General features: G+C 41.9%; 101 protein-coding genes, 1 tRNA gene, 1 CRISPR repeat array, 1 riboswitch and 1 other annotated feature (1 of these 105 only partly in view). Of the genes, 87 read left to right on the plus strand and 15 right to left on the minus strand.

Annotation, left to right across the window (positions count from 1 at the left end; translation table 11 throughout):
- Window positions 1-35: 35 nt before the first annotated feature.
- From glf to FC87_RS01340, 6 genes are all read left to right on the plus strand, one after another.
- The gene (gene glf / locus FC87_RS01315) at window positions 36-1,154 is read left to right on the plus strand and encodes a UDP-galactopyranose mutase (RefSeq protein WP_035421242.1); all 1,119 of its coding nucleotides are present in this window, start codon (window positions 36-38) and stop codon (window positions 1,152-1,154) included.
- A 5-nt stretch (window positions 1,155-1,159) separates the two neighbouring features.
- On the plus strand, window positions 1,160-2,584 hold the full coding sequence (locus FC87_RS01320) for an oligosaccharide flippase family protein (protein WP_035421244.1): 1,425 nt from the start codon (window positions 1,160-1,162) through the stop codon (window positions 2,582-2,584).
- Between the two features lie 80 nt (window positions 2,585-2,664).
- Complete coding sequence (locus FC87_RS01325) at window positions 2,665-3,630, plus strand: glycosyltransferase family 2 protein (RefSeq protein ID WP_035421246.1); 966 nt, start codon at window positions 2,665-2,667, stop codon at window positions 3,628-3,630.
- A gap of 34 nt (window positions 3,631-3,664) precedes the next feature.
- Window positions 3,665-4,729, plus strand: a complete 1,065-nt coding sequence (locus FC87_RS01330) for a glycosyltransferase (protein WP_051393768.1) — start codon at window positions 3,665-3,667, stop codon at window positions 4,727-4,729.
- Window positions 4,730-4,745: 16 nt separating this feature from the next.
- Window positions 4,746-5,732, plus strand: a complete 987-nt coding sequence (locus FC87_RS01335; protein WP_035421247.1) for a glycosyltransferase family A protein — start codon at window positions 4,746-4,748, stop codon at window positions 5,730-5,732.
- Between the two features lie 17 nt (window positions 5,733-5,749).
- Window positions 5,750-6,775, plus strand: coding sequence for a glycosyltransferase (locus tag FC87_RS01340; RefSeq protein ID WP_051393769.1), 1,026 nt, complete (start codon window positions 5,750-5,752; stop codon window positions 6,773-6,775).
- 65 nt (window positions 6,776-6,840) lie between these two features.
- On the opposite strand, the gene FC87_RS01345 is transcribed toward FC87_RS01340, so the two are convergent.
- Window positions 6,841-8,037 carry an ArgE/DapE family deacylase gene (locus FC87_RS01345; RefSeq protein WP_035421250.1) on the minus strand — a complete coding sequence of 399 codons (1,197 nt, stop codon included), beginning with the start codon at window positions 8,035-8,037 and terminating at the stop codon, window positions 6,841-6,843.
- A gap of 189 nt (window positions 8,038-8,226) precedes the next feature.
- Here FC87_RS01345 and FC87_RS01350 point away from each other — a divergent pair, with 189 nt between their 5' ends.
- The 10 genes from FC87_RS01350 to yjeM all read left to right on the plus strand — a co-directional run bounded on the left by FC87_RS01350 (window position 8,227) and on the right by yjeM (window position 18,697).
- Window positions 8,227-9,519 carry an ABC transporter permease gene (locus FC87_RS01350; protein ID WP_056961381.1) on the plus strand — a complete coding sequence of 431 codons (1,293 nt, stop codon included), beginning with the start codon at window positions 8,227-8,229 and terminating at the stop codon, window positions 9,517-9,519.
- A gap of 173 nt (window positions 9,520-9,692) precedes the next feature.
- Window positions 9,693-10,370 (plus strand): sugar transferase, encoded by a 678-nt coding sequence (locus FC87_RS01355; protein ID WP_035421272.1) that lies wholly within the window; start codon window positions 9,693-9,695, stop codon window positions 10,368-10,370.
- Window positions 10,371-10,392: 22 nt separating this feature from the next.
- Window positions 10,393-11,448: an acyltransferase gene (locus FC87_RS01360; protein WP_035421253.1), complete on the plus strand. Its 1,056-nt coding sequence runs from the start codon at window positions 10,393-10,395 to the stop codon at window positions 11,446-11,448.
- A 329-nt stretch (window positions 11,449-11,777) separates the two neighbouring features.
- Window positions 11,778-12,785 carry an NAD(P)-dependent oxidoreductase gene (locus tag FC87_RS01365; protein ID WP_035421255.1) on the plus strand — a complete coding sequence of 336 codons (1,008 nt, stop codon included), beginning with the start codon at window positions 11,778-11,780 and terminating at the stop codon, window positions 12,783-12,785.
- A gap of 2 nt (window positions 12,786-12,787) precedes the next feature.
- Window positions 12,788-13,780 carry an NAD(P)-dependent oxidoreductase gene (locus tag FC87_RS01370; protein WP_035421257.1) on the plus strand — a complete coding sequence of 331 codons (993 nt, stop codon included), beginning with the start codon at window positions 12,788-12,790 and terminating at the stop codon, window positions 13,778-13,780.
- 11 nt (window positions 13,781-13,791) lie between these two features.
- Window positions 13,792-14,397, plus strand: a complete 606-nt coding sequence (locus tag FC87_RS01375; protein WP_009166988.1) for a nitroreductase family protein — start codon at window positions 13,792-13,794, stop codon at window positions 14,395-14,397.
- A 17-nt stretch (window positions 14,398-14,414) separates the two neighbouring features.
- A complete protein-coding gene (locus FC87_RS01380) occupies window positions 14,415-14,642 on the plus strand; it encodes a hypothetical protein (protein ID WP_009166989.1) in 228 nt (75 codons plus the stop codon).
- 116 nt (window positions 14,643-14,758) lie between these two features.
- Entirely contained in the window at window positions 14,759-16,555 is a 1,797-nt protein-coding gene (locus FC87_RS01385) for a glycosyltransferase family protein (RefSeq protein WP_056961383.1), read from the plus strand.
- A gap of 69 nt (window positions 16,556-16,624) precedes the next feature.
- Window positions 16,625-17,143: an MGMT family protein gene (locus FC87_RS01390; RefSeq protein WP_009166991.1), complete on the plus strand. Its 519-nt coding sequence runs from the start codon at window positions 16,625-16,627 to the stop codon at window positions 17,141-17,143.
- A gap of 60 nt (window positions 17,144-17,203) precedes the next feature.
- Complete coding sequence (gene yjeM / locus FC87_RS01395) at window positions 17,204-18,697, plus strand: glutamate/gamma-aminobutyrate family transporter YjeM (protein WP_056961385.1); 1,494 nt, start codon at window positions 17,204-17,206, stop codon at window positions 18,695-18,697.
- A 44-nt stretch (window positions 18,698-18,741) separates the two neighbouring features.
- On the opposite strand, the gene FC87_RS01400 is transcribed toward yjeM, so the two are convergent.
- Complete coding sequence (locus FC87_RS01400) at window positions 18,742-19,263, minus strand: HdeD family acid-resistance protein (RefSeq protein WP_009166592.1); 522 nt, start codon at window positions 19,261-19,263, stop codon at window positions 18,742-18,744.
- Between the two features lie 139 nt (window positions 19,264-19,402).
- Here FC87_RS01400 and FC87_RS01405 point away from each other — a divergent pair, with 139 nt between their 5' ends.
- The 7 genes from FC87_RS01405 (at window position 19,403) to FC87_RS01435 (ending at window position 28,632) form a co-directional block, all read left to right on the plus strand.
- A complete protein-coding gene (locus FC87_RS01405; protein ID WP_056961388.1) occupies window positions 19,403-22,003 on the plus strand; it encodes a YfhO family protein in 2,601 nt (866 codons plus the stop codon).
- Between the two features lie 2 nt (window positions 22,004-22,005).
- Window positions 22,006-22,665: a histidine phosphatase family protein gene (locus FC87_RS01410; RefSeq protein ID WP_009166594.1), complete on the plus strand. Its 660-nt coding sequence runs from the start codon at window positions 22,006-22,008 to the stop codon at window positions 22,663-22,665.
- Between the two features lie 41 nt (window positions 22,666-22,706).
- A riboswitch (TPP riboswitch) is annotated at window positions 22,707-22,795 on the plus strand.
- A gap of 90 nt (window positions 22,796-22,885) precedes the next feature.
- Window positions 22,886-23,539 carry a TenA family protein gene (locus tag FC87_RS01415; protein ID WP_035421593.1) on the plus strand — a complete coding sequence of 218 codons (654 nt, stop codon included), beginning with the start codon at window positions 22,886-22,888 and terminating at the stop codon, window positions 23,537-23,539.
- A 1-nt stretch (window position 23,540) separates the two neighbouring features.
- On the plus strand, window positions 23,541-24,353 hold the full coding sequence (gene thiD, locus FC87_RS01420) for a bifunctional hydroxymethylpyrimidine kinase/phosphomethylpyrimidine kinase (protein ID WP_035421595.1): 813 nt from the start codon (window positions 23,541-23,543) through the stop codon (window positions 24,351-24,353).
- Window positions 24,340-25,002: a thiamine phosphate synthase gene (thiE, locus tag FC87_RS01425; RefSeq protein ID WP_162257631.1), complete on the plus strand. Its 663-nt coding sequence runs from the start codon at window positions 24,340-24,342 to the stop codon at window positions 25,000-25,002. The genes thiD and thiE overlap by 14 nt, the downstream gene beginning before the upstream one ends.
- A complete protein-coding gene (gene thiM, locus FC87_RS01430; RefSeq protein ID WP_035421600.1) occupies window positions 24,992-25,780 on the plus strand; it encodes a hydroxyethylthiazole kinase in 789 nt (262 codons plus the stop codon). Before thiE ends, thiM begins: the two co-directional genes overlap by 11 nt.
- A gap of 86 nt (window positions 25,781-25,866) precedes the next feature.
- On the plus strand, window positions 25,867-28,632 hold the full coding sequence (locus FC87_RS01435) for a cation-translocating P-type ATPase (protein ID WP_056961390.1): 2,766 nt from the start codon (window positions 25,867-25,869) through the stop codon (window positions 28,630-28,632).
- A gap of 84 nt (window positions 28,633-28,716) precedes the next feature.
- Here the strand turns inward: FC87_RS01435 and FC87_RS01440 are convergent, their stop codons facing one another.
- Together FC87_RS01440 and FC87_RS01445 are read right to left on the minus strand one after the other, a co-directional pair.
- A complete protein-coding gene (locus FC87_RS01440; RefSeq protein WP_054690345.1) occupies window positions 28,717-29,478 on the minus strand; it encodes a pyrroline-5-carboxylate reductase family protein in 762 nt (253 codons plus the stop codon).
- A 54-nt stretch (window positions 29,479-29,532) separates the two neighbouring features.
- Window positions 29,533-30,891 carry an AAA family ATPase gene (locus FC87_RS01445; RefSeq protein WP_009166601.1) on the minus strand — a complete coding sequence of 453 codons (1,359 nt, stop codon included), beginning with the start codon at window positions 30,889-30,891 and terminating at the stop codon, window positions 29,533-29,535.
- A 233-nt stretch (window positions 30,892-31,124) separates the two neighbouring features.
- Window positions 31,125-31,362: a binding site (T-box leader), on the plus strand.
- A 209-nt stretch (window positions 31,363-31,571) separates the two neighbouring features.
- Here FC87_RS01445 and brnQ point away from each other — a divergent pair.
- The gene (brnQ, locus tag FC87_RS01450; RefSeq protein WP_035421607.1) at window positions 31,572-32,945 is read left to right on the plus strand and encodes a branched-chain amino acid transport system II carrier protein; all 1,374 of its coding nucleotides are present in this window, start codon (window positions 31,572-31,574) and stop codon (window positions 32,943-32,945) included.
- Between the two features lie 439 nt (window positions 32,946-33,384).
- Window positions 33,385-34,206, plus strand: a complete 822-nt coding sequence (locus tag FC87_RS01455) for a MetQ/NlpA family ABC transporter substrate-binding protein (protein ID WP_056961392.1) — start codon at window positions 33,385-33,387, stop codon at window positions 34,204-34,206.
- Window positions 34,207-34,302: 96 nt separating this feature from the next.
- Here FC87_RS01455 and FC87_RS01460 read toward each other — a convergent pair whose 3' ends face one another.
- The gene (locus FC87_RS01460; protein ID WP_056961394.1) at window positions 34,303-36,045 is read right to left on the minus strand and encodes a phospho-sugar mutase; all 1,743 of its coding nucleotides are present in this window, start codon (window positions 36,043-36,045) and stop codon (window positions 34,303-34,305) included.
- A 171-nt stretch (window positions 36,046-36,216) separates the two neighbouring features.
- Here FC87_RS01460 and FC87_RS01465 point away from each other — a divergent pair, with 171 nt between their 5' ends.
- The 8 genes from FC87_RS01465 (at window position 36,217) to FC87_RS01500 (ending at window position 44,187) form a co-directional block, all read left to right on the plus strand.
- Complete coding sequence (locus FC87_RS01465; protein ID WP_009166606.1) at window positions 36,217-36,489, plus strand: GNAT family N-acetyltransferase; 273 nt, start codon at window positions 36,217-36,219, stop codon at window positions 36,487-36,489.
- A gap of 4 nt (window positions 36,490-36,493) precedes the next feature.
- A complete protein-coding gene (gene galE / locus FC87_RS01470) occupies window positions 36,494-37,483 on the plus strand; it encodes a UDP-glucose 4-epimerase GalE (protein ID WP_035421613.1) in 990 nt (329 codons plus the stop codon).
- 3 nt (window positions 37,484-37,486) lie between these two features.
- Window positions 37,487-38,398 carry a DMT family transporter gene (locus tag FC87_RS01475; RefSeq protein ID WP_051393787.1) on the plus strand — a complete coding sequence of 304 codons (912 nt, stop codon included), beginning with the start codon at window positions 37,487-37,489 and terminating at the stop codon, window positions 38,396-38,398.
- Between the two features lie 139 nt (window positions 38,399-38,537).
- Window positions 38,538-39,164, plus strand: coding sequence for a TetR/AcrR family transcriptional regulator (locus FC87_RS01480; RefSeq protein ID WP_100221807.1), 627 nt, complete (start codon window positions 38,538-38,540; stop codon window positions 39,162-39,164).
- Window positions 39,161-41,851: an MMPL family transporter gene (locus FC87_RS01485; RefSeq protein WP_056961396.1), complete on the plus strand. Its 2,691-nt coding sequence runs from the start codon at window positions 39,161-39,163 to the stop codon at window positions 41,849-41,851. The genes FC87_RS01480 and FC87_RS01485 overlap by 4 nt, the downstream gene beginning before the upstream one ends.
- Window positions 41,852-41,988: 137 nt before the next feature.
- Complete coding sequence (locus FC87_RS01490; RefSeq protein WP_009166612.1) at window positions 41,989-42,927, plus strand: DMT family transporter; 939 nt, start codon at window positions 41,989-41,991, stop codon at window positions 42,925-42,927.
- Window positions 42,928-42,929: 2 nt separating this feature from the next.
- Window positions 42,930-43,274, plus strand: a complete 345-nt coding sequence (locus FC87_RS01495) for a DUF7671 family protein (RefSeq protein ID WP_009166613.1) — start codon at window positions 42,930-42,932, stop codon at window positions 43,272-43,274.
- Complete coding sequence (locus FC87_RS01500; RefSeq protein WP_009166614.1) at window positions 43,264-44,187, plus strand: DMT family transporter; 924 nt, start codon at window positions 43,264-43,266, stop codon at window positions 44,185-44,187. The genes FC87_RS01495 and FC87_RS01500 overlap by 11 nt, the downstream gene beginning before the upstream one ends.
- Before the next feature lie 62 nt (window positions 44,188-44,249).
- On the opposite strand, the gene FC87_RS01505 is transcribed toward FC87_RS01500, so the two are convergent.
- Complete coding sequence (locus FC87_RS01505) at window positions 44,250-45,473, minus strand: MFS transporter (protein ID WP_035421620.1); 1,224 nt, start codon at window positions 45,471-45,473, stop codon at window positions 44,250-44,252.
- Between the two features lie 670 nt (window positions 45,474-46,143).
- Between FC87_RS01505 and pyrF the strand changes: the two genes are divergently transcribed.
- The 7 genes from pyrF (at window position 46,144) to FC87_RS01540 (ending at window position 54,177) form a co-directional block, all read left to right on the plus strand.
- On the plus strand, window positions 46,144-46,875 hold the full coding sequence (gene pyrF / locus FC87_RS01510) for an orotidine-5'-phosphate decarboxylase (RefSeq protein WP_035421622.1): 732 nt from the start codon (window positions 46,144-46,146) through the stop codon (window positions 46,873-46,875).
- The gene (gene pyrE, locus FC87_RS01515) at window positions 46,868-47,503 is read left to right on the plus strand and encodes an orotate phosphoribosyltransferase (RefSeq protein ID WP_054690332.1); all 636 of its coding nucleotides are present in this window, start codon (window positions 46,868-46,870) and stop codon (window positions 47,501-47,503) included. Before pyrF ends, pyrE begins: the two co-directional genes overlap by 8 nt.
- A 138-nt stretch (window positions 47,504-47,641) precedes the next feature.
- Window positions 47,642-50,698 (plus strand): SH3 domain-containing protein, encoded by a 3,057-nt coding sequence (locus FC87_RS01520; RefSeq protein ID WP_054690329.1) that lies wholly within the window; start codon window positions 47,642-47,644, stop codon window positions 50,696-50,698.
- 162 nt (window positions 50,699-50,860) lie between these two features.
- On the plus strand, window positions 50,861-52,048 hold the full coding sequence (locus FC87_RS01525) for a DUF998 domain-containing protein (RefSeq protein WP_035421957.1): 1,188 nt from the start codon (window positions 50,861-50,863) through the stop codon (window positions 52,046-52,048).
- A 44-nt stretch (window positions 52,049-52,092) separates the two neighbouring features.
- Complete coding sequence (locus tag FC87_RS01530; RefSeq protein WP_035421959.1) at window positions 52,093-52,977, plus strand: aldo/keto reductase; 885 nt, start codon at window positions 52,093-52,095, stop codon at window positions 52,975-52,977.
- Between the two features lie 340 nt (window positions 52,978-53,317).
- A complete protein-coding gene (locus tag FC87_RS01535; RefSeq protein ID WP_009167073.1) occupies window positions 53,318-53,572 on the plus strand; it encodes an acyl carrier protein in 255 nt (84 codons plus the stop codon).
- A gap of 20 nt (window positions 53,573-53,592) precedes the next feature.
- Window positions 53,593-54,177: a 4'-phosphopantetheinyl transferase family protein gene (locus FC87_RS01540; protein ID WP_054690315.1), complete on the plus strand. Its 585-nt coding sequence runs from the start codon at window positions 53,593-53,595 to the stop codon at window positions 54,175-54,177.
- 75 nt (window positions 54,178-54,252) lie between these two features.
- On the opposite strand, the gene FC87_RS01545 is transcribed toward FC87_RS01540, so the two are convergent.
- Window positions 54,253-55,515, minus strand: coding sequence for an adenylosuccinate synthase (locus FC87_RS01545; protein WP_056961398.1), 1,263 nt, complete (start codon window positions 55,513-55,515; stop codon window positions 54,253-54,255).
- Between the two features lie 199 nt (window positions 55,516-55,714).
- Between FC87_RS01545 and purB the strand changes: the two genes are divergently transcribed.
- From purB to FC87_RS01560, 3 genes are all read left to right on the plus strand, one after another.
- Window positions 55,715-57,010, plus strand: a complete 1,296-nt coding sequence (gene purB / locus FC87_RS01550) for an adenylosuccinate lyase (protein ID WP_054690311.1) — start codon at window positions 55,715-55,717, stop codon at window positions 57,008-57,010.
- A 62-nt stretch (window positions 57,011-57,072) separates the two neighbouring features.
- Entirely contained in the window at window positions 57,073-58,320 is a 1,248-nt protein-coding gene (codA, locus tag FC87_RS01555; RefSeq protein WP_040473232.1) for a cytosine deaminase, read from the plus strand.
- A 28-nt stretch (window positions 58,321-58,348) separates the two neighbouring features.
- Window positions 58,349-59,728 carry a class II fumarate hydratase gene (locus tag FC87_RS01560; RefSeq protein ID WP_056961400.1) on the plus strand — a complete coding sequence of 460 codons (1,380 nt, stop codon included), beginning with the start codon at window positions 58,349-58,351 and terminating at the stop codon, window positions 59,726-59,728.
- A 44-nt stretch (window positions 59,729-59,772) separates the two neighbouring features.
- On the opposite strand, the gene FC87_RS01565 is transcribed toward FC87_RS01560, so the two are convergent.
- Window positions 59,773-60,768 carry a YczE/YyaS/YitT family protein gene (locus FC87_RS01565; RefSeq protein ID WP_009167067.1) on the minus strand — a complete coding sequence of 332 codons (996 nt, stop codon included), beginning with the start codon at window positions 60,766-60,768 and terminating at the stop codon, window positions 59,773-59,775.
- Window positions 60,769-60,939: 171 nt separating this feature from the next.
- Between FC87_RS01565 and FC87_RS06905 the strand changes: the two genes are divergently transcribed.
- The 15 genes from FC87_RS06905 (at window position 60,940) to FC87_RS01635 (ending at window position 71,970) form a co-directional block, all read left to right on the plus strand.
- Window positions 60,940-61,107 (plus strand): hypothetical protein, encoded by a 168-nt coding sequence (locus tag FC87_RS06905; RefSeq protein ID WP_009167066.1) that lies wholly within the window; start codon window positions 60,940-60,942, stop codon window positions 61,105-61,107.
- 233 nt (window positions 61,108-61,340) lie between these two features.
- On the plus strand, window positions 61,341-61,784 hold the full coding sequence (gene fabZ / locus FC87_RS01570; protein ID WP_035421967.1) for a 3-hydroxyacyl-ACP dehydratase FabZ: 444 nt from the start codon (window positions 61,341-61,343) through the stop codon (window positions 61,782-61,784).
- The gene (locus FC87_RS01575) at window positions 61,785-62,765 is read left to right on the plus strand and encodes a beta-ketoacyl-ACP synthase 3 (RefSeq protein WP_156656515.1); all 981 of its coding nucleotides are present in this window, start codon (window positions 61,785-61,787) and stop codon (window positions 62,763-62,765) included.
- A 33-nt stretch (window positions 62,766-62,798) separates the two neighbouring features.
- On the plus strand, window positions 62,799-63,053 hold the full coding sequence (locus FC87_RS01580) for an acyl carrier protein (RefSeq protein WP_035421970.1): 255 nt from the start codon (window positions 62,799-62,801) through the stop codon (window positions 63,051-63,053).
- A 17-nt stretch (window positions 63,054-63,070) separates the two neighbouring features.
- Window positions 63,071-63,985 carry an ACP S-malonyltransferase gene (locus tag FC87_RS01585; RefSeq protein ID WP_054690305.1) on the plus strand — a complete coding sequence of 305 codons (915 nt, stop codon included), beginning with the start codon at window positions 63,071-63,073 and terminating at the stop codon, window positions 63,983-63,985.
- A 3-nt stretch (window positions 63,986-63,988) separates the two neighbouring features.
- Window positions 63,989-64,723 (plus strand): SDR family oxidoreductase, encoded by a 735-nt coding sequence (locus FC87_RS01590; RefSeq protein ID WP_056961401.1) that lies wholly within the window; start codon window positions 63,989-63,991, stop codon window positions 64,721-64,723.
- Window positions 64,724-64,743: 20 nt separating this feature from the next.
- Window positions 64,744-65,985 (plus strand): beta-ketoacyl-ACP synthase II, encoded by a 1,242-nt coding sequence (gene fabF / locus FC87_RS01595; protein ID WP_009167062.1) that lies wholly within the window; start codon window positions 64,744-64,746, stop codon window positions 65,983-65,985.
- A complete protein-coding gene (locus tag FC87_RS01600) occupies window positions 65,985-66,410 on the plus strand; it encodes an acetyl-CoA carboxylase biotin carboxyl carrier protein (protein ID WP_009167061.1) in 426 nt (141 codons plus the stop codon). The genes fabF and FC87_RS01600 overlap by 1 nt, the downstream gene beginning before the upstream one ends.
- Window positions 66,411-66,412: 2 nt before the next feature.
- Window positions 66,413-66,835: a 3-hydroxyacyl-ACP dehydratase FabZ family protein gene (locus tag FC87_RS01605; RefSeq protein ID WP_056961403.1), complete on the plus strand. Its 423-nt coding sequence runs from the start codon at window positions 66,413-66,415 to the stop codon at window positions 66,833-66,835.
- A 3-nt stretch (window positions 66,836-66,838) separates the two neighbouring features.
- Entirely contained in the window at window positions 66,839-68,212 is a 1,374-nt protein-coding gene (locus tag FC87_RS01610; protein WP_054690302.1) for an acetyl-CoA carboxylase biotin carboxylase subunit, read from the plus strand.
- Window positions 68,199-69,038, plus strand: coding sequence for an acetyl-CoA carboxylase carboxyltransferase subunit beta (locus tag FC87_RS01615; protein WP_035421976.1), 840 nt, complete (start codon window positions 68,199-68,201; stop codon window positions 69,036-69,038). The genes FC87_RS01610 and FC87_RS01615 overlap by 14 nt, the downstream gene beginning before the upstream one ends.
- Window positions 69,031-69,801, plus strand: coding sequence for an acetyl-CoA carboxylase carboxyltransferase subunit alpha (gene accA, locus FC87_RS01620; RefSeq protein WP_054690299.1), 771 nt, complete (start codon window positions 69,031-69,033; stop codon window positions 69,799-69,801). Before FC87_RS01615 ends, accA begins: the two co-directional genes overlap by 8 nt.
- Before the next feature lie 76 nt (window positions 69,802-69,877).
- Window positions 69,878-70,645 (plus strand): enoyl-ACP reductase FabI, encoded by a 768-nt coding sequence (gene fabI / locus FC87_RS01625; RefSeq protein ID WP_009167056.1) that lies wholly within the window; start codon window positions 69,878-69,880, stop codon window positions 70,643-70,645.
- 11 nt (window positions 70,646-70,656) lie between these two features.
- Window positions 70,657-71,421 carry a biotin--[acetyl-CoA-carboxylase] ligase gene (locus FC87_RS01630; RefSeq protein ID WP_009167055.1) on the plus strand — a complete coding sequence of 255 codons (765 nt, stop codon included), beginning with the start codon at window positions 70,657-70,659 and terminating at the stop codon, window positions 71,419-71,421.
- Window positions 71,422-71,970, plus strand: a complete 549-nt coding sequence (locus tag FC87_RS01635) for a TetR/AcrR family transcriptional regulator (protein ID WP_009167054.1) — start codon at window positions 71,422-71,424, stop codon at window positions 71,968-71,970.
- Between the two features lie 67 nt (window positions 71,971-72,037).
- Here the strand turns inward: FC87_RS01635 and FC87_RS01640 are convergent, their stop codons facing one another.
- Window positions 72,038-72,241, minus strand: coding sequence for a cold-shock protein (locus FC87_RS01640; protein WP_009167053.1), 204 nt, complete (start codon window positions 72,239-72,241; stop codon window positions 72,038-72,040).
- Window positions 72,242-72,440: 199 nt separating this feature from the next.
- On the opposite strand from FC87_RS01640, the gene FC87_RS01645 reads away from it, so the two are divergent.
- The 3 genes from FC87_RS01645 (at window position 72,441) to FC87_RS01655 (ending at window position 75,917) form a co-directional block, all read left to right on the plus strand.
- Window positions 72,441-73,145 (plus strand): NAD(P)H-dependent oxidoreductase, encoded by a 705-nt coding sequence (locus FC87_RS01645; RefSeq protein ID WP_056961405.1) that lies wholly within the window; start codon window positions 72,441-72,443, stop codon window positions 73,143-73,145.
- Window positions 73,146-73,147: 2 nt separating this feature from the next.
- Entirely contained in the window at window positions 73,148-73,327 is a 180-nt protein-coding gene (locus FC87_RS01650; RefSeq protein ID WP_009167050.1) for a hypothetical protein, read from the plus strand.
- Between the two features lie 214 nt (window positions 73,328-73,541).
- Complete coding sequence (locus tag FC87_RS01655; protein ID WP_054690287.1) at window positions 73,542-75,917, plus strand: hypothetical protein; 2,376 nt, start codon at window positions 73,542-73,544, stop codon at window positions 75,915-75,917.
- Between the two features lie 51 nt (window positions 75,918-75,968).
- Here FC87_RS01655 and FC87_RS01660 read toward each other — a convergent pair whose 3' ends face one another.
- On the minus strand, window positions 75,969-77,375 hold the full coding sequence (locus FC87_RS01660) for an MFS transporter (protein ID WP_056961407.1): 1,407 nt from the start codon (window positions 77,373-77,375) through the stop codon (window positions 75,969-75,971).
- A gap of 102 nt (window positions 77,376-77,477) precedes the next feature.
- Entirely contained in the window at window positions 77,478-78,647 is a 1,170-nt protein-coding gene (locus FC87_RS01665; RefSeq protein WP_056961409.1) for an ArgE/DapE family deacylase, read from the minus strand.
- 180 nt (window positions 78,648-78,827) lie between these two features.
- On the opposite strand from FC87_RS01665, the gene cas9 reads away from it, so the two are divergent.
- Together cas9 and FC87_RS01675 are read left to right on the plus strand one after the other, a co-directional pair.
- Window positions 78,828-82,790: a type II CRISPR RNA-guided endonuclease Cas9 gene (gene cas9 / locus FC87_RS01670; RefSeq protein WP_056961411.1), complete on the plus strand. Its 3,963-nt coding sequence runs from the start codon at window positions 78,828-78,830 to the stop codon at window positions 82,788-82,790.
- 436 nt (window positions 82,791-83,226) lie between these two features.
- Window positions 83,227-83,592: direct repeats of the CRISPR family, unit length 36 nt; unit sequence GTTTTAGAAGTACGTCATTCTAATGAGATTAAGAAC.
- 315 nt (window positions 83,593-83,907) lie between these two features.
- On the plus strand, window positions 83,908-84,279 hold the full coding sequence (locus tag FC87_RS01675; protein WP_054690874.1) for a hypothetical protein: 372 nt from the start codon (window positions 83,908-83,910) through the stop codon (window positions 84,277-84,279).
- A 498-nt stretch (window positions 84,280-84,777) separates the two neighbouring features.
- Here FC87_RS01675 and FC87_RS01680 read toward each other — a convergent pair whose 3' ends face one another.
- Window positions 84,778-86,295: a glycosyltransferase family protein gene (locus FC87_RS01680; RefSeq protein WP_035421504.1), complete on the minus strand. Its 1,518-nt coding sequence runs from the start codon at window positions 86,293-86,295 to the stop codon at window positions 84,778-84,780.
- Between the two features lie 432 nt (window positions 86,296-86,727).
- On the opposite strand from FC87_RS01680, the gene FC87_RS01685 reads away from it, so the two are divergent.
- The 4 genes from FC87_RS01685 to FC87_RS01700 all read left to right on the plus strand — a co-directional run bounded on the left by FC87_RS01685 (window position 86,728) and on the right by FC87_RS01700 (window position 94,881).
- Window positions 86,728-88,374, plus strand: a complete 1,647-nt coding sequence (locus tag FC87_RS01685; protein WP_268872347.1) for a YfhO family protein — start codon at window positions 86,728-86,730, stop codon at window positions 88,372-88,374.
- 307 nt (window positions 88,375-88,681) lie between these two features.
- Window positions 88,682-89,761, plus strand: coding sequence for a glutamine-hydrolyzing carbamoyl-phosphate synthase small subunit (locus FC87_RS01690; protein ID WP_056961413.1), 1,080 nt, complete (start codon window positions 88,682-88,684; stop codon window positions 89,759-89,761).
- A gap of 15 nt (window positions 89,762-89,776) precedes the next feature.
- A complete protein-coding gene (carB, locus tag FC87_RS01695; RefSeq protein WP_056961415.1) occupies window positions 89,777-92,950 on the plus strand; it encodes a carbamoyl-phosphate synthase large subunit in 3,174 nt (1,057 codons plus the stop codon).
- A 353-nt stretch (window positions 92,951-93,303) separates the two neighbouring features.
- Complete coding sequence (locus tag FC87_RS01700) at window positions 93,304-94,881, plus strand: LPXTG cell wall anchor domain-containing protein (RefSeq protein WP_054690856.1); 1,578 nt, start codon at window positions 93,304-93,306, stop codon at window positions 94,879-94,881.
- A 746-nt stretch (window positions 94,882-95,627) separates the two neighbouring features.
- On the opposite strand, the gene FC87_RS01715 is transcribed toward FC87_RS01700, so the two are convergent.
- Both FC87_RS01715 and FC87_RS01720 read right to left on the minus strand, forming a co-directional pair.
- Window positions 95,628-95,701 (minus strand) — tRNA-Asn (locus tag FC87_RS01715).
- 75 nt (window positions 95,702-95,776) lie between these two features.
- Window positions 95,777-96,490, minus strand: coding sequence for a winged helix-turn-helix domain-containing protein (locus FC87_RS01720; protein WP_054690850.1), 714 nt, complete (start codon window positions 96,488-96,490; stop codon window positions 95,777-95,779).
- A gap of 129 nt (window positions 96,491-96,619) precedes the next feature.
- On the opposite strand from FC87_RS01720, the gene FC87_RS01725 reads away from it, so the two are divergent.
- From FC87_RS01725 to FC87_RS01760, 8 genes are all read left to right on the plus strand, one after another.
- Window positions 96,620-97,501, plus strand: coding sequence for a phosphate ABC transporter substrate-binding protein PstS family protein (locus FC87_RS01725; RefSeq protein WP_009167001.1), 882 nt, complete (start codon window positions 96,620-96,622; stop codon window positions 97,499-97,501).
- Window positions 97,501-98,424, plus strand: coding sequence for a phosphate ABC transporter permease subunit PstC (pstC, locus tag FC87_RS01730; protein WP_009167002.1), 924 nt, complete (start codon window positions 97,501-97,503; stop codon window positions 98,422-98,424). Before FC87_RS01725 ends, pstC begins: the two co-directional genes overlap by 1 nt.
- Window positions 98,421-99,329, plus strand: a complete 909-nt coding sequence (gene pstA / locus FC87_RS01735) for a phosphate ABC transporter permease PstA (protein WP_035421512.1) — start codon at window positions 98,421-98,423, stop codon at window positions 99,327-99,329. The genes pstC and pstA overlap by 4 nt, the downstream gene beginning before the upstream one ends.
- A gap of 11 nt (window positions 99,330-99,340) precedes the next feature.
- Complete coding sequence (gene pstB / locus FC87_RS01740) at window positions 99,341-100,129, plus strand: phosphate ABC transporter ATP-binding protein PstB (RefSeq protein ID WP_035421514.1); 789 nt, start codon at window positions 99,341-99,343, stop codon at window positions 100,127-100,129.
- 12 nt (window positions 100,130-100,141) lie between these two features.
- Window positions 100,142-100,912, plus strand: a complete 771-nt coding sequence (pstB, locus tag FC87_RS01745) for a phosphate ABC transporter ATP-binding protein PstB (RefSeq protein WP_035421515.1) — start codon at window positions 100,142-100,144, stop codon at window positions 100,910-100,912.
- 18 nt (window positions 100,913-100,930) lie between these two features.
- Complete coding sequence (gene phoU, locus FC87_RS01750) at window positions 100,931-101,605, plus strand: phosphate signaling complex protein PhoU (RefSeq protein WP_009167004.1); 675 nt, start codon at window positions 100,931-100,933, stop codon at window positions 101,603-101,605.
- Between the two features lie 533 nt (window positions 101,606-102,138).
- Window positions 102,139-103,221, plus strand: a complete 1,083-nt coding sequence (locus FC87_RS01755) for a glucosaminidase domain-containing protein (RefSeq protein ID WP_009167005.1) — start codon at window positions 102,139-102,141, stop codon at window positions 103,219-103,221.
- A gap of 81 nt (window positions 103,222-103,302) precedes the next feature.
- Entirely contained in the window at window positions 103,303-104,496 is a 1,194-nt protein-coding gene (locus tag FC87_RS01760) for a zinc ribbon domain-containing protein (RefSeq protein WP_009167006.1), read from the plus strand.
- Window positions 104,497-104,563: 67 nt separating this feature from the next.
- Here FC87_RS01760 and FC87_RS01765 read toward each other — a convergent pair whose 3' ends face one another.
- The gene (locus FC87_RS01765) at window positions 104,564-105,184 is read right to left on the minus strand and encodes an SGNH/GDSL hydrolase family protein (protein ID WP_009167007.1); all 621 of its coding nucleotides are present in this window, start codon (window positions 105,182-105,184) and stop codon (window positions 104,564-104,566) included.
- A 109-nt stretch (window positions 105,185-105,293) separates the two neighbouring features.
- On the opposite strand from FC87_RS01765, the gene FC87_RS01770 reads away from it, so the two are divergent.
- The 12 genes from FC87_RS01770 to FC87_RS01825 form a co-directional block, all read left to right on the plus strand.
- On the plus strand, window positions 105,294-106,112 hold the full coding sequence (locus FC87_RS01770) for a phosphopentomutase (RefSeq protein WP_009167008.1): 819 nt from the start codon (window positions 105,294-105,296) through the stop codon (window positions 106,110-106,112).
- 49 nt (window positions 106,113-106,161) lie between these two features.
- Window positions 106,162-107,421, plus strand: a complete 1,260-nt coding sequence (locus FC87_RS01775; RefSeq protein ID WP_009167009.1) for a NupC/NupG family nucleoside CNT transporter — start codon at window positions 106,162-106,164, stop codon at window positions 107,419-107,421.
- 87 nt (window positions 107,422-107,508) lie between these two features.
- Window positions 107,509-107,901 carry a tautomerase family protein gene (locus FC87_RS01780; RefSeq protein ID WP_035421518.1) on the plus strand — a complete coding sequence of 131 codons (393 nt, stop codon included), beginning with the start codon at window positions 107,509-107,511 and terminating at the stop codon, window positions 107,899-107,901.
- On the plus strand, window positions 107,901-108,818 hold the full coding sequence (gene rihC / locus FC87_RS01785; RefSeq protein WP_035421520.1) for a ribonucleoside hydrolase RihC: 918 nt from the start codon (window positions 107,901-107,903) through the stop codon (window positions 108,816-108,818). Before FC87_RS01780 ends, rihC begins: the two co-directional genes overlap by 1 nt.
- 191 nt (window positions 108,819-109,009) lie before the next feature.
- Window positions 109,010-109,735: a 16S rRNA (guanine(527)-N(7))-methyltransferase RsmG gene (gene rsmG, locus FC87_RS01790; protein WP_035421522.1), complete on the plus strand. Its 726-nt coding sequence runs from the start codon at window positions 109,010-109,012 to the stop codon at window positions 109,733-109,735.
- A 15-nt stretch (window positions 109,736-109,750) separates the two neighbouring features.
- Window positions 109,751-110,521, plus strand: a complete 771-nt coding sequence (locus tag FC87_RS01795) for a ParA family protein (protein ID WP_009167013.1) — start codon at window positions 109,751-109,753, stop codon at window positions 110,519-110,521.
- On the plus strand, window positions 110,508-111,395 hold the full coding sequence (locus FC87_RS01800; protein WP_035421526.1) for a ParB/RepB/Spo0J family partition protein: 888 nt from the start codon (window positions 110,508-110,510) through the stop codon (window positions 111,393-111,395). The genes FC87_RS01795 and FC87_RS01800 overlap by 14 nt, the downstream gene beginning before the upstream one ends.
- A gap of 11 nt (window positions 111,396-111,406) precedes the next feature.
- On the plus strand, window positions 111,407-111,610 hold the full coding sequence (locus FC87_RS01805) for a DUF951 domain-containing protein (RefSeq protein ID WP_009167015.1): 204 nt from the start codon (window positions 111,407-111,409) through the stop codon (window positions 111,608-111,610).
- Between the two features lies 1 nt (window position 111,611).
- On the plus strand, window positions 111,612-112,709 hold the full coding sequence (gene ychF / locus FC87_RS01810) for a redox-regulated ATPase YchF (protein ID WP_009167016.1): 1,098 nt from the start codon (window positions 111,612-111,614) through the stop codon (window positions 112,707-112,709).
- Window positions 112,710-112,717: 8 nt separating this feature from the next.
- Window positions 112,718-113,452, plus strand: coding sequence for a DUF1129 family protein (locus FC87_RS01815; protein ID WP_009167017.1), 735 nt, complete (start codon window positions 112,718-112,720; stop codon window positions 113,450-113,452).
- Between the two features lie 135 nt (window positions 113,453-113,587).
- Window positions 113,588-114,274, plus strand: a complete 687-nt coding sequence (locus FC87_RS01820) for a response regulator transcription factor (protein WP_009167018.1) — start codon at window positions 113,588-113,590, stop codon at window positions 114,272-114,274.
- Between the two features lie 3 nt (window positions 114,275-114,277).
- Window positions 114,278-115,343: the 5' portion of a sensor histidine kinase gene (locus FC87_RS01825; RefSeq protein ID WP_056961417.1), read on the plus strand. It continues 107 nt past the right edge of the window; the window shows 1,066 of its 1,173 coding nt (coding positions 1-1,066); it begins with the start codon at window positions 114,278-114,280; its stop codon lies off the right edge, out of view.

Raw genomic sequence — 115,343 nt, forward strand, 5'->3', positions numbered from 1 at the left:
ACTAGGTACGATTTGAAAACTTTGAGGAGAAACTAATGACAGATTATTTGGTGGTTGGCTCAGGACTCTTTGGATCAACTTTTGCATACGAAGCAGCTAAGCGTGGGCACCACGTTGAGGTGTTAGAAAAACGTTCACACGTTGCCGGAAACATCTTCACTAAAGAAGTTGAAGGAATTCAGGTTCATCAGTATGGAGCCCATATTTTCCATACCAAAATGAAAGATATATGGGAATATGTACACCAGTTTGCTGAATTTAATAACTATATTAATAGTCCGGTAGCGAATTATAATGGTGAAATCTACAATCTACCCTTTAATATGAATACTTTTAATAAATTATGGGGAGTACAAACACCAGCGCAAGCTCAAGCAAAAATCCAAGAACAAAGGGAGCACGCCAATGTTCCGGCCCGGCCTACTAATCTAGAGGAACAGGCTCTTTCGTTAGTTGGTTCTGACATCTATGAAAAATTAATTAAAGGCTACACAGAAAAGCAATGGGGTAGAAAAGCAACGCAACTTCCTTCGTTTATTATTCGTCGAATTCCCGTACGGTTTATTTATGACAATAATTACTTTAGTGACCCCTATCAGGGAATTCCAATCGGTGGGTATACGCAGATTGTTGAAAAAATGCTGGCAAATGATTTGATTGACGTTAAATTGAATACGGATTTTTTTGCCGATAAAGAAAAGTATCTAAAATCTGGAAAGCGGATCATTTTCACGGGAATGATTGATCAATTTTTTGATTATCAATTGGGCGAATTGGAATATCGGAGTTTGCGCTTTGAAAGTGAAGTACATGATGTTGATAATTTCCAAGGGAATGCAGTGGTAAATTATACTGATGCTGAGACTCCTTTTACCCGTGTGATTGAGCACAAACATTTTGAATTCGGCAAGGGAAATAAGGGTAAGACGGTTGTTACTCATGAATATCCGAAGACTTGGAGTCGTGGGGATGAGCCTTATTATCCGATTGATGATAAAAACAATCGCAGTTTGTACAAAAAATATACAGAATTAGCGACCCAACAAGCGGATAATGTTGTTTTTGGGGGTCGGCTTGGTCAATATCGGTACTATAATATGGATCAGACCATTATGTCAGCCTTACGATTAATTAAAACTGAGTTTGGGGATTAGCCAAGATGCGCGTCGTTAAAAATTATTTATACAATGCTGCTTATCAAATTTTTGTTTTGCTAGTACCATTGCTGACCACACCTTATTTGGCACGGGTTTTAGGTCCGCAAGGGGTTGGAATCAATGCCTTTACCAATGCAACGATTCAGTATTTCATTATTTTTGGAAGTGTCGGAGTAGCTCTTTATGGTAATCGGCAAATTGCCTATGTTCGTGGTGATCGCCAGAAATTAACCAATACATTTTATGAGATTTTTTTGATGCGAATGATTACTATTGGAATAGCCTTTCTGGCCTTTTTTGTTTTCCTGACCTTAATTCATAAAAACCAGATTTATTATGTGGCACAATCATTTTCATTATTAGCAGCTGCCTTTGATATTTCTTGGTTTTTCCAAGGGGTTGAGAACTTTGCAGTTACAGTTTTACGAAATTTTGTTGTAAAGATCATTACGTTGATAAGTATTTTCACCTTTGTCAAGTCCTATCATGACCTAGCACTGTATATTTTAATTTTGTCGTTGTCATTGTTAATCGGTAATCTAACGCTTTTCCCTAGTTTAAAGAGATATATTGGCAAACCTGATTGGGCTAACTTGCACTTGTTTCAACATCTTGCTCCTTCACTCGTTTTATTTGTTCCAGAAATTGCGACCCAAATTTATCTGTACGTCAACAAAACGATGTTGGGAGTCTTTACGAATTACACACAGGCGGGCTTTTTTGATCAGTCCGATAAGATTGTGAAGCTTTCTTTAGCGGTGGTAACGGCGACTGGAACTGTAATGCTACCGCACGTTGCTAACGCATTTCAGCGAGGCGAACTACAGCAGGTTAAAAAATATTTGTATACTACGTTTGAATTTGTGACCTGTTTGGCAGTTCCGCTGACGTTTGGAATTGCGGCGGTGGCCCATTCCTTTGTCCCCCTGTTCTTTTCGCCAAAGTTTATGCCAGTAATTCCGTTGATGATGTTAGAATCAATAGTTGTGTTATTGATTGCTTGGAGTAATGCGATTGGGGTCCAATATCTGGTTCCGACTGGTCAAAATCGAGCTTATAATTATTCGGTTATTTTAGGTGCGTTGGTAAACATTTTTGCAAACGTGCCCTTGATTTTACTGTGGAGTTCCGTGGGAACAGCCCTAGCAACGGTTATTTCTGAAGTGGTCGTTACAGGGTATCAATTGTATGCGATTCGAAATCAGATTAATTTACGGCAACTTTTTGCCGGTTATCTCAAATACTTAGTGGCCGGGTTAGTCATGTTCATAATAGTGTTTTGGCTAGATTTGCGGTTGCCAGACACGTGGTTAATGTTAATGATTGAGATTATCGTTGGGATTTTGACTTATCTCATTTTGATTTTAATTTTGCGTCCAAAATTAATAGACAGATCCCTTAGCATGATTAAAAATCGGCTAGCATAGGATTATGAAAGGCATTCCAAGGAATGTCTTTTTCGATAATAACCGGTTTTTTGATTAATGAGGGGTAGGAGGATGGCACTTTGGATAAATATGATGTTAGCTTTATTGTTACCACTTATAATTCTGTAAATACGCTGGAACGGCTGTTTACTTCAATTGTTGAGCAACGTGCCAAGCCTTCATTTGAAGTTGTTTTTGTTGATGATGGGTCCACTGATCAGACTGGTCAGTTGATTAAGCACTATGTTACTCAGTATCCAAATGTAAGTGCTTATTTTCAAAGTAACCAAGGGCCATCAGCTGCTCGTAATCGTGGCATTGCAGCAGCGGCAGGAACGTTTGTTACTTTTGCTGATGACGATGATGAATATGCTCCATCATTTCTTCATGATGCCTGGCAAGCTAGTGCTACCAAAAAACTGGTCATCACTGGAATTAGCAGGATTACTGGGGCTCATCAAGTAGAAGAACAGACAAAACCAGCGACGCAGGCAGCGACGAGTAAGACTAAACTGTTGCAGGCTTATCTGGTACATAATCAGGAAATGGACGTCGGCCCTTGGGCCAAATTGTATGATAGACAGCTGTTACATGACCAACAGCTGCGCTTTGCGAATCAAGGACGATTCGAAGATAGCTTGTTTAATTTATGTTTTCTAGAACAGTTGGAGCCAAATGAGATTGGTTTTGTTAATAAACCAGAGTACTTTTTATATAAACGATCTGGATCTCTGACAAACTCCTATGAACCGGAGCTAGAGAAAAAATGTACAACTTATGTTCATCAAGTTGCCAAGATCGTAGGAAACCCGGATCTTCCAGCATATTTTTCTAGTTTTGAGTTACGCATGGCTCTGTATTTTATCAATCGAAATATTTTAACCAATCAGGATTGGTCTGCCCGTGCTCAATCAGAAGTTTTGGGAAAGAGAATTACTATCCAAGCCCTTCGGTTTTTAACCAAACAGTATCAAGTAGCAGCAATGCTCGCATTTATCTTTCCACGACTTTATATTAGAATGTATAAGAAAAGGAACGGAGTTTGATGGCTGACGGTATGATAAGGACGAGGAACTTTTAATGAAGAAGCAGCAGATCGCATTTGTTTGTAATATTGATCCCGGTGGCATTACAACGGTTATTTCTCACTTAGCTGCGAGTCAATCTATCAAAAAAGAATTTGAATTATCTCTCTTTGTTTTTAAAAAATCTAGTTATCACAGTAAGGTGCAGCAACTTAAAAAACAAATGGCAGTCGATAATCAAGGGACGACAACCCTAATTAAAAATGTCTTTAGGCTGACTAGTTTTTTACGATCCTATCAAGGCGCAGCGGTCGTTTTCCTAGGTCCATTACAAATTTTAATTGCCCGAATCATTAAAATAATGTTTCATAAGAAGTATCAAATTATTTCATGGTTACAGGTTTCAGCAGCTGATCCAGGGATTGGAAATAAAATCCGAGCGCTCAAATGGGCCGATCAACATTTAGCGATTTCAACGGGAATTAAGGATGAATTAATGCATTTAGGCATTGCTGAACGTAAAATCCAGCTAGTTTACAATGCGGTCCCTAGGAGGGAACGTACAATTCGTCCTAACCCCAAGCAGTGTACTTTGGTATACATTGGGAGAATTTTTCTTGATGGTCAAAAGAACTTGCGAGGGTTGTTAACTGCGCTAGAAAAGGTTCCAGGAAATTGGGAGTTGCAAATTTTTGGTGATGGACCTGACTTTATGGATTTGCAACAATTCATCGCCCAAAGTTCCGTACTTGGTAAGCGAGTTAAATTAGCAGGGTGGGTTGCGGATCCATTTGGTGAATTACAATCTGCAAATGCGTTGTTATTAAATTCAAACTATGAAGGCTTTGGTCTGGTTTTAGCAGAAGCCATGAGTTATGGAATCCCTTGTTTGTCAACGGATTGCCCGGTTGGACCTAATGATATTATCAAGGATAATATTAACGGGTATTTGTACCCGATTTCTGATTATCAACAGTTTCAGCAAAAACTAGCGACCATCGTTAATGGGAAAAAAAGATTCGTTCCAGCAGAAGTTAAGGCATCAATTGCTTTTTTATACGATGATCAATATGATCGTCGGTTTATTCAAGCATTACGGCGCATGTTATCTAATAGCTAAGAGAAGGGGGGACAAGATGAGTACAGGGAAAGTTGATGTAATTATCCCGGTTTTTAATGGGTCCCAATATCTAAAAGAATGTTTAGACTCAATTGAATCACAAACATACCGAGAAATTCATTTGATTATCGTTGATGATTACTCAGATGATGATTCGATTGAGATTATTCATCAGTATCAGCAACGTTCAGCCTGTCAGGTGACGTTGTTAAAAAATGATAAAAACATGGGAGTATCGTATTCAAGAAATCGGGCTTTAAAATACCTTGAAGGTCAGTACGTCACTTTTATCGATGCTGACGATGTCTTAAAGCCACACCATTTAGCAACCCTTGTGAACTGCCTAAAATCATCGCCGGCACGGATGGCTGTCACAGGCGGTGGGAGTCATTTAATTATTAATCCCAAAAATATTAAGCGAACTAAAACATACGCTTTTTCAGATGGTCTTTGTGAAATTCTTGGTGCTCGCGGGGTTGAAGGTTACCTTTGGAACAAGATGTTTTACGCCGAGGATTTACAGCGTTCAGGGATTGAATTTGATAATGATATTTTTATGGGGGAAGACTTGCTGTTTGTTTGTGAGAACTTTTTGTTTTTGCGAGCACCACTAATTTATCATCCGCCGGTAACCTATTACTATCGACCTAACCAAGCAAGTGCAATGCGTAAGCAATTGGATAAAAAGGGAGTCATTGCCAAGGGAGATAATTGGTTAGTAACCTACCGAAAAATATTTAAATTATTACAACCGCAGCGTGCTAAGCTTGATCAGAAAGTGATTGATTTGGCGACAACTCAGTATTTAGCTTCAATTAACGATTTAATTAGCAATTTGGTTGAGGTGGGTGAACTGCAACGAGCGCGACAGTTTCAATCGGAGTATTTTAAATTTCGAAAGCACTTAGTGGCTAGAGTCATGTTAAGCCCCTATTTTTCAATCAAACGTAAGGTAAGCATTGCGCAAAAAGTGCGTAGAAATTATTTGTTGTTTAAAAAATAGAATTTTTGGTGAGGTTAATGGCTAGATATATAATTGATGTGGCAAGAAGCGAATCAAATGACGGTGATCATAAGCCCAAACTCGATGTCAGCCGAATTTTGCATAACCAGCTTGGTTTTACAACGATTTATTTAAAAAAATACCAACATAGTAAAATTGATCAACATTTTTTGATTGATCACCGAATTCATGCTAAATTAGCTGGACTCAAACTAAATTCTAATGATGTAGTGTTAGTTAATTATCCGCTCTACAGTGGTGCTAAGTTTTCGACACATTTATTAAACTATTTAAAAGAGCATCGAGTCCGAACGATTGCCTTAATTCATGATTTAGATTCCCTCCGATTTGCATGGAGTATTTTTGGGACATTAGAGCAAGAAGCGGCATATTTGAATCAGTATGATTACGTAATTACGCACAATCAACGGATGACTGCGAAACTCCAATCAGTTGGATTAACGACCGAGACGGTCGAGCTAGAATTATTTGATTATTTAAGTAATGCCAAAAGCCAAACTAATTCGGAAAGCTATAAAAATAATTTAACCTTTGCTGGTAATTTAAATAAGGCAACTTTTTTACAGGATTTCCAAGTCCATGCTCCCCTGCATGTTGATTTATACGGTAAAACTAATAATCCCCAGCAGCTAGAAGCATCTTTAGATTATCATGGAAGCTGTTCACCAGAAGAACTAGCAAGCAAAATGGGCCATGGCTTTGGGCTAGTCTGGGATGGAAAGCAAACTAGTGAAATTTCTGGATTGTTTGGGAACTACTTAAAATATAATAATCCATATAAAGTATCCTCATATTTCAGTGCTGGGATGCCTGTCATTGTCTGGGAACAAGCAGCAATTTGTGAGTTTGTTAGGAAAAATAATGTTGGTATTAGTGTTGCTGGTTTAGGGCAGCTCCAGGAAAAAGTTGCTCAAATCACTTCCTCTCAGTTTACTGATATGCTACGAAACGTGAAGCACATCAAGCAAAAAATTAACGCTGGTGAATATATTACTACTGCAGTTAGTAAATGTATGGAATAGTTGTGAAAAAAAGCTTGCATTAAAAATGCAAGCTTTTTTTGTCAACGTAATGGTGGTAAAAGTGATTAACTAAAGTACTGGTTAAATAGTTCGGTATAAATCTTAATGAAATTTAAATATACCCTCTTAGGAATTTGCTCATTGGGCATGTGCGAGCTACCATTTCCGGGACCAAAAATTAGAAAAGGAAAATCAGCTGGTTTATGACGCATCAGATTGGAGGCATCGGTAATTCCTGGGCAGGGTTTAATTGGAATTGTTTTCCCGCTAATGCGCTCGCCAATTGTTTGCGCTAGCTTAATTAAACTTGAATCGGCAGGAGCAATCACGGCGGGTTCATCCATCAGCACTTCCAAATCGATCAAGGGTTTGTTGGGATTTTTTGGAACGAGCTGGCTTAGCATTATATCAGTATTGTTGTTTTTAACAACACTTCGGTGAGCAATGATTGCTTGAATCTTTTTGATAGCATCGGCGCCCGTAAATTCTGGAATCGTCCGAATATTGATACCAGCTGTCGCTTCGTCAGGAAGGGAATTGATTTGAACGCCACCTTTGATGAGATTGTTATTAATGGTGACGCTCCCCAACGTGTCATTTTGGGGCAGCTCTGGGCTTCGAAGTTGTTGATTTGCTGCAACTAGAATGTCTAAGAGGGGATCAATTGCATTGAAGCCTAGGTCAGGAAAGGAACTGTGGGCGGCTTTGCCACGCGAAGTTAACTTGAGGTCTAATGACCCCTTTTCGGCATTGGAAATGTAGCCGGCAGATGGTTCCGCTACTAATAGCGCCGTAGCATCCTGCATATAACCGTCATGGTAGAAGTCATGTGACCCATTTTCTCCGATCTCTTCGCCATAGGTAGCCAGGAATCGGACGGTTCCGTGATTTGTGGGGAATTTCTCATGAAAGTTAATCAGGGCAATGGCTAACGCCGCTAATCCGCTTTTCATGTCAGAAACACCACGTCCATATAATATTTGGTTTTTTTCTGTAAGCTGAAAGGGGTTTGTTTTCCACTTAGTGCGGTCCCCGGGATCGACTACATCAAGATGGCCAGTAACAACAAGCACTGGCTGCCCACTACCAACTTCTGCGACAAGGTTGGCTCGCTTTTCATCATGAGAGATAACTTTCGCAGGAATATCATATTCTTGAAAGAGATTGGCAAGCACCTCTGCAACCCGTTTCTCTTCGTTGTTAACCGAAGGAATTTGAACTAAATCGGCCAAAATTTGGCAAGCTCTTTGATTAGTAATCATTGAAATAAGGCACTCCTTTATTTTTGGTATTTAATTAGACAACTTTATTTTACGCTTAAGGGGCTTGATTTGGATTAATAAGCGCCGGTATTTTTAAGCAGTTAATTCCTTGAATGATTAAGCTTAAACTAGTAGAATCTCTTTCTAGTTGTAATTTTCGACAATTCAAAATAGTAGGTGAGGGAAATTATGAATTTTAAGGAGTTTTTAACCAGCAAATTAACGATTGCATCGATTATCTTTGTGATTATTTATCAGATCATTATGTCAATCGTGTATATTCCAGGCTATCAGCATGTTACTGATCACGTTGATCGAACTAAGGTGGCTTTGGTTAACCAGGATCATAGTTCACAGGGAAAAAAGATTGCGCAGGGCATCAAAACGGGGATTGAAAAACAACACCAGAGCCCGACTGTAAAAAAATATGGTGATGTAGATCAGGCAACGAAAGATTTACGCAATAAAAAAAATTTAATGGTAATTAAAATCCCAGCGAACACCACTAAAAAGATTATGCAAGGTGAGCGAATTCCGCTGAAGTTTATTACCAACCCATATGATGACGAAACCAGCCTACGGATTGCGAGCGAAGTTCAGTCCGCCGTGGTAAATTCATTAAATACCGAATTAGCTCGCGCTGGGAACATCCAAGTGATTACGAAGATGTTGCTCCAAACGCAGGGGAAACAATTAATTCAGGAAAAAATGCAACAGGTCGCTGCGCAAAATCCATCTGTGGTGGCTAATCAACAAGCTCGAGTAGCCACGCAACAGCAGATCACACAACAGGTCACGCAGGGGATTGAAAAACAGGCGGAAAAATATGTGCAGTCGAATCCAGTGCAGCCGAAAACTGATCATATTAGTAAAAAGGGTAGTGCTAATTTAGCAATTATTATTGGCGTTATGTTAATTTCTCTAGGTTGCTTTATTAGTGTGATGTCTGCGGCGATCTTAATGTTTTCTCAGTTTGAGAATGCTCTATTGAAGGGAAGTAGTCGGCTACAAGCCTTTTTGATGTATGAAGGAGCCTTTGTAATTATTTCAGTAGTGGGACCAATTATTGGATTGTTGATTTTTAAACAGTTGGTTCATGCTAGTACAGCGGTCTTTTTCCAAATGTATCTTCAAAATGTACTAATGACATTTATATCGGTTCAGTTTGTTAGTCTCTTTACTTTCTTATTGGGTCGGATTGGTATTTTAATTAATCTACCGCTGGCACTCGTTCAAACCTTGGTTTCTGGTGCCATTATGCCAGTACAGCTTTTACCTGCGCCATACCAATTTTTCTATTATATTTTGCCACTTCCTAATAGCTACCAGGCAAATATCAGTATTCTTTCGGGAGTTAACTTAGATAAAATTCCAGGGTATGATTTTAAATTAATCATGATGGGAATTATCGTAGCCGGGCTAACTTTAATTGTGATTTATACGCGGAAATTTCACAACAAAATCAATGAAAATGTTAGTTAAATCTAGACCAAAAGCTGTTCTTCATGACATGGAGAACAGCTTTTTGCTTATAATTGGATTTTTGTTGCCAATTAAAGGAGGGTGGTTTTTAAAATTGGCTTGTTTTTGCTATAATTAGAATGTTTAAACTTATAGCGACGGTGAAGACCGGGCAAAGCAATTTGACGAAAAGTATGGTGAAAATATTGGCAAATGGTAATTCCAAAAATGAAATTTGGCTAGATCGAAAAGCAGTCCAGCATCGTCCAGTATACTTTGGCATTAAACGAATTGCCGATATTGTTCTTAGTATTTTAGGATTGCTGGGATTGAGCCCGTTATTGTTAATTTTGATTATAATGGTTAAATTTGACGGCTCGCACGGTCGCGTATTCTATATTCAAAAACGAATTGGAAAAAACGGAAAAGCTTTTCATATGTATAAATTTAGGTCAATGATTCCTAATGCAGATGCCTATTTAGCAAAACTACAGCAGAAAAATGAAATCCATGGAGCTATGTTTAAAATGAAAGATGATCCGCGGATTACTCGGGTAGGTAAATTTATCCGCAAGTATAGTTTAGATGAACTACCGCAGTTACTAAATGTGATTGGTGGAAGCATGTCGTTAGTTGGACCCAGACCACCGCTTCCCAGTGAAGTCGCAAAATATAGTAAATATGATGCCCAACGTCTCTATGTAGTCCCAGGTTGTACGGGTTTATGGCAGGTCACAGCGCGTAATGATACAGATTTCGCCGGTGCGGTGCGCTTAGACTTGGAGTACATTCAAAAAAGTAGTTTGCTGTTTGATTTAAAGATTTTATTAGGTACCGTTAAGGTAATGATTAAACCGAATGCCGCCTACTGATACTAGGAGAGAGAATGGATTGATGGAGAAACCAAAAAGATTAGTATACGTCGACTTAATAAATGTGCTTGCCATTTTTGGGGTTCTAGTGATTCATTCCTCATGGAATAAGGGAAGCGCTTCGCTTGAGCTTAGTAGTGCGCTATTGCGTAACATTTTTGCTCCAGCGGTTTTCTTGTTTATCATGAATTCTGGAGCAACGCTGTTAGACTACCGAGAAAAATATTCTACTAAAACTTTTCTAAACAAAAGGATTCACCGGGTAGTGCTTCCCTTCGTTTTTTGGAGCGTCATCTATTACTTGGTCGGGGGCTTTCTCAGGAATCCCTTGCCGAATGTGAATTTTACAGTAGCAAAACCAAGTTTATTAAATTTTTTGACAACATTCTTATCAGGAGATATTAATGGAGCATTCTGGTTTTTTTACTGCATGATTACTTTGTATCTTATCACTCCAATCCTGTCGGTATTGGTTAAAGATCATCTTAATTTAATGTTTTATTGGGTTTGTCTGGATTTTGTGGTAAGTTTTTTAATTATTTATCTTAATAATAACAGCTGGCATCTGACGCTTAATCAATATCTTTTTCCCCTAAATGCTACAAATTACGTTAGTTTTTTCATGATGGGTTATCTGCTTCGCGTAGGCTATTTTAAACCGGTGACATTAAAATATTTGGCAGTATTTGGAGGAGTTTCCATTGGGATCATGTTGTTATTAGCAGGACTCGCTGTTAAATTTAATCTCGATCCACTCTTGGCAAATTTAGGTTCATACGGTGGTCCTTTACTGTTTGTTTATACCATCGGCGCAGCGGTGTTTTTACAAAAGCTAGGGACTAAATTAGGGTTCTTTCAACGAAGACAAGTTCAAAAAGTCCTCGCGGCGCTATCGTCTTTAAGCTTGGGAGTCTATATTTTACATCCATTTTTCTTGAAATTGTTTTTTGTTTTAACGGGGACAGCATATACTAGCTGGTTAGATTTGTTGGTAATGCCAATTTTTACATATGTACTTTGTGGATTGGCGGTTTATTTACTGAAAAAAATTCCCTATGTAAAAACGATCTTGCCATAAAACGGGACTGCTAGGTTTTAATCAGTCGTACTTTGTAGCTTAACTGCAGACTCGCTGCGTGGGTAAGCATGGTTTTTTCTAAACGAAACCCTCGCCAATTATTCTAATTGTAATAATTGGCGAGGGTTTCGTTATATATTTAGAGACTGAATTTGCCGGGAACCAAAAAAGAGCACCGTTGGGATTATCACAAGGATCGCTGAACTAGCTAAGGTTGTAGCGAAATTGTGAACAATTGATTTAGTGATGAGTTTCGGCAAATCCTTGCCATTCTCCCGCTAACTAACCTATAATTAAAGTAATAGTTATCACAATTAGGGAGAGTAAGCATGTTTAAAATTACAGTTTATCACGTTCGTGAAGTCGAGCGACCTTTATTTGCTAAGCTCAATCAAAATAATTATGACATTAATCTGGTTGGAGATCGGCTTACCCCAGCCACGATTAGCAAAGCGGCTGATTCCGATGCGGTCCTACTTACAGCAGGGGATGACGCCGATGAAAAAATCATTGCGCAGTTGCATGATTATGGGATTAAGTATGTGTTTACCAGAGTTGTTGGAGTTGATAACATTGATTTAGCAGCAACTGCTAAATACAACATGCAGGTTGCCAACGTCCCTTGTTATTCACCACGAGCCGTTGCTGAGTTAGCCTTTATTTTAGGGATGACGATGTTTCGTCGGGTTGCACAAGCGGTCGTTAATACACAGCAAGGTGATTTTCGCCGGCGGCAAAGTTATTTTGCTAATGAAATTCATGATGCCACGGTTGGAATTGTTGGCGCTGGGCAGCTGGGGACCGCCGAAGCAAAGCTTTATCGAACAATGGGAACCCGGGTCTTGGCATATCAGCGGCACCCTGATCCAGCTAATCAAGCAGTTGAATTCACGGATTTAGACACGTTGTTAAAAACGGCTGATATTGTTTCTTTGCACGTTCCTTTTATTCCGGGGAAAACCGAAAACATGATTGGTCGACCGCAGTTAGATTTGATGAAGGACGATGCCATTTTGGTTAATACTGCTAGAGGTCCGGTAGTTGATAATCAAGCAGTGGCAACAGCTATTCAGGAACATCGCATTGGTGGTTATGCAACCGATGTTTTATTAGATGATAATGAGATTATGGATCATAAGTTCACCTCGTTAGCTGCCGTTCCTAATCAAATTGACCAAGCTTTGATGGCTAATTATCCCAATGTAATTGTGACGCCACATATGGGATTTTATACGGAAAAGGCGGTTGCTGATATGATTTCAATTAGCTTTACTAACTTTGAACAGACCTTAAAAACCGGACAACCGGTTTATTTAGTTGATAATAAGAGGGATTAATTGTGGCTAAAATAACTGTTTATAATGTGCAAGAATCTGAAGAACATTATTATACTGAACTGAATCATTATGATTTTGAATTGCAGCTAATTAACGAACCACTTACCAAGGAAACGGCAGGCTTTGCACAGGACTCAGTAGGAGTTCTAATCGATGGAACCACGCAGGCAGATGCTGATTTATTAGCAGTTTTAAAAAACATGGGCGTTAAGTATTTTTTTACGCGGTTTGCCGGATACAATAACATCGATGTGGATGCTGCGAACGCACGTGGAATTATGGTTGCATATGTTCCCTCGTACTCCCCCTTTGCAGTTGCTGAATTAGCAATGACGTTAGGGTTGGATTTGACCAGACATATCTTTGCTGCTAGTAGTATGACTCAAAGTGGGGATTTTCGAATCACGCCAGAATATTTTTCTAAAGAAATTGATCAACTAACAGTTGGAATTATTGGAGTTGGTCACATTGGATCAGCAGAAGCGAAGCTCTATCATGATTTGGGTGCACGAGTTTTGGGTTATCAACGGCATAAAAATGAAAATTCTAACGTGACGTTTGTAACTCTGGAAGAACTCTTAATGCAGTCAGACATTGTTTCTTTGCACGTACCATACGAACCGGGCGTCAATGATTTAATGATTGGTGCGACTGAATTAGGAAGAATGAAGTCCAACGCAGTTTTAGTTAATACGGCTCGCGGTGAATTAGTGGATACAGTTGCGGTTAACGGAGCCTTAGCAGATCAGGCGATCGCTGGTTTTGGAACGGATGTGCTTCCGGCTGAAACCGGAGTTTCTGGTAAGCACTTCGATCGATTGGAACAAGTTGCAGATAAAAATCTGCTAGAGCTTATGAAAAATTATCCGAATGTAATTGTGACACCCCACGTTGGTTTTAACACCGAGCCAGCGATGAAAGATATGATTAAAACTAGTTTTGCAAACTTTCATGAGGCATTGACCACTGGCAAAACGATTAATCAACTTAAATAGGAGTTGAAATTTTGGAAACGTCTTTTTTACAACTAATCAAACAACGACGGACGGTTTATGCTTTGGGAAAGCAGATTAATTTTTCTGAGGCAGAGATTTATGATTACATTAAGGACGTGATTCGGGCAGTTCCCTCGGCTTTTAATAGCCAGCCCGTGCGGGTCGCGGTTTTATTTAATCAATCCCACCAAGATTTATGGGAAATTGTTGCTACTGCATTAGCAGCGAAGATTCCGGCCGATTCATTTTTACGAACTAAAGCAAAAATCAGTACCTTTCAAAAAGCGTTTGGAACGATTTTGTTCTTTACCGATCTTGATGTTGTGCAAAAGCTCGTTAAGACACCTAAATTAGCGACCTATCAATATCAAGAATACAATTGGTCAGAAGAGGCACAGGGAAATGCTCAGTTCGCTGTTTGGACGGGGCTAGAAGCAAATGGATTGGGAGTTAATTTGCAACACTATGATCCGCTGATTACGGCGACAGTTAAACAGCGGTTTGCTATTCCGGAGCACTGGCAGTTACGAGGCGAAATGGTTTTCGGCTCCATAGAGCAGCCGGGAAAAATAAAACCAATGATTGCTGATGACGCACGGTTTAAATTATTTAAGTAGTCAGAGGATGGTTGGTAATGAAGCAAAAAGCAATTGAACAAAAACTACTTAAATTACGGCGGCTGGCTAATTTTTTGATTACGCCACTATGTCTAGCTCTCTTTGCTGCTTATTATTTTCAACGGCGCGCATCACCACTCGTCATGATTTTGGCAGCATTGGTGGTGTTAACCTATGTTCCTTATGGAATTGTTGTCTTGTATTTTGTCATTAAAAGACAGCAAACAAGTCGCCATTCACGGTGACCAGTAGCAGCTAAAAAGTATGCTATCAACGCTTAGCCTATCTAATTGATGGAGCTAGGCGTTTTTTTGTTGTACAATGGCAAACGTTGTTTATTTACATTAAAGGGGAAAAGAATGTGAAAGTAGAGCGAAAAAATTGGCAGACGGGACTAGCGATTTTGATCATTATGGCAGCAGTTTTGATTATGCTGTCACTTCAATTAGCAACAGGCGACGTCATCATTGGTTATGATACGTTCTTTCATTTTAATCGAATTTATGACACAGCAATGCAGTTTCAAACGCACCATTTTAATTACTTTATGTCAAACTTTGGCTACCGACAGTCAGGTCAGATTGTTAATGCCTTGTATGGTCCTTATATGGCTTACCTGTTAGGATTTTTGTTATTTTTAACGAAAAGTTGGTTTTGGTTTGAAATTACAACGGCCTTTGGGATCCTCACAATTGCTGGTTTAGGGGCTTACGGTTTATTTCGGAAACTTCGAATTAATCAAGGGTTAGCTGTGGCTGGGGCGATTATTTATTTGTCACAGAATTTTATTACATACTGGATTACGAGCTCCGCCTTTTTAGATTGGGGGGCGATGTTGCTACCCTTTGCATTAATGGTAGCAATTGATTTGTTGGCTGGTTCAGCAGCCAAGGTACACTTTACCCTGGCAATTGTGGTGGGACTACTGTTAGAAACGCATGTTTTAAGTGCGGTCATTACGGTTCTAATGTTCCTACCCTTTTTCATCGTCGGCTGGATTCGGTCATTAACCAAATGGGCATATTTCAAAAAGGTTGCTGCTAATGTAATTTTAGCTTGTTTACTAAGTGCCAATTACTTTGCAGCTTTCTATAACGTATTTATTAATAATCGTTTGATTCCTCCCTTTCGGGTAACCAATTTAGCCGATGGGGCGGTTCAATTCAGCACCACTAACTTAACTCAAAGCGGACTGGGAATTGTTTTGATGGTGATCATTAGCTTGCAGGGTCTGTTTATCATTTTTAATTTTAAGCTCAGCCGGTTAAATTTGATGCTAACTACGGTAGGATTTTTATTTTATTTAATCTCATCAACTTTGTTTCCTTGGAATCAGATCGGAAAAATTCTTCCTGATTTTCAGGATTTCTTGCAGTTTCCCTCCCGCTTTTTGGCTTTTGCGGGTTTGTTATTGTTGACGGGCTTTTTACTGTCGCTAAATCAATTTATTGCAAATTGGTCACAGTCACTGTTGAAAAATTCTAGTTACGCGCTGGTTGGCTTGTTAGCGGTGATGGCACTGATGTTAGGAGTCAAGAACATAAAGATTCAACTTGATAACAACTGGCAAATGACAGCTCATGCTCCACAAGTTGGGGTTTATGGGGCTCATCTATTTCCCAATGGTTTTTACCAGAGTGGGATTAGTAATCAGCGACTTAAACAAGATTTTCATGCTGCAAATTTGGTAACACCATTAAATGACGTGATTCGAGCAACTACGGACTATTTACCCAATACAACTAAGCAGGCCACGGTTTCGGGGTTACAAGATCAATATCGAAAGCAAATTACAGATAATAATCGTAATTATCACAAACAAGTTTTGGCAAATGGAAGCATGCAACTAACTTGGAAGAATAATCAAGCTGCTCGGGTCGTTCAGATTCCAATGGTAGCTTATCGAGACACCCAGGTGCGATTAAATGGCAAAGAACTGCACGAAACCAACACAGACGAGCATCTATCCCCTGATCAATATCGACGATCGGACATTGGAGCCATTCAAGTTCGGGCCGCCACGGGGAAAAATCGAATGGTGGTAAGTTATCAGGCTCCCTGGTATTTTACAGGAGCTTTGTTCGTTTCACTGCTTGCATGGATTTTAACGCTGGGATTGGAATTGTTGCGTAAAATTCGGAAAAACCGGCTGGTTTAGAATTATTTTGTTTTTTTCATTTAGGATGTGCTAAAATATTAAGCAACACTTAACGAAAGGAGGGGTTCCATGCAACGACTATACTGGGATGCAATAAATATTGATAGCCACAAAGTTTTCTATACTGTGAATGAACAGGGACTGAACTTCGTTAGTTCTCCTGAATGTGGGCTGTCGCAAGTTTTGAATTTTTACGCTCAATCCTTTGAGTATGTTCACGATCACGAAGTGACGGATGCTTATCGTAAATCCTTTAAACGTTACTTAAAGGGTAAAACCGGTGAATTTGTGGTAGATCGGGATAGCTTTGTTAATGGAACTCCCCAAGAAGAAGAGGTCTGGCAACGGATTGCGGCAATTCCCTACGGAAAAACTCAGTCGGTTGCAGTTCTTGCTGCGGAAGCTAAGGTTTCACAGCAGGTAGTTTTACAGGCTCTTCAAGCTTCGCCAGTTTGGCTAGTATTGCCTCTTCACCGGGTAACCGGTCGAGGAACCAAACAACTGAACTTTCGGACGAATCAGGCAATGCAGGATTACCTACTGCAGATTGAACAAAAACCAAAAGCTGAGTTTAAAGAATTACTGTAACCAGTAACTAGCCGGTAAGTAAGATGCGGCTAACTTAACTTTTAGGAGAAAATTGAATATATGAAAACCAGACAGTTAACCCTCATGTCGCTAGTTTTGATGGTCTTTACCTCGATCTTCAACTTTATCAACATTCCGCGGGCCTTTTATTTGATGGGCTATGCCTCGATCGGTTTTTACATCGTTGCGGCACTCTGCTTTTTTCTGCCATTTGCCTTTATGGTTGCGGAGTTAGGCTCGGCTTACCCCAATGCCCAAGGTGGCATTTATACGTGGATGGCGGAGGCGGTTAATCCCCGCTATGCCTTTGTTGGAATTGTAATTTGGTATACATCATTTATCACATGGATGTTAAATACCAGTTCAATTATTTGGATTCCGATTTCGACGGCAATATTCGGAGTCGATAAAACACAGACATGGCATTTACTGGGATTGAATGACGTGCAGACGCTTGGTATTTTAGCAGCCAGTTTAGTAATAGTAATTACCATAATTGCGAGTCGGGGATTGGGACGCTTCAAACTAATTACGTCAATTGGTGGTTTAGCAATGTTACTAGCTAGCGCAATCTTAATTGGTGGTGGGGCGGTGATCTTGCTATTAAACGGACACCCACTAGAACCACTTAGCTTCTTGAGTTTGATTAAATCACCTAATCCGCAGTATGTAACCGGGATTTCCGTGCTAAGTTTTTCTGTCTATGCCATCTTTGCTTTTGGTGGAATTGAAATTATCAGTGGTTTAGTGGATCAAACTAAAAATCCTAAACGGACTTTTCCACGCGGAGTTGCAATTAGTGCTTTGTTAATTACAATTGTGTATTCATTGGGGATTTTTGTAACTGGGATGTTTACAAATTGGAATCAGGTGTTTAATCCTGCCGATGGTTCGAAAGTTAATCTGGGGAACGAAGCCTTTATTGCGATGAATAATTTTGGCTACCAACTTGGATTAGCACTGCACTTTTCTCATTCCGTAGCCATTCAGATGGGGTTGTGGTCAGCGCGCTATATTGGTTTTTCGATGTTTTTGGCGTTAATCGGTGCATTTACGACGGTCATCTTCTCTCCAATCAAACAATTAGTTGAGGGTACCCCCAAACAAATTTGGCCTACCTTTCTACGGAAACAACGAAATGGGTTGCCGGTTAATGCGATGAGGGTGCAAGCCATGATTGTGATAGTTTTTATTTTACTGGTAGCTTTTGGCGGTAAAAATGCCAAAATTTTTTTCCAAATGGTAATTTCAATGACAAATGTGGCGATGTCGTTACCCTATCTGTTTATTGCGTTTGCTTTTTGGCGGTTTCGCAAGCGTAAACCAGTTCCAACTGCTTTTGTATTTTTCAAGAAAGATTGGATGGCCTACGTAGCAACGATGATAGTCTTAGCAACAGTTGGATTAGCCATTAGCTTTACAGTGGTAGCACCTGTTCTTAAGGGGGACTGGTTAACCAGCGGATTGATGGTTTTGGGTCCAGTGATTTTTGCAAGCTTAGCCTTGTTTTTTGAGGCTCGTTATCGTCAGCGAATCGAAAAAAATGGTAACTAAAAAGCCGAGCACTTTAAAGTGCTCGGCTTTTTAGCTTTAACTATTTAAAACGAACGAACAATTAGTAAGATCCCAAAGAACATAAAGTAGAAAGATACTAGGAAAAGTGCGACGCTAATGGCCATTTCAGGAGCAAATAATAATGAAAAGCCTAGAATTACACCAATGACACCAAGAACGACATTAAACCAAAACAGTCCGCGGTGTTCCTTACCAATGAAACGACTTGCCCATAAGGCGAAAAACGAATCAAAGATAAATGATAGTGAAATTAAAATCCAGATATAAACAGCACCAAAACTAGGCTGCATGAAAATTAAAATTCCAAGGATGATATCAATAACACTACTAAAAATCGTCCAGCCACGGCTGAGACCGAGATCTCGTTGCAATACCGAAATATCAGCTAATTTGAAAACCCCTTCGACAATTAACAAAATGGCAATTAAAATGATCAAAGCACGTAGGGAACCAATGGGGTTACGTAACATCACCAGTGACATCACGGCGAATAAAATTCCGAGCACTAAACTAAATGGATCAAATCTTCTTTCTGAACTAAACATAGAATCCCTCCTCATAATTAAGTTTATCTTAACATAGTCAGTGATTAAACTTAAGTCATAACAATGAAATTTAAGGGTTTGTATAGTAGAATAAAAATATTATGAGTTTTTGAAACATGACAGAAAAGAGAAACTACCTATGAAAAGAAAATGGGGCTTGTTCCTATATCCGTTGGCGGCTTTCCTATTACCAATGGTAATTACAATTATTGCCTTCGGTCTACACGGAATTGCTCCGCTTGGTTCGAAAAATATTTTGGTCAGTGATTTAGCCACTCAATATTTGCCATTTTTTAACTTTATGCGAACCCAGCTCGTACAGCATACTTACAGTGCTTATTCATTGTTATTATCCCTGGGAGATAATACGCTTCCGGTTTATACGTACTATTTGATGAGCCCTTTAAACTGGTTAGTTCGCTTTGTTCCAGAAACGGCAGTTCCACTGTTAATGGAAGCAATTATTATCATTAAAATTGGTCTAATTAGTTTATCGATGCAGCTCTTTTTGCAAGTTCGTTCGAAACAAGCGAACCTAATGCAACTTTTAGCTGGTTTATCATATGGACTGTGTGGCTTTGTTTCAATGTATTTTTATGATTTCATGTGGCTGGATGCACTAATCCTCCTTCCCCTGCTAACGTGGTCGCTTGACCGGCTCTTTTATCGGGGAAAATGGGGCAGTTATCTACTGATTTTAGCGCTAACGATCGTGGTCAACTATTACATGGGATATATGTTGTGCCTTTATTCTGTGATTTACTTTGTCTATTTAATTTTGCTAAACCAACGCCCAGAAACTGGTTTTTTTCAGTTTTTTAAACAGCACCGCCGTTTGGTATGTAAGTATCTGGGAGCTTCGTTGTTGGCAGCTAGTTTGGCAGCCTTTTTGTTGGTTCCAACGGTAATTGGAATGCTGGCAACTTGTAAAAGTAGTTTGAACCCAGTGAGTTTTTTGCCAATTCCTCGGTTTCTACCGTCGGTATTTACAGCGTTAGGCGTGGGCGCTACCAATTTTGCCAGTCGGCTAAATCATGAGCCAGCGCTCTTTGTTGGCAGCTTATTTACACTGGGCTTGTGGCTGTACTGGTTGTCGCCACTAATTACTCGCCAGAGAAAACGAGCCTCGTTTTGGTTAGTTGGTGCGATTTTCTTTGGGATGTTGATTTCCACTTTTGATACGATGTGGCATATGTTTCAGATGCCAGCCGGGTTTCCTTTTCGCGAAGTTTACATGTTGAGTTTTGTCGTAATTTTGTTAGGATATGATGCTTGGCAAGCAGGGGCTTTTTATGACCGTAGCTCGTTGATAAAGGCAATTACGCTGACGATTTCTTTGTTGTTAGCTGGTTATTTAACGGCCTATTTAGAGAAAATTATCGTACGAGTAACGAATTGGAAGTTCACCTATGTTGGTGCCAACCACTGGCATTTATTAGTAGCCTTGCTACTGATAATTTTTATTGGGATGTTGTTGTGGTATCAGGCATCGCACCGCGCTTCGTTTTTGGTGAAATTGGCGTTGCTTTTCGGGGTCAGCCTGGAGCTGGGAACCAATTTTTCGATGGCGCTGGGAGGAACAGATGAGTATGGCGAGCAGCACCGATTTGCAACTGCTTTTCAGCAATCTAAAAAAATTATTGACCGCCACACGGGTCATCAGAAAGATTTTGGGCGGACAAATTTAGATAATCGTTTATATAAAGCCAGTTTCAATATTAACTATAATCAATATAACGATGCGCTCTTGTTTAATTTTTTTGGAGTAAATAGCTATACCTCATCAATGAATAAGAACACTCATGATGCTTTGGCACAGCTAGGCTTGTATAGTCGCAATGAGCGAAGAATCAGTGTGAACGGTGTTACGCCCGTAACTGAGCAATTGCTGCGACTGGATCAGCGTTTGGTGATTGAACAGGATGGGAGCTATCGGGTCCACCATGATGCGCGTAATCGTGGATTAGGTTATGCCGTTTCTGAGCAAATCAATACCTATCATCCCGTTTCAAATCAGGTTTTTACTAATTTAAACCAGCTGGTGCAAAAAGAACAGGGGCGAACCAACAACTATTTCTTAGCCAATCAAATTGAGTTGGCACAAGTTCAAAAACAAGCTGGAATTTATCGCTATACAGTTAAAACAACCCCTAGAATAACTGGGAAACAGTACTTAGCTATTCCAACCAGTAGTCCTAATCAGCCTTTAGCTGTCAAAGTAAATGGACGCAGATTAAAAACGTCGGAACATCAACTAGGAGCTGAAATCATTCCGGTTGGTAAGTTTGCCAAAGGGCAGACTTATACAATTCAATTTAATTCAAGTACGAAACTTGCGAACCTTCAGAATAATTTAGTTGGTTTTGATGATGCAGGCTTTGATCGATATGTGACTGCAACAAATCCTTATCGGCTTAAAATCTCACATCCGGAGCGTTTGAAATTAAAAGGTCATGATTTTAAGGGGACGATTAAAACTACGACTAAGCGACCAGTAGTGCTGATTAGTTTGCCATATGATCGTGGGTGGCAGCTTACGGACGGGGGAAAACCTGTTAAAATAAAGAAAACAGTTGGTGGCTTGATGAGTGTTCACTTGACTCCTGGAAACCATGTACTTCATTTTAAGTATCAAACTCCAGGATTACGACTAGGAATGTTGATCAGTGCGCTCGGCCTTGTAGCCACTGCTGGCTTTTGGTGGTGGTTTAAAGATCAAAATAAGAGAGGAGTGGATTAGAAATGGCAGTTACAGCATATCTAGTACGGCACGGACAAACGTATCTTAATCTCTACAATAAGGTTCAGGGGTGGATTGATTCACCGCTCACCGAAAAGGGGATTCAAGATGCACGTACGGCTGGGGACCGACTAGCAACGATTAATTTTGATGCAGCTTTTACCAGTGACTCTGGGCGCGCGATCGCTACAGGACAAGAAATTCTAACTAAAAATCCAAACGGAATCAACGTGATCACCTATCAATTCCCTGAATTACGAGAGCAGTTTCATGGGTACTTTGAGGGAGAGAACTTAGAACAAATGTGGCAATTTGTGGGTGAACAAGTCCAAATTACCAATGAATCAGGCGTGTTAAACCACTTTGGTTTGGAGCGAGCTCGGGATCTAATCGCTAAAGCTGATTTGTATAATAACGCCGAGGATAATGCGCGGTTTTGGCAGCGATTGGATCGCGGCTTTGACCGGATCCGTTCGAATACAAAAGCGGGGCAACAAATTCTGATTGTTTCACATGGGATGACGATTCGTTCGATTGTTGATCGGTATGCTCCAGAACTTGATCAAGGGGATGCGGCCAAGAACGGTAGCATCACTAAATTAATAATTGAACCTGATGATATTAAAGTAGAATATTACAATAATATCGTCGGTGAAATCTAAGGTTGTCTTGGGGGTAAAAATCGGTTAGACTGATGGTATTCAAATAAAAGTTGGGGTGCCACGAGCTGAGATTATACCCATTGAACCTGATATAGTTCGCACTATCGCAGGAAACTTTCTTTAATTAGCCAATAATTCTGACTAGCTTTTGTCATCTTTATTAGCCTTCAGCTCGTGCTGAAGGCTTTTTTATTTGAACAAAATTAAGGGAGGAATTAACATGTCAAAACCAATCACTTCATTACAAAGACAATTGCAACAAATTGTAGCAAAACAGTTAGTAGATATCAGTAGGAATCCATTTGTGCAAGGCATTGCGGCTGGATCATTGCCCAGCACAGCAGTAGCAACATATGTCCAACAAGATAATCTCTATCTGCAAAAGTACTTAACAAATTACCAACAAGTTTTAGGAATCCTTGCTCCAGACCTGTTAGCGACAACTATCCATGCGATTGACACTGAAAATCGGGCTCACCAAGTATTATTAGCATTTCTTCAGACTGATAATGCCCAATTGATGAAAGGGACGGTAATTGAATTACCGACAACTAGGGCCTACTTGCAGCATATTCAAACGGCGATTACAGCAAACGCTTGGCAGGGATTAGCGGCGTTGTTGGCATGTCCACTTATCTACACGCAGCTTGCGGTCGAACTGCAGCAGCAACAAGCTGTTGTGCACCGTAATCCTTTTGCTGCTTGGATTGATTTTTATTTACCAAAAGCTGATTATTTTACAAAACGAATGATTGAACTATTTGTGAATGAAGGACAAACCAAGTCTGACTACCAGCAGTTTCATGCTTTACAACGATTTGAAGCCAGTTGTAAATATGAAAATGCCTTTTTTACGCAAGCAATGGAGGAGTAGCATGATACAGCAATATCCAACGGCATTGACAATTGCCGGTAGTGATTCTGGTGGTGGGGCCGGATTACAAGCAGATTTAAAAACGATGCAGGCATGTCAGACGTTTAGCACCAACGTTATAGTTGGGATAACGGCCCAGAATACTTTGGGAGTCCAGGGGCAGTATCCCTTACCAAAGCAGGTTGTTACGCGCCAGTTTGCTTCGATTTTAGCCGACTTTCATATTCAAGCCGTTAAGACAGGAGCTTTGTTTGATGCGGAACATGTACAAATGGTCGCTGACGAACTGCAGTGGAGCCGATTACCCAATCTAACGGTCGATCCGGTCATGATTGCTAAAGGCGGAGCGCACTTATTGACACCAGCGGGGATTAGAAAGATAAAAAGCCAGTTGCTACCGCAAGCGACGATCGTTACGCCTAATTTACCAGAAGCAGAGTTGTTAGCAGAACAACAGATTATTTCTGAGGCTGACCGGTTAAGTGCGGCTAAGAAGATTCAGCAGTTAGGAGCAAAAAATGTGATTATTAAGGGCGGACACGGATCAGGTCCGCTGGTTAAGGACTATGTAAGGTTAGCTAACGGGGATGATTTTTGGTTGACCGCTCCACGAGTCAAAACTAAGCGAACGCACGGAACGGGAGATACTTTGTCTGCCTCGATAACAGCATTTTTAGCTCAAGGATTGGGAATTTCAACAGCCATTCAACGAGCCCACGCTTATTTGGAAATGATCATCGAGAAACCATTAGTGCTTGGTCATGGGCACGGTCCATTAAATCATGGGGGATGGAGTGCGCATGATGAAATTTAAACCAGAAATGTTGCAAGTTTATCTAGTGATTGGGACGGCGAACGTGGATTATCGAGTAGATCGGTTGTTGGCGGTGGTCGCTGCAGCCGTTCGTTTGGGGGTCACGGCGGTCCAGTTTCGCGAAAAGGATCAAAGTCGCTTGACTTTTGCTGAACAGGTTCAACTCGGGCGGGCGGTACATCGTTTGACAGCTGCCCAGCAAGTTCCACTTTTTGTCGATGATAATTTTAAGTTGGCACAAGCCGTTGGGGCTGAGGGACTGCATCTTGGTCAAACTGATCCTTGGCCCGCATTGAAGCAGAAACAACAAGCTAATTTAATGGTTGGCCTATCAGTTCATGATTTTACTGAACTAAATCAGAGTCGCTCGTTGTTACCATACATTGACTATCTTGGGGTCGGACCAGTTTTTGCGACTAAAACAAAGTCAGATGCTAAAGCTCCCATTGGGACGTCAGGGCTAATGGATATGGTTCAACAGACTGATTTACCACTCGTGGCAATTGGTGGGATTAGTGAACGCAATGTTTGGAAACTTAAAACAATCCCAATTGCTGGGGTAGCAGTGATTTCAGCAATTACGACCAGTTCAAAGTTAGCGACGACCATCAGAACTTTAAAACTCCAAGGAGGTTTTCATGACCAGTAATCTAATCGCACAAATTAGACAGCATAATCCAATTGTTTTGAATATTGCTAATCAAGTTACGCCGCAACGGGTTGCTGATGGAATTAATTTCTTAGGGGGTTCCCCCATGATGGTCTCCGATCCACTCGAGGTAGCTGAGTTGGCTAAGTTGGCTCAGGCCGTTACTCTTAATTTGGGCTCGACCAGTCCCACGGCACAATTAGATATGCTTACAGCGGGTCGAAGCGCTAATCAACATCAACTTCCGGTAGTTTTTGATCCAGTGGCGGTGGGGGCTTCATCCGTTCGAACAGAGCGTACCCAGCAGCTTTTGCAACAAGTCAAGGTAGATACGATACGTGGCAATGCCGCGGAAATTGCTCAGCTAGCGGGAATTGCTTGGCAAATTCATGGAATCGATGCGGGAGCTGGTGAGGTTAAGGTTTCAACCATTGCCAAACAAGCCGCCCAGAAGCTACGGTGTCGAGTCGTATTATCAGGCGCTCATGACATCATTACTGATGGAGTCAATGGGTATGAAGTGCACAATGATGTAAGTTTGTTAGCAACTAATGTTGGAATGGGTGATGTGCTAGATGGTATTTTAGCCACTGCAATTTCACAAGCAACGAGTCTTTATGACCTAGCCTTGGCAACGGGAATCCTGCCGGTAGCCGCCGAACGAGCACTTGTTAAAACTGGCACTCGGCCGGCATCATTTTTAGTCGAAACTTACAACCAACTGGCAGCCTTGGATGATACCCAGCTGGATGATAGACTGCAACTATCAACAATCTAATTTTACAAATTGTTTTTTTGTTGGAAAGGGTTAAGATGGGATTACGATACTTGAAGCTAACTTAGCAAACAGCAAGGAGTCCTATGATGAGTCAACCAACTAATGATGTAGCTGCGCAATTGGAAATCCCCCAGTTGGAACAACAGTTGCAAACATCGGTAACGACCGGTTTGGATACGCAAACGGCACAAAAACGATTTCAAACTGATGGTGCCAATGTAATCGAAAGTGGTCAGCATACTAACCGACTGCTTGATTTTCTACAAAATTTCACTTCGCTCATGGCTTGCCTATTATGGGTTTCGGGGTTAATTGCCATGGTATCAGGAACCGTTGAATTAGGAATAGCAATTTGGGCAGTTAATATTATCAACGGTCTGTTTTCATACTGGGAAGCGCATGCAGCTAAAAAAGCAACGGATGCTTTGAGTAAGATGCTGCCAACCACTGTTAACGTCCTTCGTGATGGCCACCAACAAGCTATTCTAGTACAAAACGTGGTTCCAGGTGATGTGGTAGAAATTCAGGCAGGGGATGCAGTTCCTGCTGATGCGCGGGTTTTATCAGCTGCCAATTTACAAATTGATGAATCTTCATTGACGGGCGAGTCTGTGCCCGTTGCTAAAAAATCTACCTATCAACATGGGGATGGGAAGTTTTCGATTACAAACATTATCTACGCAGGCACGGTGGTTACCACTGGAACAGCTCAAGCGGTAGTTCTTGCTACAGGAATGCAGACGGAGTTTGGTAAAATTGCCCATTTGACCGAATCACAAAGTTCAATGGTTTCACCACTGACAAACGAACTTAATCGTTTAACGCGGCAGCTATCTGTAATTGCATTGCTAATTGGACTTGGATTTTTTATTCTTGCAATTTTCTTTGTTCATTATCCCGTTGCAAAAGCCTTTATCTTTGCGCTTGGGATGATTGTTGCTTTTATTCCCGAGGGCTTGCTACCAACGGTGACGCTCTCGTTAGCGCGTGGGACCCAGGAGATGGCAAAAAAACACGCACTCTTAAAGAGTTTAAACAGTGTTGAAACGTTGGGAGAAACGAGTGTGATCTGTTCTGATAAAACAGGGACGCTAACGCAAAATCAAATGACCGTTACCCATCTCTGGTTGCCAGCAGAGGAGTTTACGGTGACCGGGACGGGTTATTTTAACAATGGTCAAATTCAATTCCAAAAAGAACCGATGAAGTTAGCGCAGCACCCTGATTTAAATCGGTTACTAGACATTGCGTTGCTAAATAATGATACGCAGGTCGTCAGTGAAGCTGATGGTAAGCAAGCCCCCAAAATTTTAGGAACACCGACGGAGGCAGGACTTTGTATTGTAACTGCGAAGGCTGGATTAAATTTACCTGAGCGACAACAGGCAGCACCGCGTTTGACGGAATTGCCATTTGATTCAGATCGAAAAAGAATGACGACGATCCAAAAACAGACCAACGCGCCTGACTTGATTTATGTTAAGGGAGCTTTGTCAACCATGCTTTCGGTTTGTGATCGGATTTTAGATGGCAATCAAGTTCGCCCACTAACAGCTGCCGATCAGCAACGACTACAACAGGCCAATCAGGATTACGCGGCTCAAGGGCTTCGTTCTCTGGCCTTTGCTTATCGAGAAGCAACTGACTCTGATCAGGGGAAGTATGCGATTTCCACCGCTGAACAGCATTTGATTTTTGTTGGCTTAGCGGTAATGCAAGATCCTCCTCGACCAGAAATCTATCAGGCCGTCCAAAAATGTCAAAATGCTCACATTAAAATCATCATGGTTACTGGTGATAGCGCTCTGACGGCGAAAAGTATTGCTGTAAAAATCGGCATTGTTTCGGATCAAGCCCGAGTGATTACTGGAGAAGAACTGGCCCAGTTGAGTGATGCCCAATTACAAGCTGCGGTTAAAAACGAAGTTATTTTTGCAAGAGTGGCACCGGCAGATAAGTATCGCATTGTTTCGATGTGTCAAGCTAACGGTGAGATTGTTGCCTCAACTGGTGACGGGGTTAATGATGCCCCCGCCTTAAAGCGAGCTAACATTGGAATTGCAATGGGATTGAACGGGACGGATGTTGCCAAACAAGCTGCGGATATGATTTTGACGGATGATAACTTTGCTTCGATTGTTGCTGCCATTGAAGTAGGACGCACCGTTTATAAAAACATTCAAAAATTTCTGACGTATATTTTCACTAGTAACGTCGGCGAAGCCTTTCCTTCACTGCTCTTCTTGGCTTCCGGAGGCTTGATTCCTTTGCCACTAACAGTGATGCAGATTTTAACGGTTGATTTAGGGACGGATATGCTGCCGGCCCTTGGTTTGGGCGCTGAGCCAAGTGAACCGGGGGTAATGAACCAACCACCCCGAGCACGGACGGCCCACTTGTTAACTCCGGGAATTATATGGAAAAGTTTTGGATATTATGGTTTGCTGGGGGCGTTGATTTCAATGGGAGGGTATTTCTTTGTTAATTGGCAATTTGGTTTTCCACAGGTACCCCTAGCTAGCACCGGAAAAGTTTATGCAATGGCTACGACCATGACCCTAGCGGCAATTGTCTTTTCACAAATTGCCAATGTTCTAAATTGCCGAACTGAAACGACGTCGCTGTTTCGAGTCGGGGTGTTCTCAAACCATCGGATTATCAGTGGAATTATTTTTGAAATTTTGCTGTTAGCATTTTTGGCATACACACCAGGAGTTCAGAGCCTCTTTGGCACTGCTCCATTGAATGGACTTGACTGGTTGTTCTTAGCCTGCATTCCGGTTCCTTTGGTGCTATTAGAGGAAGCACGGAAATGGTTCGTTCGAAGACGAGTAGCCCGGATAAAGAATTAATTGAATAGATTAGGATTTATAAAAAAAGGGTAATTAGTTTGAACAACTAATTACCCTTTTTTATATTGACAATGATAAAATCAACTATTCGTTAGCTGCGTTGATAGCCTCATTGACAGCATTACTAAATCCGTGTCGATCTAAGGCTAGCACCCCTTTAATGGTCGATCCACCGGGAGAAGTAACCTGATCTTTTAAAATTGCTGGATTGGTACCAGTGGTTAAGGCCATTTTAGCACTGCCGGCAACCATACTAGCAGCGACCTGATAGGCAGTTTTACGATCTAAGCCGTTTTGTACGGCTGAGTCTGCGAGGGCGCTTAAAAAGATATCGACAAAGGCTGGACCGCAGCCCGCAACTGTCCCTAAAATTCCAAGCTGTTCTGCGGCAACGGTGTTTACCGAACCTAGGCTGGACAACACTTTCATAGCCGTTTGCTGGTCTTTGGGGGTAACCGTTTGGGATCTTTCTAAGGCAATCGTCCCCGCATTGACGGCGACCGGAATGTTAGGAATAATGGCTAGCACGGAGTTTTGAGGAAACAGTTTTTGAATCTCTGCTGGAGCCACTCCCTGAGCGGCGGAAATGATGATTGTGTGCGATGCAAGGGGAAGATCCTTTAAAATTGTCAGCGTAGTTGGTGCTGGCGTTGCCACAAATAAAATGTCTACCTCACTCAAAGTAGCTGTTTCTGCAAAGTGAAAGCCAAGTTCTTTTTGAAAAGAGGCTAGCGCAGCTGATTCGTGATGGATCTTAACAAAAATATGATCGGCATCGTAGTTAGTAGTTAGCCCGCGAATAATGGCACTACCCATACTACCGGCACCTAAAATTCCAATTTTCATGGTGAACTCCTTTTTGTAAGTAGTGGATAATATTTAATTATAACAGATTTCTGGTTAATCAGCTGGAGTAGCAGCGAGAGCCTGGTTAAGATCATCATTTGTAATGGTTTCCAGCGTTTTTTTGGTTGGATTTTTTTGAAAGGCCACTCGCCGAGCTTGCATTTGCAACATTGCCTGATACAGATTACGTGCCCACCGTGCATTTCCACTAGGATGATGGTTAGTAATATAGGCAGTGACGGTAGTTTCCAAATAAACTGGATCCTCCAATTTAACAATGCCCTCATGTTTAATCATGTTGAACAAAATTTGAACCAGTTCCTCGACCTGATAGTCGGCAAAGTAAATCCGGTTAGGAATTCGGGAACGAAGTCCAGGATTATCATTCAGAAATTCTTCCATTTTATCGGTATAGCCAGCCAGAATCACAATCAGATCTTTGCGATGATTCTCCATTCCAATGATGAGCTGATCAATAGCTTCATGACCAAAATCAGTGGGGCTGTCTGGATGGGAGAGCTGATAGGCTTCATCGATGAATAGCACGCCTCCAAGCGAATTTTCGATAACGCGCTTAGTTCGGTCGGCAGTAGTCCCGGTATAGTGTCCGACTAAATCCGAGCGATCGGTATTAACTAATTTATTATCACTAATAATCCCATTTTGAAAGAGGATGGCGGCAAATAGTTTGGCTACCGTGGTTTTTCCGGTTCCGGGATTACCCACGAACACCATGTGTTTACTGATTCCCGTTGGGGTTTTTAAGCCATGTTTTTCGCGTAGTTGGTTCATTTTAGCAATGGCAATCATGTCAATAATCTGTTTTTTGGCTTCCTCTAGTCCCGTTAAATCATTTAATTCTTGCATTGCATCAATCGAGGTATCGATAGTTTCAATGTTGAGATTGAGATCATTATTGGCTTCTGCTGGTTCATGATTCTCAGCTTTTGGGTTCTTTTTGGCATCCTCATCTAGGTTGCTTAGATCAAGATCTGCAAGCGGATTTTCAGCAAACAGCTTTGCCGCATAGTCATAGCGATCATTTGCTTTAGCGATATTAATCGTAGCCAGATAAGAACTGTCATCGGCAACGATCGTTTCTACATCAACAAGGGGTAAATGCGCCTGCAAATCAGCAACCGTTGTTTTTTGATCGAGTGGAAAGTATAGATACATTTTGCGGTTTTTAAAATCAAACTGATAACCAAACGTTTTGCCAATGACGGGACTTAATTGGTGCAAAAGAACGACCATGTTATCAGTCCAGTCGGTAGTATTACCATCATCATTTTTGACATGTTGGTAGGATTTAATGTTTTTAATTCGAAAAGTTTGCGTCTGGAGTTGCTGATCCAGCTGATGATTTTCTCGATAAAATAATTGTGCATACGTTTTTAATTCTTCGAAGGTCATGCTTCCACTTCCTTTGCTGGATGTTTAACCTGTTTATTTTAGCTGTTAGTCGATGAAAAGTAAACCAGAAATGCCTGAAAAGATGGGTGCTCCTTACAAGTAGGTGGGGTAGTCACGCTGAACTAAATTAGTATTTTGTAACTATAAAGATTACCAACTTCATGAAAAGATAAAAAAATTGTTGACAAAGGCTAATAAATACGTAAAATCATAGATAATTATAAAGAAATAAAACAAAAACGAAGCTCAGTCAAGTATTTTGTTCGTGATTCCCAGAGAGTTCTAGCTTGGTGCAATAGAATGTTTTGCGACAAAAGAAAATCAACTGTAAGTTGCAATTGCGAAAGGTTTAATAGTGATTGCTGGGATTGCCCATTATCGCAAACGAGTATCGTTATTGAACTGTACTTAGAGCCGTTTTCTAAAGGAAACGGAAAGATGGGTGGTAACACGTGTGAGAACGTCCCTGATTGTGTCATTGACACAGTTAGGGACGTTTTTTGTTTGCAAGCCACGTCACAAAGTGCAGGGAAATAGCCGTATTTAGTAAGATGATCGGTGGGTTAGTTAGCATCGATTTTAACGAGGTGGTACCGCGTTTTTAACGTCCTTGTTCGCTTAGCGAATGAGGACGTTTTTTATTTCATTATAATAAATTCAAAACTTAAAGGAGTTTGATTATGAAGCAGGAAACAAAAAATGCACGACTTACCTGGAAACAGCATCTTGTTTTAGCTTCACTGTTGTTTGGACTGTTTTTCGGAGCTGGTAATCTGATTTTTCCAATCCATTTAGGTCAAATTGCTGGACCAAATTGGTTTCCGGCGGCCATTGGTTTCTTATTATCAGCCATCTTGCTACCATTGTTTTCAATTTTTGCACTCAGTCTCACTAAGAGCAGTAGCATGTACGAACTGGTTTTGCCGGTGGGTCGCATCTTTTCACTGTTATTTTTAATGGCGGCCCACGGTTCGATGGGATTGCTAATTGGGTCTCCGCGGCTTGCCACGGTAACTTTTACCATGGGGGTGCAGCCGTTTGTTCCTAAAACGTGGCTTCCGATAGCGTTGTTTTTGTTTTCTGGATGTTTCTTTGCGTTAATCATTGCCTTAGCATATCGACAGACCAGTATCATTAAAAGTGTTGGTCAAATTCTAAATCCGTTATTTGTTACATTACTGATTCTGTTATTTTTTGTAGCTTTCATTATCAATGGTGACTTGACCAAACTACCCTTGGTTTCTCAACCGGGACAGGGAACGCCGTCTCTAATTAGTGGATTCTTGGAAGGTTATAATACCATGGACGCTCTAGCGGGACTGGGATTTGGGGTGACTATTATTGCGGCAATGCGCGTTTATTTGAAACAGAAACAGCCGCCTGCGCTTGAGGTTGTCAAAGTTGGAATGAGTGCAATGGGCTTTGAAGCATTGATTTATGTAAGTTTAATTGCCCTGGGAGCCTTAAGTTTAAGCTATGGAAAGGTTAGTCCTGATGGGGGAACCGCCTTTACGCAAATTATGCAGCATTACACTGGTTTTTTGGGAGCTGCTCTGTTAGCTGCCCTGACCTTTTTAGCTTGTTTGACGACCGCCGTAGGAGTATTGACTTCCTTTGCTCAGGATTTAGGCAATCGCTTTCCTAACATCGGTTATCACAAATTTTTGCTAGGGGCTAATTTGATTGCCTTTATAATTGCAAACTTTGGTTTGGAACAGATTATTGCTTTTTCAGCCCCCATCCTCAGTTTGCTCTATCCGATCGCAATTACGGTAATCTTGTTAGGGCTTTTGAATCGCTGGATTGGTCAGAACGTGGTTTTCTATCGAGTGACGGTAACTTTAGTGATGGGACCGGCTTGTCTGGATTTCTTTCACACCTTACCCCCGGTTTTACATCAGTTTAAGTTGGTGCAATCATTGGATAGGTGGAGTTTACTCCACATTCCATGGTTTAGTATTGGACTTGATTTCATTCCCTTCATGGTGGGCGGGCTAGCGCTGAGTGCCCTAATTGTCGTGGGACAACATTGCCTTGCTAACCAGCACAATTAATTAGTGATAAAAAGCTTTGACAATTAATTCGAACGATATATAATATTCACAACTATTAAATATTAATTAAGCTAACTAGGTTTTTATAACGATTATGACCATTAAGAACGGGAATTTGATTTGAAAAGAGGGTTTTCCATGGCTTGTTGTTGTTCATCTTTTTTGAGTTAAGCATGAGAAATGCAGGGATGTTTTTCTCATGAATTAGTATTCTGAAGTTATGAGAAATTCATCAATGATCAACAGCGTAAGGGATGAGAAAAATTCCTTAAAAAAACCGTGATCTAGGTGATAGAGCACGGTTTTTTGCTACCGATGAGAAGGAGCTTCTTGTGAATCAACTTTTAGTGGCACTATTTGGTAAATATCGTGGTGGACGCTCCTGTTGTGGCGACAATTTATGTAATTAGCAAGTTGACAACGTAGGAGGATTGCAATCATGAAAAAGAAGTTTATTTATTTAGCATTACTAGCAGCACTTGGAATCGGATTTATCTATACGTTTGTGTTAAAACCACAGCAGTCCGAAACCAACACCATTCGGTTGGCTTCCTCGCCAGGACCGTACAGTGATTTATTTTTAAATGGAATCAAGCCAATTTTGGAAAAAGAAGGATACAAAGTAAAGAATCAATCCTTTAGTGATTTGTCATTGGCGGATGTGGCGATTAATAATGGGGAAGCTGATCTTAATGTCGACCAGCACACTGCTTATATGAAGAATTTTAATCAGGAAAAGCACGCTAATTTGGTCGCACTAACTAAAATTCCAACGGTTCCAACTGGAATTTATCCGGCTCGAAAGCAACAACTGCGAGCAGTAGCTAAGGGAGATTCGGTTGCAATTCCAAATGACCCTTCTAACATGGCTCGTGCCTATAATGTGATGGTCAAGGCGGGATGGATTACCTTAAAACCGGGCGTTAATCCAATCAAAGCGACTAGTAAGGATATTGCTACGAACAAGTATGATTTAAAAATTCAAGAGATGCAGGACGTTCAAATCCCACGTTCTCGTCAAGATTTTGATTACGTGATCTTGCCAGGATCAACGGCATATCCAGCCAAGATTTCAACTAAGACAATGTTGTTACCAGAAAACATTAAACCTGACTATTATTTAGTGGCGGCTATTAATAAGCAGGATCAAAATAAGAAGTGGGCTAAAGCAGTTCGGAAAGCCTACCATTCTAAGGAATTTAAACAATATTTAGCAAAGCATAATCGAGATAGTTTTTGGAAGGTACCTAAAGAAGCGTGATCGGCAATTAACTGGGTTAAATAGAAACTATATTTTTAAATCAAAAACGGGACGAAAAATCAGTTTAGATTTTTCGTCCCGTTTTTGATTTAATTATTATGCTTGTGGTAATTGTTGCTGTAAAGCAGCTTCATATTGGGTCAAGCGCTCAGTAGCCTCCGCCTCAGTGGGAGCTTTAACCCCCAGATAAAATTTGATTTTAGGTTCGGTTCCTGAAGGTCGAATTGCCAACCACGTATCGTCTGCAAACCAATACTTTAAGACATCTGAAGTTGGTAAATCGAGTTTGGTTTTTTGACCGTCGGCAGTACGGCGAATGCCAGTTTTGAAATCATCAAGTGCGGTAACTGGTTGACCGTTTAGGTTCTGGAGCGGAGTGGCACGAAACTCACTCATTAGTTTGCTCATCGTGGCTTGCCCGTCAAGGCCGGGGAAATCTTTGGCAATTGTTTTTTCACGATAGTAACCATATTCCTGATAGAGCTGGTTGAGACCATCGTATAAGGTGAGTTGCTGTTGTTTATAAAAGGCAGCCACCTCGGCAAGAAGCATGGTTGATTGAACAGCATCTTTATCGCGGACAAATGGTTTGATCAAGTAGCCAAAACTTTCTTCAAATCCAAAGAGGAAGGTGTGATCATGGTTGGTTTCAAAATTCTTGATTTGTTCGGCAATGAATTTGAAACCGGTCAACACGTTTTTCATTTTTACGCCATAATGATCAGCAATGGCGGTGGCTAACTCTGTTGAAACAATTGACTTTACAACGACTCCATTTTCAGGAAGATCATGAAGGCGCTGCTTGGCTTTTAGAAGGTAATCCAACAGCACGCTGGCAATTTGGTTACCGGTCATTAACTGGTATTCACCATTAGGTTGGCGCACAGCGGCCCCTAATCGGTCGGCATCAGGGTCGGTCGCAATTAGCACATCAGCAGCTTCTTGCTTGCCCAGTTGAATGGCTAAGTCAAATGTTTGAGCAAATTCCGGATTTGGAAACGGTGTGGTGGGAAACTCCGGATCAGCAATGGTTTGAGCCACTACGGTGTCATAGTTTTGAAAGCCCGCCTGATTTAACGCCCGCCGCGTGATGATTTTTCCGGTTCCATGAAGGGGCGTATAGACAAACTTAAGTTGTTTACCGACATCTCGAATTAAATCGTGATTAATGTTGACGGTTTTAATTTTATCAAGGTAAGCTACATCAACATCTTCACCGATCACTTGAACAAGCCCCTTGTGGCGGAGTTCTGGTTCAGAAACAGTTTTGATGGCGAACAAGTCAGCAACCTGCCGAACGTAACTTGTCATGAGATCTGATTCTTGGGGTGGCATTTGTCCGCCATCAGGACCATAAATCTTATAACCGTTGTATTGTTTTGGGTTGTGGCTGGCAGTAATCATAATGCCCGCATAGGTGTGTAAATGACGGACGGCAAATGAAAGCTCTGGAGTTGGACGCAAGTCATCAAAAATAAAGCTTTTAATGCCGTGGGCACCGAGCACTCCAGCTGCTTCGTGAGCAAAATCACAGGAATGGTAGCGGGAATCAAAACTAATTGCCACGCCACGTTCTCGTTCTGCTGCCGGGAGGGTTTCCATCATCTTGGCTAATCCTTCGGTAGCTTGGCGGACCGTATAGATATTCATTCGGTTCGTACCCGCACCCAAAATGCCCCGCATGCCAGCGGTTCCAAATGATAATGAAGTTCCAAATGCATCTGCGAGAAGCTGTTGATTATCCTTCATTTGAACCAGCTCGCGATGTAAATCAACTGGTAAATGTGGTGCGGTTAGCCAGGTTGAATAGCGGCTGTCAAGTTCTGCTTGATTTATCATTAATAAGACTCCTTTGATTGATTGAAACGGTTCCTCTTTTAAGGCAAATTATAGTTATTAATCGACAACCAGTCAATTTTGGTTGTAAAACCACGGGCATTAACCAGCGGTTGGTCTATTCTGTGGATATGCTATAATTCAAGACAAAATGTTTAATTGGAGGATCTGGCGATGGAATTTTCTAATGCACCCGGGCGTATCTATCGGTTAGCAGCAGATGGCAGCTTGCAAGCCGAACTGACGTATCATCTAGATCAAGGAGCCATGGTGATTACGAAGACTTTTGTTGCTCCGGCAGCCCGTGGACAAGGATTAGCCGGTAAGTTGATGTTGGCAGCGATTGCTTTGGCGCGCAGCCATCAGTATCAGATTAAGCCAGTTTGTTCGTATGCGCAGGAATTTTTTAATAAGAAGAAAGAATATCAAGATTTGTTGAAGGGGTAGTGAGATGTCAATTTTAGTTGCCGGCGGAGCTGGCTATATTGGTTCACATATGGTTGATCGGTTAATTGAGCAAGGATATGAAGTAGTGGTGGCCGACAATCTTTCAACTGGTCATCGGCAGGCGGTTTCTCCTGCGGCTAAATTTTATCAGGGGGATACGCGTGATCGTGAATTTCTGGATCAGCTGTTTGCTACTGAGTCAATTGATGCGGTTATCCATATGGATGCATTCTCGTTAGTATCGGAATCGATGGAAAAACCGCTGAAGTATTTTGATAATAATGTGATTGGTATGATTGTATTGTTAGAAGCAATGCACAAGGCTGAGATTAAAAAAATTGTTTTCTCATCAACAGCGGCGACCTACGGTAACCCAGCCAGAGTTCCCATCCAAGAAGATGATCAAACGCAACCGATCAATCCTTACGGCGAGAGCAAACTGATGATGGAACACATTATGAAATGGATGGAGGCTGCCTACGGAATCCGTGGGGTGGCATTGCGTTACTTTAATGCGGCGGGCGCTAAGGAAGATGGTTCAATCGGAGAAGACCATCATCCAGAAACGCATTTGATTCCAATGGTTTTGAAAGTAGCGGCAGGGCAACAGGATGAGCTAAAGATTTTTGGCGATGATTATGACACGGTTGATGGAACTAATGTTCGTGACTACATTCATATCCTAGATCTAGCTGATGCACACATTCTGGCTCTCAACTATCTGCAAGCGGGCAAGCCCACTGCCAGCTTTAATCTAGGGTCTTCCACTGGTTTTTCGAACCAAGAGATTTTAGCAGCAGCACGCCGGGTTACTGGTCAACCGATTCCAGCAAAGATTGCTCCTCGGCGCCCTGGCGATCCAGATACGTTAGTTGCCGATAGTCAGAAGGCTCGGCAGATTTTGGGCTGGCAACCTCGATACGATGATATTGAGGCAATTATCGCCACGGCTTGGACTTGGAAACAAAGACATCCACATGGATTCGAGGACTAGATTTTGCAAAAAAGACTATCAATGTTTCGGGGTGCTTTTTTAGCAATCGCCGGCGCTCTAATGTGGGGAATCCAGGGACCGGTAGCTCAGTTTTTGTTTCAAGATACCAAGTTTTCCACAACGTGGCTGATGGGCATTAAAATGTTGCTTGCAGGGGTCGGGCTTCTGCTTTTGGCAAAGTATGGATTGCATCAGTCACTAAGAACTATTTGGCAACGTCCACAAAATGCTGGTCAGTTGCTACTTTATGCGGTTTTAGGATTGTGTGGAGTACAATATTTTTTTCTATTAACGGTTCAAGCCAGTAACTCAGCAACTGCCACAATTATGCAGAGCTTGGGGACGGTTGTGATTGTCATAATTACAATCATAGTAACCAAAAAAGCACCGACGAGTTTAGAAGGGCTGGCGGTGGTGGTTGCATTGCTGGGAGCCTGGTTGCTGGTCACGAAAGGTAATTTAACGGTCTTAGCAATTAGTCCGAAGACATTGTGGTTGGGGCTAGCAGTGGCGGTAGCGGGAGCCTTACAAACACTGTTGCCAGTCCGCTTAATTCAGCACTTTAGCACCGTGATGGTGGTTGGTTGGGCAATGCTATTAGGAGGCATCTTATTTACGGTTATCCATCCCTTTTGGGTGCAGGTTCCGCGATTGACCCTAGCTGGTTGGCTAGGAGTGGCTTTCATTGTAGTTTTTGGGACAATGTTGTCATTTCTCTGTTTTATTTCAAGTCTGCATTACATTTCGCCCACTACAGCAGGATTGTTAGATACTTTTGAGCCCCTTTCAGCGACGATTGGGACCGTCTGGTTCTTTCAGACTAGCTTTAATATGTATGAAGTCATGGGAGCAGGGTTGATTTTAAGCACAGTTTTTATCTTGGCCTTGCAAACTAGATTTCCCAACAACCAGTAGGAAGCCTAAATTAAATTTACTTGAAAATTGCAGTCGGATCTTATGAAGGATCGGACGCTTTTTTTCGCTTAATAGGACAACGTGTTGATTTAATAAGTGAAATGGCGTATTCTAAAAGTGAAAGTGAGATGAAGTGCTAGTGGGACAGATCCGCAAGACCAACACAGTTGCTGCCATTAAGCAGGCCTTTATTAGTCTGCTGGGTTCTAAGGGACTCCAGGCGATGAATGTTTCTGATATTACCAGACAGGCTCAGGTGGGGCGTGGAACTTTTTACACCCATTTTCAGGATAAAAAGGCGTTGTTGCTCGAAGTAGAGAATGATTTGTTACAGCAATTACATTCCGATTTAGATCAGATGATGCCAGATGCAGTTAGTTGGTTTTTAAATGATCAGCAACATCTCCAGCCCGCCCCCTTTTTGTTGGAAACACTTAAGAGTTTTTACCATAATCACGTGGTAGTTGCACAGTTGTTTAGTGAACAAGGGGATCCTTATTTTTTAGGTAAGGTACGGCGCGTGATTTTTGCTGATTTGTTGCCACTATTTGACCATCCCAAGCAAGTGGTTCCAGTTGTAGGAATTTCTTTAGAGTATGCTCGCGAAGCAATTATTGATCAGGTGTTAGGACTGATTGTGTACTGGATTTCAAAACCGGTTCCGGAACCACCCGAACAGATTTTACAAGTGATTGTGACCGTTTTGAATCATGCTCCGGCTAGTTTGTTGATTTGGAAAGCACAACCAGAGGAGAACAAGAAATGAATCGATTTATAAAGAAATATTCAGGTGTAGCGTTTTTGTGGTTGTTGGCAGTGATTGCAGCAGTTGTCTTTTTGCCCAATATTGGTAAATTGGAAGCGCAAAAGGGGCAAACCACTATCCCTAGTAACATGCAGAGTCAAGTTGCTGATAATATTCAAAAACATTGGGGTCATCGGATTGGGAACACTAACCAAGTAGTGGTGGTCTATAGTAATGGCGACCGCCCCATTACCAGTGCGCAACAAAAAAAGATTGATCAAAATATCAAACATCTGGATCAGAATAAGGATAAATATGATATTAAAGCCATGACGTCTGTTCAAAACACGCCAGCGGCACGTAACCAATTGCTTTCTAAGGATAAATCAACGGAGTTAGTTCAACTAAATGTGTCTAAGAAACAGTCGGTAGAAGCAGTTAATAATCAGCTGAAACGAGCGACTAAGCTTGATGGGGTAAACAGTTACGTTACTGGCTCTGAAATTTTAAATGATGACATGCGGCTGTCGATGGTGACAGGGATTCAGAAAACAGAAATAATTGCGGCGATATTCATTTTAATCGTATTAATTATCGTTTTTAGATCGCCAATTGTTCCAGTGATTTCATTGTTAACGGTCGGAGTTTCTTTTATTATCTCGCTGAGTTTGGTGATGAACCTGGTTAAATTTTTTGGTTTTCCGCTGTCAAACTTTACGCAGGTCTTTATGGTGGTAGTCCTCTTTGGGATTGGAACAGATTATAATATCCTGCTATATAACCAATTTAAGGATAATTTGGCTAAGGGAATGGAGAAAACAGCGGCCACTATTGCAGCACGTAAAGTCGCTGGGCAAACCATTCGGTATAGTGGAATTTCAGTATTAATTGGTTTTTCGGCCCTTGGCCTAGCCAATTTTTCGATTTATCGTTCTGGTTTAGCCGTTGCAGTGGCAGTCGCAGTTCTTTTGTTAGTGCTGCTATCGTTGAATCCCTTTTTCATGGCCATTTTAGGAAGCAAACTGTATTGGCCTAGTAAAAATTTGGCGGATCAGGCGCAGGAAAGTCGGCTATGGGGGTTTCTATCCAGTAAATCTGTTCGGTTTGCCATTCCAGCAATCGTGCTGGTCTTGTTGTTAACGCTGCCGTTAATGTTAATGGGAAAAGGGACTTTGAATTACGATAGTGCCGTCGAACTAAGCAACGGATTACCTTCGAAACAAGGTCTCAACGTGGTTGAAAAACATTTTTCCAAGGGAACAGCAGAACCATCAACGGTTTATATTAAAACTGACCATCGGCTCGATAACCAAGTAAGTATGGCAGAAATTGATCGCATTACTCGACAATTAAAACAACGAGATGATGTTGAAACCGTTGCTTCGTTAACGCAACCAGCGGGAATGAGTATTAACCAGTTTTATATAACGGATCAGCTGAACGGATTGAACCGAGGATTATCACAAGCACAGCAAGGGATTCAGCGCTCACAGACGACTGCCAATCAGCAGGGTTTCAATCAAGCACAATTAGCGGCAATTGGAACTTCGGCGCAATCGATTGGAGAACGTCTCCAACGAATTCAACAAACGTCAGGGCAGACTAATGTTTCCGGGCAACAAATTTTAGGAGGCATTCAACAACGAGCCACCAGCGTGGGAGCACCATTGAATGCAGCGCAGCTTCAGGTGATTGCAGGAACGCTGCAACAGCTCCAGGCTCAGCAAAGTGGAGTTACTAATGAATTAAATGGGATTGCGAGTGACACGCAGTCGATTGGAAATAATTTGCAAGCCACAGTTTCCCAGCTTAAAGCTTTACAACAACAGGCGGAACAAGCCAAGCAAGGACTCGGGCAACTCGATTCTGGTCTGGGTCAGGCCAGCCAGTATTTAACTGGTTTACAAAATTCCGCCATTGGGGCCAATACATTTTATTTACCGGCCCAATTACTAACTGATCCTAAATTAAAGCCAGCCTTTGATAATTACTTGTCTGAGGATCGCAAAGCAACCAGACTAGTCATTGTTTTAAAATCTGATCCTTCGAGCGAAGCGGCAATGAAGAGTGCTAATCAGATTCGCAATCAAATTCAGCAGAATTTGAAGGGAACAAAACTAGATCATGCGACGGTTGCAATGAACGGGCAAAGTGCCTTGATTTCTGATACACAGGCAAGTGCTTCAAATGATTTCTTCAGAACTTCGGTAATTATGTTGATAGGTATTTTAATTGCGCTCATGTTTGTAACCAAGTCAATTTTACAGCCACTCTTTATTGAGGGGACACTGCTATTAGCTTATTTATCTTCATTAACGCTTGCTCGGCTATTTAGTTCGTTGTTCTTAGGACAAACGATGCTGACTTGGAATACACCGTTCTTCAGTTTTATTATGATTATTGCTTTAGGAGTTGATTATAGTATCTTCTTAATGAGGCGTTATCAAGAAGTTGATCAAGGGGATGAACCAGCAGTTAAAATAGTAGCAGCATCGAAGTTTATCGGAGTTGTTGTTCTATCGGCAGCGGTAATTTTGGGAGGGACGTTTGCCGCTTTGATTCCATCAGGAGTCTTAACGCTAATTCAAGTTGCCATTGCCGTTATCATTGGCTTGTTAATTCTGGTATTGATTCTGCCTGTGATTTTGCCGGCTGCAATTAAGCTAACTTATTCTCAGGGCGATTCCATCGATTCAGCGAAGAAGTAATCAGTCATTGACCTAAAAAGGGTTCGGTTTTCCGAACCTTTTTTTGTGGAGTTTTGTTTGACAAATGCTGGCGATTGTTAGTAGTCTTAACAAGATTGGTTAATTTTAATAAATTATAAGTACGAGGGGTAAGTAGCATGCAAACGCAGAGTTCGGGGAAACGCGCTAACATTGTCAAGGGAATTCTATGGGCAACTTTAGCCTCAACTTTTTGGGGAATTTCTGGCACTATCTTGCAGTTTGTATCGCAGAATGCAAAAATTCCAGCCGGCTGGTTTCTATCAGTTCGGACCTTATTATCAGGAATCATCCTGTTACTGATTAGTACGGTTTTATTTCGTGGTCGCATTTTTCAGGTTTTCAAGACTTGGCGCTCATTATTTTTAATTGTTGCGTATGCGATTTTTGGTTTGGGAGGCAATTTGTTGTCTTTCTTTTTGAGTGTTCAAACCGGGAATGCGGCTTCAGCTACAATTTTGCAGTACTTGGCGCCGCTTTTTATTCTACTGGGAGGCTTGTTGTTTTTTCATCGTCGGCCCAATCGACATGAATTACTGGTGTTTGCAATCGCTCTGATTGGAGTGGTGCTCTCGATCACCAAGGGCGACATTAGTCAGTTATCAATCCCAGCGGTATCCTTATTTTGGGGAATTATTTCTGGGATTACGGCGGCTTTCTATGTGGTGATTCCGCGTCCTTTAATGATTGACAACTCGCCCCTGACAGTTTTAGGTTGGGGGACCTTGATTGCTGGAATTGGTTTTAATTTACATCAGCCGGTCTGGGTGGGGGTTCCCACCTTAACGATGGGAAGTATCATTGGAATTATTGCAATTGTAATTATCGGGACGGTACTGCCATTTGCATGTTTGCTACATAGCATGCGCTATGCTAGTTCGGCTGATGTTAGTCTAGTTGATGCCGTTCAGCCGGTGGTAACGTTTTTGTTAAGTGTCATTTTTTTAAAGACACCACTTAGCTTGATGGAATTGGTGGGCTCGGCACTAGTTATTTTAGCAATTTATTTGTTACAAAGTTACAAACGCCATGATCAACAGTTAGTTGAGCGGTCCTAACGATGGGAGCTAAATATCATGTTTTACAGTTTTGGGGTGCACCCGTCTTTCAAGATGCTTCCGGTGACTATCAGCTGAAACTGGATCAAAACCAACACTGTAAACTGCATCAGTGGCGAATTGGTAAGCATACGAAGGGGACTTACCGACGACCGGGGCAAGTTTTTTTGACAGAAAATCATCTTGCCGTTGTCATTGTGACAGCAAGCCCGTTACCTTTCCAACAACGGCACCGCTTGGTTCCTATGGCACGGTTTTTGCAGACTCAAGTGAAAGATATAGTATTAGAAACGGCTCACCAGCAGTTGGTGGTGCAGGAAGATAAGAGGGAAAATGATGATCAATAGCTTAAAAAAAATCAACTCGGGAACTAAGGGAATCATTCTCGCTGGGTTGGCTTCTGTTTCGTGGGGAGTTGCCGGAGTAATTACTCAGTTTGTTTCTCAGAATGAAGCAATCCCAGCAGATTGGTTTTTGGCAGCCCGAACAACTGGAGCCGCGTTAGTACTGCTCTTGGTAAGTGCAATTATCTACCGCGGTCGTATTTTTCATGTTTTTCATAGTTGGAAGTCAGTAGCCCTGTTAGTTTGTTATGGGCTATTTGGACTTGCTGCTAACATGGGAAGTTTTTATGTTAGCATCCAAACTGGGAATGCTGCTGCCACAACGATTCTGCAATACCTAGCACCGCTTTTTATTTTGTTAGGGTCGTTTGTATTTCAACATAAAAAGCCCCTTAAAATTGACCTAGTAATCTTTGTAATTGCAATTGTGGGAGTCTTTCTTTCAATTACCAAGGGTGATATTAGTCAGCTATCGATTCCGTTGGATTCATTTTTATGGGGATTGGTTACGGGAGTTACGGCAGCACTATATGTGGTTTTGCCACGCCCCCTGGGTAAAGAAAATCCTCCCATCGTGGTAATGGGTTGGGGGACGTTAATTGCTAGTTTAGCTTTTAACTTAAACCATCCAGTTTGGACGAAGGTTCCGCCATTGTCACCAGCCGCCGTATTGGGAATTTTAGGAGTAATATTTTTTGGAACGCTTTTGACCTTTTCAACTTTAATTTATGCTTCACGATTTACGTCATCTGCCAACATTAGCTTGATGGATGCGCTACAGCCAGTATCGACGTTTATCTTAAGTGTAATTTTCTTTCAGGATAAACTGTCATTAGCTGAAATTGCTGGGGCGATTTTAGTAATTGTTGCAATTTATCTATTGCAATATTCGCAACGCGAACCGAACTTAAATTAAAAGAAATCCAGTTCCATAGTCTGTTACTTAGACCATAGAACTGGATTTTTTTATTTGTAATATTAGTGATTATAAGTTTTAAAACCAGGTAGCGTGATCATTACGATAAAACTGATCAAATATAGCGTGGAGAGAAAGAGCATCACTACTAGAAGGTTGAAATGTTCCATTAAAATGCCAATAACTACTGATGAAAGACCACCAACAGCACGGCCAGTTCCCATGATAATGTTATTGGCACTAGCGCGGACAGCGGTCGGATATAGTTGGCTTACGATGGCTCCATAACCGCCGTACATACCGTTAGCAAAAAATCCAATAACTGCTCCTAAAATAATTAGTACCACGATGGAGTGAGCAAGCGTAATCGTGTACACAAGTCCTGCCGCAGCGATCAGAAAAATCCCAAACGTTCGACGGGGACCGTAGTGGTCTAATAGGGTTCCAAATGTTAGCATGCCAATGCTCATTCCAATGATGGTAGCAATCATCCACAGAGAAGAGCCAGCAACTTGCAAATGGCTTTGCTGTTGAACGATGGTTGGTAGCCAATTCATTAAACCAAAATAGCCCGCAATTTGAACAGTAACCATCGTCATGAGACCGAAGGTATTTCTGCGGAGAGTTCTTGTCCCAAATAAATCTTGGCGTAAACGGTGCCAAAGGTTGTTTCGTGAAGCGGGTTTTTCGTTGATAAAGCTGGGAGATTCAGTGAGCTTGTTGCGAACAAGGAAAATTAATAGTAGTGGGAGGAGTGCCATGAGGTATAGTGCTCGCCATCCCCAGGCAGGGATGATTAAGGCAGCGCAAATGGCAGCCAGTGCCGCCCCGACCTGTCCGCCTAAAGCGGTTAATGACGACAAGCGTCCGAGCATTTTTTGTGGGAACGTCTCTGCAACCAGCGTAATGCCAAGCCCGTACTCGCCACCGGCGCCAATGCCGGCAAGTAGTCGAAGAAAATAGATTTGGGTTAGATTAGTAGTAACGCTCATGAGAACGGTTGGAATTGCAAAAAATAAGATGGTAACTGAAAAGATGCGAACCCTGCCAAAACGGTCACCCAGCCAGCCAAATAAAATTCCACCAAGTAGCATGCCCCAGTTAGTAATGGTACCAATTAGTCCAGCAGCTCCAGTTGTAAGATGAAATTCAGCAATCAGTGAGCTGAGGGTAAAAGACAAGAAGAGGACGTCCATATTTTCAAGACCAAAGCCAGAACTAGCTGAAAAAAGCACTAGTTTTTGGCGCTTGGTCATAGGAAAATGCTGGCTAGAATGATTTTTCATGAGGAACCTCCCAAATTAAACTTTCTGACCGGGTGGTACAATTCACAGCCACCGATCAATCGAACAATAAATCTGACTACTAGGTTCTTTTCTTAGCCTGCCTAGGTCATGACGGCTGAGATAACAGACTCGGTTGATTTACTATCATCGTACGTATTTCTGGGGATTTTACATGGAATCTGGTTATAACACAGCGATAGGCTAGTTAACCAATCAAGTAGGGAAAATGTTAGGTTTTAGTGGCTCTTTTTTATTGATTCTGATTTATTGCTAAATTAAACTAATATAAAATTATGTGCAAGGGAAACTTTGTGGTGATATTTTCAGTTTGTGTTTAAAGATTATAAATAAGGTGGCTATTTAGAATTACGTTTTAATTTAAAAAATAAGAGAAATTGATGAATTTTTTTGATCGAGGTCATCTTATTATCAGTTGTCCTACCTGATTGGTCACTGTCTGGGATTAATAGATTACCTAAAAGCAAGGATAGAACCACTGCACAACTCAAGAGCATTAAAATGTAATTTGTACAACTACCGATTTTATAATATAATTTTGATAATCTAAAAATTAATTGGTTCAGAGAAGCCAAATTAGCAATAATAGCGCGATGGGTAGGCACTTCTCTGGAATTTGAGAAGTGCCTTTTGATTTGAGAGGTGATTGATAATGAGCAAACCGCTGATGGTAGCATTAGATTTTTCTGAATTAGCAGATGCCACTACTTTTCTCCAGAGCTTTACAGCTAACGTACCTGCAAACGTTAAAGTCGGAATGGAATTATTTTATCGTTATGGACCACAGGTTGTGACCGAAATTCAAGAGCTAGGGTCAGCCGTTTTTTTAGATTTAAAGTTATTTGATATCCCGCATACCGTTGAAAAAGCACTGGAACAACTAGGTCGCTTGGGAGTTGCCCAAGTAACGGTCCATGCTTTAGGGGGAACGACCATGATGCAAGCTGCTCGCCGCGGACTGGACCGGGGAGCCAAGGCAGCGCAAAAACCTCGTCCACAGCTGTTGGCGGTGACAGAATTGACATCGATTTCAGCGACTGACCTAGCTAGCGAGCAGCATTGTCAGTTGCCAATGACGGAACAGGTAATCGCATTGGCTCAACTGGCAGTTCGGGCTGGTTGTGATGGGGTAATTACTTCAGCTTTGGAAGTCAAAGCTTTGCGAGCCCATGTTCCCAATGATTTTAAATTGGTCGTTCCTGGAATAAGACTAGCAAGTGATGCCGTGGCAGACCAGCAACGGGTGGCGACTCCCATGCAAGCGTCGCAAGCAGGAGCTGATGCGATCGTAGTGGGTCGACCCATTACGCAAAGTGATAACCCAGTTGTTGCTTACCAACGTTACCAACAAGCATGGCAAGACCAGGGAGGGGAAAATGTCTGATTTAAAATCACGAATTTTGCAGCAGTTAGTAGAGGACCAAATTATAAAAATTAATCCGAATCAGCCTTTTCATTTTGCTAGCGGGATTCAATCGCCAGTTTATACGGATCTTCGCTTAACCATTTCAAATCCAAGCTTACGAACTAATTTAGCACAAGCACTCACAGAATTAGTTCAAAAAAAATTCCCAGCAGTTTCAGTTGTGGGTGGGGTTGCAACGGCCGGGATTCCACAAGCAGCTTTAATTGCTGATCGGCTCCAGTTGCCATTAATTTACGTGCGGTCTAAGCCCAAAGATCATGGAACCGGGAAAATGATTGAAGGACGGGTGCAGCCGACGGATCAGGTAGTTCTCTTAGATGATTTAATTTCAACTGGTGGTAGCGTTTTGCGTGCCACTCAAGCGGTACAACAAGCTGGCATGAACGTTTTAGGAGTGGTATCGATTTTTTCGTACGGTTTTCCTGATGCCCACCAGAATTTTACTAAAGCAAAAACACCATTTTATCCATTATTGACTTATCCAGAATTAATAAAGCAGGCAACAGCTGATCAGTTACTTACTACTGAAGAAGCACAAAAGTTACAACGGTGGCACCAAAATCCGTGGGACTGGCCGCTGACATAATGATGTTCTCTTTTCCAACAACCGATTTTAAAATTGCGGTTGTTTTTTTGTAAAAAATTCGTAATGTTTATGTGATAATGTTTTAAGCTACAATAAGGTAGTTAGAATAGATAGATTTATTGTTTAAAGGGGACACATATGGATAAGTATACAAAAGCACACAATAAAATGGTATTTGCCACTGGTGAACATAAAACCAGAGCAAAGTTAGCCAAGTCAAAGCATGGTTGGCTAAAAATTGCAATGGGAGTGACCTTCGCATCTACTTCTTTATTCGCAGTTAGTCATCCCACGCACGCTGAAACACAAACACCAGTTAAGGATGCAGCGGTTTCAGCCCCAGCTAACCACCAGGAAGCAGGAACGACGGAAACTCCAACGGACAACGGTTCGAATCAAACTGATTCTACCACTGAGCAGGAAGCCGTCGCTCCGACTGACCAGACAAAGTCAGTTACCGAGCAAACCAATAAGCAGCCTTCAGATGAACCAGCTGCGACGACGGATTCGAAAAAGGACCAGCAACCGAACGTTGCAACGGAGCCGTCACAGCCTAGCGCTACTAAAGAACAAGATCTTACCGATCAGTCAGTGGGCACAGATGGCACTGCAACTGCTGAAACTAATCAGTTGGCGGATCAGCCAACAACTTCTGATGCAGCCACAAACACGGTCGCACCAAACGAGGAAAAACAAACATCAGTGGTAGAACCAACCAAAACTGAAACCAATACCAATTCGACAGATCCTAACACCACTGACCAACAGGTAAAAACGAATGATCAGTCTACAGTTACGACGGATGAACACCCGGTTACTTCCAATCAAGCTGACGTAAAGTCAACGGATCACCAGCAAACGGAACCAGTTACTCAGCAGACGGCAACTCCAGTGATTAGTCTAGCAGCAGCTGACACAAATTCTGTTAGCGGTACGTACACGGTTAGTGGAACGCAAAATGTGCGTGATGGAGCTGGACTGGGCTATAACGTGACCGGACAGTTAAATGCTGGTGACACGATTAATTACGATGGACAACAAAGTGCTGATGGTTATACGTGGTTGCACTACACCAATTATGCTGGTCAGGATCGCTGGGTAGCTCAGTTGGTTAGTGCTACAAATAATCATTCTGCGTTCATTGATTCATTGGCCGCTGGGGCAATTGAAACTTGGAACCGATATGGTGTACTACCAAGTGTGTCGATTGCCCAAGCAATTGTTGAAAGTGGTTGGGGTGGTTCTGCACCTGGAAACAACCTCTTTGGAATTAAGGGTGAATACAACGGGCAGTATACAATTCAAAAAACACAAGAATTTGTGAATGGCCGTTATATTACGATTTATGACAAATTCCGTGCCTATCCAAGCTTTGCTGAAAGTATTATGGATCATGGAAATTTCTTATATGTGAACTCGCGGTATGCTAATTTGCTTGGGGTTCGGGATGCTTACCAAGTTACCCAGATGTTGCAACGGGATGGATATGCAACCTCACCAACATATGCTAGCACGCTAATGAGTGTTATTAATGCTAATAATTTAACTAGGTTTGATCAAAATCTGGGCACGCCAACTGGCGGAGCCACTAATAATAATCAGGGTGACAGTACAGTTACTAATGATGTTAGCGGTAGCTATACACTTCCTGGTGCGCAAAACGTACGTGATGGAGCTAGTCTAAATGCCGGGATCACAGGACAGCTAGAAGCTGGTTACACGGTTAATTACCAGGGAACTAAGGATGCCGATGGCTATACGTGGTTGCATTACACGAACTACGCGGGTCAAAATCGTTGGGTAGCTCAACTGGGTACGGCTACAGATACACCAAGTACACCATCTGACAATGGTAATCAGCCACAACCAGGGACAGAAGATCAAGGAAGCTACACGCTTTCTGGCGCTCAAAACGTACGTGATGGAGCTAGTCTGAATGCTGGAATCACGGGGCAGCTAGAAGCTGGTTACACGGTTAATTATCAGGGAACCAAGGATGCTGATGGTTATACGTGGTTGCATTACACCAACTATGCTGGTCAGGATCGCTGGGTAGCTCAACTGGGTACAGCTACTGACACACCAAGTACGCCATCTGACAATGGTAATCAGTCACAACCAGGGACAGAAGATCAAGGAAGCTACACGCTTTCTGGCGCTCAAAACGTACGTGATGGAGCCAGTCTGAATGCTGGAATCACGGGACAGTTAGAAGCTGGTTACACGGTTAATTACCAGGGAACTAAGGATGCTGATGGCTATACGTGGTTGCATTACACCAACTATGCTGGTCAGGATCGTTGGGTAGCTAAAATTGGAACGGCTACAGATACACCAAGTACACCATCTGACAATGGCAATCAGCCACAACCAGGGACAGAAGATCAAGGAAGCTACACGCTTTCTGGTGCGCAAAACGTACGTGATGGAGCTAGTCTGAATGCTGGAATCACGGGACAGTTAGAAGCTGGTTACACGGTTAATTATCAGGGAACCAAGGATGCTGATGGCTATACGTGGTTGCATTACACTAACTATGCTGGTCAAGATCGCTGGGTGGCCAAAATTGGAGGAACTAGTGGGACCTCAGTTGCTAATCCGGAAGCAACTAACAACCAGAGTGGTTCTTATACAGTGTCCAGCCCACAAAATGTTCGCAATGATGCTACTACCAGTGCGTCGATTACGGGACAGTTAAATGTTGGCGATACGATTTCTTATGATAAGACTAGAGCAGCTGACGGTTATACGTGGTTGCATTACACTAATTATGCTGGTCAGGATCGCTGGATTGCTCAATTAAATAGTAGTTATGCAGTGCAGCAATCAAATAATAGTAATACTGCCCAAACGGCTTTACGAGTTGCTAGTGCACAGGCCGGGAACTCCTATGCGTGGGGTGGTAGCAGCCCAGCAAGTGGTTTTGACTGTTCTGGTTTGATTTATTATGCTTACCAACAGGCAGGAAAAACGGTTCCACGAACAGCTGCCGGACAGTTGGCTGCTTCACAACGAATTTCGCAACAGCAAGCCCAAACTGGTGATTTGGTATTTTTCCAAAATGGAAGCGGAGTTTACCATTCAGGATTTTATCTGGGTAATGGGCGGATGTTGGATGCCCAAAATCGAGGCGTGATTTACAATGATTTAATGGCTTATTTTCCTGGTCAAGTTTTCTTTGGTCGGCTAAGCTAACGATAATAATAAAAAGGCTCTCACTGATAACAGTGGGAACCTTTTTTGTTAGCTCTAATTGTGAAAATAATAGACGGTGGAAGCACTCCTGCGGTAGACTTAGAAAAGCTTGACCTACCGAGTTACTGGGAAACTTAAGATAAATCAAAGTTGAGGGTGTGTATGAATAAGTCGATGGATAAAATTGAAATTTCCACGGAATTAGCGAAAAAATTACAATTGAATCAGAATGATCAACTCCAAGGTAATATCGATCATAATGGAATCATGCTTAGAAAAACCATGAAATCTAATCCTGATACGGAAATTTCAACATGGTGGAATGTCTTAATGACCATATTAGCTGGGGTGGTTTTTTGGGGGTATTTCCGCTGGCAACGGGTTACTACAATCTCTCTGACGGGTACGAACTCAATTGCGTCATTGACAATTACATTGGGATTGTTGATGGGAATGCTGCTTTTTACAATTTGTTTGATAAAAACACGGAAGACAGCACAGCACCTCGTCTATCACAACGTTTATTGGCGAAATTTTCCCACGTTGATTATTTCCTGTGCTGCTGTCTTGTTAATTTGCTTGCTAGGACTTTTTTGGGTTTTAACGCGGGTTTTTTACGGAGTTTCATTTGGGATTTTTACCGCCACGTTGATTTTTTTACTGTTTCAATTGGGCATTAATACCATTATGAATATGATCGCCGCCAATCTAACCCCTAATATGCTGGTCGGCATGTTGGGGATTACCATCATTGGGGGGCTGTTGATTTCAATGGTTTCAAATGGAAATCGTCAGTGGTGGCGTCACAATATTAGTTTTCTAGGAACTAATCGAGCGGTCGATAGTTGGCAGTTTAGTTTGACATTTATTCTTGCTGCTTTTTTATTTTTGGCACTGGTTGACTACTTGTTTGTCTCACTACAACCCCTTCAAAGACCGTGGTTGCCCACCATTTGCCTACGAATTTTATTGACCGTTATGGCGATTAGTGCCCTAGTGGTGGGCTTGTTGCCAAATAATCGTCATATTCCTTGGCAACATTTTTGGCATGATCAGTTTGCGTGGTTGATGGCGTTAGACATTATTGTTTTAATTATCGGAATCCGCTGGCTTTGGCCGGGAATTTCAGCCAGTTTTTTGCGGCTTTCTGATTTGATGGGGGTACTATTAGTCATCAGTAGTTGGTTATTTGCCGGGATTCATTATTTTTCGTTAACGGCTTATGAAATTGTTGCGTCACTATTAGCGTTTTCTTGGCTAATGATGTTATTTCAGTACATGCTAACTGCGATTAACGTGGGGACGCGTCAAGTTTCACTCCGAGTTCTAATCCGAAAACAAAAAGCATGAAATCAGTTTCAATGAGCCGTATACTAGAATCGGAGGTGTATATTATGAATTTGAGTTTAACTTCAACGGTGACTTTAAATAACGGTGTTAAAATGCCCCAGTTAGGACTAGGAGTTTGGAAAAGTGATAATCAAACTGCTTCACAATCTGTTCAATGGGCTTTAAAACATGGTTATCGAGCCATTGATACTGCTAAGCAGTACGGTAATGAAGCGGGGGTTGGAACTGGTCTGAAACAAGGACTGGAAGCTAATCATTTACAACGTTCAGATGTCTTCTTAACAACTAAGATTTTTAATGGAGATGCTGGTTATCAAAGCACCTTGGACGCCTTCGACGATCAATTACAACGACTGCAAACAGATTATGTAGATTTGGTCATCATTCATTGGCCAGTAACTGGAAAATACTTGGATACATGGCGAGCATTGGAACAGTTGTATCGTGATGGAAAAACTCGGGCGATTGGAGTTTCTAACTTTGATATTGAACGATTGCGTGATTTGTTGGAGCATACTTCGATCAAACCAGTGTTGAACCAAATGGAGTTTAATCCGCTGGAGCAAGAAACGGATATTAAAAATTATTGTGATGAAAATCAGATTATTTTGGAAGCTTGGTCGCCGTTGGGACACGGTGAAACATTGCATAACCCACAAATTAAACGGTTGGCAACTAAGTACCAAAAAACGCCGGCTCAACTCATTTTACGATGGGAGTTACAGCGCGGAGTAATTACAATTCCCAAGTCAACGCACGAACAGTACATTCAAGAAAATGCAGATTTATATGATTTTGAAATTGAAGCGGCTGACATGCGCTTGATTAATAGTCTAGATCTAGATCAACGAACCATTTGGTATGGTAATTTTCAGTGGAATGGTAATCCCGATGGCTTCGGTGATACGATTGATCAGTGGAAGAACTAGTAGCTAAAAAGTAGTTGCCATTGATTAGGCACTTAAAAATAAACATGAGAATATTTTTCTAGGAGATGAGTTTTCGAGATTCAATCGGAGACTGGTCTCCTAGTTTTAGTTTAATGTGAAAATGATGATTGTAATGAAGCTACTTTAGTATGTAATTGGTTTCTTTTTTCGGAGCAAAAAGGAATAATTCTTTAAGTCGCTTAGGGGATTAAATAATGAAGTGATAGTCAGAGGTACTTTTGGTTTTGCTCGAATAGCTCGAATATTTTTGGTAACTGTAGAATAATGTGATAAAATGAACCTATCATTGTTAATTATTTTTAAAAATGGAGTGAATAATATGGCTGAAAAAGCAGACCAAAACCAGATTTTACAAGAAATTAAAGATATCGTAGTTGATCAAACGGACCTTGATGCTGACAAAATTACGTTAGACGCTAATTTTAAAGATAACTTGGAACTTGACAGTCTTGATATTTTTGAAATTGTGGATGCGTTAGAAGACAAATACGACATTGAAATTGATGGCGATGAAGGAATGGAAACCGTTCAAGACTTAGTAACTTATGTTGCCAATAAACTTGACGAAAAGTAAGTAATACAGGAGCTGATGGCTTGTTTAAATATCGCAGCGGATGGTTGTCAGATGTTCGATATCAGTCATATTATCAGCAACTGGGAATTATTAAGCAACCCAAGCGCCAACAAACGGTCGTGGGCAAAATATTGTTAGCTGAGCTGCTCGGGCTTCCCGAGCAGCAATTTTTGACTAACCCGGAATTTGAAATCGGTCCAGCTGGAAAACCATTCTTTAGCCACCGACCAGAATATTTTAATATTTCCCATTCCAATCAACTAGTGGTGGCGGCCATTGCTGACGTTGAGATTGGGATTGATGTTGAGAAACAGCGGTCGATGACTTTATCAAAATATCAACGTGCGTTTACAGCTGCAGAATTGAGTTATTTACGGAGTCTTACTCCAACGCGACAGGCAGTTGAACTGTTGCGGCTCTGGACAGTGAAGGAAGCGGTGATCAAGCAGCAGGGACTGGGCTTGTTTTCAGCTGGGCCACGGTCAGTAGCAGTTACGGTTCCGCGCATGGAAGCTGCTACTTATAAGCAGCACTGCTTTGCAATCCATTTTTTAGGGATTGATACGGCATATGTTGGCAGCTTAGCACTCAATGAAATTAAATGATCCTGCTTGGAGGCAAGCAGGATTTTTTGTAACTAAAAAAGCCACTAACAGAAGACTGCAAGTGACTTTGCTTAATTAACGACGATGGGTTTGTGTTCGATCGGGACCAACCGAGTACCATTCAATTGGAACTTCAACCAAATTTTCGATGGTTTTAAGATAATTTTGGGCGTTTTTAGGCAGTTCTGCAAACGTAGTGCAGGCAGTTGTATCTGACAGCCAACCAGGCAAGGTTTGATAAACAGGCTCACAGCGATCCAGTTCGTTTAAACTAGCTGGATAATAATCAATTAGCTCCCCATTTAAACGGTAGCCCGTACAGATTTTGATGGTTGGCAACTGATCTAAAACGTCGACACAGTTGACGGCAAGGCTAGTTAGTCCAGAAACCCGGGCGGCATGCCGGAGGGCAACGGTATCCAACCAACCGATTCGTCGAGGACGGTGGGTAACCGTTCCATATTCGTGGGCAGTATCTCGAATCAGATCCCCAATTTCGTTGACTAATTCAGTTGGAAATGGACCTTCCCCAACTCGAGAAGTGTAGGCCTTGCAGACTCCGACGACTTTCTTGATCTCAGTAGGACCAATTCCACCACCGACAGCTGCTCCGCCGGCGACTGGATTAGACGAGGTGACATAGGGGTATGTCCCTTGGTCAATGTCTAACATGATGCCTTGCGCACCTTCAAATAGGATGTTTTTGTCCAGATAATGATGCAATAATTCGGCTGTGTCAGTAACAAACGGACGGAGCCGTTCTCCTAACAGCTGGTATTTTTCATAAATTGAGTCAAAATCAAGAGGGTCAACCCCGTAGAGTTTGGTTAATAATTGATTTTTTTGGTTTAGATTTTCCTTAAGTAACGGTTTGAAACTTTCCGGATCAATCAGGTCAGCTACTCGAATCCCGGTTCGTGCGATTTTATCCATATAGGCCGGTCCGATACCTTTTTTAGTAGTGCCAATCTTGTGGGCGCGGTTTTGTTCACTTAATTGATCGAGGACCAGATGGTAGGGCATGATGACTTCGGCTCGACTTGAAATCCGCAGGTTATCTGTCGTGACACCATTTTCATGTAGGTAGTTAAGTTCTGAAAAAAGGGCGACGGGATTTAAAACCACACCGTTGCCAATGACAGCCAGTTTATCAGAATAAAAAATCCCCGACGGCAACAACTGCAAGCTAAACTTATGGTTGTTAAAAACAATCGTGTGACCAGCATTGTCACCACCTTGATATCTGGCAATGACATCGGCTGTTTGACTGAGGTAGTCGACAATTTTTCCTTTGCCTTCGTCGCCCCATTGACTTCCAACTACTACTGTTACTGACATATAAACACCTCATTAATTATTCTACCAGTAGCCATTTTAACAAGCTTAAATTACTAAATCAAGAACTTAAAAAAATTACATTATTAAAAAGTTCGTGTTTTTTCCGATAGTAAACTACCCCAGTTTATCAATGAGATTGATTGACAAGAAAACCGAACAATATGTAAACTAAGCGTAGTTAATGATGGAGGAAAAAATAATGCTTGAACGATATACGCGCGCTCCAATGGCTCAGATTTGGAGTAAACAAAATCAATACCAAACGTGGTTAACGGTTGAAATTGCGATTGATGAAGCTTGGAATCGATTAGGTGTCATCCCGGATGCTGATCTAGCAGCGATTCAGGAGAAGGCTCGCTTTGATACTAAGGAAATCGATCGAATCGAGGCGGTGACTCATCATGATGTGGTTGCATTTACTCGGGATGTGTCCGAAAGTTTGGGTCCGGAAAAACGTTGGATACATTATGGGGTTACTAGTACAGATGTAGTAGACACGGCTCAAGGCTTGCGACTTCAGCAGGCCAACGTGGTGCTCCAAGACGATTTAGACCAGCTGTTGTCGACCATTAAACGCCAAGCAGGTCGCTATAAAGATACCGTAATGATGGGGAGAACGCATGGAGTGCAAGCCGAACCCACGACGTTTGGGTTGAAATTAGCACGGTGGTATTCTGAACTTAAACGTGATATTGAGCGGTTCCAACATGCCGCTCGTGGGGTTGAAGCTGGCAAAATTTCTGGAGCAGTTGGGACGTTTGCAAATATCGATCCGAGCGTGGAACGCTATGTTTGTGACAAACTAGACTTGCGAGCTCAAGAAATTACTAGTCAGGTGCTTCCCCGAGATTTACATGCGGAATACTTAGCTGCGTTGGCGCTAATTGCGACTAGCCTAGAGAATTTTGCCACTGAAATTCGTAGTTTACAGCGCTCAGAAATTCATGAAGTTGAGGAACACTTCAATCCTGGACAAAAGGGATCGTCAGCGATGCCCCACAAACGCAATCCGATTGGTTCAGAGAATATTTGTGGATTGGCGCGGACGGTGCGCGGTTTGATCGTACCTGCGTATGAAAACGTTACTTTGTGGCATGAACGCGACATTTCGCATTCTTCAGCAGAGCGGATTATACTACCAGAGAGTACGACGCTGGTTGATTATATGTTACATCGGTTTAATCGGATTCTAACTGAACTGGACGTTTTTCCAGAGCAAATGCGGGCTAATTTGAAGGTAACCTACGGGTTGATTTATAGTCAGCGAGTTTTATTGAAACTGATTGATAAAGGCATGAGTCGTGAAGCAGCTTATGATTTAATTCAGCCCTTGACCACCCAAGCTTGGGAGCAACATCGCCAATTTAAAACTTTGGTTAGTGACAATGAACGCATTAAAGCATTGTTAAGTCCGGCTGAAATTGATGATGCTTTTGATTACCATTATCATTTGCGCCACGTCGATGAAATCTTTCGGCGGGTCGGATTAGCATAGCTAGATGGTCCGCATTTATTATGTAAATGCGGATCTTTTATTAAAAGGAGAAATTGAGAATGTTGTTGATTAGACAAATTCAGATTGAAGACCGAGAAGCGCCCCAAGATGTGCTAATCAAGGATGGTAAAATTACGGCGCTGGCACCCCATTTAGAAGCCCCCACAGCGACTAAAATCATTGATGGACGGCAAAAACTAATGTTACCGCCGTTTGTTGATTCGCACGTCCACTTAGACACGGCACTAACTGCCGGTGAGCCAGAGTTTAATGAATCTGGAACTTTATTTGATGGGATTCGGATCTGGTCAAAACGAAAACAAACTCTTACTAAGCAGGATGTTAAACAACGAGCATTGGCCGCTTTAAAACTACAAGCCGAACATGGAATTCAATTTGTAAGAAGTCATGTTGACACTACTGATCCTCAACTGACGGCCTTACAGGCGTTGTTAGAGGTTCGAGATGAAGTAGCCGATTTTATGGAATTGCAATTAGTAGCCTTTCCGCAAGAAGGAATTTTGTCGTATCCAAATGGGAAAGCACTAATGAAAACGGCAGTGGAGCTAGGTGTTGATGCGGTCGGCGGAATTCCGCATTATGAGTTTAACCAAGTTTACGGCAGAAAATCGTTAGAGTTTTTAGTTGATTTAGCCGAAAAAAATAACCGATTAGTTGATGTTCACTGTGATGAGATTGATGATCCACAGTCGCGAAATCTGGAAATTTTAGCAACGCTTGCTTATGAAACGGGACTTCAACAGCGGGTAACTGCTAGTCATACGGTTTCGTTGGCAGCAGTTAACGATGCCTACGCCTATAAGTTAATGCGTTTATTGCGCCTTTCTCGGATTAATTTCGTTGCGAACCCCCTAGTGAATATGCATTTAGGTGGGCGGTTTGATACCTATCCTAAACGTCGCGGATTGACTCGGGTAAAAGAATTATTACAGCAGCAGGTTAACGTTTCGTTTGGAGAAGATGATCTTCAAGACCCATGGTACCCGATGGGAAACGGAAATCTCCTTGACAGCTTATATGTCGGGGTGTTAGCTAGCGGATTGATGGGTCATCGCCAGTTACAACAAGCGTATCGATTGATTACGAGCAATGCCGCTAAAACATTACAGATCGAAGATCATTATGGGATTGAGGTTGGCAAACCAGCTAGTTTTCTGATTTTTGCGGCACCTGATTTTTACACTGTCCTGAATCAGCGAGCTCCCTTATTAGGGTCGTTTCATAACGGACGGCAGGTAGTCCAAACGCAGCCGGCTGTCACTAAGCTAAACTTATCAACTAAAGATTAAAACGGCAGAATAGAAAGGCACCAGTAAAATGTCAAAATATCGAGAAGAAACTGACACATTAGGAAAAGTGCGGATTCCACAGACCGCCTGGTGGGGACCACAAACCGAACGGAGTCGCCAAAACTTTGTTGCCGGTCCAACGATGCCATTAGCAGTGATCCGGGCATTGCTAACCATCAAACAGTGTGCTGCAATTGTGAATGCGCGGCAGAAAAAATTGCCACTTGCAAAAAAAACAGCGATTGTGGTGGCAGTTTCACAATTACTGGAGCTGTCAGATGCTGACTTGCGGCAACACTTTCCCCTCCGAGTCTATCAAACGGGTTCAGGAACACAGACTAATATGAACGTGAACGAGGTGATTTGTTATCTTTCAAACCACCAATCCCACCCCGTGGCATTACAGCCCAATGATGATGTTAATCAATCACAAAGCTCTAATGATACGTTTCCTACGGCGATGAATATTGCAGCACTACAAGCACTGCCCCCGCTGCTGGAACGGTTAACCGAACTGATTAAGACCTTTCAAAGGCTTGAAAATAAGTATCGGCAAACGGTTAAAATCGGGCGTACCCATTTGCAGGATGCTACGCCAATGACCTTTGGCCAAGAAGTTTCGGGGTGGCGGACGATCGTAGAGCAGGATCTAGAGGCTCTGCGTCAAACTATGCCGGCTCTACAACAGGTTCCAATTGGGGGAACGGCAGTTGGGACGGGCTTGAATACGCCACCGGCTTTCACCGCCGAGATCGTGTTAGAGTTGCAAAAACAGACCGGGCTACCACTACAAACCATGAATCAATTTGGTGGATTAACCAGTCATACCGCCCTTGTAACGTTACACGGGGCAGTTAGTGCCTTAGCAAGTGATTTGATGAAAATTGCAAATGACATCCGATTTTTAGCAAGCGGTCCACGGGCGGGATACGGTGAGTTGCGGATTCCTGCTAATGAACCAGGTTCTTCAATTATGCCAGGAAAGGTTAATCCAACACAGGCAGAGGCCATGACCATGGCAGCTACGCGGGTAATGGGAAATCAGACGACGATGACCGTGGCCAATAGTCAAGGCAATTTTGAGCTAAATGTATATAAACCGGTACTAATTGCTACCTTTTTAGAGTCGGTTAATTTAATTTCCGAATTACTACCAAATTTCACCACAAAGTTAGTGGCTGGAATTACGGTTAATCAGGAACGGATGACTCAGTTAGTTGATCGGTCTTTGATGACGGTAACTGCATTAGCACCACATATTGGGTACCATCAAGCGGCACGTCTAGCGCAACAAGCCCTGGATGAAGATCAGGATTTACGAACCGTAGTTTTAGCGTCTGGTTTGGTTAATTCAGCTGAATTTGACCGTTGGGTTGATCCAATGAAAATGACTAATTCACAATCATAATTAAAAAGCTGTTGATCCATTTAGGATCAGCAGCTTTTAATTATTTAAGATTTTGGGGATTCATTTGTGTCTGAATCATTGTTGGAATTTGGTAATTGCCCACGTTTGTCACGTTTGACCATTTCCGCAATCAGCATCCGATATTCTGTTCGGTAACTATTGTACTTGCGTTGAGATTCTTGCATTTGATATTGGGTATCTTGAATCTTCGTTGCTAGTTCTTTATTAGTATAACCGGCAAGGTGCATTTGAAAATCAAGGGTGGAATTGTAAGCGTTTGAAAGTGATTTGTAACCGGAGCGAGTAACCTGGCGAACTCCTTGAGCCAAATTCTTAGCGGTTGGATTACCACTAAAGTCATTGATATAACCCAAGACGGGGGTACTAACGGTTCGATTCCAAAATGAAATCAGAGGACCGGCAAAGAAGGCAACCACAATTGAAGCGAACCCCACTGGACCATGAACTAACACGGCTGCTGTTAAGAAACAGATGTCTTGGACAACCCGAGCCGTTTTATATTGACAGTGAAGTCGACTTGAAGCAATTGGTGCAATTGCATCGTAAGGGGCAACCCCAAGTGACGGTGCCATGTAAAGCGAGCTTCCGGCGGTAAAGAGAAGTAATCCGATGATTAAGTTAGCAATTAGGATGAGAGCAGTTGCCTTGCCGGGCAACAGTTGGTGGTATAGCGAAGAGAACCATTGAATTTCAAAACCAACTAAAACCATATTCATAATGGTTCCAATCCCAATCATTTTCCGATTTAACAGCACCACAAAGACGAAAATAATCAAGTTAGCGATTAATTGATAAACTCCTAAACTAGTATGAAGTTTAGCAGCAATCCCAATATTGACGGCCGTGAAGGGATCGAGTCCTAAAATAGGGGATGACTTTAAAAGTGCGGCCCCCGTTGATAGAATTGCAATTCCAACAAATGACATCAACGTTCGCAAAAAGACATTAATAATTTTACCCCAAGTTGTAAAACTAGGGTTTTTTTGAGCTTCGTTGGCACTATCTGACTGATTATCCATATAAATGTTAATCCTTTCCATTCGAAAAATTTATCACAGTTAATATTCTAACATACCTAGACCCAATCGTTCGCACACTTATTTTAATTCTACTAGTGATTAGTTAGTGACTTTATATTACAATGTTGATAGGTTTAATTTTTGCCCATCTTTAATTATTGAGGAGGAGTTATGAAATTAAAAGCACTCACCCAAAAACAACATGCTGCTTTTACAAGCTGGCAGTTACGGGAACAACAACTGGCTCAATTACGTTTATTATTACAGTTAAAGAGACAGGCGCACGGTGAATTATTTTCCCCAAAGCTACTTGCTTGCCCAATTGTGAAATTAAAATAGTAATCTTAGGTAAAAGAAGTAACTTTTTTGTTACTTCTTTTTATATGAGAGGGCGGCTAGGTTACTCATCATTTAATTTGTAACCGCTACTCAAAGAGGTTTGAATCACTACTAGAACAAGCTTTTCAATGATTATGCGGTTATAAAATAGTACCTGAGATTGAAATTGGTAGTGGTTTTCTTGAGAATGGAAAGCAGTTCTCGAAGTTAACTAACCACAAAGGAGTAGTCTAATGGCTGTAATGAATGCAAGGGAAATTATGGATTTAATTCCAAATCGGTATCCGATTCTATTTATTGATCGGGTTGATGAGATGGTTCCTGATGAATCAATCGTGGCTACTAAAAATGTTACGATTAATGAACAGTATTTTCAGGGACATTTTCCTGGAAATCCAGTGATGCCAGGGGTTTTAATCATTGAATCAATGGCACAAGTTGCTTCGATTCTAATCTTGAGTTCGCCAGCCTTTGAACATAAGACGGCTTATCTAGGGAGCATAAAAAACGCAAAATTTCGTCGGATGGTTGAACCAGGCGATGTTATAACCTTTAAGATTAAAATGGAAAAAGTACGAGACCACGCTGGTCTAGTGGCTTGTGAAGCATGGGTTGGCGATGAAAAAGCCTGCGAAACCAAGTTAACCTTTATTGTGGACGAAAAAGAACGAGAATAAATAATTATGGACAGTTTTAAAATTAAAGCAGTTGCCAAACAAGTTCCTGAAAAAGTAGTTACCAATGACGATTTGGCTGAAATTCTTGACACTTCTGATGATTGGATCAGGCGACGAACAGGGATTCGTCGTCGCCACGTCGCAAGTGGATTGCAAAATACCAACTTGTGTACGGCAGTTGCTAATCGACTGTTAGCTAAGGCTGGGGTTGCTGCAACTGATTTGGACTTTATTATTGTAGCTACTATGTCTCCTGATTATCAAACTCCTGCCACTGCCGCTCAGGTACAGGGGCGGCTGGGAGCGAAGCGGGCGGTGGCATTTGATATTAATGCGGCTTGTGCTGGATTTGTATATGGAACCGTAACTTTGCACCGATTGCTGCAACAGACCCCTCATGGGATGGGGCTAATCATTGGCAGCGAACAATTGTCTAAACTGTTGGACTGGCATGATCGTAGTACGGCGGTGCTCTTTGGTGATGGTGCAAGTGGGATGTTGGTTGCTAATGATGCTTCCGAATCGCGGATGCTCGCAACTGATCTACAGACGTTTGGAGAAGACAGTCAAGCTATTACTGCGGGGCAGTTTGGGGTTTGTTCCCCATTTAGCGCCGAAAAGGTTCCGGCACAGCCCGCATTTCAGATGGATGGGCACCGGGTTTACAATTTTGCAAAACAACAAGTTCCAGCTTCAATTCGGCGGGCGCTGATCAAGGCTAACTTAACCACCGACCAGATTAAATATTTTGTTCTGCATCAGGCCAATGCGCGAATCATTGATCGCATTGCTAAGCAATTAGATGTTCCATCCGAGCGGTTCCCCCAAAATATCGCTGAATATGGAAATACCGCTGCTGCCAGTGAACCATTGGTACTCAATGATTTAGTCGAACAGCAGTGCCTTAAGCGAGGAGACCTTTTGGTACTGAGTGGTTTTGGTGGGGGATTAACCGTCGGAACGATTATTTTACGATACTAAGATGATATTAACTTTTCAAAGGAGATTTTTACCATGGCAGACCAGCAAGCAGAAATTTTAACTAAGATTCAAGAAATTGTCGCTAATCAAACTGACGATCTCAATGTTGATGACATTCAATTAACCACTAGTTTAAAGGATGGTCTGAATTTAGACAGTTTGGACATCTTTGAAATTGTGGATGCGTTAGAGGATGAGTATGATATTGAAATTGATAGTGACGAGGGGATTGAAACGGTGCAACAATTGGTAGATTTTGTACAACAAAAAATCAATTCCAAAGACTAACGTCGGAGAACTTACAAATGAAACTAGCTTATTTATTTAGTGGGCAAGGCAGTCAATTTGCCCAGATGGGAATGGACTTATATCGGACTAATGCTACTTATCGAGCAACAATTGACGAAGCAGCGACCGCTTTGCAGGTTGATTTAACCGAGCCCACGGTCTGGGATGATCCAGCACAAGTTCAAGTGGTAATTTTAGCAATGAGCTATGCAATTTATCGGCAGTTAACTACCCAACTCCCTGCTCCAGTAGCAGCAGTCGGTTTGAGTTTGGGGGAGTACAGTGCGCTAGTTGCCAGTGGAGCATTAGATTTTGCGGCAGCGTTACGGTTGGTACGAGATCGTTCGCAATATATGGCAACTGCAGGCAAACAGCATCCGGGGAAGCTGGCAGCGGTGTTAAAACTGAACCCTCAGCGAGTTACAGAATTATGTGAGGATTATGCGGGGGTTTACCCCGCAAATTATAATACGGCACGACAAACGGTAATTGGTGGGACAAGTGAAGCTGTCACGGCCATTCAACCCCAGTTACTTGCTGCTGGAGCCAAACGAGTGGTTCCCTTAGCAGTTGCCGTGGCCTCCCATACGCCACTGATGGAATCAGCCAGCAAAGCACTTTTTAAACGCCTCCAAGCGGAACGGTTCGCAGCGCCGGCTTTTCCAGTGATTAGCAATACAACGAACCGGCCCTTTACGGTGGAACAGTTGCCAACGACGCTGGCTAACCAACTAGTTAAGCCAACTCATTTCCAGCAAAACTTGCTGCAATTAGTACAAAATTATCACGTGGATACAGTGGTAGAGCTTGGACCGGGAACCACCCTCAGCAAGTTTGCTAAGCAAACGGTGCCGAACCTAGTGACTTATCACGTGGATACGGTGGAAACCTTGCAGCAGGTTCAAGCTGCTTTACAAGTCAGGAGTGAATAAAACATGGCAGAAAAACGCGTAATTTTAATAACGGGAGCCACTAAGGGGATCGGGCTGGCGACCGCTCAGTTTTTGGCAGCCAATCCGCAAAATCAAGTCGTAGTTAACTCGCACCGGCAGCTGAGTGAAACAGAACAAGCTACCTTAATGCGTCAATTTGAAGTTCCTGTGCTAGTAGTGTCCGGTGATGTTGCTGTTGAGGCGGACGCACAGCAGATGATGGCTCAGATTGTTGAGCAATTTGGTCGCCTAGATGGGCTAGTTAACAACGCGGGACAAACGCAGGATAAGTTGTTAACACGAATGAGTGAAGCCAGTTTTAAGAGTGTTTTGGAAACGAACTTGCTGGGAACTTTTAATATGACAAAGGTAGCTTTAAAGTTGATGCAGAAGCAACGCCAAGGGGCTATCGTCAACATGTCCAGTATTGCTGGTTTACACGGGAATTTAGGACAAGCGAATTACGCTGCTAGTAAAGCTGGGATTGTTGGCCTAACGAAGACTACCGCACAAGAGGGAGCTTTGCGCGGGGTTCGCTGCAATGCAGTTGCTCCTGGAATGGTAAAAACTGCCATGACTGATAAATTAAGTGATAAAATCAAACAACAATGGGAAAGTCGAATCCCACTACAAAGATTCGGTGACCCGACTGAAATTTCAATGACAGTGGCATTTTTACTCGACAATCCTTATGTGACCGGGCAAGTAATTACTGTTGACGGCGGATTGACGATGTAAGGATTATTAAGGAGGAAGTATTGAGTAATCGAGTGGTAGTAACAGGAATCGGAGCAGTTTCTCCTGTGGGTAATACAGCAGCTGATTTTATTGATAACATCTTAGCGTCTAAATCCGGGGTGGCTCCCATCACCAAGTTTGATGCTGCCTCAACCGGCATCACTTTAGCTTGCGAGGTCAAGGACTTTGATCCGGGGAAACGACTTTCCAAAAGAGATTATAAGCGCCTAGATGCTTATGCACAGTACGGACTCTATTCAGCGGTTGAAGCGATGGAACAAGCAGGTTTACATGCTAATGAAAACTATCAACCAGAGGATCTAGGAGTAATTTACGGTACTGGAATTGGTGGCATTCAGACGATTGAGGAACAGACTAAGAAGGCTTATTTAAAGGGACCCAAACGAGTTTCCCCGCTCTTTGTTCCAAAATCAATTTCTAACATGGCTGCTGGAAATATTTCTATGTACTTTGATGCTCGAAATACGTCACAGACAATTGTTAATGCCTGTGCTTCTGGAACCAATGCCATTGGTGATGCCTTTGATTATATTAAGGCCGGTCGTGCCAAAGTTATGATTACTGGTGGAACGGAAGCTGCAGTTACTACGATGGGAATTGCTGGATTTGCGGCGTTGACAGCGTTGTCAACTCAGACGGATCCCGAGCAGGCTTCGTTGCCGTTTGATGAGGATCGAAACGGATTTGTGATGGGGGAAGGCGCCGGAACCTTAGTATTAGAAGACTATGAACATGCCAAAGCCCGGGGTGCTAAAATTTTAGCGGAACTAGTTGGATATGGTACGACTAGTGATGCTTACCACCTAACTGCTCCAGAACCAGATGGGCGTGGGGCAATTAGTGCGATGCGCCAAGCATTAGCTGAGGGGCACATTGATTTGACTGAGCTTGATTATGTCAATGCACACGGAACCGCTACACATGCCAATGATGTCTCTGAGGCAGGAGCAATTGAAAAATTGTTTGCTGATAACGATCATCTTAAAACTAGTTCGATTAAAGGGATGGTTGGTCATTCATTAGGAGCTGCTGGTGGTCTGGAAGGAGTTGCATTGGTAGGAGCACTCCAGCACGGACAGATGCCGGTAAACGTTGGTTTGCACCACCAGGATCCAGAAATTCATATTCAATTAGTTAATGAAGAAAATAATCGCGGGCCACTCAAGACAGCGATCAGTAATTCCTTTGGTTTTGGTGGTCACAATGCCGTTATTGCAATGAGAAAGTGGGAAGATGCTTAATGGATGAAGCAGCACTCGAACGCCTCTTGGATAAATTTGATAAATCAAGTCTACAAGAATTGAAATTAAATGGCGATGGGATTGATGTTTACTTTAGTAAGTGCAGTCAGCCACAAGGTAATCCACCAGCTCCTGCCGCTGAGCAGACTGATGATGCTGCTAGTCGGACAGCAACGCCACCTTCCAACTTTCAGTTGCCCGCTCCAATGGTTGGGTTAGTGTATTTCGCACCAAGCCCTGACAAACCGCCTTATCGAGAAGTCGGCGCACATGTTAAAAAGGGAGATACGGTTTGTGCCATCGAGGCCATGAAACTCATTAATGAAGTTAAAAGTCCAGTTAGTGGCACGCTTGTGAAACGATTGGTCCAGGATGGTGAAATGGTGGAGTATCAGCAGCCATTGTTTGAGATCAAGGAGGACTAAGGATGAAATTTGAGGTGAACCAGTTGATTCCCCAACGCTATCCGTTCGAAATGATCGATCAGATTATTTCTGTAGTACCAGGCGAATCAGCAATTGCTCGAAAAAATATAACGGTGAATGAGTGGTACTTTGCTAATGGTAACCGTTTGGAACTACCTCGTCCCCTGATTCTTGAATCATTAGCGCAGACGGGAGTAGTAGCCATTTTGTCGATGCCAGAACACGCTGGAGCCAATGTCTTCTTCGGTGGGATTAAACAGGCTGATTTTTATGGATCGATGCGACCGGGAGCTGAGTTAGAGCTGCGAGTACAGCTAACAAAATTAAAGCGCAACATTGGAGTTGGTCATGGCGAGGTTTATTGTGGTGATCAGCGGTTGGTCGCGGCAGACCTGATGTTTGCGATTGAAGCACAGGGTGAGTAATAGATGATAAAAAAAGTTTTAGTTGCAAATCGCGGTGAAATCGCAGTCCAGGCAATTCGAAATTTACAGGAGTTATCGCTTGCGACAGTGGCAGTTCATTCCACAGTTGATGCCAACGAACTCTTTGTCAAACTTGCTGATCAGTCGGTTTGTATTGGCGGTCCGTTGCCAACCGAATCGTATTTGAACATGGGAGCAATTCTTGATGCAGCGGTTTTGACGGGGGCGGATGCCATTTTTCCAGGCTACGGCTTCTTGTCAGAAAATGCTCACTTTGCTAAGCTTTGCGAATTATACGGAATCAAATTTATCGGTCCTAGTGCAGCTGTAATCGAGTTGATGGGCAATAAATCCCATGCAAAAGCAGCCATGGAAAAATTTGGGGTTCCGACGATTCCTGGGTCAACTGGGTTTGTTGCAGATGTGGACGCAGCATACCAGGTGGCTGCAGAAATTGGCTATCCCGTGATGTTGAAGGCAGCGGCTGGTGGGGGTGGCAAGGGAATTCGCAAGGTTAAGAACCGCGCGGAAATGACCCAGGCCTTTTTAGAAACCAAACGAGAGGCAAAATTGTCTTACGACGATGATCACCTGTACTTAGAAAAAGATTTGTCGGATGCCAAGCATATCGAAATGCAGGCAATTGCTGATCAGCATGGTCAGGTGGTTTATTTTCCGGAACGAGATTGTTCGCTGCAACGAAACCATCAGAAATTGATTGAAGAATCTCCCTGCGCACTGATCACCGAATCAGAACGAGCCCAGCTTGGTCAAATAGTTAAACAGGCCATGCAGGGGATAAAGTACGAAAACACCGGGACGTTTGAATTTTTAATGGATCAAGACCATCATTTTTATTTTATGGAAATGAATACTCGGTTGCAGGTCGAACATACGGTAACTGAAGAAGTTGCGGGAGTTGAGTTGATCAAAGCGATGGTCAAAGTTGCAGATGGTCAGCGTTTACCATTTTCCCAAGCGGATTGTGGTGTACACGGCACGGCGATTGAGACTCGGATTAATGCAGAAAATCCAGCTGCCGGATTTCAGCCGGAACCGGGTCGCATTTCCCAATTACATTTTCCAATGGGTACCATGGGGGTTCGCATTGATGCAGGAATTGAAGCGGGGAGTGTGATTTCTCCTTACTACGATTCGATGATTGCCAAGATCATTGTACATTTACCCACGCGGTCTGAAACGTTGCTGAAACTTGAACGAGTATTAAGCGAATTTCAACTGCAAGGGGTGCAAACCAATCGAAAGTTTCTTGTCGATCTGTTGCATGATCCGGCGATGACAGCGGGGGACTTTAATAATCGCTATGTTGAAGATGTATTTTTGAAGAACTGGATGGAGCGGTATGACAGAGGATAATCAATCACAACCAACCCGAGAAGAGTTACAACATCGCATGGACCAAATCCCAGATGTCTGGGTTAAGTGTCCTTTTTGTGGGAAGACGATTTATAAACAACAGCTCGGTCAGTTTAAGGAGTGCCCTAATTGTAACTATGCCTTTCGATTAGGTGCTCAGGACAGAATTGCTTTGTTATGCTCGGATTTTACGCCACTTAATCGCAATTTGAAGGTGGGGTCCCGTTTTTCAGAAAAGCATTACCAAGCAAAACTGCAGCAAGCTCAAGCAACCACGGGGTTGAATGAAGCAGTTTTGACTGGAATTGGGACCATTGATACCCATCGAGTTGCGATTGGAGTTATGGATTGGCGCTTTATCATGGGTAGTTTAGGAACGGTTACTGGAGAACTGATCGCACAGCTATTTGAAACGGCCACTCAGCAGCACTTACCCGTGATTTTGTTCACGGCCTCTGGTGGGGCTCGCATGCAGGAAGGAATTAATTCACTGATGCAGATGGCCAAGGTAGCGACGACGATTGCTGAACATAGCAAACAAGGTGGGTTATACATTAGTTACCTATGTGATCCAACTACTGGAGGCGTAACTGCTAGTTTTGCAATGGAGGGTGATTTGTTGTTGTCAGAGCCCCATGCGCTGATTGGGTTTGCCGGTCGGCGGGTGATTGAAAGAACAATTCAGCAACGGCCACCACGTGATTTTCAACGAGCAGAAACTCTGTTACATAATGGGTTTTTAGATGCAATTGTTCGGCGTTCAGAGATGAAGACCACGTTAAGTCGGATTCTTACAATGCATGAAAGCGGGGTTTCTAATGACTAAAAAAACGGCCTTTGACCGCGTCCTAGCAGCCCGCGCTCAGGATAAAATTACAATTAAAGATTTAATTGCGGGCCTGACCGATGATTTCATCGAACTTCATGGGGATCGTGCTTACGGCGATGATGCAGCTGTTTATGGTGGGATTGGTTTGTTGCAACAGCAACCCGCCACTTTGATTGGGATTCGCAAGGCGGATGATGAAAAATCAGCGACCGACGTCCATTTTGGGTCGGCTGAGCCGGATGGCTATCGCAAAGCACTCCGACTAATGAAGCAAGCCGAAAAATTTCAGCGACCGGTCATAACGTTCATCAACACGCCCGGAGCCTTTCCAGATGTGAATGCAGAGTATCATGGGCAGGGTTATCTGATTTCACAATTAATTCTTCAGGGATTACAACTTAAAACTCCCTATTTGGCGATTATTGTTGGAGAAGGCGGTAGCGGTGGAGCACTTGCTTTGGCCGTAGGTGATTGTGTTTGGGCATTTCAAGACAGTATATATTCCGTCTTATCTCCTGAAGGGTATGCCACAATTTTGTGGAAAGATTCTAGTCGCGTTCGCGAAGCAGCTGAAATCATGAAGCTAACCCCCCCAGAGCTCGTTGAACAGGGAATTATTGATAAAATTATTCCAGAAGTTCGAACAAAAGCCGAAATAAACCAGCTAAAGCAACAATTATTTGATAAAATAAAAGAGTTGAGTGCAATTCCAACGGCTGAACTATTACGGCGACGGTTTGCAAGGTATCGTAAATTCTAATAATGCTAACTAATAATTGATTTTATTAGTTAGTTTTTTATAATTAAGATAGGATTAGTTTGAGAGGATGAACGTGATGACAGCTAATTTGTTAGCAGGCAAGAAAATTGTGGTGATGGGAGTTGCCAACCAAAAAAGTATTGCATGGGGTTGTGCCCAAGCGATTGAAGCATTAGGCGGTCAAGCAATTTTAACTTACCAAAACGATCGAATGAAGCAAAGTTTGAACCGCTTTGTTGATGATGACATGCTTTTATTTGAGTGTGATGTGGCAGAAGATGATAACGTAGAAGCAACTTTTGCGGCAATTCATGAAAAAGTTGGCAACATCGATGGCGTAGTGCATGCGATTGCTTATGCTGATCGTGATACGCTCCAAAATGGTGTGGTTAATACTAAGAAGGCGGGCTTTAATCTGGCCCAAGATATTAGTGCGTACTCGCTAATTTCGGTAACGCGGGCTGCCAGCAAGATTATGAATGAAACTGGTAGTATCGTTACGATGACCTATATGGGTTCAACTTATGCCATCACTAACTACAACATGATGGGGATTGCTAAAGCTTCCTTGGAATCTGAGATGCGCTACCTTGCCGTTGAAATGGGCAAGCAAAACGTCCGGGTAAATGCGGTTTCGGCAGGAGCAGTTCGAACCTTGGCGGTTACTGGAGTTAAGGGTCATGGGGAGTTATTGAAGACTTCCGAGTCATTGACTACTGATGGTAAGAGCGTTACTAAAGCAGAGATTGGAAATACGGTTGCATTCTTGCTCAGTGACTTAGCTTCCGGGATTACTGGCGATGTGATTTATGCTGATAAGGGAGTTCACCTATTTAATACTTAATGGGGTGTACGATGGTAAAGTTGGATTTTAACCAGATTTTGGCATTGGTGCCCCTAAGCAGGGAGCAGCTAACGATTTTACCAGTTGTAGATTCAACCATGGTCTATGCGAGTCAGCGCCGATTTTCTGGGATGCATGTCATTGCCGCCGAACAACAAACGGCGGGGCAAGGACAACGGGGGCATCATTTTCAATCACCAGATGGTGGGATTTACCTGACGCTAGTGGTGCCGGTTAAGCAACAATTTTTGCAACAACCCGGGCTGTTAACAATTGGGGTCGGGGTAGCAGTTCGAACCGCTATTGTGCGGATTTTGAAGGTTGCTCCTGAATTAAAGTGGGTTAATGATTTATTTTTGCAGGGACAAAAATGTGGTGGAGTTCTGACTAAGGTACAGACTAATACTGCCAACCAACCTACTGCAATTATGATTGGAATCGGGCTTAATCTGGGACCCAGTCCAGCATTACAAACGGTACAGGCAACGAATTTAGCACCGGACACGCGGTTAAAGAATGAATTGGTAGCAGAACTTTGTAAACAAGTACTGGCTTTTTATCGCAGACCGGTTGCTGACGAGGTACGCCAGCAGTATCAAGCGCATTTACTGTGGCGACAATGTTTGGTGCAAATCAAGAACCATGATCGGTATGTAACGGGTTATTTACAAGGAATTACTCCAAATTTTGAACTACAGTTACAAACGGCGACGGGAACCGATTGTTTGGTGACAGCCGCAGCTTCGCAACATTTACACTTGATTTCAGCGAGGTAGGTGGGTATCACGAAGAAAAAACAGCTACAAAAACAAATCTCAACAAAACAGCGGATTATTTTTGGTATGTTTGAAATGATGATGGAGAAGTCATACGCTGATATCACAGTCAAAGAGATTTGTGAACGGGCTGAATTGTCTCGGATGACATTTTACCGCAACTTTCATACCAAAGAAGATGTCTTGTTGGCGCAGTTTGAGATGGTTTATAATACCTTCATTCAGCGGCTAATTGTCCAAAATAGATTCACGTTTTATGATGTGGCTACGACCTTTTTCACTCTCATCAACGAAAACAAGTTGATGATGGAAGCAATTGTAAAAAATGATTTGACAAACCTGTTATTACGTTCACTGAGCGCTGATATCAAAAAACTAATTGAGAACCAAATTTTGATCACGCAGGAAAGTTCTTCAGATTTATTGGTAGCAATGATTTCAGGCGGTTTAACTGAAGTCATCGTGACCTGGACGCGGGACGGAATGCGCCAGCCGGTTGAAGAACTGGTGATTTTTGCTTCAAAATATATGCATTTAAAAACCAGTTAATAACTAACTGGTTTTTAAATGCATAAAAAAAGAACACCCCGAACGGGATGTTCTTTTTAAAGATAAATTACTCTTCGATTGGAGTAACGTTAGCAGCTTGTGGGCCGCGGTCGCCTTCTTCAACGTCTAAGGTAACTTTTTCGCCTTCGTCAAGCGTTTTAAAGCCATCTTTGTTGATAGCTGAGAAGTGAACAAATACGTCACCATCGTCAGTAGTAATGAAGCCGTAACCTTTATCTGCGTTGAACCATTTAACAGTACCTTGTTTCATAATATGAAACCTCCGTAAAAAAATATATTAATGCTGCTGTAGTTTGAATCTAATAAGGAAGTCATTCTATAATAAAACAAAACAAGAAACCTTAAAAACTCGAAACTTATCAAACATCTACTACATCATAACATGGTATAAAATAAAGTCAATCAATCATCGGAAAAATTTTAAAATAAATTGAAAAGGGGTTCTTTTTTTGAAAACCACAATCATTGTGTCACACCCGCATTATCATGATTCGGGAACGCAGGCTTTTTTAAACCGTGCTAGTCAGCAACTAGAGGACGTGACTTGGCATTGTCTAGATGAAATTTACGCACACCAGTCCCTTGACGTTGCTGCTGAACAGGCATTACTCCGGCAAACTGATCGGATAATTTTTCAGTTTCCATTATATTGGTATAGTGCGCCAGCGTCGTTGAAACACTGGGAAGATGAAGTCTTAACTCGAGCCTTCACCTATCAAAACGAACAAGGAATTTTGCGAGGAAAAGAACTTGGAATCGTGACTACCTTGGGTTATCCAGTGGCAGAATTTGCAGTTGGAAGACAACAAGGTTACAGTTTGTCAGAACTTTTCACTCCATATCAGGCACTGGCACAACAGGCTGGAATGAAGTTTTTAGCTCCGTTGCCAGTGTCACAATTTGCTTATTTAGATGCGCCAGCTCGCGCTCGCTTGTTAATCAGGTACCAGCAATATTTAACGGTGCAGGATCCCTTTCGCTTTGCTGATCAAGAAAACTGGCTGGAAGAGCGGTTGCGAAAACTGGCCGCTAAGGGGACCTCTGCCCAGCAAGACCAACTTAATTTAATTATTGAGACAATGCAACACCAACAGGAAAAAATTGAAGACTTGAAGTGGCAGGTGCAACTAATGCGCCAAGCAGAGGAGGGTTAGTCATGGATGATGACCAAAGGTGGCTGGTAACTACCCTAGATCAGTTACTTAGCAAGACGAATAATTTTGCTGACCGAGCTTTATTGGAAGCAACCAAGGCAGCGGTACTTGAGCAAAGTCAACGACTGGCACAAGCTCAAGATGAGCTAGATGGTCGGTCATGGAGTCCGGCTAATTGGTGATGATTAATTCAAATGTGACGTAAACATTATTTTGTAACATGTTGGAGAGAGGCGTAGTTTTGGTAGTCAAACCAGTGACCTTCAAGTAAGCGTTAAGCTGAGCACCAGCCGCCGCTTCAGCGACCTTTCACTTGCAATTAGTAATTGTTTTTTTAGTTAGTAAACCGATAAACTAACTAAATTACTAGCAAAGTGAAAGGTGGCAATCATAATCATGCAAAATAGAACTTCAAATCAGTCGCTCCAGTGGTTGAAAGCAAGTAGTGCGATTTTATTGGTGGGAGCAGTTTTAGCAGTTGAGAAAACGGCTGCGGCGGATGACAAATCCGAACAGCAACCGCTCAGCTCCGAAGCGACCGCACCACTAGCCGCGCAACCACAGTCGGAAGGTCCTCAAGCTCAAGCGCAACCGGCACTGCCAGAAGCTGAACCTGCAACCAGTGTTCCTGCAAGTGAACCAGCAGACACAACGAAGTCGACTGTTGGTGATGAGCAAGCAACGAAAGACGCTCCGACCACCACGTCAGCGGCAACGCCATCAGCCAACTCGGCTACTTTTGCAGCCCCCACCACAGCAGAACCGGTCGAAGTGCAAACACCGGCTTCAACCGGTAATTATGCGCAACAGTACCACTATGCTAGCCCCGATTATAGTGGGAATGATACCCAAAGTATTTTTCGCGATGCTCAAGGTAACTATCATTTCTATTACTTGCATAATGATGGTCCCGAATTTAATGGTCCCGAGGGGAATAGTTGGTATCATGTTATCTCACCAGATTTGGTGCATTACTATCAAGCTGGACGCGCCCTTACGGCTAACAATGGGATTTGGCAATCAATGTGGACTGGAAGTGTCATTGGAAACTCGATGAATTTTTATCATGACTTACCGGCTGATGCGTTAGTAGCCTATTTTACCAGTACCAATGCGGAGGGGATGCAAGCACAGTATGCCGCTGTTAGTACTGATGGTGGATTTAATTTCCACCCGTTAGTGGATCATGCTTTGGTGGGGATGCCTAACGGAGGACCGGTAACCAATGAGCATGATGCTCGCGATCCGCACGTTTTCTATAACGAAGCGACTCGGCGGATGGTGTGTTACCTAGCAGAGGGGACTAATCGGATTAGTCAATATGATAGTGCCGATGGGCTAAATTGGAATTATCTGGGCACGTTGATCATTAACCAACCGGATTCCAGTAATCATGAACAGCAATGGGTTGATTATGGAACCATTGAATGCCCCAACTTAATTCAACTAAAGGATCAGGTGACTAAGGAATTAAAAGTCGGGTTGTTGTTTGGAGGAAACGGCTATCGGTATGGCGAAAGCACTGGAACTTATTTGGTGTTAGGAAAACTAGATGAGCAGGGGCGGTTTGTGCCAGACCACTATGCGGATCTATCTGGAACTGGTCAACCGGTATATGCCTTGACATCAGCTAGTCAGGTACAACGAGTTGATGATGGGTCTGACTTTTATGGAAGTAGCGTGTTAAGTAATTTAAAAGGAGCAGGGTTAGGCTTTAACGGCACTGATGCGAGTGCTGCAATTGGCATTGGCTGGAACGGAAACTGGGATTATTCCGGCCAGGCTGTTAAAACTGGGATTGTCGGGGCTGACGCACCAGCACAATTTAGTGCCAGTGCCTTTCACCGCTACACTCTTGAAAATGGTCGAATTCACACCCACTTAATCGAGCCCAATCTATTTTCTGATCAGCACCCAGTTAAGCAAGTTGTAACCAGTACACAACCTTTACAACTAGGTCTCAGTGGGACGGCTCAGCGCTACGAATTGACTTTTGATAATCAGCACCAACATTTAACTGGAACCAGTACAGTACAGATTAGCCAAGCTGATGGGCAGTTTGAAATTGAATTTGATTGGGATGCCGGCACGTATACGGTACGACGTACGACTGACGTGTGGTTAAACGGTGCGAATGAAAACTATCAACAGCCACGCACGGCTTCATTGGGTTTGGGGAGCAATCCTGCACAAGTGACGGTTGTAATCTATACGGACACGCAAAGTATTGAACTTGAGTTCCCAGCAAGTGGACGTGTTTATTCAGCTGCTCGGTATAGTCAGGATCAACAACAGACGGTTACCATTAAGGGAACCACTGAGCTGCAAATTAGTGGTCAGCAGGCTACTGCCCAGGTACCCGTAACCAGTCTACCAGTGCAATTAAGGAGTGAGTCGGTTCGATCTCCAAAATCACTAACCCCAGTTACGCTGTTAGAACAAGAACAACAGAAGCCGATTGTGAGCAAGGAATTAGGGGCAACGACACGACAGCTGAACAACCGGGATCGTTCGGACGAGATTTTAAACGCCCGCCCAGCCGAAAGCCTTGGAGCCAATCCTGATTCGTTGGAGCAGCGGGGCAAACCGACAGGTTCTACTACGCCAACTGGGTCTACTATGGTAGCTGAGAAAGCACCCCGCTTGCCAGCCACGGGGACAGCTATCACTGGCAGTAAGCGGCTAGCGGGTGTGCTAATCATCCTGTTAGTTTTGGGGATGCTCCGGTGGCCGTGGCTCACATTAAAGAAACTAATTCAACGTTTAAAATAACAATTATAAAAAAACACTCCTTGACTCGTTAATGGGTCAAGGAGTGTTTTTTTATAATGCTGTGCCACGATGTTTTTGTTCCCAATAGTTGATGATGGCTGCTACTAAGGCGATTAGGGCAAGACCACAGAGTAGCATGAAATCTAAGTGCCCACCGCGATAGGTCTGCTGAATTAGCGCGGTGGAGCTGTCAGCGGTCGTTTGTTTAAGCGCAATGATACTGGCGAGAATACTGGTTCCAAGTGAACCAGCGTATTGTTGTAGCATATTGAAAAGTGAATTTACATCGGCTGATTGTTCGTGGGGCACATTTCCATGGGCATTGGAGATGGTGTTGGAAAAGGCAAGGTTGAATCCGATCCGGGTGCTTGTGAACAGCAATAACATCACGAGGGGCGTGAAGACGGCTTGGAGAATGCCAAAGAGGGCGGTACTAATCACAACAATGACCAGTCCACTGATGATCGGGACAAATGCTCCAAACCGATCATAAATCCAACCAGCTACGGGGGCGAGAAATCCACCGATGATGGAGCCCGGCAGGAGGATTAAGCCCGCGACGAGGGGCGTCACTTTCAAAACTCCCTCGGCATAGATCGGAATAACAAAGGAAATTCCAATGTTGATAAACATTAAAATGAAGTAGTTAAGGGCATCCAGCCGAACTGGCAGGTGTTTCAAAATATTTAATGACAAAACTTCTGAAGAACCATGTTGGTTCAGGTAAACGAAAATTGCAAAGGCAGCGATGCCTCCCAGTAAGGGGAGAAACTTAGTTAGTAGTGAAGCCTGTAGGTTGCCAAACTGAGTGGCGGCCCAGACGAAGGACAGTAAACCACAACTTAAAAAGAAGAGGGCACCAAAATCAAAGTGTTTGTTAGTCCCTGCAGCGGGAATATCGATAAAGGCCCATCCTAGCACCAGCCCGACGATGACAATTGGGAGTACCCATAAAAAGATTTCGCGCCATGAAAACAATGAGGAAAGCAATCCACCATAGGTTGGACCAAGTGCCGGCGCCAGTGAAATAACCATCGATGCAATCCCAGTATATAAACCAATCTTAGCTTGGGGAACCTTTGTAAAGATAACTTGATACATCATTGGCATTGCTAGCCCGGTTGCCGCTGCTTGGATGAGGCGTCCCAGCAACAAAATAGTAAAATTGGGTGCTAAACCGGAGAATAAATCACCGATTAAAAAGATTGCAACGGCAGTGATAAATAGGTTGCGGAGCGCAAACCGTTTAAGTAAAAAAGCCGTGGTCGCCATGATAATCGTTACGACTAGTAAATAGCCGGTGGTCAGCCATTGAATGGTACCTAGTGATAAGTGAAAGAGCTGGGCTAGCTCAGGAAAAGTAACATTCATCGAGGTTTCTAATAAAATCCCGGAAAAAGCTAGCAACGCAGTGGCTAGAATAGTTAGTTTAGTTTGAAGTGTGACTTGCGTGGACATAAGATTTCCTCCAAAAAATGATTGGGATGCTAAAACTTTGTTGCTTGGCAATAAAAAACCCTCGTATCATTTTTGAAATGGTTCGGAGGGAGAGTTAATGACCTAATCAACTAAAGCTTGTAAAGTTTGGACAAATAGTTGTGGATAAATTTCGGTAAAGTTTAGGTACATTTGTTTTGAACAAAATTCATTGTCACGATGAGCCACCCGAAAATCACCCGGACCAAAAATAGCTACGGGGAATCCAATGGATTTAGTTAATAGGAGACGTGAGGCGTCGGTTCCACCCGGACATCCGGCCACTGGAACGGGTTGATTAGTATATTGCTGGGCAATGGTCAAGATTTGTTTAATGACCGGTGAGTCAGCTTGTCCGACAACGGGGATGACGTTCATCGTAACCTGGGACTGCAGCTCAGCTTGATAGTTGGATTGGTTACGCTTAATGGTGTCTGTTACCAGTTGGATGGCTTGGCTGTTGTCAAATTCTGGAATGGTGCGGATGTTTAGAACTGCTTGGGCGGTGCCTGGGATAATGTTTGGCTGTTTACCACCATTAAACTGATCCAGATTGAAAACTGGGCGCCCTAATTCATGATTTTTGATGCCGGCGGTAGCAGTTTGTAATGCATCAGCCAGGTCTTGCCAGCATTTGATGAGTTCTTGGACGGCGTTAATCCCAAACTGAGGGGTCGAACTGTGGGCGGCGCGCCCGGTGGCAGTTAACTGGAGATTAACTTCACCCTTTGAAGCATACGAGGTGGCATAGCCACTTGGTTCTCCTACGATTAGAGCATCGATGTCATCAGTATAACCGTGTTGTTGAAGTTCGGTGGCCCCTTGCATGCCGACCTCTTCCCCGGCACTTCCTAGAAAACGGATGGTTCCGGGAAATGAAAGATGTTGGTCATGTAGTTCAAGCATTGCGATTACAGCCGCAGCAACCCCGCTTTTCATGTCGGTAGTTCCTCGTCCGTATAGTTGACCAGCTTGCTCCGTCAATTTAAGCGGGTCGGTTTGCCACCGCTCGCGATTAAAGGCAACGGTATCTAAATGACCATCGAAGGCCAAAATTGGATGACCAGAACCAATTTCAGCGACTAGGTTGGCACGGGTGGTGCCAGCCGTACCTGCTAATGGAAGAAGCTTGGCGCTAATACCATGGTTTTGAAACAACTGTAGTAGGTATTCAGCCACTGGTCGTTCATTACCATTGCAACTATCAAAGGCAACTAGGTCTGCTAATATCTGTATTTTTTCATTTTCTTTCATGGCAAGGATCCTTTCAACGATAAAAACTAAGATTATTTAATGATAGCATAGTCAAAATTGACTCAGCAAAAAATTAAATAGCTCATGTTGATAGTTAATTTGCGATTTATTAGTAAAAAAATAGAATGGTCGCGTACTAATTAAAATGGTATAATTATTAGAAAATATAGGAGTGATTTAATGACTGAACAACAACGACCTTATAACATTGGTCTTGACATCGGAACCAGTTCGATTGGCTGGGCCGTTACGGATCAAAATGATAAATTACTGCATATCCGAGGGCATAACGGGATCGGTGTCCGTCTATTTAAAGAAGGCGAATCTGCTGCGGAACGGCGTGGTTTTCGCACGACGCGGCGTCGCTTATCACGGCGACGCTGGCGTCTTCGCTTCTTAGATCGGATTTTTGATGCAGAACTGGCTAAAGTGGATCCTAATTTTTTAGCCCGCCTGAAACAATCAAATATTTCACCCTTAGATCCCAACAAGCAAATGTTTGGGAACATCTTGTTTGATGATGCCCAATTTGATGATCAAAAATTTCATCAGCAGTACCCCACTATTTACCATTTACGTTCGGCACTAGCACAACCAGATGCCCCACAGGCAGATGTTCGGCTGATTTATTTAGCGCTCCACCACATGATTAAATTTCGAGGTCACTTTCTAAACGGTGCGGCGGTCGAAAAATTTCACGGTGGTCAGTTGCATTTGGAAGCAGAGTTTCAAGAACTTAATCAGATTTTTAGCAACCAACAGCGTGATCATGTTCAACTGCAAACTTCCAGTTTGGATGAAGTTGCGACGATCTTAAAAGATAATCAGCGGACACCTAGTGATCGCCAGAGAGAATTGTCAGCAAGGTTATTTGTACCAGTTGATAAAACCATCGACAAAGAAAATAAGAAACTAGCAACGGAACTGCTAAAGGCCGTCTTAGGTTTGAAGGCAAAATTCGATGTAATTTTAGGGGTTGAAGCCACTGATCCACAAGCATTTAAGCTGCAGTTTAGCAGTGATGACTTTGATGATAAAATTGCAGAGCTGGCTTCAGAGTTGACCGATGAGGCAAATGAGATTTTAACCGTGTTACAACGCTTATACTTCTCCCTTAATCTAGCTGATATTTTAACTAATCGTCAGACGAAGCAGGTTGCCGATTCAATCTCTACAGCGATGATTAATCGTTATGACGATCATAAACATCATTTAAAAATGCTAAAAGAGTTAGAAACTCAGGTAACGCAAGAACAACGAGACGGATTAAAGAAAGCATATGATGAGTATATCGATGGTGATAAACCTACGATTGATACATTCTATACGAATGTTAAAAAGAATTTGGATGATTCGGAGCTGGCAAATCAGATTAAGAGCTTAATTGATTTGCAGGCTTTCATGCCCAAACAACGTTCTAAAGAAAATGGATCAATTCCACATCAGTTGCATCAGCGTGAGTTGGATCAATTGATTGAAGTCCAAGGTAAATATTACCCTTGGCTCTTAGCTGCTAAAGATAAGTTGGATGCATTAATCGCCTTTCGGGTACCTTACTACGTTGGTCCAATGATTGATCCGAACGAGAGTGATGATCCGCAAAACACTAAATTTGCATGGATGGTTCGTAAAGAGGCGGGGGAAATTACTCCGTGGAATTTTGAGGAGAAGGTTGATAAGACCGGCTCGGCAACTAATTTTATTAAGCGGATGACTACGACTGATACGTACCTGTTAGGTGAACCGGTTTTACCTAAAAATAGTCTGTTGTATCAACAATTCACGGTTTTAAATGAGCTTAATAAACTTAAAGTTGATGGCAAAGCACTTACGGTCGATCAGAAGAAGTACCTATACGAGCATGTTTGTAAAAAACAAAGACGAGTCACGCTGAAAAAATTGAGTGATTGCTTGATGGCTCGTGGTGATTTCCCAATGGGAGCGATCTTTACTGGAACGACTGATCAAAAGAATATGAATAATACCTTAAAAACTTACCAGGATTTTCAAGAAATTTTTGGTGATGAGATTGACAATCCTGATCGACAAGTTGATTTTGAAAAGATGATTGAGTGGTCGACCATTTTTGAGGATCGTGAGATTTTTAAACTAAAGCTGGCAGAACTCAATTGGCTTACTTCAGAACAGCTAGAACGAGTATCGAAAAAACGCTATCAGGGTTGGGGGCGACTGTCCCAAAAACTATTAACGCATATTGTTAATGAGAACGGTGAGCGGATTATTGATCAGCTGTGGAATACCAATCAAAACTTTATGGAAATTATGGGTCAGGATGGTGTAAAACAAGCTATTCAAGAACATAATGGGGCTAATGTAGCTCAAACTGGAATTAACGAAACCATTGACGAGTTGTATACATCACCACAAAACAAAAAAGCTATCCGCCAAATTTTGTTAGTTGTTGATGATATCAAGAAAGCAGTTGGGTATGCCCCGGCTAATATCATGATGGAGTTTGCCAGAGAGGATCGAGACGATCACCGATTAATTGCCTCTCGGGCACGGCAACTAGAAAAAACCTATCAAGAGATTAGCAAGAATTGGTTTGATAATGAAAGCGTGACCCAAGAATTAAAAGATCAGATTAAAAACAAGACTAAGTTTACTGATCGGTTGTATTTGTACTTTATTCAGGGTGGAATTGATTTATATACAGGACATCCCTTAAATATTGATCAGCTTTCGAGCTACGATATTGATCATATTTTACCGCAGTCCTTCTTGCTTGATAACTCGCTAAATAATCGGGTGTTGACAAGTCAGTCGGAAAATCGAGTTCATAAAGAGGATCGATTGCCAGGAGAGACCGTGGCGAATAAGATGCGTCCAACCTGGAAAATGATGCGAGAACAGGGACTAATGACGCAGCGTAAGTATAATAATCTAACTTTAAAGCCTGATCAGATTAGTAAGTTTAATAACCGAGGTCAATTTATTAATCGGCAACTTGTAGAAACACGACAAGTTATCAAATTAGCAGCTGATATTATGAACCAAAAATATCAAGCTGATCAGACAAAAGTTGTAACGGTCAAGGCTAACCTAACGCATCATATGCGGGAAAAATTCAATTTTTATAAAAGTCGAAATGTGAATGATTATCACCATGCGTTCGATGCTTACTTGACCGTGTTCGTTGGAAATTGGTTGTTAAAAGAATATCCCAAGCTACAACCTTACTTTGTTTATGGAGATTTTGCGAAGACTGGTACGAATAATCTAAAGAGCTTTAACTTTTTATATCGGTTTGAAAGAGATCATAAACTAAATGACAAGGGTGCCATTGATACCGATAAAGATCAACAGCTAGGGTATATGAAACGAATCTATCGATTTAAAAAGATGTTGGTGACGAAACAGCTGGAGACGAATGAAGGGGCATTGTATAAACAAACTATTTATAAAGCACCCGCTAACGAAAAAAATACTAAAAAAAATAGGAGTCTAATTAATACCAAAAAGAATCGACCTAGTGATATTTATGGTGGATACTCTCAATCTGTCACTGCCTATATGTCATTAGTATTTTTTAAAAATACTTTTAAATTAATTAAAATGCCACTAGTAGCTGCAAATGCTATAAAAAATAGTTTGTCCAGTTATCATGACACTATTTTAAAGATTCTTGGTAGTAATGAATTTAAAGTTCTTATTCCTAAAGTCAAAATGAATCAGCTAATTAAAGAAGGAGATTCTCTTTATACAGTTGTCGGCGTATATAAACATAATGCGCAACAACTTATTCTCTCTGATAATTCTATGGGAATTATTACTAAACCAATTAGAGAAATTTGTGATTCAGATCTGGATTCGGTTTTTAATGAATTGGTTGACAATATTGATAAATATTTGAACTTATACAAAATTGAAGACAAACTAACCATAAAAGAAAAATTTTATGCATTAAAAAATAAAGAATCAAAATTTAAATGTATTTCAGATATTTTAGTTGGTACTCATTGTAATGCTGGAAGGTCCAATCTTAAAATTATTGGATTAAGTAGTTATTGGGGAATGTTTTCTGGAAATAATGATGGACTTAAAATTAATGAGAATTCACAGCTAATTTATCAATCACCAACCGGTTTATTTGAACACCGTGTTAAAGTATCTGATTTGTAAACAAAAAGGTAGCTATCAGATGATAGCTACCTTTTTATGTAGTAACCCTTAAGGGTCTGAAGATAAAACTCAGCTCGAAAGCTTTGTTTGATTTTAACTCAGTACGTCATTCTAATGAGATTAAGTGTTGGCNCGCGGTCACAAGTCAAAACCTCCATCCCGTTTTAGAAGTACGTCATTCTAATGAGATTAAGAACTTTAAAATCCCGGTGTTAATCCCATTTTGCGTTTTAGAAGTACGTCATTCTAATGAGATTAAGAACCGCAGGTACTAAGACGCAACATTATATCGAGTTTTAGAAGTACGTCATTCTAATGAGATTAAGAACGCCATCGAACGTCAGCGGCGCGTTATCGTAGTTTTAGAAGTACGTCATTCTAANGTCATTCTAATGAGATTAAGAACGCTCAACCGTCCGGTGCGCTTTCCAACAAGGTTTTAGAAGTACGTCATTCTAATGAGATTAAGAACCAAAACTCGGGTTGAGTTGCTTTTCCACAAGTTTTAGAAGTACGTCATTCTAATGAGATTAAGAACTGGTAAAATGACGAGCCAAGCAGGTAAAGCGTTTTAGAAGTACGTCATTCTAATGAGATTAAGAACTGACTACTTCGGCGACAAAAATGATTACGCGTTTTAGAAGTACGTCATTCTAATGAGATTAAGAACTGGCACTGAGTACTTTGTTTATATGAATCAGTTTTAGAAGTACGTCATTCTAATGAGATTAAGAACCCATGCTCTTGAATTTTGTCATATGCTTTTGTTTTAGAAGTACGTCATTCTAATGAGATTAAGAACTCTAGTCAATTCTTTAATTGCTAAAAAGCACGAAAATACTGAATTCCAAGCGAACGAACGGGTTGCCGCGGTACGCCGTTAGAACTTAATCAAATTAGTTNAAACATCAAAAGAACTGATCATCTTTACGTTTTAGAAGTACGTCATTCTAATGAGATTAAGAACTCTAGTCAATTCTTTAATTGCTAAAAAGCACGAAAATACTGAATTCCAAGCGAACGAACGGGTTGCCGCGGTACGCCGTTAGAACTTAATCAAATTAGTTATGCGGAAATACGCCTCACAATATAATTTTAATTAAGGAAGGATATTAGTATGTTTAAAAAAATTATCAAGTGGTCTTTGGTTGGCTTGGTTTTAATTGGGAGTAATTGGGCAACTTATAATTATACTAAAAAAACAATTCCGCCAGTTTATAAAACTAAGATTATTAAAGTAAAGACTACGCCAAAAACTGAAGTAGAAAAAGCACAACCAGTTTCACAACCAAAACCGCAACAACCGCAACAACCACAACAACCACAACAACAATCAGATGAGAATGATTATAATAAATATGATACTCCGGAGGAAGCAAAACGGGCAGAAGAAACGCAGAACATTACCAGTTCGGCGGCGTCAACCCCGGACGGAGTTGGGATTTCGATTGATGGTCTAACTGGTAAACAAATAAAACCGGATAATTAAAATAAACTGTTGACGGATTTAATAATGTGGTTTTAGAAGTACGTCATTCTAATTAGACTAAGAACTCATAAACTTCAACAGCAGTACGTACAGCCATATAATTTTTAATAAATAAAGTAATTTTTATGTTAAAAAATAATGAAGTGGTTAATAGTGTTTGTTTGCTTTGTAGGCAGTAGCTGTTTTTTTACCAATATGGAAAATCTCAAACTAGGGTTGTTTATAAATTTAAAACTGAAAAAATAAAATCTAACCCACAACCACAACAACCATCTAATAATAATGAACCAAGCCAATTAACTAGCTCCGCGGCGCTTACGCCTGACAGTGAGGTCACAACGATTGACGCTAGAAATGACCCCAATTTTTCAGAAGAGGAAGAAAATTAAAAAAAGTGTTTACACGTTTACGATTGTTTTAAACGTACATCATTTTTTTATATTAAATTTATATATGATCGGATTCAAACAACTACTTATGGTTGTTAAAATAAGCCTGCTAATGATCTTTTTGAAGGGTTAGTTTGATCGTACTAGCAATGTTTTTAATCATTATTTTCGCTGAATCAAATGAAAGCACCGCTAACGTTAAAAATATTGGCAAGAATTGAATTAAGTATCGGCTACGGCCTCCTTCAAATATCAATAAAAAGGTTAGTCCACCAAGAATACTTAGTCGTAACATTTGCGAAAATTCAGAAAGATAGCCAATACCAAAAATTATTAATGATATTAGTAATATCCAAAAAATTTGAGCAACAAAGCTGTAATCCTTATAGTATTTACCGTTTTGGTAATAGATATCTTGTATCAGATTTTTAGTAGGTTTATTTACATCTGTATAAGGTCCATCTCCTCGATACCACCCAAAGGTTCCATCGCTCGTATTGCTATAATTTTTAGCAATGAAAAACTGAATCATACCGAAGATTCCCTGCTTTTTAAGCTGTTTTTTAATGATGTGGTTAGAGTAATCAGATCTTTCCTTAGTGGTTTTCATACGGTTAGTTGTATTTACTTGTTCAGGACTCCAAGCTCCATTTCCAGTGATCCCCATTGCGATAAAGTGGTTTGCCGGTTGCCCCTGATCATGTTTGATTTTCACAACATCATTATGGTAGGTAAAGTTATTAAATGACTTTATCCCACAAACGAAAATCAAGAGAAATACCAGTAATGATAATCCATAGGCTAATACATTTTTCTTGGTAAATTTAACCTGCAAAAAATGTAAACTGATTCCAATTAAGATGGCAATTGTTAAAATGATCGCAGAGGGCTTCATTAAATAAGCTGCTAGGGAACTTAGCGAAAATGTCAACAATCCAATTAATTTTGTAGGGTTAGTCTGAGCTTGTTTCATCATTGCAGTTCCCCAAATTATTAATGATACAAATGGCATTACCATAACATCAGAATAGGGGACAATGATTTGAATAAAGGAAAACATCAAGGTGGCCTGGATAATAATTAAAGGTTTAACTGCGTTTCTTTTTAACAACCACACTGAAAAAACATTAATTATTAATGACAGATCTAAGCAAATCAGATTAATAAAATTAACATTGAGCCAAGTATGACTTAGGTTAAATGTCTTTAAGATCAAATATTGGAAAAAGAATAAAAACGTATTATTAGGGTTTTCAGATAGATAAAGTGTTGCTAATTTGCTATCTGATAGGGAGGTATGGACTGACCATACGTCCCAACCAATTGAGGTGGACGCATTCAGTACCACTATTAATTGCCAAGCGACCGCAGCGGTGACTAGGGCAATAATGAGGATCTTCTGCTTGGATTTAATTAATTCCCACAACCTGGTTTTAAATACAATTAAGACTACAATTGCGAGCAGCAAACCTAGTTTTATTAGAGCTGCAGTTAATCCCCACGGATTAAGATTCTCGTCGTTTAAGGTTCCAAATAAAACAGCAATCATCCAAATTGAAAACACACTAACTAAAGCAGTTTTGATCCAGCCAGTTGTAAGTGAAGCCTTGTCCAAAAATTTATTCATTTTTCATCCTACATCTTGTTATTTAAATAGTGCACACAAGCAGCTATTTAATCTAGTTGTTGTCAAAGGTACTAGCGACTGTTCATCCAATTGTCGTATTCCGGCAATGATCACAGCAAATCTCTGTAACGATCTAACGTTGAAGTTTGGCTCTATATCCAAGGATCTGCTAGATTACCAAGGTGTTGATCTGTCAGCAGTTGAAGCTAGCAATCGGTACTTTAGAGTTAAAATAGTGGTAAATGATTATGGTTTCCAAGGATTTATTAACCGAGCTAGCTAAATCTAAAGAAAATATTATGGTATACTTATTAACATTGTAGCAGAGATATAATTTTTATTACCATAATTTATTTTACTAAGCCATTATTAATCGTTAGGTGTTAGGGAGAATTCATGCAGAAGTATAAATCATCGATTCTAATTGTTTCCATGTTTGTGTTTTTAAGCATCTTAGTTGTTGTTCCTTTTTACTCAAAGGGACAAGTAATTGCTCAGAACTGGGACTTTAGTTTTCACCTAACTCGAATTGAAGAAATTACCAGAAACTTAAAACAAGGGCATCTTGGAATACCAGAGATTGCCACCCATACTTTTGGATCATATGGATATCCAGTAAACTTATTCTATCCGGCCATTATGGTTTTCCCAATGGCAATTTTAGCAGCGCTTTTTTCTAAAATATACATAGCATATCTAGCGTTTATGTTTCTGGTGCAGTTTTTGATTTTTGCTTCGATGTACTATGTTTCGAACAAAATGCTAAAAAATCAAATTGCTGCGTTTATTGCCGCTGTAGTTTATGGTTTAAGCCAGTATAAATTTTATGACATGTTTTATAGACGTGATATTGGCGAAACGCTTTGTATGATATTTTTACCAATAGTTCTTTACGGTTTATATTTAATTTTTACAGATAACTACAAAAAATGGTATGTTCTATCTGTTGGGCTTGCTGGAATCTTGCTATCAAATATTCCAGGAATGTTAGTTACTTTATTTTTTGTGATCAGTTTTCTGCCACTGTTATTGATTATTAGAAGTGATACTCGACAAAAGATCTGGCGATTTTTTTTAGCTGGAATGCTCACTTTGGGTTTGACTGCCTTTTTTATCATTCCATTTATAATTGCTAAATTAAATATTAAGGATATGGCAATCCAAACCTCACGATCTCTTTACCCATGGTCGGTTCCGCTAGATCGAATGTTTCTTAGTGTAACTCCAATAAAGGAGTTGCCGTATAGTGCAGCTGGTTTGGGAATAATCAGCCTGATAATCCTAATTACCTCGATTTGTTTTTGGAAAAAATTGAACAAATTTTGGAAATTTATTTTATTCGATACAATTATCTTTGTTTTTGTATCGTCTAATTTATTTGCTTGGCAACTTTTTGAATATACCTCGTTTGCACAAATTTTCCAATTTCCCTTTAGACTATTATTAATTCCAACTTTACTAATCGCCCTTCTGGCCGGGAAGTGTTTTCTACTGGTGCGTTCTTCTGTCAATACGAAGCTTTTAGTTGCTACGACGATTGCTTTCTTATCAATTACGACTCTGGCGCAAAGTAATTTTATAGTTAACGATCCTGAACAAGCAGATGCACTAAAGGTCAGTCGCTCCGAATTTGATACCATTGAAACAGGTTCGATGTCAACAGACTATTTGCCCAAAGGATCCGTAAAAATTAGCAATGAGCTATCAAGTCACTCCTTTAATAAGCTTAATCGGGATAAAAAATTAGAACTAAAGAAGACCTCCTATGATTATAATCGAATCGTGTATCACGTTGATTCAAAAGCTAACTACACAGATGTGAGCATACCAAATGTTTATTACACGGGGATTCATGTTTACGTAAATCAAAACCAGTCTGATTTTTCGATTGGTAAGGACGGGGAACCAGTAGTTAACCTTAAAAAAGGAAATAATCAGATTGTATATGAATATCAAAAGACCTCCGCTCAAAAAATTTCGATCGGGATTAGCGTTGTAAGTTGGCTTACCCTGCTCTCATATTGTGGTTATAAAAAATGGTGGAAGAAAGATGCTCGTGAAGGTTCGCGTGGCAAATAAACTTTTTTTACAAGCTACCCTGATTTGCTAGCTACTAGTAGCAATCCGCTAAAAGTTATTGACATTTTTTCTCGTGATGGTATGCTAAACAAAATCAATGTCGGGGAACCGACAGGCTGTACTCCTGCAAGTTAGTTCTGTGAAACTAATCAGGAGCTGGCTACTAACTTAATTTATTGCAAGTCAATTAACAATTTCCGGTGAGAGATTGATTGATGTTCATTTTAACCTGAATTCAATTGAACTACTCCCGAAAAACGGGGGTAGTTTTTTTATACGGTTTTTGAGCACCTGAGGAGGGATTTCTGTGACGGAGCGTTACTTAGTATTAGCAGATGGGACTAGTTATGCCGGGCAGGCTTTTGGTAGTAGCCGCGAAACTATTGGTGAACTGGTCTTTAGCACGGGGATGTCTGGCTATCAGCAATCCATTACGGATCAATCGTATAATAATGAAATTTTGATGTTTACGAATCCATTGATTGGGAATTACGGGGTTAATCGAGATAATTTAGAGTCGCAACATGCAACTTGTAAGGGCGTTGTGGTTCGTGAGCTGGCCCGACGAACCACTAACTGGCGCATGCTTACTTCGTTGGATGATTTTTTGCAACAACAGGATGTTCCTGGGATTAGTGAGATTGATACCCGCGCAGTTACCCGCCACATCCGACAGGCTGGGACGATGCGGGCTGCCCTTGTAAATAAGATTACCGAGAAAACGGTAGCGGAGTTACAACAACCATTGGACGGGTCATCCTTGATTGCCACAAGTGCAACTCACAATGCTTATCCAGTTCCTGCCACTGGGCGTCGCATTGCTGTTCTTGATTTTGGTTTAAAGTATTCAATTCTGCGGGAACTCACGAAACGGAATTGTGATGTGATGGTTTTACCACCAACGGCTTCGCTGGAAGAGATTCACGCAGTTCACCCAGATGGGATTTTGCTTACCAATGGACCTGGTGATCCGCAGGACATTCCTCACCAGACGCTTGCGTTGATTCGGCAACTAGAAGAACAGTATCCATTATTTGGAATTTGCATGGGTCACCAACTATTTGCGTTAGCAAACGGGGCTACAATCGTTAAGATGAAGTTCGGGCATCGAGGTTTTAATCACCCCGTTCGTAATTTAGAGACCGGGAGGATTGATTTTACTTCCCAAAACCATGGCTATATGGTTGATCGTGCTTCGGTAGCAGCAACTAAGCTGACGATTCTATTAGAAGAAATTAATGATCATTGTGTGGAAGGGCTACGTCACCAGACGCTCCCGGCTTTTTCTGCCCAGTTTCATCCGGATGCTGCGCCAGGTCCACATGATACCGACTATCTTTTTGATAAATTTATGGATCTCATTGATCGCCATCCAGTGCATAACTAAGAAAGGTGAATGGTAATGCCTAAAAGAACAGATATTAACAAAATCATGGTGATTGGTTCGGGACCAATTATCATCGGGCAGGCTGCTGAATTTGATTATTCTGGCACCCAAGCCTGCCTAGCACTGAAAGAACTTGGTTATCAGGTTGTTTTGATTAACTCGAATCCAGCTACAATTATGACTGATCGAGAAGTTGCCGACCGGGTCTATCTGGAACCGCTAACGCGTAAATTCGTGGAAAAAGTGCTTCGTAAGGAGCACCCTGATGCCATTCTGCCAACGTTAGGCGGGCAACAGGGGCTTAACTTAGCCAAAGAGTTAGCAGATGCTGGCACATTGACAGAATTAGGCATTGAGTTGTTAGGAACCAAGTTAGCTGCGATTAATCAGGCCGAGGATCGAGAAGCATTTCGGACATTGATGCAGCAACTTGATCAGCCAGTTCCCCAATCACAGATTGCGACGAATATTGACCAGGCTGTGACGTTTGCCAAAGCACAAGGTTATCCAGTGATTGTTCGACCAGCCTTTACGATGGGAGGGAGTGGTGGAGGCATCGCCCATAACCAAGCAGAGCTGGTAGCGATTGCAGAGTCCGGGTTAGATCAGTCGCCAGTGACACAGGTGTTGGTGGAGCAAAGTATCGCTGGCTATAAGGAAATTGAATTTGAGGTCATGCGGGACCATGCTGACAATGCGATGGTCGTTTGTAATATGGAAAACTTTGATCCAGTAGGAATTCATACGGGCGATTCGATTGTCTTTGCTCCGATCCAGACCCTGTCTGATGACGAAGTACAAATGTTGCGAGACGCAGCGCTTGATATTATTCGTGCCTTAAAAATCGAAGGGGGCTGTAATGTGCAACTGGCGCTTGACCCAGATAGCATGCAGTATTATGTGATTGAAGTTAATCCTAGGGTTAGCCGCTCGAGTGCGCTTGCTTCCAAAGCGACGGGGTACCCGATTGCGCGAATTGCGGCTAAGATTTCCGTCGGACTCCATCTCGATGAAATTATGAATCCAGTTACAGGAACCACGTATGCAGAATTTGAACCAGCGCTTGATTATGTGGTCTGCAAAATTCCGCGGTGGCCGTTTGATAAGTTTAGCCAGGCTGATCGGCAATTGGGAACCCAGATGAAGTCCACGGGCGAAGTCATGGCCATTGATCGAACCGTTGAGGGGGCACTCTTAAAGGCAATTCGTTCACTTGATATTGATTTGATTGACTTAGCTGATCCACAACTTGCGAACTATTCAACAGCAGCCATCATCACCGGGGTCAAGACGGCAAAAGATGATCGATTGTTCTATTTGTATGAAGCCTTTCGTCGGGGCTTTTCGTTAGAAAGACTAGCCGCGCTAACCAAGATTCATAGCTTCTTTTTGGATAAAATCTTGCATATTTTAGAAATTACTAGGGACTTGATAGCCAACCGAGCTGACCCAGCCTGGCTACGGACGGCTAAGCGAGCAGGTTTTGCCGATGCGACCATCGCAAAGCTTTGGAAAACGACCCCGCAGGCGATTCGAACTCTGCGAAAACAAGTGGGAGTGATGCCGGTTTATAAAATGGTTGACACCTGTGCTGGTGAATTTGTTTCAAATACACCGTATTTTTATAGTACGTACGAGCAGGAAAATGAAAGTCAAGCATTTACACATCCAGCAGTTGTCGTCCTTGGCTCTGGTCCCATTCGCATCGGGCAGGGAGTTGAATTTGATTACGCCACAGTTCACGCTATTCAAGCGATCCAGCAAGCGGGCTATCGGGCAATCGTGATTAATAATAATCCGGAAACGGTTTCTACAGATGCAGCAATCTCGGATAAATTGTATTTTGAACCGCTAACGGTTGAAGAAGTTTTAAATGTGATTGACTTAGAGCAGCCACAAGGGGTGGTGGTACAATTCGGGGGGCAAACTGCCATTAATCTTGCCGCTCCCTTAGCCGCTCAGGGGATTAAAATTTTAGGAACGACGGTAGCAGATATTAATCGTGCAGAAGATCGTGACGAATTTGATCAAATTATTAACCAGCTACAGATTCGACAACCGGTTGGTGGCACGGCGACAGCTCCCACGGCGGCGTTACAAATTGCCGAACAGATCGGCTATCCTGTCTTGGTTCGTCCAAGTTATGTCCTAGGTGGGCGAGCAATGGAAATCGTCCACAAGCCAGCTGCTTTAAAAGACTATATGCAACAAGCTGTCCGAGTTTCTCATGACCATCCGGTTCTGATTGATCAATATTTAACTGGCAAAGAGTGTGAGGTTGACGCTATTTGTGATGGTAAGACGGTGGTAATTCCTGGGATTATGGAGCACATCGAACGATCCGGGGTACATTCGGGTGATTCGATGGCAGTATATCCAGCGCAGACATTATCAACGGCAGTTAAAGCGCAAATCATCACTATGACAAAAAAATTAGCCCAAGCATTACATTGTGTCGGTCTAATGAATCTGCAATTCGTCGTGCATGATGAGCAGGCCTACGTAATTGAGGTTAATCCACGGGCAAGTCGGACGGTGCCATTTTTAAGCAAGGTAACCGGGGTTCCAATGGCACAATTGGCGACAAAAGCTCTGCTCGGGGAGAGCTTAGTCTCACAAGGTTATCAAACTGGGGTAGTTGCTGAGAGTAAATTGATTCATGTTAAAGCGCCCGTGTTCTCATTCTCTAAGTTGAACCAAGTCGATAGTCGGTTAGGACCGGAGATGAAATCAACTGGGGAAGTAATGGGTAGTGATCAGACTTTTGCTAAGGCACTGTATAAGGCTTTTGCAGCTGCAAAAATCCACGTAGCAGACCATGGAAAGGTTTTGATTACGGTTCAAGATGATGATAAAGCAGAAATGGTCTCACTGGCGCAACGCTTGTCAAATCTAGGTTATGAACTGTTAGCAACTCCAGCAACGGCACATTTTCTCACTAAACGAGGAATTGTGGTTCAGTCAGTTGAAAAAGTTAGAGAAAATCAAGCGCTACTAGCAATGATGTTACGTAAACAAATCCAGTTAGTGGTTAATACTGTGTCACAGGATTGCAAGAGTGAACATGATGCAGCTCAAATTAGGAATGTAGCCATTGCTCACGGAATTCCGGTTTTTAGCTCGTTAGATACACTTACGGCGATGATTCAGATGCTAGAAGATCGGGCGTTTACCGTTAATAGTCTATGATCAAGCAGTAAAAATTCTAGTAATAAATAAAGGAGTCTTCATCAATTTTGATGGAGACTCTTTTATTTTATAAACGTTGTTATTTGTTATATATGCAATTATTATTTGTACAAATTAATTTATATAATGTTTAATTGAAGTCATTTAATGTGGTACAATTAACTGGTTGATCGTTTCGGAAGAAACTAATTAACGGAATGCTGGAAATACTTTTTGAAATTGACAATTCTCACTAGTTTTCAATAACTAGGTGACTGCTTTTGGCGGGGTGGCTGATTGTCAAAATGAACGAAAGGAGACAAGTAGAATAACAACAAGCTGCCAATATAATTGCAACTTATAGGAGAAAAATGATGGCTAACAATAACTACAAACATATGGCAAAGAGTACTAAAACAGGATTGAAACTGGCTTCGGGAGTTTTGTTTTTTAGTAGCGCACTGGCACTTGGCACAGGAGCTGTTCATGCTGATACAACGAAACCAGTGACGACTGCTACTGTTCCAGCAACGACTAGTCAGGCACCAGCTGCTAAGAACGCCGCTGATACGACGATTCAATCGCAGACCGCTAATCAAATTTCCGCAACAAACTCAAATAATCAAAATGAAGCGACTGCTTCCCAAGCTACTGCAGTTAAAGCACCAGAAGCACAGCCAGCAGATAATAAACAGGCTGCTACGCAACAAGAATATGATGCTGCTGCAAAAGCACAACAAGAAGCTCAAGCTAACCAACAAGCTGCTCAAAATAATGTTGATCAAGCTCAAAAGGGTCAACAAGAAGCCCAAGCAAACGTTGATCAAGCCCAAAAGACACAGCAAGAAGCCCAAAATGCTGTCAACGACAATCAGGCGAAACAGCAACAAATCCAACAAAATATTAACGATAACCAAGCTAGCCTTAATTCTTTAAACAAGCAAAAGGACAGCACGGAATATCTACAAAAACAAACGCAAAATAATATCAATAATGACATCTATGATGTTGGTAACTTGCAACAAGAAGTTAATCAAAAGCAGAGTGAAGTTACTCCACTTCAAGAGCAGTTCAACCGGGATCAGCAACAAAATGATCAAGCACAAAGTATGTTGCAGAGAAACCCTGGTTCTGACTGGGTTAAGCAGTTTGCTGAAATTAGTGCTGAAAAGTTAGCACAAAGTAAAGCTAACTATGATCGAGCTCAGTTTAACTATACTGATGCTCAACGACGTTATAGTGAAGCAGTTCAGAAGTTAAATGATGATCAAGCTTACTTGACGGAACTTAATGACAACTTGGACAACATTAATGCTAAAATCAGTAATTTAACTGAGATTAACAACGATTACACGAATTATTTGCAAGGTTTGAAAGATCAGGTCGCTGGTTTAGAGCAAACTTTGAATGATGCTAATTCCAAGGTAGCGGAAGCACAACAGGCTTTAAAGACGGCCACTGATAAATTAACCAGTGCCCAACAGGCTTTGGATGATGCTAATGCGAAAATGGCAGATGCTCAGCGCGCCTTTGATGATGCCAAGGCAAAACTCGATGCCATGAATAATAACAATGGCAACACTGATAACAATAACAATAACAATAACAACGACAACACCGATAACAGTAACAACAACGTTGATAACAACGGCAATGCTGATAACAATAACAACAACGTTGATAACAATGGCAATGATGCTAATAATAACGGTGGTAACAAGACCGATAACCTTGGTAATAACAACAACAACAGCAACACTGATGGTAAATCAGCTAACACCAACACCAACAAGAACCAATCAGCTGATAAGCAAGTAGCAATGAGTCGAATGGCTAAAAATCAAGCTACTTTGCCCCAAACTGGTCAAAGTGACAGCCTTTTGCTAACGATTATTGGTGCTATCATGACGCTCTTTGCAACGTTAGGATTAGTTGCTAAACGTCGTCATTAATTAGATTCTGATGATCTATTAATTAAAAAGCGAGTGAACTTATTAAAGTTCACTCGCTTTTTTTGGTAGTCTGAGCTGCTGTTGACAACTAATTTAGGCTTATAATAAGAGCTATGCTAGTTTTTAGGTTCGGGAGGCGTACAAACTAATTTGAGTTATTACACATTATTTTCTTTGCTAACTAAATTACGAGGTCTCATTTATTATGGAATCCATAGTCGCCGCGGTCAGCAATTACTAATCTTAATAATTATCATTATAACGGTCAGTTTAATCTATTGTTGGGCTCGGCATAGTCGCAATCCAAACGCGCAAACCCAGGCTGACCTCGTAGCGAGAGCAGCTGCAGTTTTTAAGCGGTTGCTTAATTTATTTCATTAAGGAGTATGATTAGTTTTGTTTTTGATTTTGTTTTTATTGGTTTTTTTAATTTTTTATGCTTTTTTCCGATTGGATTGTTGTAGTTGGATAATTTGGTTATTTATCGTGCTAGGATTACTTGCTTTGCTAATTAATGGATTGATATACATTATTGGTATTTTGATCGTGATAGCGGTAGTTTACTTAATTTGTCAATGGTTTCAGCGTCATTAATTAAAGTTACAGTTATGAATTTGAAGCGTTGGTAGCCACTGTTCCTTTTTAAACATAAAACCCCACAACCATTTAAATAGGTTGCGGGGTTTTTATGGTTGGTCAAAAGTTCGACCAAGTTGAAAATGGAAAGGTAGCTTCGCGGATGCTAACTGTCGTGGCTGGGCTCGAACCAGCGACATCCTGATTAACAGTCAGGTGTTTCTACCAACTGAACTACACGACAATGAAATTAATTAGTAAAATCTTAACATAGTGTTAAATTAAAAACAACGTAAAAGTTAAAAAGAAACGATAATTATTATATTTCTTGGCAATTGCCGACAAAATGATAGCCGAATCCACGGACAGTTTTAATGCGGGTGGGTTGTTTGGGGTTGGGCTCAATTTTATCGCGTAAATGGCTGATGTGCATATCGACCATCCGTGATGTTTGAGAAATATCGTAGATGTCTCCCCAAACACCGGCAAGAAGTTGTTGGCGACTAAGAACCCGGGGGCGTTGTTCGACGAGGTAAATTAATAGTTTTAGTTCTTTGGGAGTCAATCCAAGGTCTTGGCCATGTTTGAAGGCTTTATATTTTTGACGATCAATCGTCACGTCATCAAGAATGATTTTATGATTAGGAATAGGTTGCTGGGAGCTTGGGGAAGTGGTTGGTTGATATAAGCGCATTCGCTGTTGCAACCGAGCAAAGGTTGTTTCAAAGTCCAGCGGTAAAGTTAAGACATCATCGATGCCAGCAGCAAAGGCAGCAATGAACGGCTTAGAAGCACCAATGAGGGTAATGGGAAGTTTGAATTGTTCGCGTAACTTAGTCAGTTCTGGCTGGCTGGCGTCCCAAGGGAAACTAGATAAGTCCCAAAAAAGGGCGCTACTGTTTTTTTGTTGGATTTTAGTTGCACAATCACTGGGATGCTCGACGGTATCGACGAAGCATCCGTGATCGCTAAAATACTGACTAAAATCGATTGCGAGCGAGAGTTGCTTTGTTACTAGGGTAAAATGTTGCATGGATTCACCTCAAGGATGGTCTGCTTTACGAAATCTTTACAAGAAAACAACCTGACATTTACACACCATTATTATACTTGGTTTTGTAACCAAATAAAAACAATGGGTCAGATGACTAGGAGGTCATTTATGAAATCGAGACCGTGGCTGGCAGCAGTAGCGATAATAACTGGTCTTAGTTTACTTAGCGGTTGTGGCACCAAGGATAAAGCTAACTCGGTGACGGCGGTGGGCTCAACAGCCCTACAGCCGCTGGTTCAAAAAGCTGGAACTGATTATCAGCATGTTCACCCAGAAACTAACATTACGGTTCAAGGTGGCGGGTCAGGAACCGGGCTCGGACAGGTGGAAAGTGGAGCCGTAAATATTGGGAATTCCGATATTTTTGCTCAAGAAAAGCCTGGTGTGACGGCTTCCAAACTAAAAGATCACCAGGTTGCCGTAGTGGGAGTGGTCCCCGTCGTGAATGAAAAAAATGGTGTGAAAAACCTTTCCGAAGAGCAACTTCAGCGGATCTTTACTGGTAAGGTGAAAAATTGGAAAGAAGTGGGTGGTCATAATGTTCCTATCATTGTGATTAATCGTTCCCAAGGAAGTGGAACGCGAAAGACATTTGAAAGCAAAATACTTCATGGGCAAGAGGCCGTCAAGAGTCAAGAACAAGATTCAAATGGGACGGTCAAGAAGATCGTGGCCAATACTCCAGGAACAATTAGCTATCTGTCCCTTCCATACCTAAGTACGGATGTCCAACCAGTTAAGATTAATCATGTGGTGGCCAATTATCATAACATCACAACTAACAAATGGCAGCTATGGTCATATGAACATATGTATACCAGCAAAAAGCCAACTGAGAAAACGCAGAAATTTATCGATTATATTTTATCACCAGCAACGCAACAAAATTTAGTTCGAAAGGCGGGCTATGTTAGTGTTCACGATATGAAGGTCTACGCTACGGCGGATGGTCAGATTCATCAGAAACAACCGAAGAAAGGAGTCAAGTAATGAATGATGTTCAACGAAAACTAATGCAACCAAGTGCGGCTACCAAACAAGATCGGCGTGGCAAAATCATTAGCTTGATTTGTATTGTTTTTATCTTGATCTTAACGGTTTCCCTAATTGGTTTTATTGCCGTTCGGGGGTTGGCCACGTTTTTTACTAATCATGTTTCGTTGCGCGAGTTTTTCTTCAGTAGTGCTTGGAATCCTGGTCAACTAGGCAAAAACGGGCAACCACAAGTTGGAGCAGCTGCCATGATTACGGCATCATTTGCAGTGACGTTGCTGTCAGCAATTCTGGCGACGCCATTTGCGGTGGCGGTGGCCCTTTACATGACAGAATTAGCGCCAAAACGGGGAGCACGGTTGTTGCAACCAGTCATTGAACTATTAGTTGGGATCCCTTCCGTAGTTTACGGCTTTATTGGGCTCATCGTAGTGGTTCCGGCAATTCGAACCCTGTTTGGTGGAACCGGTTTTGGGGTGTTGGCTGGATCCTTAGTTTTGTTTGTGATGATTCTACCGACGATTACTTCGTTAACAATCGATAGCCTAAAACAAGTGCCAGATTATTATCGGAGTGCATCGCTTGCGCTGGGGGCGACCCGTTGGCAAACGATTTATAAAGTTATTTTACGGGCTGCTTTGCCAGGCATCTTAACGGCGGTGGTCTTTGGAATGGCACGCGCTTTCGGCGAAGCACTGGCAGTTCAGATGGTGATCGGGAATGCAGCATTGATGCCCACCAGTTTAGTAACTCCAACTGCAACGTTGACTAGTCAACTCACTTCTCAGATGGGTGATACGATTATGGGTACCTTGCCGAACAATGCCCTATGGTCATTAGCGCTAGTCCTCTTGTTAATGTCCGTGATCTTCAATGTTTTGATTAAATGGATTGGAAAACGAGGAGAAATGCAGAAATGAAAAAATCGACTAACGTTACGGCGCAACGTAACAACCGGTGGGCACTGCTTGGGATTAAAGCGATGGTTGGTGTCGTCGTATTGATTTTAATTGCGCTACTTGGCGATATTTTAATAACTGGTTTACCGCATGTTTCGTGGCATTTTTTAACCTCGCCCTCTAAGGACTTTGGAGCAGGAGGAGGTATTGCTAACCAGTTATTTAACTCTATCTACATTTTAGTACTGACCTTGTTAATTTCTTGTCCTATTGCCCTAGGGGCGGGCATTTACTTATCTGAGTTTGCTAGACCTAATTTTTTGACCAGTGTGATTCGGACAATAATCGAGGTTTTGAGTTCACTTCCTTCGATTGTCATTGGTTTGTTTGGCTATCTAATTTTGGTAATTAAATTTCAATTTGATTTCTCCATTTTTTCAGGAGCAATCGCGGTAATGTTGGTAAACCTACCGTTGTTAACCCGTAATACAGAAGAGGCCTTGCATGCTGTTCCGCAAACCCAACGAGAAGCCGGCTGGGCTTTGGGTCTGTCAAAGTGGCGAACTATCAGCCGAATCATTTTACCAGCAGCCATTCCCGGGTTGGTCACAGGAGTGATTTTAAGTGCGGGACGCATTTTTGGCGAAGCGGCAGCACTGATCTATACTGCAGGCCAAAGCGCACCGTTGATTAGTTATACGAACTGGAATCCGTTCAGTCCGACGAGTTTTTTAAACCCGATGCGCCCAGCAGAAACGCTGGCTGTCCATATTTGGAAATTAAATACAGATGGGATTACCCCGGATGCTACGCAAATTTCTAGTGGCGCTTCAGCGGTGCTAATCATAGTTATTCTGATTATTATTTTGGGGTCGCGTTGGCTTGGTAGTTACTTGTATCGAAAAATGGGCGGAACAAAGTCCTAGAAAGGTAAAATATGGCATCTTACAATTTGGATGAAAGCTATCTTTATCAGGCGGCGGGTCCATTTGCGATTACCACGCAGGATTTGAACGTTTACTATGGGAACCATCAGGCAACTTTTAATGCAAATCTCAAATTTCCTAGTAATCGAATTACAGCACTCATTGGAGCTTCTGGTTCGGGAAAATCGACATTTTTACGAAGCCTAAATCGGTTAAATGATGGAATTGCTCGGGTGACTGGAAAAATTGAGTATCAAGGGATTGATATTAATCAAGCAGCCGTGAATGTCTACGAGGTGCGGCGTCGGATTGGAATGGTTTTTCAGCATCCTAATCCTTTTGCCAAGTCGATTTATGAAAATATTGCTTTCCCTTTAAAACAACTCGGGATGACTAGTGATCTTTCAAACCGAGTTGAGGAGAGTCTCCGGGCAGCGGCACTGTGGGACGAGGTTCATGATAAGTTACAGGAAAGTGCGTTAGATTTATCTGGGGGTCAGCAGCAGCGATTGTGTATTGCTCGAGCAATCGCTGTCAAACCTGAGATTCTTTTGATGGATGAGCCAACCAGTGCTCTAGATCCCATCTCAAGTCGAAAGATTGAAGCAACCATGCAGCAGTTAAAAAAAGATTATACGATTATTATCGTAACGCATAATATGCAGCAGGCTGCTCGTTCCAGTGACTTTACGGCATTCTTTCATTTAGGACATGTCATTGAATTTAATAAGACTTCCCACTTATTTACAACGCCTCGGATGCCAACCACCGAGGACTATATTTCCGGACACTTTGGTTAAGAGGAGAAATAAATGACAAAGCAAAGTACGTCACCGCTCCTACGGACCCGTGACGTTCATCTATACTATGGAGAAAAAGAGGCCCTCCATGGGATTAATTTGGATTTTAATCAGCATGAAATCACGGCATTGATTGGACCTTCTGGTTGTGGGAAGTCGACCTATTTACGTTGCTTGAATCGGATGAATGATTTAGCTGGCAACGTGACGATTACGGGTAGTTTTGAGTTAGACGGTCAAGATATTTATCGTCCCCAACAAGACGTGGTTGAGTTACGAAAACTGGTTGGAATGGTTTTTCAACAGCCCAATCCGTTTCCTTTCTCAGTGTTTGATAACGTTGCTTATGGAATGCGAGTACAGGGGATTACTGATAAAAAAGTCCTTACAGAGCGGGTTGAAAGTAGCTTACGCCAAGCAGCTGTCTGGGATGAGGTCAAAGACCAGCTCAATAAGAATGCGCTTGCTTTTTCAGGGGGGCAACAACAGCGGATTTGTATTGCCCGGTTACTAGCAGTTCAACCCGAGGTGATCTTATTAGATGAACCAACGAGCGCTCTGGATCCCATTTCCAGTGCCAAGATTGAAGAGACGCTACAAGATATCAAAACTGACTATACGATTATCATCGTGACGCACAGTATGCAACAAGCTTCACGGATTTCTGACAAGACCGCATTTATGCTGAATGGTGATTTAATTGAGTATGGGAAGACCAAAAAATTATTTTTAAATCCAGAAAAAGAAGCAACTAGTGACTATTTAAATGGTAAATTTGGCTAAATTAGTAAGGGGGATATGATGGCTACTATTTTTGAAAATCGACTTGAAAAGTTGCGTCAGAGTTTTACGGAGATGGGGGTAGACGTAAGTGAACAAATCTACCAGTCGACGAAATCATACATTGATCATGATGTAAAACTGGCACAAACAGTCATTGACGGTGATTCGGATGTCAACTCAAACGAAACCAAACTTGAGAAACAGGCCATGAACCTGATTGCGTTGCAGCAACCGGTAGCTAGTGATTTTCGCATCATCATCAGCTATCTAAAAGCAGCTTCAGATTTGGAACGAATTGGTGATAATGCGGGAACGATTGCAAGAGAAACTCTTCGAGCAAAGGGAAACCCGCGAATCGCTGATGTAGAAACGGTGATTGCAAAGATTACTAAACATGTTCGCAAGATGTTGGAGCAAATTCTAGATGCATATACAACACTAGATGCGACGATTGCTCCAGAGATTGCTCAAGAGGATCGTAAGATTGATCACTACTACCAAACGACGAGAACGGCTATTACGGAGGGAATCTTGGCCAACCCGGAAACAGCAGTAGCGGCGTCTAGTTATTTGATGGTTATTCGCTTGTTAGAGCGGATTGGCGATCATATCGTTAATCTAGCAGAATATCTAATTTACTGTGAAACTGGGAAAATTGTTGAGTTAGATGCGGATGATGGTCATCTTGACTAGTCCGGGATACGCACTATGAGATAAAACATTAGAGTCATTTTAATGAAATCAGGAGAAAATAGCTCCGAGTCATTAAAATGGCTCTTTTAGATTGGGTATGATATTATTACATTTTTGGAATTCTAAACAAAGATTGCAGTTCATTATTCCCTAAGTAAGGGATTGTTGTGTGTGATTATTGTTGCTTTTGCTCGGGCAAATCGGAAATTATTATAGCGATAACTGGAAGATAATTTCAGGCAAAGTAGATTGGTGACTAGGGGTTATAAACCTTGATTTAACAGCGATCGTGTTGGTCCATAACTCATTAAAAGGTGCACCGTGCTTGGTGCCCTCGGGCTAGTTAATTGCTTCAAATATAATCTTTAAAAAATTATTAAGAAAAGCTATTTTTTTGTTTTAACTGGTTGATTTTTTTATTGTAATACACTAAACTGATGTTGATAAGATCTTATGTACTAAAAAATAAGTAACAATTTATTTACGTATTATTAATTAGTGACCTAGCTGTCACGGAAAGGAGTTGTTTTTCGATGGAAGCCCATAAATTGAACTGGCTACTATTATCAACAGTAGTTCTTGGTGGAATGGTGCTTGGTTATAGTCAGCCAGCCCAAGCCGATGTATTCCCGGCTTCGCAGGTCAATGCCAACCGCACTGGATCGGTGCCGTTGACTCCAGATCAGCAGGATTTTATCAATCAAATCAAACCGGGAGCAATTAAGGGATGGAAGCAGAGTGGCGTTTTGCCTTCGATTGCAATTTCCCAGGCAATTATTGAAAGTGGTTGGGGTAAGTCTGGATTGGCATCCCAATATCACAACTTATTTGGTATTAAAGGCAGTTATAATGGGCAATCGGTTAGCTTACCCACGCAGGAATTTCAGGGTGGTGGCTACGTATCGATTAACGATTCTTTCCGGGCCTATCCTGATTGGTCGACTAGTATTCAAGACTACGGTGCCTTTTTGAAAGGAAATAGTCGATATAGTAATTTGTTGGGGATTCGAGACTATACGCAGGTCGCCCAATTATTGCATCAGGATGGATATGCAACCTCGCCAGAGTACGCGCAAACCCTAATTAGTTGTATACAACGATATGGATTACAACAAATCGACCAGGAAGCATTTGATGCTCCAGATGATTACACAGGACCGGTTGGAGATGGAAATGTGACTGATGACTCGACAACTGCGGATTCGACATCTGAGAGCACCCAGCCAGCGATGTCATTGTCTAGTGGTTATGCCTCAGCCTATACAGGCTATGATAAAGATCAGCAGCATAATCCGGATGCTACTGATACTAATAACGGTCAGGCACCGAGTCAGGATAATGCCTCGGCACCGACTGCCTCGCAGACACCTACTAGCACGGAACCAACACCAGCTACCCCGGCGGGAAAATCATTTAGCAATACTTCCATTGGAACTTATGTCTTTAAAACAACGACAAATGTTCGAACTGCTCCTGATGTGAATGCCCCAATCGTTGCTCAATATACGGTTGGAGAATACGTTCACTATCAAGGGAAAGTCCAGGCAGGCGGGTTGACTTGGTTGAAATATACCAGTTATTCCGGTCAGGAACGCTACGTTGCCGCTCTAAATTAAATTTTAAAAAGTCAATCTGTTGATTGGCTTTTTTGTTAGGTAGTGGTTATGCTAAGATGAACTACATTAAGGGGGATTGTTATGGCACGCGGAAAACATCGGGCTCCATCATCCCGGCTTAAGTGGTGGTTTCTATTATTCGGTTGTTTGTTACTTGGCGGTGGTTGGTATGCAGGTAGCCAACTATATTCGCGACAACGCCAGATTGATCAATTAATGATAGGAATCAAAAATAATCAAAATAAAGTGATTATGCAAAAATTAACATCCACCGCTGGGGTAAAAGTAAACGCACAGTCAGTGCGACCACTTCTGAGTTATTATCAACAACATCCCCAACAGTTAACGCGCCTACAGCGCGATTTGGAGCAACATGGAAGCTCCACCGCTGGTTTTTTAGTAGTTAAACACGGGCGCTATTGGGGCATCTTTCCCAAGTATCAGGTACAAGCTCAAGCAGTTCACCCGCTTGTCCAAACTGAAAAACCTAAGGTGACAATTCGGTTGAATCAGCAAAAAGTGGGTCAGACCGCGGATGACGGGAGCTTGCGCCTGGCGCCACAATTGCCCGGTCGTTACCAGCTGAGTGCTGAGTTAAGGAACGCACCGCAAGTGGTAAAAAATACACAAACTGTGAATTTGTTTAAAAATCAACCGCAAGTGATTAATTTGCGACTGCCATTGGTTTCATATACGGCACTGGGACCAGCTGGAGCACAAGTCATTGCAGCTGGACAGGTGCTTGGGACTATTGGTAGTGATGGTCGCGGTCAGCTTGATAATGTGCCACTAACCGCTACTAGATTAGTGATTAAGACGCCAACTGGCACCCTGACCAGTGAACCCCACCATTTGACTAGTCATGATCAAGGACGCCAGATTCGCTATCGGTTTGCAAATATTGCCACCTCAGACCAAGCACGAACGCTTCTCCAAGCGGTTTGGTCGGGAGTTTTAGATGCAACCAATGATCAGCACGATCTAGATGGGCAACTAGTTAAAAAGAAGTTGGTACGGGGAAGTGATGGTGATGCATATCAACCACTGCAAGACCTGATTAACCATAATCACGAGCAACAGCAGCTTTACCGTTCGCTCGAGTTAGAAATTATGCAGGTACAGCCACTAGCAGAAAAGCAAACTCAGGTTGATTACCAACTCCAAACCACGTTAGCAACTGGGGAGACCCAACGTCAAAATTTCCGGGCGGTAATTGAACGAGATTTACCAACGGGACAATATCAACTGGCGCAAAATCAACCAGCACCAGGGTAAAAGTTAAATAAAAACAGCAGTCATTTCAGACTGCTGTTTTTATTTATTTATATGGTAGAAATTCTAGCTATTGACCGGTGATTTGCTTGATTTTTCTGGCAATTAGTTGAGCCATTTTTTGATAAGTAGCTTCACTGGGATGAAGTCGCTGATCAGCGAGGGCAGTTTTAAAGTTATCTTCAGTGATGAGTTCGGGAGCTTCTTGACGCCAGTTAATTACAGGAATTGCGTTAGTTTGATAGACACGTTCTAATTCGGTGAGGAGTTCTTCGAAAGTGTAGTGACCGAGTCCTTCGACATGATAGTTATCAATGTTACCGTCGTAACGATTCGTTGGTAAAATCCCAATGATATTAAGAGCGTGGTTTTCTGAGCGAATTTTAGTTAAGTTGGTTTGCAAAATTTTGCCAATGGTGGTCAAACCAGCAGTACTATGGGCAAAATCATTTGTACCATAGGCGATGGTGACAAACTGAAATTTAGTAAAGTCGTGATGGTCAACCTGAAAAGTCAGATCACGTTCACGTTGACCAGAGAGGCTGCCGGCATTGATGCCAGCGTTTGTGATGCAAAAATTGGGTAATTCCTGTTTTAAATAGTAGGAAATGTTGTGTTGCAAGTCATGATACCCATTAAAGCCATGGGTGATCGAATCACCCAGCATTAGTAAATTAGTTAGCTTCGTCATTGTCTGCACCTCTTTTTAGTAAGCTAAGTTTATTTTAACGCAAAGATTGCGAGGAGATGAAGCTTAAGTTATTATTAACAAGTAGATGTTTATTTTTGGAGGGTTGGAAGTGAGCGATAAGCGCGTAATAGTGGTAGATTTGGCTGCGTTGGGGTTACGAGTAAATAATTTGTCGGCTACCCATAATTCGGACAATGATACTTTGGTAACGCATGTTTTAAATCAGTCATCTGACTTCGCTTTACCAGCTTTGCATCGGCTGGGTTTGTTTAATTTGTATGCAACCGCCATTGGAACTCAAGTTGGAACCCAGGTTCCTCTCGTTGCAACCTATGGATTAACCCGAACGCGATCGTTGGTCAACCGCCCGGTTTCGGGATTGCGGGAGATGTTTGATTGCTCATTGCCCTATCGAGTGACCAGTGTCTTTGAAGAAACTGCTCGAACCGGAAAATCAGTGATTATTTCTCGGATGGTAAGCTATTTGTTTTCCCAAGAGTTTAGTACATTAATTCAAGTTTGTACCAATGAACTTGGCTTCCACAAATTGGACGAACAGTTAGCAGAAAATGACCAGGGATTTTTCTATCTGCAGTTGCCAGAGTTACAATCATTTGGAGAAGCAGGGCAGTTTAGCGCCTTCTTAGATTCCCTCACCCGGGTTGATCAAGCCTTAGAACGGCTGATGGGTAATTTGCGAGCAGATGATTTGCTGTTGGTGGTTTCCAGTCGGATTGGTGATTCACAGTCACAGGATGGTTTTTCGACGTATAAGCGCTTGCCCGTCATGATTTATGATCGTCAGCAGACCCAGGGTCGCCATTTTTCTAATGAACCATTTGTTTGTGAAGTCGGAGCAACGGTCTTAGCGGCTCTCGGGCTCCAAGGTCGGGTAACCTCACCCAGACACAGCTTGCAATCTTCTTAAAATAACACTTTCACTGCTGTTAATACCGAACACGAAAGGAATTCGCGTAATGAATACGTACTTGCTGGTAAATATTATTGGGGTACTGGTCTTTTTGGCAATTGCCTTTTTGTTTTCAAAAGACCATAAACACATTAATTGGCGATCGGTAATTATCGTTTTAGTGTTAAACCTTGTAATTGCGTATCTGCTGACTAACTTTAGCGTTGGTCGAGACATCGTCAAAGCAACCGCTGAAGGCTTTCAATGGCTGGTTAATATTTCCTATAAAGGGATTGCGGTTGCTTTTCCAGACTGGGTTAATGTTAAACAGATGAATTTTTTCACGGCGGCCTTGATGCCCATTTTGATGATTGTTCCACTGTTTGATATCCTAACTTATTTTGGGATTCTTCCGTTTATTATTAAGTGGATTGGACGCGGAATGGCGTTTGTTACCGGACAGCCAAAATTTGAATCATTTTATGCCATCGAGATGATGTTTTTGGGAAATACCGAAGCAATGGCAGTTTCTAGTGTCCAATTAAAAAACATTTCCGCCCAGCGGGTGTTGACGATTGCGATGATGTCAATGTCTTGTATCACGGCAGCTATGGTTGGAGCCTATGCCCAAATGGTTCCCGGTCAATATGTATTGACGGCGATTCCGCTAAATATTTTAAACGCGATTATCGTTACGAACATTTTGAATCCAGTGCAAATTAGTGCTGAAGAAGACAAGGTTTATGAAATTGGGGATGTTTCTAGTCAACAAGAAGCCGCTGAAGTGGTTTCTGATCGACCTGAAAAACCGGAACGAGAACCATTCTTCTCTTTCTTGGGAGATTCAATTTTAGGAGCTGGTCGCTTAATTTTAATCATTGTGGCGAACGTTATTGCCTTTGTGGCATTAGCTACTTTGATTAGTAAATTACTGGGACTAATTAATCCATGGCTATCGCTTGAACACATTATGGGAGTAATCATGTTCCCATTTGCCTGGTTAATGGGCTTGGATGTAAACCACGCCTTTCAATTTGCCCAGTTCATGGGAACTAAATTAGTAACCAATGAATTTGTGGTAATGAGTGAGATTGCTCCTAAGATTAGCAATCCAAAACTGTTTAGTCCGCACTATCAGGCACAACTAACGGTCTTTCTAACGTCATTTGCCAATGTCAGTACGGTGGGAATGATTATTGGTTGTTTGAAAGGAATTGTTAGCAGAGATAAGAATGATTTGATTTCTAAAAATGTTGGATACCTCTTTTTATCAGGAATCCTAGTTTCACTGATGTCTGCTGGAATTGTTGGTCTCTTTATCTGGTAGTAAAAAAGGGCAATGCTTGCATTGCTCTTTTTTTATGCTAAATTAATGCTAAAATAAAGCTATTTAATAGAAACGGATGGGGATAAAATGCCATTAATGAGAATTGATATGATTAAGGGACGCCGAAGCACTGCTGAGATTAAAAAAATTATGCAAATTGCCTATGATTTAACGCGACAAGATTTTGGGGTACCAAAGGACGATCGTTATCAAATTGTTACTCAGCATGAGCCGGAGGAAATGGAATTATTAGATGCTGGACTTGGAATCGAGCGTAGTGCAGATGTGCTTTTCTTTCAAATTCTTTCTACGCCTCGGAATATGGGGCAAAAACGGACTTTTTGCCGTGATTTAGTAACTAAGTTGCAGCAAGAAATGCAAATCCGTCCAGAAGATGTCATTGTAACCATGGCAACTAATCATGCAGAAGACTGGAGTTTTGGATTGGGCAAGCAACAATTTTTAGATGGAGAACTATAATGCAACCAATTATTTTAGATACAGATCCAGGAATTGATGATGCAGCGGCTTTATCGGTCGCCATTAACAATCCGGAACTGGACGTTCGCTTGGTAACCACGGTGGCTGGAAACGTGACGGTTGATAAGACCACTATTAATGCACTGAAAATCATTAGTTTTTTTGGTAAAGCAGCTCAGATTCCAGTGGCAGCAGGAGCGGAGCAACCACTGATTAAACCATTTGAGGATGCTGCACGAATTCATGGCGAATCCGGAATGCGTGGGTATGATTTTCCAGCTCCGACGACGGCTCCATTGAACCAAACGGCTGTTGTAGCGTTGAAGGAACGCTTGCTGGCTAGTTCTGAACCAGTAACGTTGGTGGCAACTGGATCTTATACTAACGTGGCATTACTTCTGTCTGAGTATCCAGAGATTAAACCCAAAATCGCTCGGATTGTTGCCATGGGTGGAACCCTGGGTCAGGGTAATATGACTAGTGCTGCTGAATTTAACGTCTTTACTGATCCGCATGCAGCCAAAATTATGTATCAAGCAGGGGTTCCAATTGTTATGATTGGATTAGATGTAACCCATAAAGCGTTGCTGACTTATGACACATTGCAGGCCATTGAAACAGCAAATCCAGCTGGTAAGATGTTACACGATATCATTATTAGTGATGGCGATCAGGGAGCCACAGGGGTGGCGATGCATGATGTCAATACTATTTTTTATTTACTCCATCCAGAATTGCTGACGATGAAATCCTACTGGATTGATATTGTCACTGATGGACCAGCTAATGGCGCAACCGTTGCTGACGTGCGGGGTGCTTATCATGATGGGAAAGTTAATGCGGAGGTTGCTGTTGACATTGATGCTGCTGCTTTCAATCGTTGGTTCCTAGCAGAAGTTCGTCACATGCATCACTAGGCGGTAAAAACGGTAGGCCTGCAGAGGTCGCCGTTTTTTGTTTCGTGAAAGACGATTTTCTGATTTAATTAAATGCGCTTTTTTTGGTTGGCTCTAACTAAAAGTTTAAAATTTAGTTATAATGGGTAATAGAGAAATTACCTAGTTTTGCTGTAAGTTAGCCATATAATACACTGATAGGAGTTTGTCACATGACGCCGGAACAATTTAAACAGGCCCTGGCTGACCAGCAGGTTAACCTTTCAGACCAACAAGCTCAGCAGTTTGCCGATTATTTTCAACTCTTGGTTGCCTATAATCAAAAAGTTAATTTAACCACCATTACGGCTGTAAATGACGTTTATTTAAAGCATTTTTATGACTCGATAACGCCACTTTTTTTCATTTCAAAGTTGCGAACGGGGCAGCCTACCTTAGTTGATGTGGGCGCGGGAGCTGGGTTCCCTTCGATACCAATGAAGATTATGAATCCAAAACTTAAAGTGACGATTGTTGATTCCTTACAAAAGCGGTTGACCTTTTTAGCCCAACTGCTTGAAATTTTGGGAATTGATGATGTGCAGTTAGTTCATGCGCGTGCCGAAGATTTTGGTGGACGGACGGGGGCTGGACGAGAACGATTTGACTTTGCGACAGCCCGTGCTTTAGCTCGTCTGAGTGTGATGAGTGAACTGTGTTTGCCGTTAGTGAAACCCGCAGGCCAGCTAATTGCCTTAAAGGGCGCACATGCACAACAAGAATTGGCAGATGCCACCACGGCGCTTCAACTATTGGGAGGGGCGGTTGCGAACGACTTTTCTTTTTCGTTACCAAAAACTAATGAACAGCGTCATATTATCGTGATTGATAAATTAAAAAAAACACCGGTGAAGTATCCACGACAAGCTGGCATTCCGGCGAAACAGGCGCTAAGCTAATGAGGAGGGAATTAAATGGCACATGTGATTGCACTAGCCAACCAAAAAGGTGGCGTGGGTAAGACTACCACAGCAGTGAATCTGGGAGCTGATTTAGCTACTGCCGGTCAGCGGGTTTTGATTGTTGACTCTGATGCGCAGGGAAATGCGACTAGTGGTGTCGGAATTAGCAAACCAGCGATTCAAAAAGATGTCTACGATGTTTTGGTAAATGAAGAGCCCGTGAAAAATGTGATTCTACATTCGCCACATTCAGGACTAGACATTGTGCCAGCCACTATTCAACTTTCCGGAGCAGAAATCGAACTGACCCCTCAGATGGCACGAGAAACCCGATTGAAGAGTGCGCTGGCTGTGGTTGCTGATCAATATGATTTTATTTTAATTGATTGTCCACCGTCACTAGGATTAATTACAATTAATGCCTTTACAGCTAGTAATTCAATCTTAATTCCAGTTCAAAGTGAATACTATGCTTTGGAAGGTTTGAGTCAGCTTTTAAATACAGTTCAGTTAGTACAAAAACACTTTAATCCGGATTTGTACATCGAAGGAGTCTTACTTACCATGTACGATGCTCGGACTAATTTAGGGAATCAAGTGAATGATGAGGTTCGTAAATTCTTTAAAGAGAAGGTCTATCGAACAGTCATTCCTCGCAACGTGCGCTTATCAGAGGCACCTAGTCATGGTTTGCCGATTATTGATTACGACGCTAAATCAAAGGGAGCTCAGGTCTATCTTGAGTTGACGAAAGAGGTGTTAGCTGCCAATGAAAAGCAATAACAGTAAGGGATTAGGGCGCGGTTTGGATGCCTTGTTTGATGACAACGATGTTAATTTGAATGATGAGGCAGTTCGGCAGTTGCCGTTGTCACAACTAACGCCTAATCCATATCAACCACGGAAAAAATTTGATCAGCGAGCTTTAAGCGATTTGACGGAGTCAATTAAAACTTCGGGAGTCTTTCAGCCAATTATTGTTCGGCAACCCGATCAAAACCAGGCCGGTTTTCAAATTTTGGCAGGTGAGCGACGTTTTCGAGCTTCAAAATTAGCGGGTCGAGAGACCATTCCTGGAATTGTACGGCAAGCTTCTGATGAACAGATGATGGAAATTGCGGTAATGGAAAACTTGCAGCGCGAGGATTTAAATCCACTAGAAGAAGCCGAAGCGTACAACATGCTCATGACAAATTTGGACATTACCCAAGTGGAAGTTTCTCAAAGATTGGGAAAAAGTCGACCTTACATTGCCAACTACTTGCGACTGCTAAATTTGCCACAGCCGGTGAAGGAAATGTTACAAAAGAAACAACTATCGATGGGACAGGCACGTACGCTACTAGCCGTTAAAAACAAACCGGATTTATTGCGCTTAGCTCAGCAGGCTGCAACGCAAACGTTGACGGTTCGCCAGCTAGAAAAACTGATCAATAATTTAGATCAAAAAAAGCAATCAAAAAACAAAAAACGAGGACAAGTGGCTAAGTCACCGTACCTACGTGAGAGTGAAGACCAGTTACAAAATAAATTTGGCACAAAGGTTGCAATTAATGAAACCCGACCTAAATCAGGACGGGGTAAAATTGAAATTGATTACTTATCAAATCAGGATTTGACGAGAATTTTGGAATTGCTAGACATTCATCTAGACTAGGAGTGATTTCCATGTATCAACTAAATGATCTAGTAGTTATGAAGAAGGCTCATCCTTGCGGCATAAATCGGTGGCAGATTATTCGGATGGGAGCAGATATTAAACTTGAATGTCAGGGCTGCGGGCACATCGTGATGCTAACTCGGCACCAATTCGAAAAACGGGTCAAAAAGATTTTACCAAGGACAGCGGAAGACGAAGAAAGAGGACAATAAGATGGCATTAACAGCAGGAATTGTAGGATTGCCTAACGTGGGAAAATCAACTCTGTTTAACGCGATTACCAAAGCGGGCGCTGAAATGGCTAACTATCCGTTCGCAACCATTGATCCTAATGTTGGGATGGTTGAGGTTCCCGATCAGCGCCTTGAACGGATTCAGGCGTTAATTCCAGCCAAAAAAGTGGTACCAACTACCTTTGAATTTACAGATATCGCAGGAATTGTTAAAGGGGCCAGTAAAGGTGAAGGTTTAGGAAATAAATTTCTGGAAAACATTCGCCAGGTCGACGCGATTGTTCATGTGGTGCGGGCTTTTGATGATGATAATATTACCCATGTCGCTGATCAAGTTGACCCAGTTGCAGATATTGAAACCATTAATTTAGAATTGAGCCTAGCTGACCTGGATGCCGTTGATAAACGGCTTGCTAAAGTTACTAGAGCTGCTAAAGGAAGTGCGGAAGCTAAAGCAGAATTAGCGGTTTTGGAGAAATTGAAACCAGCTTTGGAAGCAGGAGGCGCTGTGCGTGATCTGACTTTGGATGCAGACGAGCAACAGGTGGTGAAGGGCTTGTTTCTCTTGACTTCCAAACCAGTATTGTACGTTGCAAACATTAGTGAGGATTCGATGGCTGACCCTACTCAGGATCACTATTTTCAAGCTGTTCAAACCTATGCTGAAAAGCATGGGGCACAAGCAATTGGGATTGCGGCTGAGAGTGAAGAAGAAATTGCAGAATTAGATGAGGCTGACAAACAGGAATTTTTACAGGCAGCGGGAGTCAAAGAACCTGGTCTGGATAAATTAATTCGAGCTGCCTATCGGCTACTGAATTTAGAGACGTTCTTTACCGCTGGTGGGAAAGAAACTAAAGCATGGACTTTTTTACGGGGGACTAAGGCTCCACAAGCAGCTGGGATCATCCATTCTGATTTTGAGCGGGGCTTCATTCGAGCCGAAGTAATGTCATTTGCTGATTTAGATCAATATGAAAGTGAAGCAGCAGTGAAAGAAGCTGGGAAACTCAGAGTTGAAGGCAAAGACTACACCATGCAGGATGGTGACATTGTTAACTTCCGCTTTAACGTCTAGGAGGAATCATGAGCGAAGCAGATAATCGCAAACGAAATGAGCATGTGCAACAACAGCGTCCAAGTGTGCGGAAACTAATTTATTCAGAATTTGAACAACAAGGACTTACCAAGCGGAACCTAGAATATATGGTTAAGCTGAAAGAGGAACTTGCCCGAACTAAACTACCAACTGCAAAGCAAGATGATACGATTCAACAAACACTAGCAGAAATTAAGACGGCACAAAAAACTGGTCAGACTGCTAAGGGGTTGTACGGCTCAGTTGCTAACAAAGTTGAAAATACGGTTCATCCTCCCCAGCAGCCACAGGGGCCACTGACCCGCAAGAACTATCTAATTGATGCGATTTACAATGGCTTATGGTTTTTGATTTTATTTAACTTCTTATATGCAGCGATGTACTACTTAACTCCAGCAGCTGCCAAACAAGATGGAGCAGCCGGGATCACCTGTATTATTTTATCTTCCGTCGTTGCCGGAGCTGGGATGCCCATCGTAACGCAGTTGTTTGCGCCAGGCGTCAAGCATCGCCAGAATGCTTTGTTGCGATCATTATTGATGGTAGCGATGTTTGCGGTCTGGATGGTTGTATTTTATGGCTCGAACCTATTACCACGGGTGGTTAATCCAGTGGTTCCACCAATTATTAATCTGATTATTGGGCTGGTCGGTACGGGTTTAATGTTGTTTATGCGGGCTCGTTACACGATTACCAGTGGCTTGTTTGCAGGACGCAAGTAATAAAATTAACTAGATTAGCCGCTGTGAGCGGCTTTTTATCTATGTAAGTTTTTCTTATAATTAGACGAATTCCTGTCGTTGGAGCGCGGATTTGTTAAAATTGAGAAAAGTAATTATACGAGAGGAGTCTTTTACATGAAAATATTAGTAGTCGATGATGACCAGGAGATTGCTCAATTACTAGAGATCTACATTAAGAATGAAGGCTATGAACCAGTAGCAGCCTACAATGGTGAAGAAGCACTATCTAAATTAAACACCGAAAATGATATTGGACTAGTGATTTTGGATATTATGATGCCGGTCATGAACGGCATTGATGTGATTAATGCGATTCGCAAGGATTCTCAAATTCCCATTATTGTACTGTCTGCAAAGACCGAAGATATTGATAAAATCCGCGGTCTGAGTGCGGGGGCGGATGACTACGTTGCTAAACCATTCAACCCGTTGGAAGTAATGGCGCGGGTGCATTCGCTATTACGGCGCAGTAAGAATGAAGTAACTAACGATCAACCAGAAATCATTACCGCCGATTCGCTAACAATTAATCGAGATTCTCACGAGGTGACGACCGAGGATCACAAGCAAATTCAGTTAACTGCGATTGAATTTGGGATTCTATACCTGTTGGCTAGTCATCCGAACCGAGTTTTTTCTGCAGATGAGATTTTTGAACGTGTTTGGAAGCAAGAAAGCGTCATTTCAGCTAAAACGGTGATGGTACACATGAGTCATTTGCGGGATAAAATTGAGAACGCTACTGACGGAAAAGATATTATCAAGACCGTCTGGGGTGTTGGGTACAAAGTGGAAGGTTAGCCTGTGGCAACAACAAATTTTAAACTGACATCTAAAGAAAAAAACGAACTATGGTTTGAAGGGATTGTAACCCTGATTTTTTTACTGCTGGTTGATTTGGCAGTTGGCAACATCATCATTACTTTTATTAGAAACAATCAAGGGGTTAATGACGGTATCTTTATCATTAAACAATCGGTTACCTTTGGACCATTTGAGCAACAACTGCTTAGTTGGGAAAATATTTTCTGGGTCCTGATGGGTATTTTTGATGTGGTTGTCATTTGGTGGCGGTTGATTCGGGTTTATCATCGGATTCAAATTAGCCGGATTATCGATGAATTGCACTACATTTCTGCCGGTCATTTTGATCATCGCATTCCTTTTCATCTATCAGGTGATAACGAACGCGTGGTGCAAAGCGTCAATGCCTTAGTGGATAACGTGATCAAATCTCTGAACGAAGAACGTCGGATTGAAAAGTCCAAGGACGAATTGGTCACGAGTGTTAGTCATGATTTGAGAACCCCGTTAACTTCGATTATTGGTTATTTGGGTTTGATCGATGCCAAGCAATACAAATCGGAAACGGCGTTGCTAGAGTATTGTCGAATTGCCTATGAAAAGGCTCAGCAAATGAAAAAATTGGTTGATCGGTTATTTGAGTATACCAAGGCTAATAACATTGAACACCAACAATTAGAAATTAATCAGGTTGATGTTAACCAACTGTTAGATCAATTGGAAACCTCATTTTATTTGGAAGCAAAGAAAAAGGGGATGCGAATTGTGTTAACTCCCCTTTCAAAGGACATTACCATGGCCACCAATGCCGAACTATTGGGGCGGATTTTTAATAATTTAATTACGAATGCACTTAATTATGGAAAAGATGGGAAGAATATATTTCTTAGCGCCAAGCTCCTTGACCAGCAAATGATTCAATTTCAAGTTGCAAATGATGGCAAACGGATTCCACCAAAAATTATCAGCAAGATTTTTGATCGTTTTTATCGCGAAGAAAGTTCTAGAAACGCTGCCACTGGTGGGAGCGGTCTGGGGCTTGCCATTGTACGAGAAATGGTGGGGC

The sequence above is a fragment of the Fructilactobacillus florum DSM 22689 = JCM 16035 genome (assembly GCF_001436645.1).
GTDB classification, from domain to species: domain Bacteria; phylum Bacillota; class Bacilli; order Lactobacillales; family Lactobacillaceae; genus Fructilactobacillus; species Fructilactobacillus florum.

Excerpts from the sequence above, each read along its gene's own strand:
- glf (WP_035421242.1), top strand. The coding sequence starts at position 36 with ATGACAGATTATTTGGTGGTTGGCTCAGGACTCTTTGGATCAACTTTT.
- FC87_RS01320 (WP_035421244.1), top strand. The coding sequence starts at position 1,160 with ATGCGCGTCGTTAAAAATTATTTATACAATGCTGCTTATCAAATTTTT.
- FC87_RS01330 (WP_051393768.1), top strand. The coding sequence starts at position 3,665 with ATGAAGAAGCAGCAGATCGCATTTGTTTGTAATATTGATCCCGGTGGC.
- FC87_RS01335 (WP_035421247.1), top strand. The coding sequence starts at position 4,746 with ATGAGTACAGGGAAAGTTGATGTAATTATCCCGGTTTTTAATGGGTCC.
- FC87_RS01340 (WP_051393769.1), top strand. The coding sequence starts at position 5,750 with ATGGCTAGATATATAATTGATGTGGCAAGAAGCGAATCAAATGACGGT.
- FC87_RS01345 (WP_035421250.1), bottom strand. The coding sequence starts at position 8,037 with ATGATTACTAATCAAAGAGCTTGCCAAATTTTGGCCGATTTAGTTCAA.
- FC87_RS01350 (WP_056961381.1), top strand. The coding sequence starts at position 8,227 with ATGAATTTTAAGGAGTTTTTAACCAGCAAATTAACGATTGCATCGATT.
- FC87_RS01355 (WP_035421272.1), top strand. The coding sequence starts at position 9,693 with ATGGTGAAAATATTGGCAAATGGTAATTCCAAAAATGAAATTTGGCTA.
- FC87_RS01360 (WP_035421253.1), top strand. The coding sequence starts at position 10,393 with ATGGAGAAACCAAAAAGATTAGTATACGTCGACTTAATAAATGTGCTT.
- FC87_RS01365 (WP_035421255.1), top strand. The coding sequence starts at position 11,778 with ATGTTTAAAATTACAGTTTATCACGTTCGTGAAGTCGAGCGACCTTTA.
- FC87_RS01380 (WP_009166989.1), top strand. The coding sequence starts at position 14,415 with ATGAAGCAAAAAGCAATTGAACAAAAACTACTTAAATTACGGCGGCTG.
- FC87_RS01390 (WP_009166991.1), top strand. The coding sequence starts at position 16,625 with ATGCAACGACTATACTGGGATGCAATAAATATTGATAGCCACAAAGTT.
- yjeM (WP_056961385.1), top strand. The coding sequence starts at position 17,204 with ATGAAAACCAGACAGTTAACCCTCATGTCGCTAGTTTTGATGGTCTTT.
- FC87_RS01400 (WP_009166592.1), bottom strand. The coding sequence starts at position 19,263 with ATGTTTAGTTCAGAAAGAAGATTTGATCCATTTAGTTTAGTGCTCGGA.
- FC87_RS01405 (WP_056961388.1), top strand. The coding sequence starts at position 19,403 with ATGAAAAGAAAATGGGGCTTGTTCCTATATCCGTTGGCGGCTTTCCTA.
- FC87_RS01410 (WP_009166594.1), top strand. The coding sequence starts at position 22,006 with ATGGCAGTTACAGCATATCTAGTACGGCACGGACAAACGTATCTTAAT.
- FC87_RS01415 (WP_035421593.1), top strand. The coding sequence starts at position 22,886 with ATGTCAAAACCAATCACTTCATTACAAAGACAATTGCAACAAATTGTA.
- thiD (WP_035421595.1), top strand. The coding sequence starts at position 23,541 with ATGATACAGCAATATCCAACGGCATTGACAATTGCCGGTAGTGATTCT.
- thiE (WP_162257631.1), top strand. The coding sequence starts at position 24,340 with ATGATGAAATTTAAACCAGAAATGTTGCAAGTTTATCTAGTGATTGGG.
- thiM (WP_035421600.1), top strand. The coding sequence starts at position 24,992 with ATGACCAGTAATCTAATCGCACAAATTAGACAGCATAATCCAATTGTT.
- FC87_RS01435 (WP_056961390.1), top strand. The coding sequence starts at position 25,867 with ATGAGTCAACCAACTAATGATGTAGCTGCGCAATTGGAAATCCCCCAG.
- FC87_RS01440 (WP_054690345.1), bottom strand. The coding sequence starts at position 29,478 with ATGAAAATTGGAATTTTAGGTGCCGGTAGTATGGGTAGTGCCATTATT.
- FC87_RS01445 (WP_009166601.1), bottom strand. The coding sequence starts at position 30,891 with ATGACCTTCGAAGAATTAAAAACGTATGCACAATTATTTTATCGAGAA.
- brnQ (WP_035421607.1), top strand. The coding sequence starts at position 31,572 with ATGAAGCAGGAAACAAAAAATGCACGACTTACCTGGAAACAGCATCTT.
- FC87_RS01455 (WP_056961392.1), top strand. The coding sequence starts at position 33,385 with ATGAAAAAGAAGTTTATTTATTTAGCATTACTAGCAGCACTTGGAATC.
- FC87_RS01460 (WP_056961394.1), bottom strand. The coding sequence starts at position 36,045 with ATGATAAATCAAGCAGAACTTGACAGCCGCTATTCAACCTGGCTAACC.
- FC87_RS01465 (WP_009166606.1), top strand. The coding sequence starts at position 36,217 with ATGGAATTTTCTAATGCACCCGGGCGTATCTATCGGTTAGCAGCAGAT.
- galE (WP_035421613.1), top strand. The coding sequence starts at position 36,494 with ATGTCAATTTTAGTTGCCGGCGGAGCTGGCTATATTGGTTCACATATG.
- FC87_RS01485 (WP_056961396.1), top strand. The coding sequence starts at position 39,161 with ATGAATCGATTTATAAAGAAATATTCAGGTGTAGCGTTTTTGTGGTTG.
- FC87_RS01490 (WP_009166612.1), top strand. The coding sequence starts at position 41,989 with ATGCAAACGCAGAGTTCGGGGAAACGCGCTAACATTGTCAAGGGAATT.
- FC87_RS01495 (WP_009166613.1), top strand. The coding sequence starts at position 42,930 with ATGGGAGCTAAATATCATGTTTTACAGTTTTGGGGTGCACCCGTCTTT.
- FC87_RS01500 (WP_009166614.1), top strand. The coding sequence starts at position 43,264 with ATGATCAATAGCTTAAAAAAAATCAACTCGGGAACTAAGGGAATCATT.
- FC87_RS01505 (WP_035421620.1), bottom strand. The coding sequence starts at position 45,473 with ATGAAAAATCATTCTAGCCAGCATTTTCCTATGACCAAGCGCCAAAAA.
- pyrF (WP_035421622.1), top strand. The coding sequence starts at position 46,144 with ATGAGCAAACCGCTGATGGTAGCATTAGATTTTTCTGAATTAGCAGAT.
- pyrE (WP_054690332.1), top strand. The coding sequence starts at position 46,868 with ATGTCTGATTTAAAATCACGAATTTTGCAGCAGTTAGTAGAGGACCAA.
- FC87_RS01520 (WP_054690329.1), top strand. The coding sequence starts at position 47,642 with ATGGATAAGTATACAAAAGCACACAATAAAATGGTATTTGCCACTGGT.
- FC87_RS01525 (WP_035421957.1), top strand. The coding sequence starts at position 50,861 with ATGAATAAGTCGATGGATAAAATTGAAATTTCCACGGAATTAGCGAAA.
- FC87_RS01530 (WP_035421959.1), top strand. The coding sequence starts at position 52,093 with ATGAATTTGAGTTTAACTTCAACGGTGACTTTAAATAACGGTGTTAAA.
- FC87_RS01535 (WP_009167073.1), top strand. The coding sequence starts at position 53,318 with ATGGCTGAAAAAGCAGACCAAAACCAGATTTTACAAGAAATTAAAGAT.
- FC87_RS01545 (WP_056961398.1), bottom strand. The coding sequence starts at position 55,515 with ATGTCAGTAACAGTAGTAGTTGGAAGTCAATGGGGCGACGAAGGCAAA.
- purB (WP_054690311.1), top strand. The coding sequence starts at position 55,715 with ATGCTTGAACGATATACGCGCGCTCCAATGGCTCAGATTTGGAGTAAA.
- FC87_RS01560 (WP_056961400.1), top strand. The coding sequence starts at position 58,349 with ATGTCAAAATATCGAGAAGAAACTGACACATTAGGAAAAGTGCGGATT.
- FC87_RS01565 (WP_009167067.1), bottom strand. The coding sequence starts at position 60,768 with ATGGATAATCAGTCAGATAGTGCCAACGAAGCTCAAAAAAACCCTAGT.
- FC87_RS06905 (WP_009167066.1), top strand. The coding sequence starts at position 60,940 with ATGAAATTAAAAGCACTCACCCAAAAACAACATGCTGCTTTTACAAGC.
- fabZ (WP_035421967.1), top strand. The coding sequence starts at position 61,341 with ATGGCTGTAATGAATGCAAGGGAAATTATGGATTTAATTCCAAATCGG.
- FC87_RS01580 (WP_035421970.1), top strand. The coding sequence starts at position 62,799 with ATGGCAGACCAGCAAGCAGAAATTTTAACTAAGATTCAAGAAATTGTC.
- FC87_RS01585 (WP_054690305.1), top strand. The coding sequence starts at position 63,071 with ATGAAACTAGCTTATTTATTTAGTGGGCAAGGCAGTCAATTTGCCCAG.
- FC87_RS01590 (WP_056961401.1), top strand. The coding sequence starts at position 63,989 with ATGGCAGAAAAACGCGTAATTTTAATAACGGGAGCCACTAAGGGGATC.
- FC87_RS01600 (WP_009167061.1), top strand. The coding sequence starts at position 65,985 with ATGGATGAAGCAGCACTCGAACGCCTCTTGGATAAATTTGATAAATCA.
- FC87_RS01605 (WP_056961403.1), top strand. The coding sequence starts at position 66,413 with ATGAAATTTGAGGTGAACCAGTTGATTCCCCAACGCTATCCGTTCGAA.
- FC87_RS01610 (WP_054690302.1), top strand. The coding sequence starts at position 66,839 with ATGATAAAAAAAGTTTTAGTTGCAAATCGCGGTGAAATCGCAGTCCAG.
- FC87_RS01615 (WP_035421976.1), top strand. The coding sequence starts at position 68,199 with ATGACAGAGGATAATCAATCACAACCAACCCGAGAAGAGTTACAACAT.
- accA (WP_054690299.1), top strand. The coding sequence starts at position 69,031 with ATGACTAAAAAAACGGCCTTTGACCGCGTCCTAGCAGCCCGCGCTCAG.
- fabI (WP_009167056.1), top strand. The coding sequence starts at position 69,878 with ATGACAGCTAATTTGTTAGCAGGCAAGAAAATTGTGGTGATGGGAGTT.
- FC87_RS01630 (WP_009167055.1), top strand. The coding sequence starts at position 70,657 with ATGGTAAAGTTGGATTTTAACCAGATTTTGGCATTGGTGCCCCTAAGC.
- FC87_RS01640 (WP_009167053.1), bottom strand. The coding sequence starts at position 72,241 with ATGAAACAAGGTACTGTTAAATGGTTCAACGCAGATAAAGGTTACGGC.
- FC87_RS01650 (WP_009167050.1), top strand. The coding sequence starts at position 73,148 with ATGGATGATGACCAAAGGTGGCTGGTAACTACCCTAGATCAGTTACTT.
- FC87_RS01655 (WP_054690287.1), top strand. The coding sequence starts at position 73,542 with ATGCAAAATAGAACTTCAAATCAGTCGCTCCAGTGGTTGAAAGCAAGT.
- FC87_RS01660 (WP_056961407.1), bottom strand. The coding sequence starts at position 77,375 with ATGTCCACGCAAGTCACACTTCAAACTAAACTAACTATTCTAGCCACT.
- FC87_RS01665 (WP_056961409.1), bottom strand. The coding sequence starts at position 78,647 with ATGAAAGAAAATGAAAAAATACAGATATTAGCAGACCTAGTTGCCTTT.
- cas9 (WP_056961411.1), top strand. The coding sequence starts at position 78,828 with ATGACTGAACAACAACGACCTTATAACATTGGTCTTGACATCGGAACC.
- FC87_RS01675 (WP_054690874.1), top strand. The coding sequence starts at position 83,908 with ATGTTTAAAAAAATTATCAAGTGGTCTTTGGTTGGCTTGGTTTTAATT.
- FC87_RS01680 (WP_035421504.1), bottom strand. The coding sequence starts at position 86,295 with ATGAATAAATTTTTGGACAAGGCTTCACTTACAACTGGCTGGATCAAA.
- FC87_RS01685 (WP_268872347.1), top strand. The coding sequence starts at position 86,728 with ATGTTTGTGTTTTTAAGCATCTTAGTTGTTGTTCCTTTTTACTCAAAG.
- carB (WP_056961415.1), top strand. The coding sequence starts at position 89,777 with ATGCCTAAAAGAACAGATATTAACAAAATCATGGTGATTGGTTCGGGA.
- FC87_RS01700 (WP_054690856.1), top strand. The coding sequence starts at position 93,304 with ATGGCTAACAATAACTACAAACATATGGCAAAGAGTACTAAAACAGGA.
- FC87_RS01720 (WP_054690850.1), bottom strand. The coding sequence starts at position 96,490 with ATGCAACATTTTACCCTAGTAACAAAGCAACTCTCGCTCGCAATCGAT.
- FC87_RS01725 (WP_009167001.1), top strand. The coding sequence starts at position 96,620 with ATGAAATCGAGACCGTGGCTGGCAGCAGTAGCGATAATAACTGGTCTT.
- pstC (WP_009167002.1), top strand. The coding sequence starts at position 97,501 with ATGAATGATGTTCAACGAAAACTAATGCAACCAAGTGCGGCTACCAAA.
- pstA (WP_035421512.1), top strand. The coding sequence starts at position 98,421 with ATGAAAAAATCGACTAACGTTACGGCGCAACGTAACAACCGGTGGGCA.
- pstB (WP_035421514.1), top strand. The coding sequence starts at position 99,341 with ATGGCATCTTACAATTTGGATGAAAGCTATCTTTATCAGGCGGCGGGT.
- pstB (WP_035421515.1), top strand. The coding sequence starts at position 100,142 with ATGACAAAGCAAAGTACGTCACCGCTCCTACGGACCCGTGACGTTCAT.
- phoU (WP_009167004.1), top strand. The coding sequence starts at position 100,931 with ATGGCTACTATTTTTGAAAATCGACTTGAAAAGTTGCGTCAGAGTTTT.
- FC87_RS01755 (WP_009167005.1), top strand. The coding sequence starts at position 102,139 with ATGGAAGCCCATAAATTGAACTGGCTACTATTATCAACAGTAGTTCTT.
- FC87_RS01760 (WP_009167006.1), top strand. The coding sequence starts at position 103,303 with ATGGCACGCGGAAAACATCGGGCTCCATCATCCCGGCTTAAGTGGTGG.
- FC87_RS01765 (WP_009167007.1), bottom strand. The coding sequence starts at position 105,184 with ATGACGAAGCTAACTAATTTACTAATGCTGGGTGATTCGATCACCCAT.
- FC87_RS01775 (WP_009167009.1), top strand. The coding sequence starts at position 106,162 with ATGAATACGTACTTGCTGGTAAATATTATTGGGGTACTGGTCTTTTTG.
- FC87_RS01780 (WP_035421518.1), top strand. The coding sequence starts at position 107,509 with ATGCCATTAATGAGAATTGATATGATTAAGGGACGCCGAAGCACTGCT.
- rihC (WP_035421520.1), top strand. The coding sequence starts at position 107,901 with ATGCAACCAATTATTTTAGATACAGATCCAGGAATTGATGATGCAGCG.
- rsmG (WP_035421522.1), top strand. The coding sequence starts at position 109,010 with ATGACGCCGGAACAATTTAAACAGGCCCTGGCTGACCAGCAGGTTAAC.
- FC87_RS01795 (WP_009167013.1), top strand. The coding sequence starts at position 109,751 with ATGGCACATGTGATTGCACTAGCCAACCAAAAAGGTGGCGTGGGTAAG.
- FC87_RS01800 (WP_035421526.1), top strand. The coding sequence starts at position 110,508 with ATGAAAAGCAATAACAGTAAGGGATTAGGGCGCGGTTTGGATGCCTTG.
- FC87_RS01805 (WP_009167015.1), top strand. The coding sequence starts at position 111,407 with ATGTATCAACTAAATGATCTAGTAGTTATGAAGAAGGCTCATCCTTGC.
- ychF (WP_009167016.1), top strand. The coding sequence starts at position 111,612 with ATGGCATTAACAGCAGGAATTGTAGGATTGCCTAACGTGGGAAAATCA.
- FC87_RS01815 (WP_009167017.1), top strand. The coding sequence starts at position 112,718 with ATGAGCGAAGCAGATAATCGCAAACGAAATGAGCATGTGCAACAACAG.
- FC87_RS01820 (WP_009167018.1), top strand. The coding sequence starts at position 113,588 with ATGAAAATATTAGTAGTCGATGATGACCAGGAGATTGCTCAATTACTA.